This is a genomic window from uncultured Tenacibaculum sp. (genome assembly GCF_947495995.1).
GTDB lineage: Bacteria > Bacteroidota > Bacteroidia > Flavobacteriales > Flavobacteriaceae > Polaribacter.
Genome location: NZ_CANMAX010000002.1, coordinates 692058 through 807400, shown reverse-complemented (window position 1 = coordinate 807400; position 115343 = coordinate 692058). Strand labels below are relative to the sequence as shown.

Here is a 115343-nt window from a genome sequence, read left to right as displayed (position 1 = left end):
AAATTCCGAATGGAGTTGCAGAAATAAAAGTTGGTAAGTTTAAAGCCATTCTACCAACATTTTCAGGGTGAAAACCGTCTACATCTTTAGCAGGATCTACAGCTAATAATACCTTTTGTTCGTCGATATGTTTAGGTAAAGGTAACTGTACGATAAATCCATCAATATCATTATCGACATTTAAAATTTCAATTTCATTTAACAATTCAGCTTCAGTAGTTTCTTCTGGTAGTTGAATTAAAGTCGATTCGAAACCTACACGCTCACATGCTTTTACTTTAGCATTTACATACGTTAAGCTAGCTCCGTCGTTTCCAACGATAATTGCAGCTAAATGTGGTGCTTTTTTCTCATTTCTCTTTAACTCTCCAACTTCTAAAGCAATTTCTTCTTTAATGTCTGCAGAAGTCTTTTTTCCGTCTAATAAAATCATTTCTTGTTGTTAGTGTGTTGTTTATGTTACGTAAATAAAAAAGAGAAGTGGGCACACTTCTCTTCTGTAATTTTTTATCTCATTCCTCGCATCATCTGCATCATTCTTTTGCCTCCGCCGCCTTGCATCATTTTCATCATTTTGCTCATTTGATCAAATTGTTTCATGAGCTGATTTACTTCTTGTACCGAGGTTCCAGAACCTTTTGCGATTCTCTTTTTTCTACTTGCGTTTATAACAGAAGGTTTACTTCTTTCTTCAGGAGTCATTGAAAAAATGATTGCCTCAATTCCTTTGAATGCATCATCATCAATATCTACATCTTTTAATGCTTTTCCAGCACCAGGTATCATTCCAACTAAGTCTTTCATGCTACCCATTTTCTTGATTTGCTGAATCTGATTTAAGAAATCGTCAAAACCAAATTGGTTTTTAGCAATTTTCTTCTGTAATTTTCTAGCTTCAGCTTCATCGTATTGTTCTTGAGCACGCTCAACTAATGACACAACGTCTCCCATTCCAAGGATACGATCAGCCATACGATTCGGGTGGAATACATCAATTGCATCCATTTTTTCACCTGTACCAATAAACTTAATTGGTTTATCAACTACAGATTTAATAGATAATGCAGCACCACCTCTTGTATCACCATCTAACTTCGTTAATACAACTCCGTCAAAATTTAAAACATCATTAAAGGCTTTGGCAGTGTTTACTGCATCTTGCCCTGTCATAGAATCTACAACAAATAATGTTTCATTTGGATTAACAGCTTTATGAATATTAGAAATCTCTGTCATCATTTCTTCATCAACAGCTAAACGACCAGCGGTATCAATAATCACCACATTTTTACCGTTTGCTTTTGCATGCTTAATTGCATTCTGAGAAATTTCAACAGGATTTTGGTTTCCTACTTCAGCATAAACTTCAACACCGATTTGTTCTCCAACAACTTGTAACTGATTAATAGCGGCAGGACGATAAACATCACAACCTACTAATAATACTTGTTTAGTTTTCTTGTTTTTTAAGTAATTGGCTAGCTTACCAGAGAAAGTTGTTTTACCCGATCCTTGTAAACCAGACATTAAAATTACAGTCGGACTTCCACCAAGGCTGATACCAACAGTATCTCCACCCATTAATTCAGTTAACTCATCTTTTACGATTTTTACCATTAACTGACCAGGATTTAACGTAGTTAATACGTCTTGTCCCATGGCTTTTTCCTTAACCGAGTTTGTGAATTGTTTTGCAATTTTAAAGTTAACATCGGCATCTAAAAGTGCTCTACGAACTTCTTTTAAAGTTTCGGCAACGTTAACCTCATTTATCTTACCATGACCCTTCAGCGAGTGTAGAGCCTTATCTAATTTTTCACTTAAATTATTAAACATCGATGTCTGCTACATTTTTTAGAGGCACAAATATAGGTATTTTAAGAGTAGTTTTCAATTAAATCTGTTGTGTGATGTTCAGTATGATGTGCTGTCCACATAATTATTTCGCGAAGTGGCATTTTTCCTAGTAATGGATGAGGTAAAATTAAGTTGTCAAGTTTATAATTACTTAATTTTTCGGTCTTGTATTGTAGTTTTTTATTTTGTTTTTTGAGCGTAGTTACAAGTTTAATTAACTTCTTTTCATCAGGTGTGCTTACTTTGCTGTTAAAATCTCTAGCCTTGTCTTTATATTTTATTAGTTTTTCATTGTATTTATTTACAATCTCATCGTAAGTTCTTAGTTCTCTATTCGTTGTTCCAAATTTTGCTTTTAAAATAAATGAGGGTAAACTTAAAGCAAGATTTAAAGGTTTTATAGAATCTACAAGATGCTGAATTTGTTGTCCTGCTGTCCATCTATTTTCTGGACCTTTTTCCCAATAATTTCCATCTTGCTGTGCAATCCATTCAAATAATTTTTGATGTTTTTCTTCCAGTAAATTTGAAATTGATTTTTTATCCATATTCGTGTAAAATGAAATGTATTTTAAAGATATAAAATTAAATTTTACAATTGACTACATTAAAAATACAGTTGATTACATTTCGTTTTTTTTAAGTGTAATCATCAAATACTTTTGAGCTTGTAAAACAAAAAATAGTAATTATGAAAACAAAATCAATCATATTAACGTTACTTATAATGTTGTCTTCTATCGCATTTAATGTAACAGCACAGACAAACATAAAAATCTATGGTAAGAACGGTAATTTAAAACGAAACATAGGAAATGTTGACTTATTCATTAAAGGTAAAGGAAACTTTAAAATAGAATATGAAGGTGATATTGAAGTTTCTGATGATGATAAAGAAATCGTATCTATTTCAAGAGGTGGTTTTATAGAAATTAAAACATCAAGCTTTGGAAAAAAGAGAAAGTTAGTAATTGAAGCAGAAAGAGGCGATTTAAATAGAAAATATTACGTAGGTAGAACAGAAAAAAGTTTCGAACCTGAAGGAAAATCTTGGTTAGCTGAAATTCTACCAGATATCATTAGAACTACAGGAATTGCTGCAGAAGCTAGAGTAGAACGTTTTTACAATAGAGGAGGAGCTACAGCTGTTCTTAACGAAATAAATGAATTAAAAGGAGACTATTCAAGATCAGCATATTTTAGATTGTTGTTAGAAAGAGATTTAAAAAGTTCTGATTTAATAAAACTATTGAGTTCTGCTAGTAAAAACATTACTTCTGACTATTATTTATCAAATATTTTACAGAAAAATCAGGATAAGTTTTTACAAAATTCAGAAACTATTTCAGCTTACATAAAAGCTACTAAAAGTATAAAATCTGATTACTATATGTCACAAGTATTAATGAATGCCATTAACAGTAAAAAAATCACAGACGATCAATTAGATGAATTATTAGCAATTTCTAATAATATTGATTCAGATTATTATTTATCTGAGGTATTAAGAAAAATACTTAACAATAGAAGTTTGAATAAATCGAACATGAATAAAATCATGAAACTTTCTAGCAAGATTGATTCAGATTATTATAAGAGTGAAGTATTAAAAGAGGCATTAAAGAAAGAAGACTTATCTAAAGAAAATTACAATGTTTTTATTGCATCTTTAGGTGATGTAGATTCAGATTATTACGCAGCAGGAGTTATAAAAGGTTTATTAAAGAAAGATTTAGATGATAAAACTTTAAGTGAATTGTTAAGTTTAATTGAAAAGAATGTAGATTCTGATTACTATGCTTCTGAGGTTTATAAAAAATTAGCCAAGAAAGATTTAACGGAAAGTCAATTAATCAAAGTTTTAGAAAATTTAACTTCAATAAGTTCAAGTAACTATTTATCATCTTCTTTAGTAGCATTTGCTCCGAAAGTGAAAAAATCTTCGCAACGAGTTAAAGATGCTTACATGGAAAGAGCTAAAACTATAAGTTCAGATTTATATTTAGGAAAAGCAATGAAAGCTGTTTACTAAATAGTATAAATTTTTAAAGTAGCTAGACATCTCTTTGATATTTAGCTACTTTAGCAATGAGATAAAATAAAATCAACTAGCGCTTAACTTCATGAAAAAAAATCTCTTGATTATAAGTATTGGATTAATACTTGGGGTTTCTATTGGATATTACATGCTAATTAGTGAGCAACAAGTACAACGTATTCAAACGTCTATACTTTTATTATTAGGTGTTTTAGGTATTGTTGTTGCGTATTTAAATACGGTAATTTCAAGTTTTTTAGATAAAAACATTTCATGGAAAAAAAACGAAGGCTTACGATTGTTTTCTGGAATTGTAATTCATTTTACTATTACTTTTTTAGCTAGCTATTTTGCCTGTTATGCGTATGTAAATGTAGTAGGTAATATTACAGATTTCTCTGAATACAAATTGTCGTTTATCAAATTGGGAATTTTGCTATGTATTGTCACTATTTTGTTTCAAGTTATTTACTTTGCTTTGTATTCTTACTATTCATATGCGACTTTACAGATTGAAGCGGTAAAATTAGAGCGAAATCAAATTGAACATCAGTTTGAAGCACTAAAATCACAATTGAGTCCACATTTTTTATTTAACGGATTAAATACAATTTCATCTTTAACTCATAAAGACAAAACAAAAGCTTCATTGTTTGTTAGAAAATTAGCTTTAATGTATCACTATGTTTTAAAGAGTTACATTGTAAAACTTACTAATTTAGAAAAAGAAATAACTTTAGTTGAATCTTATAATTATTTAATTTCTAATAGATTTAGCGGTAGGTATAATTGCGAAATTTCGATATCTCCTGATATCTTAAAAACTCATATTCCGCCATTATCAATACAAATGTTAGTAGAAAATGCGGTAAAACATAATGTAATGAGTAATGAACATCCTTTAGAGGTGAAAATTACCAATGATGAAGAGTTTATTTACATCAAAAATAACATTACATCTAAACCTAAAAATATAAGCTCATTTAAAATCGGATTAAAAAATATCAATAGTCGTTACTTACTACTCACAAAGAAAAATATAGAAGTAACTAATGGAGAAAACTTCTTAGTAAAACTACCGATAATTCGATGAAAAAGTTATTTATACATAAACCACTGTTTCGATTGTTAAGTCCTGTTTTTAATGGGGTAGTTGTGTATTTACTAATCTTATTGGTGAATAATAACGTTGCACAAGTTCAAGAAGAATTTTTAAGTGAAGAACTTTACGTTTGTATAGGTTTATCATACATAGTTCAAGAATTTTCTAGACTGTTATTGTTACTTATCAAAAGATTTGAATTGATAAAAAACACGTTGTTATCACTATTAATTCAAGCGTTAAGTTCTATTATTTTATGTATTGTAATAGTAACTTTTTTTATCAGTATTTACTATAAACAAGTATTAGGTTTTTCACCTGCTTTTGAAGAGTTACTATTGTTCAACAGTGTTTTTAGTGCGATTAGCATTATATATGTTTTACTGTTCTTGAGTCATGAATTTTTACATAAAATCAATGAGAAAAAATTAACAGAAGAGCGTCAATATCTTCAGTTAATTGAAGACGAATTTAGAGAATTTAAAGAAGGTATTAATCCTGATTTATTATTCGAGAGCTTTGAAAATTTATTAGTACTAATACAGAATGATCCAGATAGTGCAGATGATTTTATAGACCATTTAGCTACGATTTACAGATATATTTTATCGAGTAAAAATCAACAATTAGTTCCTGTTGAAGAAGAATTAGAAACGTGCGAAATATTGGTGAAACTATTTAATTATTTACCCTACAGAAACATCAGTATTATAAATCAGCTCGAAACCGAATTCTTAGTTGTGCCAAGAAGTTTGTTATTTATAATTGAACAGATTATTCGAACAACTATAATTTCTTCTAGTTTAAATTTAGAAATTGAACTTAAAGAACACAACGAAAGTTTTGTTTTGTCGTATGTAATCAATGATAAAATTACATCACCATTTACACAGCAAAATTTAAAAGAAATTCAACGAGTTTATGCTATTTATAGCGATATAGAAATAAAGTTAGCGCAGACAGATTTTAAAAGAACAATTACTTTTCCTAAACTAACTATTAAAAACTAAACCAAACCAATGAAAATTGTAATTATTGAAGATGAACCTTTAGCAGCAGAAAAACTAGAGCGATATCTTTTAAAATACGATACAAATATTCAAGTTATTGCAAAACATGAAAGTATTAGTAAGGCTGTAGATTGGTTTCAGTCTGATAATGATTTTGATGTTGTATTCATGGACGTGCAATTAATTGACGGATTAAGTTTTGAAATTTTCAATCAAACTATAATCAAAAAGCCAATCATTTTTGTTACAGCTTTCGACGAATATGCAATTGATGCTTTTAAAGTAAATAGTATCGATTATATACTAAAACCAATCACTTTTACAGATATTTCAAAAGCAATGACAAAATTAAAGTCAATGCATAATTTATTTGTGAAAAACGAAGCTATTACTAATGTTGCAGAAAGTTTAATTACTAGAAAATATAAAGATCGCTTTTTAGTAAAGCTAGGAAATCATATCCATTCTGTAAAAACGGAGGAAATTTCTCTGTTTTATGCTGATGGAAGAACGGTTTATTTGGTTACGAATACAGAAAAAAAATACATATTAGATTTTAAATTAGAAGATCTTGTAAAGGTTTTAGATCCTAAGAACTTTTTTAGAGTAAACCGAACATTTATAATTAGTATCAATGCAATACAAGATGTTTTAGTGTATTCAAATAGTAGATTAAAAATTATAACATCTTTTAAAGTAGACAAAGAAATTATCGTCAGTAGAGAAAAAGTAGCCCAATTTAAAAATTGGTTCGAAGGAAATTAACGAGCTATTTAATAGCTCGTTTTTTATGTCTTCTGATTCCTAAAATTAATCCACCAATACTAACAGATAAAATACCAATTAACACGACTAAGAGATCTTTTCCGTCATTCACAAAACTAGTGCCTAGTGTAATTAAAAGAAAAGCAAATCCCATAAATGTCCAAATGCTATCCGATTCTAATCTGTTTACATCAGGAAAATTAGGTTCTTTGTTTACCAATACTTTTAAGGTATCCCAATCCCAAATCAATAATAAAATATTGGCCAAAAGCATTAGTCCAGTTATAATTGGTGTTCCTCTAAAATCATAAGAAATGGTAATTACAAAAACATTAGCTATCACAGGAAAAAATACAACAGCTCCTAATTTAGAATAACGTTGTGTCATAAGTAATAACCCTGCAATTAATTGTCCAACTCCTATAAACTTCCAATACAAGCCAGATTGATATAAAGTTTCAAAAAAATGCCAAGCGGTGTTGATCGGATTTTCTGCACCGCTATCGGTCGTAAATCGTCGACCTTGAATTTTTTTTAAGCTAGCAAATACAAAAGCAAATCCTATTAAATACCTAGTGTATATAATAAATAACTGCGGTAATAGTTTATTTTTCATCTCTAATTTTTTACTTGGTTACTAAAAACGGAGACGAATATGACTAAGCTTTGTTACAGAGTTTTACTGCTTAATTTTATATAAAACACAAGATTCTAGATTCGGATATTCTTTTAATAAAGGATGATTAAAAGTGCTAGCTTTTTGCATTCCTATTTTCTCCATTACTTTTATTGAAGGAATATTGATTGAAGGAGCGACAGAAACAATTTCAGGTAACTTTAAAGTTTCAAACCCGTACGATAAACAACGTTTGGCACCTTCAGTTGCGTAACCGTTTCCCCAGAAATCTGGTAACAAACGCCAACCAATATCCGTAGAAGGATTAAAATCTGCTTTATAAGTTTGCAATGAAAATCCTACAAATCCAATAAACTCTTGAGTTTCCTTTTTTTCAGTAGCAAAATAACAATATTTATGTGTTTCTAATTGTTTTTGCATTCTTAAAATAAACTGCTCACATTGTTCTTTAGTAGCTGTTGAAGGAAAAAAGCGCATTACTTCTGTATTAGAGTTTAAACGATATAATTCATCTAAATCACTAGCTTTCCAATTTCTAAAACCTAAATTTTCTGAAGTAAAGATATAAGAGTTCATTTGCAATAATTTTATAATTGTGAAATCATATTTTTTTTGATCACAAAAAGCAAATTAATACATTTACGACCGAAGGAACCGAACAAATATTAATTTTTTATGAAAAAAAGTATCACGCTAAAAGAGTTGGCTAAGATTCTTGATGTTTCTGCATCTACAGTTTCTAAAGCTTTAAATGACAGTTACGAAATTAGTGAGGCTACTAAAAAAAAGGTCGAAGAGGCAGCAAAACGTTATAATTACAGACCTAATCGAGCAGCATTAAATTTAAAATCAGGGAAAACAAATACTATTGGAGTTGTACTTCCAAGTATTAAAGACTTTTTCTTAGTAAGAGCATTACGAGGAATTGAAAGTGTTTTAGCAGATACCGATTATAATATTATCATTACGGTAACCAATGAATCGTATGAAAAGGAAGTGAAAGCTGTTGAAACTTTAGTAAATGGTTTAGTAGATGGTATTATCATAGCAGTTACTGAAGAAACACAGTTAAAACAAGATTTCAGACATTTAAGTGATATTTCAGACAATATTGATTTAATCATGTTTGATAGAGTAGATAATTCTGTAAAGTGTGATAAAATATTGGTAAATGATTTTGAGGCTGTACAAAAGGCAGTAAGACATTTAAAATTCAAAGGAGCTTCTAATATTGCTTTGGCGTCTTCAAATAAAAACTTGAGTGATGAAAATGCAAGATTGTTAGGTTATTTAGAAGCTATTAAAGATGAACAAGAGCCTCTGATTGTGAAAGGAAATGAAATGTATATTGAAAATGAATTTCATGTTTTATTTGATGAAGAGCGTGTAGATGGAATTATAGCATTAGATGAAGAAGCATCGCTAGCAGCTTTCAGAATAGCTAGTAAAAGAGGTTTATTAGAAGACAGAAAACTACTAATGATTGGGTATGCTGGAACAAAAATTTCTGAGCATTTAAAACCAAGTTTAAGTACTGTTGACCAACACGGAAAAAGGTTAGGTAGAACCACAGCAAAACAATTGTTAGATCGATTAAATAAAAAAGAAACAAAAGGAGATAAGGTAACAGTAATTTATTCTTCTTTATGTGAAAGAGCAACTACACAAACGATTATAAATCCTCTGTAAAGTGTTTCTTTGTTTTCTCTTTAGAAAACTTTTCTTGATTATATTGTTTCGAGTTTCCTTTTGGAATAGACAGTGATTGCCATTTTTCGTTGGTTAGCATTTTTCCTAAAAATACAATTTGTCCTGTATGATATGAATAATGACATAACTGACGATTAATTGCTTCTGTTACTGTATGACCTTGATTTCTGATATAAATAATTTTATCTAAATCATCTATAGTTAATGGATTAATAGCATCAAACAAACAATTCCAGCCTTGTTCCCAATAATCAATTATTTGTTTTTTAGTTATGAATGAATTTTCAAATTCTTGATCTCTATTTCGCCATTCTTTTTCTCCATCTTCAAGTAAAAAGTTAGTCCAACGCGATAACATATTTCCGGCTATATGTTTTACAATGATAGCCATTGAATTAGTTTCATCGTTTAAAGTATAAAAGATTTGATCTTCAGAAAGTTGTTCGAAAGTTTTATCTCCTAAACTTTTATAATATTGAAACTGCTTTATAACACTTTCTAAGTAAGAATTAGACATAAAAAAAGAGTTGAAATTTTCAACTCTTAAATTACATTAATTTTTTGAAGGAATGAATTTTAAAGCAACACCATTAATACAATCTCGTATCCCTGTTGTTTCTCTTGGTCCATCATTAAAACGATGACCTAAATGTCCGCCACAATTATTACATTTCAATTCTGTTCTTGCGTATCCAATTTTATAATCAACATCGGTTTCTACGTTTTTCTCGATGGCTTTATCAAACGATGGCCAACCTGTACCAGAATTAAATTTTCGATCCGATTTATACAAAGGAATATCGCAACCAGCACACACAAAAGTTCCTTTCTTTTTAGAATATGTATATTCACTTGTGTTTGGTCTTTCTGTTCCAGCTTCTCTCAACACATAATATTGCATTGGAGTTAAAGCTTTTCTCCATTCCTCTGTTGTCTTTTCAACATTGTATTTTTTGCTATTAGCTTTTTTTTCTTTCTGAGCGATAGACTCACAAGAAATTAAAGCGATAATAGAAAATAAGACTAAAACTTTCTTCATTTTTACGAAATTATAAATTCAACAATCCTATTCATGGTTTCTTTATCACGCAAAATTTTAGTGTGTCCTAATCCTTGAGTGATTAAAATAGAACCCTGTTGTAAGTTTTGACGAATACTATACGCGCAACTTACAGCAACATCACCATCAAGAGAATCGTGAACAACTAATGCAGGAATATCTACACTTTTAGCAGTCTCAGAACTAGCATTTAAGTCGATATCTCTACCTAATTTTTTATCGTAATGCTGTTTCATTTTCTTAGTTATTTTCGATTTCAATGTAAGATTATTGGTAAAATTCAAAAGAATCTCACTAATGGTATCTCCAGATCCAACAGAAACAATTTTATTAGTTTTAAAACCATCAGCATATGCAGAGTATAAAGACATTCCACCTAAAGAATGTCCGACAGCAGCATCAAATGGTCCGTGTTCTTTATTTACAGCATGAATCGCTTCAATAAATTCAGGCATTAATGTTGTTTTTCCTTCAGATTTTCCATGTGCAGGTGCATCAAAAGAAATAACCATATATCCTTTTTCAAGTAATTTATCAGCAACCATAAATAATTGTGTACTTCTACCACACCAACCATGTACTAATAATACTTTCTTAGATGAATAACCGTAAGTAAGTACATCAATTTCCTTATTAATTGTAGTTACTTTTAATCTACTTTTTTGAGCGCTTTTCCACATTGTTTTTTCTCTTTCTGGTAAAGGAAATTTTATAGGTGTAGAAAATAACTTCAATGAGAACTTCGTTACTAAACGAGGAGATATAAATTGAATGAATCTACTTACTTTTTTAATCTTGCTCGGAATTGGCATACTTGAAGGTAAGATTCGATGCTGAGTAGTTTTCATTAAAATGTCTGATTTTTCTGGTAAAGATAGAATTTGTATTTTTAATTTCATAGAAAGTGACTTTTACTCAAAAAATGAGTCTTACCTTTGTAGTGTGTAAAAAAAATCAATAACAGATGAGAAGAATACTAGTATTTTTAGGAATAATAGCATTGTTTATTCAATGTGAAACTGTGCCAATCACAGGAAGAAAAAGAGTAAATTTTGTTAGCGATGCTCAAGTATTACCAATGAGTTTTCAGCAATATGATGGTTTTTTAAAAGAGAATAAGAGTAAAATTATTAGCAATACTAAACAAGCTCGTGAATTAAAAACTATTGGAAAAAATATAGCTGGAGCTGTAGATCGTTTCATGAGAGCAAATGGAATGAAATCTGAAGCAGATTCTTATCGTTGGGAATTCAATTTAATTAATGATAAAACAATCAATGCTTGGTGTATGCCAGGAGGTAAAGTAGTTTTTTACACAGGTATTATGCCAATTTGTGCTAATACTGATGGTGTTGCTGCTGTTATGGGACACGAAGTTGCACACGCATTTGCTAAACACGGACAAGAACGTATGTCTTCTGCTCAAATGCAACAATTAGGAGGAGCAGCTGTAGCAATTGGTACAGCCAATAGTAAGCAAAGTAACTTATGGAATTTAGCCTATGGTGTTGGATCTCAATTAGGAATGTTAAAGTTTAGTAGAACTCACGAAACTGAAGCTGATAAACTAGGACTTGTATTTATGATTATGGCAGGTTATAGGGGAGAAGAAGCAGTAAATGTTTGGATTCGTATGAGTGAAGATGCTCAAAAGAGTGGGAGAAAAGCTCCACCAGAGTTTTTAAGTACACACCCACACAATCAAACGAGAATTGCAGATCTTAAAGCTTATTTGCCAACAGCAAAACAATTGGCTGCTAAATATAATGCACAGACAAAAAAGTAGAAATTACAACTTACTTTTTAAGTATATTGCAAACCGTTCTTAACTATAAGAGCGGTTTTTTAATTTCATAACGTTATGCAAACAAAACAAGGAGATTCTAAAGTTATAAATGGTTGGGCTTTTTACGATTGGGCAAACTCTGTATATTCATTGGTAATAAGTACTGCTATTTTTCCAATGTATTATGATGCAATTACAGAAAATAATTTTGTTTCTTTTTTAGGTATTGAATGGGAACACCCTAATTCTTTATATACGTATGCATTATCTTTTTCTTTTTTAATTGTGGCAATAATTTCACCTATTTTATCGGGTATTGCAGATTATAGAGGAAATAAGAAAAGCTTTATGAAATTCTTCTGTTTACTAGGTAGTTTATCTGTGATGAGTTTGTTTTTCTTCGAGGATTTATCGACAACTTGGGTAGGAATTGTTGCTAGTATTTTGGCAAGTATTGGTTTTTGGGGAAGTATTGTTTTTTATAATGCTTATTTACCAGAAATAGCCCACCCAGAAGATCATGATAGAGTAAGTGCAAAAGGATTTATTAACGGGTATATAGGTTCAATAATTCTACTGATTATATGTCTTGTACTTATTTTATTCCCTGATACATTTGGTTTAGACGGAGGTTTAGCTTCTCGTTTATCATTTGTGATTGTTGGAGTTTGGTGGTTAGGCTTTGCACAAATTACTTTTAAAAGATTGCCTAAAGATAGAAAAGTACCAAAAGATCAATTGGAAGATGGATATTTATGGAAAGGTTACCAAGAGTTAAAAAAGGTATTAAAAGAAGTAAAAAAAGATCATCCTGCTTTAAAAAGATTTTTAATAACTTTCTTTTTATTGAGCGTAGGAGTACAGACTATCATTGTAACAGCTGCCTTATTTGGAACAGCAGAATTAAAATTAGCCAAAGAACATTTAATTGGTACAATATTAATTATTCAGGTTTTAGCGATTTTTGGCGCATATATTTTTTCAAGAATTTCTGAAAAATACGGTAATGTATTAGCGTTAAAAATTACAATAATTGCTTGGATGTTTGTTTGCTTTGGAGCTTTTATGTTACATAAAGATTTAGATAATATATTGGTGTATTTTTATATGTTAGGTGGAGTATTAGGTTTAGTACTTGGTGCTATACAGTCTTTAGCAAGATCTACGTATTCTAAGTTATTACCAGAAACAGAAGATCATGCTACATACTTTAGTTTCTTTGATGTAACTGAAAAAATAGCTATCGTAACAGGAACTTTCGTGTATGGTTTACTAAATGCAATTACGAACTCTATGCAATGGAGTGTATTATCTTTAGCAATCTTCTTTTTAGCTTCTATTATCGTTTTAAGCGGATTAAAGAAAACAAAATATGTATCATAATATATTTATTTGTTTTGTTCAGAAATAGTGAATAGAGAAAGTATTAATAATTATTTCAGGCATTTATAAATTTACTAAACATTATAATTTAATCAATAATCTTAATTACAAGAAATAAAAAAAGAGCTTCACAAGGAAGCTCTTCTTTTATTTGGTTGATTGATTTTCGTATATCTTACTGAACTGTTACGCTGAAAGTAGTTTCGATATCAGTTTCACCACCAGCATTAGTAATGTCACCAGTACTTACTCCAGTAGCAGTTTTCATAGGCTCATGTCTTAATGTAAAACTTAAAGAACCAGTACTAGCAGCACCAGTAGTTAAAGTAAAGTTTAATCCAACAGGATTTCCGTTTTCATCGTTAGGACCAGCATAAGCAAATGTAGCATTTACACCAGTAGCTGTATAGAAGAATTGGTGCTCTTCGTCTTCCTCTTCGATTTCTTCAGTAATATTTTCAGCTGGGCTTTCAGTTTCGTTTAATAAAACGATTGACCCAGTATAAGTAGTGTTAGCTGCAAATGGCCCAGAAACAGTTAATACAGGAGCATTTGGTCCGTCACCGTCTAAATCTTGAGTTCTTAAAACTACATCAGTTTGACCAGTAGCAGTTAAAGTAATTGTCATCGTAGTAATTACTTCTTCTTCATTTACTTCTCCAGGAACGTTATCATCGTCATCAGAACATCCAGTAAAAACTAATGTTGAAATAAATAAAAATGCTAATAATTTAATTGACTTCATAATATATAATTGTTTAATTTATTTAAGGTTCTATATTTTAATAATTAATTTTTAATTGTATTTTAAAGTTTCTTCCAATATCGTCTGCAAAAAAACGTAGTTGATTTAAATAATTTCTATACGAAGTATTTAGAATATTATTTACAAATAAATTCAAACCTACTTTTGTTTTAAATAACTTTAGATTTAATCCAGTAGAAAAGTTTAATAAGTGATAAGCATCAGGAGGAGTGCTAATATCTACCAATTCATTTGTGTTTGATGTAGCTACAAAGGTGGTAAAGTTGTTATTAGGAAATTCATTCTGTCTAGCATTGAATTCACTTTCTAATGATGCATAAAAGTTATTCCATTTAGTGTTATAATACTGCAAAGTGTTTACAGTTTTAAAAGGAGGAATATCTATTAAAGCTCTATTACTGCTTAAATCTCTTCCCTTAATAAAGGAAGATCTATTTCTAATTGAAAAATTATCGTTAATTTCGTACGATATATCAGAGTCTAAGCCAAATAGATTGGCTTTTATTTGTTTATAAGACCATACCACAAAAGCACCTCTAATGGTAGTTTCTGTTCCAGATGGTTCTATATAAATAAAATCGTCGATAAAGTTGTAAAAACCTTCGACTGAAGCTTTAAATTTCTCTCCTGTATATTTATAGGTTGAAGAAATTCTATGGGAAGATTCTGGACGGATACGTAAATCTCCTAACTCAATCCTTGCTGCAGTATGGTGTAAACCATCGCTGAATAGCTCGGCTGGATTTGGAGCTCTATTCGATAATCCGTAATTGAACAATAAAGAATTTTTAGAGTCAAAATCATATGACAGGCCAACTGAAGCTGATAAATTATGATAATTAAAAGTTGGATCTGTTAAATATTGTGTGCCTCTGTCATCTATTATTATAGAGCTAAAATCTTGATCGTAATTCTGTGAATTCCATCTAGACTTTAGATAAAATTTCTTAGCGTCAATATGGTTAAAGTCGTATCTGATACCTGATGAAAAAATTAAACCATTAAAAAAAATCAATTCAGATAAAGTATAAACTCCCAAAATATACTTATCATAATCAGGTATTAGTCGTCTTACCCCTGTACCAGGGTCAGGAAAATTTGTTTGATATCCGCCAGAAATCCCAATTTTGAATATCTTGTTCGGATTAGCATCAAACTTCATATCAGCCTTAATGTTGTGAGTTTTTAAGTTTAAATCTAACGCAGCTAAAGAACTTCTTCCACCACGTCTTACGTCAAACTCTTTTCTCTCATTTTGCTGAAAATCATATTGAAATGAAAACTTTCCAAGGCCTTTGAATCTTTTATAAAAGTTAGCCTTTAAAAGTAGATGTGTTACATCTTGTTTTGGATTGTTAATATCGTAACTAAAATCTCTAATAACTGTTGGTACACCACTGTTAATACTATTAACTAAATCAGAAGTACTACCAATATGAGCCGCTCTAAGTATCCCTATTTCATTAGATACATGACTTACAAAAATTTCAAAACCTCTGTCAAATTTTTTATAACCACCACTAAGATTAATACCAAAAGATTTTAATCCAGTATTTGTTAAATTATAATCAGGAGCTTCGAAATCTCCCGCTCTTTTAAGAGAAGCCTGACCGTTAATAAACCAACCTTTTTTATAAGTTTTGTTTAAAGATGTATTAATTGAAGCAAGTCTACCGTTAGTTTGTTGAGAGATTATAGTTTTTCCATACAAAGAATCTTTTAAGATAATCTTTGGAGGATTAATAACTACAACACCACCAATTGCATCACCACCATATTCAAGCGCATTTGCACCTTTAATTACTGAAATACTTCCTGCTGCACTAATATCAACATTAGGAGCATGTTCTATACCCCAATCTTGATCTTGTAATCTAACGTTATTTACAGAAATTAAAATTCTACTACTATGTAAACCATTAATTATTGGTTTAACAATAGAATTTCCAGTATTTATAGATGATACACCAGATACTTCCTTTAAGGCATCTCCTAAACTAGCATCACTATATTCTTCAATAATATTTTCTTTTATTAAAGTTTCTTGTGATGTTTTAGTTTTTATTCCTGTAGCAGATTTAACTTGAACTTCTTTCAACTCTTCAATATGGTGTTCTAAATCAATTACTTTATAAGTATTTTTAGTTAAATTGATTTCCAAAATTTGAGTATCACAAGCAACATGAGAAATCTCTACAATTAATTTACCTGAACATAAATTCTTAAAAGAAAACTTACCTTCTAAGTCGGTAGCAGCGTATCTATTAAGGTTTTTTATGTGTACAGTTGCATCAATTATCGGAGACTTATCATGAAAATCTTCTACAAGCCCAGAAAAAGTATATGTACAATTTTGACTAATTATTGAATTTGAAATAAAAATCAATAATAAAATCAAAATACGGTGATAAAATTTCATTTTGATTGTTTAGTTTGAATTATATGCTAATACGAATAATTAAACTAAAGCAGGAGGTCCTCTTAATAAAGAGGTTAAGTTAAAAGTGTTTTGTAATGAAGTATAAAAACTTTCAAGTGAATCAATTTTAGATAATGAAGTGAAATTAACTATGCTGAACTCATTTACCGTAAATGCATTGAAATGGAATTTACAAAGTTCACATTCAGCTTCATGATCGTGTAGATGTTTACTATCTTCAGAAATACAAATCTTAGACTCTAAGTGATCAGAGTCTAAAGCATGCATTAACTGAACCACTGACGGAGTCAATAGTAAAGTCAATAACATGACTATGGATACATATTTCTTAAAAATTTTCATCAAAAGGCAAATTAACTAGATTTATTTTAAATAACCAATTAATTAACTTAGTTTTTAATAGGATTCTTGCTAATGTACACAGTACCTTCAGGTTTAAATTTAGAATAACCTATCCTCGAAATGTAACTGTAAGATGAGTCTGTTACTTTGTTCATTTGTACAAAAATAGGATCCTTATCTAAATCAGTTTTAGGACTTTTCATCTTTAAAGTATATGAAAAGTTATTTCTCCATTTGATGTATAATGTATCGATATGTGCTACCTCTTTTTCAGTTACAGTACTATCTGTAGATACTGTAACTTTTTTTGTGTAGTACTCTATTTGTAAACTATCTTTTCTAACTATGATAGTTTTACTATAATTATCTCCAGCAGGAATTTCGAACGTACCAAATTTGAAACGCTCAGGATTTCCTTCGATTTTAGGAGAACAAGAAGCAAGTGTTATAGCTAGAAAAGATAAGATTAAATATTTCATTAAATTCCTGTATAATTTGATGGTGTAATTTGTTTTAATTCTTCTTTAATTTGATCAGAAACCTCTAGAGTATCTATAAAACTAGCGATAGATGCTTGAGTAATTTTCTCATTAGTACGAGTTAAACCTTTTAAAGCTTCATATGGATTAGGATATCCTTCTCTTCTTAAAATAGTTTGAATCGCTTCTGCAGCTACAGCCCAGTTATTTTCTAAATCATCTTCGAATTTTTGTTGATTTAATAATAACTTACTTAAACCTTTTAAAGTTGCTTTAAAAGCGATTAAAGTATGGCCGAAAGGAACTCCAACATTACGAAGTACAGTACTGTCTGTTAAATCACGTTGCATACGAGATACTGGAAGTTTACCTGCTAAATGTTCGAAAATAGCATTTGCAATTCCTAAATTTCCTTCAGAGTTTTCAAAATCAATTGGATTTACTTTATGAGGCATAGCAGAAGAACCAACTTCACCTTTTTTAATCTTTTGTTTGAAGTAATCCATTGAAATGTACGTCCAAATATCACGATCTAAATCAATAAGAATTGTATTTACACGTTTCATAGCATCAAATAAGCTAGCCATGTGATCATAGTGCTCTATTTGAGTTGTTGGGAACGAATGGTGAAGTTCTAAAACTTCTTCAACAAAAGAAGTTCCAAAAGCTTTCCAATCAATATTTGGGTATGCAACTTTATGTGCATTGTAATTTCCTGTAGCTCCACCAAACTTCGCAGCGTTTGGAATATGTTGTAAGAATAATATTTGCTGATTAATACGCTCAACGAAAACAAATAATTCTTTTCCTAATCGAGTAGGAGAAGCAGGTTGTCCGTGAGTTCTTGCAAGCATAGGAATGTTTTCCCATTCTTCAGCTAAATCTGCTAATTTAGATGTTAATGTATCTAAAGTTGGAAAATAAACTTCTTCTACAGCATCTTTAATAGATAAAGGAATAGCTGTGTTATTAATATCTTGAGAAGTTAATCCGAAGTGAATAAATTCTTTATATTTTGATAAGTTTAAAGCATCAAATTTTTCTTTAATAAAGTATTCTACAGCTTTTACATCGTGATTTGTAACGCTTTCAATTTCTTTAATTTTTAAAGCATCTTCAGCTGTGAAATCCGTATAGATTTTACGTAATTCACCGTATAAGTCTTTATTAATATCTTCTAATTGAGGTAAAGGAATTTCACATAAAGCGATAAAATATTCAATTTCTACTTTAACTCTGTATTTAATTAATGCTTCTTCAGAAAAATAATTAGCTAGTTGATCTACTTTGTTTCTATAGCGACCATCGATAGGAGAGATGGCATTTAATGTAGTTAAACTCATATTAGTGTGTTGTGTTCAAACGACAAAAATAGAAAATCCTATGCTTATATGTGAATTTATTAAATAGTAATTTTAGTATGTTTTTAGAGTTTTTATTTTTAAAAATTTCAATCCTATTTTTACCTACTGAATTATAACTTTATACACCTTATTATCATTATGTTTTATAAAATAAATACCACTTGTAGTAGGTGTAAATGTTAATTCTGTTCGTTGTGTTTCTTCGTTAAAATATATAGTTTGAAACTGTAAAACTTTCCCAACGCTATTATACAATTCGAAAGTGTCGTTATCGTTAGTGTTTATAATAGTTAGAGGTTTATTAATACTAATTGGATTAGGGTAAGCTACTGGATTTTCACTTTCTATTTCATATGGTTTGAAATATTTTATACCAAAATCGTAAGCTTTTTTACCAACATTTTCTCCTATAAATCTTCCTGGAATATCGTCAGCAGGTGGATGAATTCCTCCCCAGATTCTAGATAAACTACATTGATCTGAAGCATCAAAGTAAGTAGCCCATTGCAATTCAATATCTTCACTCGGACCTTCTTCAAATACTAAAAATTCATTTTGTTTTGCTAAATGAGTTCCCATTCCTTCAGGAAAATATTCACTTCCTGTAAAAAGTGTTAGTACTTTTGCTGCAGCTCTTGAAAAAGTAGAATGCCCTGAAACATAGCCTGCAAAAGGAGGAGTAACAAAAGATGGTCTTTGATATGGCCACCAATTTTCTGCTAAAATCCAATCAACGCCTGCATAATCTGTATTGCTAGCGTAATCATGACCTTTCCAGGTGTAGACTTTAATTTTACCTACATTTTGGTTTTGATCACCGCTAAGTGGATCTTCATTTTCAACAACTTCAACTAAACCTTCAACAAGTGGAATTCCATCTTCGTGATAATTTGCTAAAGTATTGTCTGTACTCTGACCTAAATCTGCCATATAACGAATTGAAGAAATTGGTCTAATGTAATCATACCAACCTTTAACACTCCAAGCACTAATAGCAGCATCGTGCATTGCACCACCTAATAAAAAATACGATTTAACATCCCATTCTAAATCATCTACATTAGCATCATTTCCAGCTATTTTTTTATTCTGAATTCGATCACTAACTTTTTCATTTAAGATTGTATACCAATGTCCAGGAGGAGTTTCAGAATCTGGTCCATCTGCCCAAAATTCAGCAATTACCCTAGCATAATCACCTCTTTTAACTAAGTTAGGAGAATAAGATGTATTTGATATAGGATTTATTGTTCTTCCTGTACCAATATCACCACCGTCTTTTAAGTTGTAAAAATTAGGATAATCGGCGTAATTCTTTGGTAAGTCGTCAATATTAATATTTCCCATTGCTCCAGGTGAAATATCTATTAGCGTATTATCTTCACTTGTTAAGTGTGATCCCCAAATGGAAACTAACGAAAATCCCCATTTGTAAAATTCAGCAGTAGTAGCATCACTTAAAAAAGGTGGAGAATCAGGATCGTTGTATACTTTATATTCATTTCCGTTTCTTGTTTTGGTAACATAATCTTCATCAGTTAAAGAAAACGGAGTCACATTTCCCCATTCTGCACTTAAGAATTCTGTTTCTTCACCAAATACAATATTTCCGCCTTGATCTATAAAAACTTGTAGTGATAAAGGTTGCCATCTGTCCGGATTAGTAATAGTGCTATTTCCACTATTTATAGGAGCTAAAAATGGATTACTAGGTGTATAAAACTGATTTGAATATTCATCAATTTCGTTTGAACCATCAGTTAATCCAAATTCAATAATTACAGAAGCGATTAAATTTCCTAGCGTAACTGGTGTTACTTCGTTGTTGTAACTTAAATCTGCATCAGCAATATCTAAATTTAAATGTTCCATTAAAGCTTCGATATTTCTTTCAGTTAAAAAGTATCGAGGTGAATTTTTAAAACGATGTTTTATAAGATTATACATAGCATAGCTCATCGTTTTAATTATTGCATCATTTTTTTCTTGTTCAGTATTTATAGATAAACTTTCAGTAATGTTATATTGTTTAGCAAAGTAAGGTGTGCTTTTTTCTAAGTTATATAATGCCCAAGTATCGTACATGGCAACAGAAGAGTGAAATAAATTTCGAGCATGAACAGTTGGTCTTGCAAAATCTTTTCTAATAGCTTCTAAAAGTACTTCGTTCCATTTTCTAGCAATAGAATGAGAATCGTCAATTGTGTGTTGAGAGTTTATAGAAACACTATAAATACAAATAGAAATAAGGAGTAGTAATTTTTTTAACATGGATGGTTGATATAGTTTTACGTGCAATTTCCTCAAAAATAGTAAGTTTTGAGTTTTAAAAAAAATCCATGATGTGTATTTATTATGAGTTAATTATGATGAATAATTAACGGTAGACTTTTCTTTTTAGAATTTTAACTTCTCCCTGTTTTTCTAATTGTTTGATTGTGCGTATCACTGTTTCTACACGTAATCCTAATAGATCTGATATTTGTTGACGCGTATAATTTATTTTTAAACTGAATTTTTCTTCTTGGTGATATACATCGTGTTTTAAATAATCAAAGAATCTTAAAATTCGATGTGAAGGTTCTTGACTAGAAATTTCTGATGCAATAATTGCCTTATAGTATAATCTTTTAGCGAGATTTTCAGTGATTTTAAAATGAACATCTTTATTGTTATCCAACAGTTCGTAAAACTTTTCTTTTGGAAGAATATACACACTACTCGTTTCAATAGCGGTTGCATTAGCAGGATATTTTACATCAATAAATAAAGGAGGTTCACCAAAACTTTGTTGTTTATAGAAAACGCCTTGTATAAACTCTTTGGCATCATCATTAAAATTATTCATTTTAATAATTCCACTTTTAACTTGATAATAGTTTTTAGCAAAATCACCTTCGGAAAAAATGAGTTCATCTTTTTCAAAAACCTTTACAGTAGTATTATATGCTATTAAAAGTGCTTCAGGTATCATTGAGATATGATTGTAATCATAAAGTTTATTAGGACTAAAGATATAATTTTACGCCAGTAATTTATACATTTCAACCATGGAAAAAAAAGAAATAGCAACTAGAGCAGATGTTTTTTTATTAGTTTCTTCATTTTATGACAAAATAAAAAGAGACGAAGTTATAGGTCATTTTTTCTTGAAAGCTATACCAACTGATAAATGGGATGAACATTTAGAACATCTCACAGATTTTTGGGAAACTAATCTTTTTTTTGTGAGAAAATTTAAAGGGAATCCAATTGCCAAACATAGAAATGTTGATAAAAATTCAGACTATAAAATTTCGCAAGAACATTTCGGTCGTTGGTTACAATTATGGTTTACTACCGTAGATGAATATTTTATTGGAATAAAAGCAACACAAGCAAAAGAAAGAGCACGAAACATAGCTTCAATGCTCTTCTTGAAATTATATGAGAATAAGCCTAAAGATATAAAGTAACTAACTGTGTTAGTATTAAAATCACGTTAGTTGTAATACTTATTATTCCTGCCCAAGCAACATATTTAAACGGACTTTGACTAAAAGCTGTTGCATTTGTTCCCATTGCTGTTGTTAAAGCTAATGCTAAATAAACAAAAGAAAAATTATGGTGAATTGCCAACGCAGCTGTTGCAGATGCAATCATAGTACTAATCATTATAACTAATACAGTAATTCCAAAAGCATTTTCTTGTTCTGCTTTAATTTTATTATTAATTACATCGATAATATTAGTTGGCTTTGTATATGTAATATTTTGAATTGCGGTGTTATCTGTTGTGATCATAATATTTAATTTTATTACAAAGCTACAGGTGAAAAAGTTAAAATTTTATGACCAAAATCATATTTAGGAAGAATTGAAATAAATTATGTAAATGGTTATTCATATCTTCACAATTCAAATTTTTTAATGTGCAAATAGAAACGATAGTTTATATAATTCTAGCTTTACTAGTAAGTTTAGGAGTAGGCTTTTTTCAATATTTCTTTAGAGTTAAAACAACTCCAAAAATTACTATTGTATTATTCTTTTTAAAAGTATTGAGTATTTTCTTAATTCTGTTGTTATTGATTAATCCGAAAATAGAATTAACAACTACCAATGATGTAAAACCTTCTTTGGCTGTATTGGTAGACAATTCTTCGTCAACAAAGTTTTTTAAAGAAGAACAGTTTGTGAATTCATTTATTCAAGAAGTAGATGGTAACAAGGCATTAAATGAAAAATTCGATGTTGGTTTTTATGCGTTTGGAGAAAATGTAGCACAATTAGATAGTTTAAATTTTTCAGATCAAAAAACCAATATTACCAAAGCCGTAAAATCTGTAAATGAACTTCAAAAAGATAAAGAAGGAACTTTAGTATTGCTTTCTGACGGAAATCAAACTCTTGGAGAAGATTATGAATTCTTAAAATCAAAGAAAAGTATTCATTCTTTAGTTTTAGGAGACACGATTCAATATCAAGATATTAAAATAAGTCAACTTAATGTAAATAAGTATAGTTACTTAAATAATAAATTTCCTGTAGAAGCTTTTATAAATTATGAAGGAAGAAAAAGTGTTAGCGCTGTTTTTTCAATATTTAAAAGTAGAAGAAAGATTTTTAGTAAGAAGATAGAGTTATCTCCAAATAAAAAATCAGCAACAATTACAGCCGAATTAGATTCAGATAAAGAAGGAGTACATTATTACTCGGCAACTGTTTCTAAGTTAGAAGGTGAAAAAAATATTAGAAATAATTCGAAAAACTTTACAATTGAAGTTATCGATGAACAATCAAAAGTACTAGTATTGTCGTCTATTCTTCATCCAGATTTAGGAGTTTTTAAAAAGTCGATTGAAAGTAATAAACAGCGTAAAGTTGAAATTGCTCAAATCAATGCTTTTAAAGGAAGTTTAGAAGATTATCAGTTCGTAATTTTTTATCAGCCAAACGCTTATTTCAGATCATTTTTGCAAGATCGAAAATCTAACTTTTTAATTGTTACAGGAACGAAAACAGACTGGAACTTTTTAAATTCTTTGGGATACGACTTTAACAAAGCTGCGATTTCTCAATCAGAAAATTATCGTCCGGTATATAACATGAACTTTTTAACCTACTTGCAAGACGATATTGGTTTCGATGGTTTTCCACCGTTAAGAGATAAGTTTGGATCAATAGCAGTAAAAGGAAATAGTGATTTATTATTTCAGCAATTAAAAGGTATAAATACTACAAATCCTTTGCTTTCAACTTTTGAAAGTGGAGGAAACAAGTTTGCAGTACTTTTCGGAGAAGGTATTTGGAAATGGAGAGCAGCAAGTTTTATAAAAGAAAACTCTTTTGAAGTCTTTGATGAGTTTTTAGGGAATTTAGTTCAGTATTTAAACTCGAATAAAAAGAGAAGACGTTTAGATGTTAAACTAGATAATTTGTACTTAGCAAATGAGAAAATAGCCGTTTCAGCTTTATATTTAGACAAGAATTACAGATTCGATAGCAGAGCTTCATTAGAAATAGTAGTTAAAAATGAAGAAACTAAAGCACAAAAGGTTTATCCGTTTTCACTAATCAATAATTCTTATAAAGTAAGTATTGAAGGTTTAGATTCTGGAGACTATACTTACAGAGTTTCTGTTTTAGGTCAGAATGTTTTTAAATCCGGAAAATTTAAAGTTGCAGATTTTCAAATAGAACAACAATTTTCAAATGCGAATTACAAGAAGTTAGGTGTATTAGCTAAAAATACTAACGGAGCGTTATTTTATAAAGATCAGAAAGAAGATTTAGTTAAAAGTCTTCTAGAAAATGAAAAGTTCTTTACCATTCAAAAACTTGAGAAAAAAGAGCAAGATTTAATCAACTGGAAATGGATACTTTTTATTGTAGTTTTATTATTAGCTACAGAGTGGTTTACAAGAAAATTTTTTGGTAAAATATAATGTACGAACACTTTTTTCAATGCCCATATTGTTGGGAAGAAATATCAATGTTGTTAGATAGCAGTACTTCTGAAACTTATATAGAAGACTGTGAAACATGCTGTAACCCTATACAAATAACAACACAATTTGAAAATACAGAGCTTGTCGGTTTTCAAGCAATTAACATAGAACAATAAATATGAAATTTCATACAAGAAAATGGGTGAAACCCGAAGATTTAAATCCAAACGGAACTTTGTTTGGAGGACGATTATTACAATGGATAGATGAAGAAGTAGCATTGTATGCAATTATTCAATTAGAAATACCAAGAACAGTAACAAAGTTTATGTCTGAAATAGATTTTGTAAGTTCTGCAAAACAAGGAGATATTATTGAAATTGGTATAGATGTAGTAAAGTTCGGAAGAACATCAATCACTTTAGGCTGTAAAGTGAGAAATAAGCTTACGAGAAAAGATATTATTACAATCGATAAAATAATTATGGTAAGTTTAGATGATCAAGGAAATCCGGTGCCACACGGAAAAACTAAAATAGAATACGTTAAAGATAGATTACAACAAAAATAAAATTTGAAATTATGAATAATAGACAACCAAATTTAAATTTTCCAAAAAGAGGAATTATATTAATACCCATTGTGTTTGTGTTAATGATTTTCATCGCGAAATCAACAGAAACAATTAGTTCTGGTCAAGCAGGTGTTTTGTATAAAACTTTTGGAGGTGGAGTAGTAGTAGATGAACCTTATATGGATGAAGGTTTTCACTTTGTTTTACCATGGAATAAAGTTTACGTTTATGAAGTAAGACAACAAGAGTTATTTGAACAAATGCAAGTATTATCTTCAAACGGATTAGAAATTCGTTTAGATGCTTCAGCTTGGTATCAACCACAAAAAACTAATTTAGCAAGATTACACAAAGAAAAAGGTGAAAACTATTTAGATCGAGTAATTAAGCCAGCAATTCGTTCTGCAGCAAGAAGTGTTGTAGGTAGATATACTCCAGAGCAATTATATTCTAGTAAAAGAGATGTAATTCAGCAAGAGATTTTTATTGAAACAAAAAAGATTTTAGATAAACAGTTTATTCAATTAAACGAAGTTTTAGTTCGCGATGTTGAGTTACCTCCAACAATTAAAAATGCAATTGAGCGTAAATTAAAGCAAGAACAAGAGGCTTTAGAGTATGAGTTTAGAATTGCGAAAGCGAAAAAAGAAGCAGAAAGACAAAGAATCGATGCTGAAGGGAAAGCTGCAGCGAATAAAATTTTAAGTGCATCGTTAACCGATAAGATTTTACAAGAAAAAGGTATTGAAGCGACTTTAAAATTATCTGAATCACAAAATAGTAAAGTGGTGTTAATTGGTTCTGGAAAAGACGGAATGCCTATAATTTTAGGAAATCAATAAGATAACTTCTTAAAAAAAAGTTAATTCAATTTCAAAAGCGTAACTACTTAGGAGATCTGTCGTCTTATATGTAATTACTTCCTGTAAGTTAGTGATTAGTTAGTTTTTGATAGTTGATTGAAAAGCCCAAGGATATACCTTGGGCTTTTTTACATTTTATCTTAAATATAATCATAAAAAAAGCACTCAAAAGAGTGCTTAAAATATCTTAGTTTACAATAACTTTCTTAGTTGTATACTTATTGTTGTTTTTTATTTTGAGTAAGTAAATTCCGCTATTTAAATTTCTTACTGTAAATGTTTGATTCTGAAAAACCGGATTATTTTTAGAATATATTTCTTTTCCTAAGATAGAATACACTTTAATTTCATTGATTCCAACTTCATTACTATAAATAGAAACATTACCACTAATTGAAGGATTAGGAAAAACTTTAGCATTTAATGTACGTTCTTCTTTTACGCTAGCAGTTGCCCATCTGTCTTCAGCAATTGGTCCGTCCCAAATTTGAGTTGCTAAATTAGGATTGTCGATAAACGGATTTCTATTACCTTGTGCATAAGTATTTGAAGTATCTCCATGATAAGTATTTCTATTATCTTCAATAACAGAAACAGGATCTTCAGCATTCCACTTTAAAAATAAATCAATCATGTCGTCTGGAGTAGGAGAAGCACTTCCAACACCAACAACAGTTGGTAAACATTGAATTCCGTAGTGCAAATACATATACATCATCATTCGAGCTACATCACCTTTCCATTCATCTCCTGGATACCATCCGCCAGGAACATCTCCAGCATTACCCGAACCATCAGCAAAACGTTTGTTACTTCTTAAGCGATTAAAGTCAACATCAGAAGGACGTAAACTATGTGCATCTGTTCCTGCATCTCCAAGTCTTCTTGTATCTAAAGTAGGATCACCTAAACTTCTAGGATAAACGTGTTCTCTATTCCATTCACCAGCGCCACCACCGTTTTCATTAATTCCTCTTGTTCTAGCTGTTGTTCCAGAAGCTGAATATCCATAAATTAAAATCACTTCATTAGGATTATTCGGATTAACATCTGTTTTTCTAGAAGCTTCCCAAACTCCAGGAGTATAGCTGATAAAATTTGTATGTGTCGCTATTATTTTTGTAGCTAACTCGTCTCGTAAAGCTATACCAGACTTTGTTAAATCTACATCGTCATAATAACTTTGTTGTGTAAAACCAAAATAGGTGTTTACAAATAAGATTAAAAGGAGTAGTTTTTTCATTATGATTGCTTTTTTTCTAATAAAGCCATGTAAAATCCATCAAAACCAGACTGATGAGATAATACTTTCTTATCGTGAACGAAAGTGAAGTCTTTTCCTGCGTCAGAAGCTAAGAAGAATTCTACTTGTTGTTGGTTCTCAGAAGGTAAAATAGAACAAGTAGCGTATACTAACTTACCACCAGGTTTTACCATTTTAGAATAACTTTGTAATACTTCTTGCTGAACATTTTTAATATTATCTAAAAACTCAGGTTGTAATTTCCACTTACTATCCGGGTTTCTTCTAATTACACCTAAACCAGAACAAGGAGCATCGATTAAAACACGATCTGCTTTATTATAAAGTTTTTTAACTGCTTTTGTAGAGTCTAAAACTCTAGTATCGATATTGTGAACACCATTTCTACGAGCTCTTACTTTTAATTTCTTTAGTTTACTCTCGTAAATATCCATGGCGATAATTTGCCCTTTATTTTTCATTAAAGAAGCTAAATGTAAAGTCTTACCACCAGCACCAGCACATGTATCAACGACTTTCATTCCAGGTTCAACTTCTAAATAAGCTGCTACTAATTGAGAAGAAGCATCTTGAACTTCAAAAAATCCTTTCTTAAAACTATCAGTTTTAAAAACGTTAGCACGTTCAACTAACTTTAAAGCATCAGGATATCCTTTGATAAATTCAGTGTCGATCCCTTCTGTTTGTAGCTTATTTCTTAAACTTTCTTTAGAAGTATTTAATGTATTTGTTCTTAAAATAACTTCAGCTTGTTTATTAAGTGAAGCAATCTCTTTAGTCCAAACTTGTTCTCCTAACTCTTTTAAACAAACTTCATCAATCCAATCTGGAATAGATTCTCTGAACTTTCTGATTTTAGAAAGCTCATCAAATTTTCCTTTGATTCTTCTGTTAGGAGTTGGTTCAATTTGATTCCAATCTGGTAGCTTAATTCCTCTTAATACACACCAAACAGAAAACAAACGCCATAAATCTGGTCTAGAATAAGGTTCTTTAACATTAGCAATTTCAGCATATAAACGTTTCCAACGTACAATTTCATAAATAGTTTCAGCAACAAATTTACGATCTCTAGCTCCCCATCTTTTATCTCTACGTAGTGCAGTTTCTACACCTTTATCGGCATAAACACCTTCGTTAAAGATATCTCTTAGGCTATCTATTACAGCAAAAACTAAATTTCTATGTAGTCTCATTCGTTTTTATTTTGGGCTGCAAAGATACTACGATTTATTGGGTTTTGGTATTTTCAGTAAAAAACTTAAAGCTTTGTTTATGAAATTAATGAGATCTTTTATTTTTTTATTAAAAAGGCTTCCTGTTTTTTCTGAGCAAGAAAAATATTCTAATGCTTATTCTAGTAGTTTTGAAACTAATTTTCTTCCTTTGAATGAAAAGGAAAAGAGATTATCTTTGACAAGAAGAGGAAGATGATTAATATAGCTTGCATCGAATGAATTTAAATCAACCTGTTACTTATATCAAAGGAGTTAGCGTTACTAGAGCCGAATTGCTGTATTCTGAATTAGGAGTAAAAACATGTAATGACTTTTTACATTTATTTCCGTTTAGATATATTGATAAAACACAGTTTTACACGATAAATCAACTTCAACAGAATAGTTCAGAAGTACAAATTGTTGGAAAAATAACAGGAATCAAAACAGTACAGCAAAAACGTGGAAGTAGGTTAGTCGCAACTTTTGCAGATGTTACTGGTACGATGGAATTGGTTTGGTTTAAAGGAGCAAAATGGATAAAAGATAGCTTAAAAGTAAACACACCTTATGTAATTTACGGAAAACTGAATTGGTTTAAAGGAACGGCTAATATGGCGCATCCAGAAATGGAGTTAGTATCTGAATACAAAAGCAAGTTACAAACTGCGATGCAACCAGTATATCCTTCAACAGAAAAACTATCAAATAAAGGAATTAGTAATAAAGTAATGCGAACGATGATGCAAAACTTATTACAGCAAGCTTTTGATAGTATAGAAGAAACTTTTTCAACAACATTTAGGAATGAAAATAAATTACTTCATAAGAAAGAATCTATTTTAAATATCCATTTTCCGAAAGATCAAGAATTATTAGCGAAAGCACAATATCGATTAAAGTTTGAAGAGTTGTTTTATATACAATTACAACTCTTAGTAAAGAAGCTCATTAATAAATCGAGAATAAAAGGGTATGTTTTTGAAAATGTTGGAGAGCATTTTACCAATTTTTATAATAATCATTTACCATTTGATTTAACAAATGCTCAGAAAAGAGTATTAAAAGAGATTCGTAAAGACACTGGAACTGGTGCACAAATGAATCGTTTATTACAAGGAGATGTAGGTTCTGGTAAAACAATTGTAGGATTGTTAGTAATGTTGTTGGCAATAGATAATGGTTATCAGGCAACTATTATGGCGCCGACAGAAATTTTAGCGAATCAGCATTATAACGGAATTAAAGAGCTATTAAGTAATACAGATATTACAGTTGAACTACTAACAGGATCTTCAAAAACTAAAAAACGACGAGAAATTCACGAAGGTTTAGAAAATGGAACACTAAATATTCTAATAGGAACTCATGCCATTTTAGAAGATAAAGTTCAGTTTAAAAAACTAGGATTAGCGATTATAGATGAGCAACATCGATTTGGTGTAGCACAGCGAAGTAAACTGTGGAAGAAAAGTGAAATTGAAGGTGTACCACCACATGTTTTGGTAATGACAGCCACTCCGATTCCTAGAACTTTAGCAATGTCTGTTTATGGTGATTTAGATATTTCTGTGATTGATGAATTACCACCTGGTAGAAAAGCTGTGAAAACAGTACATCGCTACGATAGTCATCGTTTAGGCGTATTTCGATTTCTAAAAGATGAAATAGAAAAAGGAAGACAAGTGTATGTTGTATATCCTTTAATCCAAGAATCCCAGGCTATGGATTATAAAGATTTGATGGATGGTTACGAAAGTATTGTTCGAGAATTTCCTGCACCAAAATATCAAATCAGTATTGTACATGGTAAAATGAAACCTGCGGACAAAGACTATGAGATGGAACGTTTCTTAAATAAGGAAACACAAATAATGGTTGCTACTACAGTTATAGAAGTAGGAGTAAATGTTCCTAATGCATCTGTGATGGTTATAGAAAGTACAGAACGTTTTGGTTTAAGTCAGTTACACCAATTACGAGGAAGAGTAGGAAGAGGAGCTGAGCAGAGTTATTGTATTTTGTTGACAGGTAATAAACTGTCTTCTGATGCAAAAACTAGAATTAAAACTATGGTTGAAACTTCTGATGGATTTAAAATTGCAGAAGTAGATTTAAAATTACGTGGTCCTGGAAATATAATGGGAACTCAACAAAGTGGTGTTTTAAATCTTAAAATTGCTGATGTTGTTAAAGACAGTCCGATTTTACATAACGCAAGACAATGTGCGATACGAATTCTTAACGATGACCCGAGTTTATCTAAAGAAGAAAATGCTTCAATGTTGAAACGTTTAACAATGCTGCAACGTACCAGTGGAATTTGGAGTAACATCAGTTAAATAAAAAAACTCTGCCTAAGCAGAGTTCTTCAATTTTCTTTTATGTTGTAGTTCTTAGTTAGGAACACAGTTCCCGTAATAAGATCCATATCTTTTTACGCAAGAAAAGTCACCAGGAAAAGAATACGGAATGTTTTCCCAACAATCTCTACTTGATCTACATAAGAAATTTTGGTATCCACCGTTAATACTTTTTTGTTGCTCTTTGCTTAGTTTTTTTCCTAAGTTTTTTAACATAATAGAAGGTTTTTGAGGTTAAATAATTTTATGAGCAACTAATATACAAAACTTAATGATTCGGGAAATCGATTCAATAAATTATATCAAGTTTTTATTTTAGGATTAATTCAACCCATTCTTCAGGAGTTTCTAGCATAGGAAAATGTCCAGAATTTTCTAAAGTAAATAATTTATTGTGCTGAATTTCTTTTTCTAAAAGTTCAGCAATAGCATAAACAGCAACAGGATCATTTTTTGGCCAAACTATTTTAGTTTTTATAGAAGTTTCTTTCAAAGCGCCAATCCATCTATGCCAGAAAAAATAGCGTTCGTTAATATAATTTGAAAGTTTATGAATTACAGCTTTTCCGTCATTATAGATAAGTTGTAACCACATTTCTTTCAACTCTTCACTAGTAACTTTACTTTTATCAAAATATACATTTCTAATGTTTTTACTAAAGATAAATTCATTCGACAGTTTTGCAACATGTTTTCCTGTGAGTTTATTTTTCAATAACTTTTGAATTAATCGTAACCGAGAGAGTTCAATATGCATACTACCATTACATAAAATAAGTTCCTCAATGGTTACATCAATCTGTTTTTTATTATGACGAGCAATAATTTCTGTAGCCACACTTGTACCGTAATCATGAGCTAATAATGTAAATGTTGAAATATTCAGATGTTTCCATAATTCAAGAGCTACATCAGCTTGTTCAATTAACGAATAAGAATAGTTTGTAGGTTTATCAGAAAAACCATACCCTAAATGATCGTGAATAATTACTCTATACTTTTCTGCAAGTCTATTTAATACTTTATAATAATCATAAGAAGAAGTAGGATAACCATGTAAAATAACCAAAACTGGTTTGTCTTTTTCTTCAGTATCAATTACAAAAATCTTACGATTAAAAATTGTAATAAAAGAACCTTGTTCTTTCCAAGCTGTAGCTGTCATAATTTTCTATATAAATCTGTAAACAAAGTAGTGAATTTTACTTAGTTTTGATATAAATAAAAAACAGAATACTATTTTTTTTATAGACGTCATATTGCCCATACCGATACAAAAAACATTTACGTATTCGGTTACTAAAGAAGAAGCAGATTTCTTAGAAAAAGGAATGCGAGTAGCAGTTTCTTTTGGTAAAACTAAGATGTATGCTGCTTTAGTATTTAATATTCATCAGAATCCACCAGAACTTTATGAAGCAAAAGATATTCATCAAATTTTAGATGAAAAACCTATTGTAAATGAAAGACAATTAAAACATTGGCAATGGATTTCAGAATATTATATGTGTGCAATAGGTGATGTATACAGAGCAGCAGTCCCTTCAGCATTTTTATTAGAAAGTGAAACGATTATTTATAAGAATGAGAGTTTTACAAATATTGAAATTTTAAACGATGAAGAATACCTGATTTTTGAAGCTTTACAAAGACAATCACAATTAACTATTCATGAAATTACGGCTATTTTAGATCGTAAAAAGGTATTTCCTGTAATTAATAAACTGATTGATAAGTCAGTTTTACATGTTAAAGAAGAAATTTATGAAACCTATAAACCAAAATTGGTTAAGTATGTTAGGCTTCATCAAGATTATGAAAAGGAAGAAGCTTTACAAAGTTTACTAACTCAGTTGTCAAGAGCAAAGAAACAAAGAGATGCTGTACTTACTTTTTTTCAATTAAAAACTGAAAAGAAACCTATAAAAGCAAAAACCTTACAAGAGAAATCAGGAGCGTCAAGTCAGATTTTAAAATCCTTAGTTGATAAAGGGATTTTTGAGTTTTATCATATACAAACAGATCGAGTTCATTTTAAAGGAGACGAAAATCCTTTAAAAGAGTTAAATGAACATCAAGAAAAAGCGTTAGCGGAAATAAAAACTTCTTTTGAAACTAAAGATATTACCTTGCTTCATGGGGTTACTAGTTCAGGAAAAACAGAAGTATATACGAAGTTAATTAAAGAAGTATTGGCTGAAGGGAAACAAGTACTGTTTATGTTACCTGAAATTGCTTTAACTACACAGATTATAACACGCTTACAGAATTATTTTGGAAATCAGATTTCTGTATTTCATTCTAAATATTCGGTTAATGAAAGAGTAGAAGTATGGAATAATACTTTAGAACATAAAACAAAAGCTCAAATTATTTTAGGTGCACGTTCAACAGTATTTTTACCGTTTTCTAATTTAGGTTTGATTGTAGTTGATGAAGAACACGAAGTGTCATACAAACAATTTGAACCTTCTCCAAGATATAACGCTAGAGATTCTGCTATAGTTTTAGGAAAAATACATAATGCAAGTGTTTTATTAGGTTCTGCAACACCATCTATAGAATCAAAGTTTAATGCTTTAGAAGGTAAATACGGACTTGTAAATTTAACAAGACGACATGGTGATGTATTGTTACCAAAAATTGAACTGATTGATGTAAAGGAAAAAAGAAAACGAAGAGAAATGGTCGGACATTTTTCTGATCGTTTAATTCAACTAATAAGCGATGCTTTAGAAGAAAAAGAACAAGTAATTTTATTTCAAAATAGGAGAGGATTTTCTCCAATTGTAGAATGTACAACTTGTGGTAATTCGCCTCAGTGTCCTAATTGCGATGTAAGTTTAACGTATCATAAGTATAACAATCAGCTAAAGTGTCATTATTGTCATTATCAACGAGCAATGCCGAATAGCTGTGGAGCTTGTGGAAGTAATACTTTAGACACAAAAGGTTTTGGTACAGAACAAATTGAACTTGAATTGAAAGAGCTTTTCCCTAATCATAATATAGGAAGAATGGATTCTGATACAACACGAGGAAAGTTTGGTTATCAGAAAATTATTGAAGCTTTTGATGCACAGGAAATCGATGTTTTGGTAGGAACGCAAATGTTATCTAAAGGATTAGACTTTAAAAATGTGACTTTAGTTGGTGTTTTAAGTGCAGATACGATGCTGAATTTTCCTGATTTCAGAGCACATGAAAGAGCTTTTCAATTAATGGTTCAAGTTGCCGGAAGAGCTGGAAGATATCAAAAACAAGGGATGGTAGCTATACAGACCTATAATCCTTATCATCAAATCTTACAGCAGGTTTCAACGAATAATTATGAGGAAATGTATAAAGAACAACTGCAAGATCGTTGGCAATATCATTATCCGCCATATTATCGAATCATAAAAATTACATTGAAACATAGAGATTACGTTAGGGTAAACGACGGTATAAATTGGTTAGCAAAATCATTACAAAATGTATTTAGAGAAAATGTACTTGGTCCGTCTGCTCCTGCAGTTTCTAGAGTTCGAAATCAGTATATTAAGAATCTGATTATAAAAATTCCACCGAAACAATCATTACTAAAAACAAAACAAGAAATTCAAAGAATACGAACTACGTTTGAAGCGGTTAAAGAATTTCGTCCTATCCGTTTTATTTTAGATGTAGATGCTTATTAAATTATAAATGCTATGAAATTTAAATATGTAAATCTTAATAAAGAAGAAAAGGTAATTGATTTACCTGTAACTGAAGAAGATTTTAATGAAACCAAATGTTTCGTAGAGGGATCTGAATTAATTGATATGGATTACGATTGGTTGATTTGGGATTTAAGAGATTATTTTATTGAGAAAATGGTTTTAGATCCATTTAAGGAAGAAATCTATTCTTTTTGCAGAAAAGTTCAGTTAGCTGATTTTGATTATAAAGAGAATTCAAGTTCAAAAGATATTAAAGTAGTTCAGATATATTACAACATCTATTCTTGGCATCTCATATTTGTAGCTTGTGAACCAGAAATAGTTTTTCATAAAGAAGATATCGTTAAAGATAGATTAGAACTAGATTTTAATTTCGATTTAAGAGAACTAGAATATTTATTAGAACAGATATTAGATGCCTTAGAGGTAGATTATTCAGAATTTAAAGAAGAAGAAAAAATTGTTACAAGTGACTTAATTATAGATTTTTCGGTAAAGAACATCTTAAAAGAGTGTTGGAAAGAAATAAAAAACGAAACCAATTCTAAAATAGTAGGTGTTGTATTTCAGGCAACTGGTGGCGATCCAGAAAGTTTAGATACAGATGAAGTTATTGGAGATAGTGAAGAATTAATTGTAGAATTCTTTAAGAAAAGAAACATAAAAGCGTAGAACTTATTTCTACGCTTTTATGTTTAAAGCTTGTATTTATCTGTATCATTAATCAATTTAAAACTAGTTTCCTTGTTTTTTAAAATCAAAGTGTCGTTTTTTAGATTAAAGTTAAAAGTTGCATTATAAGATTCGCTATTTCTCTTTTTGTTGTAATAACTCGTGATTTCTTTTCGGTGTGCTTTTATGCTGTCTTTAGGTAAATTCAATTTATTTAAACTGTCTTTAACTAAGAAATAACCAGTTTCTGTATAACATTTTGCGCTTAATGTTACCGATTTTTGTAATGAATCAATAGCAAAGCTTCCGTAGTAAATATTGTCATTAAAGTCTTTAATTTTTAGACCGTAATCGTAATCGAAATAAACTCTAAAATATCGTTCATTAAAGTTTTCAGGTACTGCTTTGTAAATTCCGAAGATTTCCTTTTCAACTAAAAATTCCTTTTTAATATTAGAAATGTAGTTGTATCCATAAAAAACCATTCCACCAATAACTAAGAATTTTATCCAGTATAAGTTTTTTAATTTTTCAGGTAAAATACTTGGAAATAAAGGAGTTTTGATTTTGAATTTCAAGAAATACGATTTGATTCCATCCCAATCAGAAATTAATAAGAAAACACCCATGATGCTTAGTTTGATAGCCATAGAAAGTGCTCCTTGAATATCATAAAAAATATCTACTAATAAGATGTTTATCATGAAGCTTAAGAATAAAATAACTCCAATACGTTCCGTTTTTCTAAATAAAAGTAAAAAGGCAGCAATTATTTGAGTAGATGCTATAATTAAACCATATGTTCTTGAATATCCATAATAATTCCAAGTCAACATGAATCCATTGAAATGATTAATATATTCATCTCCTAAATAGGATAATCCTAAGTCAAATTGACTTTTAAGTATTTTTCCAAAGGCATAGGAAAACATTTTAAACGCGATATAGTATCTACAGATTAAACGTAATAGATATAAGGTATTGGGTTTTAAATTTTCAGATTTAAAAAAACTCTTGATCATAGATTTTAATTTTTTCGAAGCCAAACATAAAATAAAATGAATGAATCTTGAAAAATTTTCAACTATTTTGTTTGATAAAGGCTTATTAAAGTTTCAATCTTATCAAGTTTGTTAATTGTACTTTCCTTTGTTCTATTGTATGCTACTAATGGCTGTATTCCATTACCAATTAATGCGAATCCAAGAATAAAAAGTAATGCAAGCACAGCAAAACTAGCAGCTGCTCCGTAACCTGTAACATCTATTCTTAATATCCCGTGAGGTTTAATTTTTTTAATATAGTAAATATAGCAAAGCGCTAAAGTAGCAATGCCTGTAATCACATATATAATTAAGTTTTGGTAAATACGATATTTAGAAAAGTTGAGTTCTTCAATTTTTTCTTGTAGTTCTTTGGTTTGATGATTAAATAGAATATCTAACTTTATATTCGAACAAGTTGTATCAAAACCTGGAGGAGAGTTTGTTAAAGAACAAATTAAACCTAATGTCAAATTAGCTTTTCTGAGATCACATAAAGCACAATGATCTGTGTTTTTTAGTACTGTATTATAATTTTTCAAGAAGAAATTCTGAATTTATTTGTCTTCAATTCTTATACGCTTTAACATAATTCGAGTATCCAAAAAGTTTCTTTTAGGATAATATTCAGCGACATATTTTTTTCTGTATAAATTTAAAACTGAATTCGTTTTTTCTATTTCTTTGTCTACAATTTCTTTCTGCTTTCTAAACTCTATGAAAGGACCAACTCCCATTCCGATAAGTACTATACCAATCACGAATAATATTATGTTTACTGTAGAATATGCATTTTTAGCATAAATGTAACTAAAGAGATAATAATTAATAAAATGAACAGCCATTCCTATAAGAGGCCAGAAAACGATTCCTCCATAGGCATCAAATTTAGATTCATATAGTTTCTTTCTTTTAAGATCTATATGTTTTATTCTATCATGAGCTACAGTGTCGAATTCTATCGAATTGCAAGTTTTATTAAATGCAGGCGGTTTATTATTTAATTTACAAATAAAACCATGTTTAATATCAGCTTCATGGTTGTTACACAATCTACAGTGATCGGCATTTTTTATCATGGCAATTTTTTAAAAAAGAATTAATTCTAAATATATTTACTTCAAATCTAAAATAAAATCCATGAATTTTGAAAAAGAGTACGATTTAATTTGTGTTGGAGGTGGTATAATGAGTGCTAATTTGGCTTTGTTAGCTAAATTATTAGATCCAAATTTGAAAGTGTTAATTCTTGAGCGCTTAGATGAAGTCGCTCTAGAAAGCTCTGCAGCTTGGAATAATGCTGGTACAGGTCATTCTGCTTTATGTGAATTAAATTATTGTCCTGAAAAAGAAAACGGATCCATAACTATGGAAAAGGCGATTCAAATTTGTACTCAGTTTGAAATTTCTAAACAGTTTTGGGCGTATTTAACTGCTAATGGATATATAGATCATCCGAACGATTTTGTTATGCCTGTAAAACACCATAGTTGGGTAACAGGTAAAGAAAATAGCGATTATTTAGAGAAAAGATTTAAAGCGTACAAAGAACACTTTATGTTCGATACTATTGATTTTACTAGAGATTTTTCTAAAATGAAATCGTGGTTTCCTTTAATTATGGAAAATAGAGAAGAAGATGAAGAAATGGCTGCATCTAGAATAGATAGAGGAACAGAACTAAATTATGGAGCTTTAACTAAAACTTTATTTAAAATTCTAGAAGAAAAGTTTGATACACCTGTTTACTGTAACCAGGAAGTTTTAGATGTTGATCCTGATACAGATTTAGATTGGACTGTTGCAATAAAAAATACACAGACAGGAAAACAGCAAAATGTTGATGCTAAACATGTATTTATTGGAGCTGGTGGAGGTAGTTTATTGTTACTACAAAAAGTAGAGATAGACGAAAAAGAAGGATACGGAGGTTTTCCTGTGAGTGGAGAATGGTTGGTTTGTAATAATGAAGAAATTATCAATCAGCATAATGCTAAAGTGTATAGTAAAGCAGGAATTGGAGATCCACCAATGTCTACACCACATTTAGATACAAGATATATCGATGGAAAGAAATCGTTGTTATTCGGACCATTTGCTGGTTTTAGTCCGAAGTTTTTAAAAGAAGGATCGAATTTAGATTTATTTAAATCCATTCAATTTGATAATATTTCGCCAATGTTAGGTGCTTTCTGGCATAATTTACCACTAACAAAATATTTGGTTCATCAAGTATTAATGGATAAAGAAGATCGTATGGAAGCGCTTCGTAAGTTTATGAAGAATGCGAAAAGCGAAGATTGGGATGTAGTAAAAGCTGGTCAGCGAGTTCAAATTATTAAGAAAGATGAATTTGAAGGCGGAAAGTTAAGATTTGGAACAGAAGTTATAAGTAGTAAAGACGGAAGTATTACTTGTTTATTAGGCGCATCGCCTGGAGCTTCAACTGCTACTGCTATTATGTTTGAAGTATTAGAAAAAGCTTTCCCAGAGTTGTTACAAAATCAGAAAAATAAAGACTTATTAAATGAAATCGTTCCTTTTTACAATAATCAAGTTACCGAAGAGTTGTTTAAAAGTGAATTAAAAAGAGTAAATACTATTTTAAATCTATAAATCAAATTACTTGTTATGAAAGCTAACCTAACCAAACTGTTGTTATGTCTTTTTCTTGTTTTATTGAAAGGTATAGCTAAAGCAGATAATTCATATACTGTTTTCCAAAAAGATAGTATTGTCCAGAAACGTGTGCCACCGTCTAATTTTATAGGACCAAAATATAAAAATGTAGAAGTTTATAAAGTTAGTAATGTACCAGATCCGAAAGAAGGTAGTTCAAATGGATTTGTTTCAGATCCTAATGATTATATATCAGCATCAGAAGAATATAAAATCAATACAATACTTTGGGAACTAGAGGGAAATTCAACAGCTCAAGTTGCAGTTGTAATTTTAAAAAGTATTGGAAATGAAGTACCAAAAGACTTTGCTGTAAAACTTTTTGAAAACTGGGGTATTGGTCAAGCTGATAAAGATAACGGGTTATTGATTTTAACAGTTATAGATCAAAGAAGAACAGAGTTTGAAGTTGGTTATGGATTAGAACCTATTTTAACAGATTTAATTTGTCATAGAATTGGTACAGATGAAATTGTTCCTAATTTTAAAAGAGGTGAATTCGGACAAGGTTTAATTGCTGCTTCAAATAGAGTAAAGCAGATTATAGAAAAACCAGAAAATATTGAAGAAGTTTATTCTCAAGATATAAGTTATTCAGAAAAAAGAAAATCCTCGTTAGGATCAATTTATAATGAGTATCTAGAAGCTCAAGATCCATCGCCTTATAAAACTTTTCTTACGTTTTTACCATTAATTTTTATTTTGTCTGTATATGGAGGTTTTAATGGCTTGTTGTTTTACAGAATGAAAGAAAAAATAGCTATTATTGATAATAGTAAAGAAGATTATTATGATAAGTATAATGAATTAAAAGACACAGCTAAAGGAACATTAGGTTGTTTATCGATCTTTTTAGGACTGTTGTTTCCTATTTATGCTTATTTAAGATATATAACTAGAAGAAAAAAATTAAAAGAATATCGATATGCGCCTAGATTCAGTAGAATGAATGGAGAAAAAATGGAGTTATTAAATGCTTGGGCAGAAAACAAATTCTTAAAAGAAGGTGAAATATTAGAAGAAAAATTGGAGTCTGCTGAGTATGATGTTTGGGCTACAGCAGATGAATCTGATGTAATGGTTTTAGAATACCAAGGTTCAAGCAGAAAGTATTCAGATTGTAAAGAATGTGGTTATAAAACTTACGGTCGTTCTAGTACAAGAATAATAAGAAGTGCGACTTACGAAAGATCAGGGAAAAAAGAAGAAATTTATTTATGTAGAAACTGTAATTATACAGATTCTGTTATTGTAACCATACCTAAAAAGGTAAGATCTCAATCATCTAGCAGCTCTTCTTCTAGTAGTTGGAGTAGTTCTTCATCGTCTTCAAGTTGGGGTGGAGGAAGCTCTGGTGGAGGTGGAGCAGGAGTCAGTTGGTAAAAAAAAATGTTAAAAACAGTTAAGTTTTTTACATAACTTTTTTCGTAAACCTAAAAATTGATTTTTTTAAAAAATTATTAATCAGTGTTTTAGGTTTTTTTGTTTGTGGTTTAGAATTTTTGGTTAGACAAATTACTGAAGTTCAATAATTTAAAAGGGGGTTTTTCCTATTAGAAATACTGTAAAGAATTTCTATCTTTATGATGTAAATAAATCTAATTACAAGATACTTTCTTTCCCCCGATTTACATCTGTGTATGTAGCTTTAAACCTTCTAAAATTCCATTTAGGAGGTTTTATGTTTTTATTCAGGCAACCTTTTTCAAACTCTTGTAGTCTATATATTTGTAAGCAACAAAGAAGATAGATTGAAAATTATATCATTACATACAAAATCTCAGCTTCGATTAAAAAAAGCAATTAAAGGAGATCGTCAAGCACAAGAGCAAATTTTTAATGAATTTTCTCCTAAAATGCTTGGTATTTGTAGACAATATGTAAAAGATATTCACCACGCAGAAGATTTAATGCTTCAAGGTTTTTTAAAAGTCTTCGAAAACTTACAAAAATTTAAAAACGAAGGAAGTTTCGAAGGTTGGATAAGACGAATAATGGTAAATACATGTATTTCCTATCTCAGAAAAAAAAATCAGCTCGAACTTACCGATGAAGAATATCAATTCAATAGTATGGTAACTCATAATATTGAATCGACTTCAATAGAAGATATTCAAAAATTGATTGATAATTTACCAGAAGGTTATAAAATGGTCTTCAATTTATATGCAATAGAAGGTTATAAACATTCAGAAATTGCAGAGAAGTTGTCAATCTCACAGAGTACTTCTAAATCACAATTATTTAAAGCTCGTAAATGGTTACAGGCGAATTATATTAAAATGAATAGGATTAAAGATGCAGAAAGATAGTTTTGAAAATCAAATAAGAGAGAAGTTTAGAGATAGAACATTAACTCCATCTAATTCTGCTTGGGAAAGACTGAGCAATAAGTTAGATGAACAAGAACAAAATAAGCGAACGAAGAAAAAATATAGGTTTTTACTTTATGCCGCTAGTTTAGTATTATTAATAGGTTTAGGTTTTTCTTTCTTTTTACAAGGTGAAAATTCTGAAAACATAGAAGCTCCAAATAACATAATAGTGGTTCAAGATAATATACCAACGACTATTTTAGAAAAAGAAACGGAAATTAAGAATCAAATAAAAGAATCTAAAGAGGTTATACAAGATAATAAAGAAGAGGTAGCAATTACAAAACCTATTCAAATTAAGAAAGAGGAAAAACTAATACTTCCAGATACGAAAGAGATAGAAAATGTTTTAGCTCAAATTCCAGTTGAAAAAGAAAAACCTGTTAAAGAACAAACGGATAAATCTTTAGAAACAATAACAATAATTAAAACAAATAAGAGAATTCGCGTAAATCCAGATGATTTATTATATGCAGTAACTCATACTCCTCAAGAAGTTCAAGCATACTACGCGAAATATAACATCAATAGAAATAGTATTATTGATACAGTACAACAACAACTCAAAAAATCTAATTTAAAGGTAGATCCCGAATCAATTCTGGCCGAAATTGAATTGTCTATCCAAGAAGATGATTTTAAAGAGAATTTTATGCACAAGTTTAAACTTAAACTAACCGATGTTATTGTTGCAATTGTAGACAGAAATAACTAGGAAAAAATTATCGATAATTAGACTAACCAAGCTTTAATTTACATTAATCTTAAATTTAAAACATGAAAAGAATACTACTAATTTTAGTACTTCTATGTACTACCTATGGACAAGCTCAAGAAAAAACTTTTGAAAAAGAGGTAAAAAGAATTTCACTAAAAATTGAAAAAATTACCAAACAAGAGAAAGATAGCTTAAAGAAAAAAGTTAAAACGATTAACGATAAATTAAGTAAAGGTGAGATTACTGAAGAGAAAGCTAAACAATTAAAAAAAGAAGCAGCAGAACTTCATGCAGCTAATATTGAAAATAGAGTAGCTAAGCAAGAAACTAAGCTTCAACAATTAGTTCAAGATAAAACTAATGGAAAAATAGCGAGTGAAGATGACGATTATGATACGTTTTCTATTGGTAAAAGAACGTTTAAATTTAAAATGTTTAGTGATGATGATGATAATTTCTTTAAATGGAAAAGAAAGAGAAATAAAAGAACTACAAGTCAGATCGTTTTAGCTATGGGGGTAAATAATGTGCTTCTAAATAATGATTTAGGATCACTTAACGATTCTGAATACAGATTTTGGCAATCACATTTCTACGAAATTGGTTTTTCTTTAAAAACAAGACTTTCTAAAGAACCTTCTAAAACATATTTTAAATACGGACTTTCTTTCTTATGGAATAACTTAAGATTAGATAATAATCAGGTTCATGAGGTAAATGGAAATCAAACTGATATAGTAGCATTTTCTGAACCACTTTCAGAAAGTAGATTACGTCACGTACAAATGACTTTTCCAATGCACTTAGAATTCGATTTTTCTAAAAATAGAGAATATGAAGATGGTTTTGTAAAAGATAGAACTAATAAAGGAATTCGTTTAGGTCTTGGAGGTTTTGTAGGATTTAAGTTAGGATCAAGACAATATCTAGAATACAGAAACAATACAGGAGTCGAAATAGAAGAGGTACAAAGAGGATCATTTAATATGAATACCTTAAACTATGGACTAAGTGCTTATTTGGCCTACAAATGGTACGGACTTTATGTGAAATACGATCTTAATCCTTTGTTTAAAAATACAGATATTAGAAATTTATCTCTAGGAGTTCGTTTAGATCTACATTAATTTTAAAAAAAAGCAACAATTAATTTGTTGCTTTTTTTTCTTCCCATTCTTTTCTTAAATCGGTAGATAAAGTTCCAGTTCCATCATGTTTCCATCCTGGTGGCTTTATAAGGTATAACAATCGTTTTCCAAAAGTAGTTTTGCTTTTCACAGTGTCGGTAATCATATTATACCATTCTTTAAAAGCTATTTTTACAGGATTATAAGTTTCGATGTTAGTTACTAATCCGTATACAGGTTTTTCATCTTCTGCTTCAAAAGTTCCAAATAGTTTATCCCAAATAATAAAAATTCCAGCGTGATTTCTATCTAAATACTGCGGATTAGTAGCATGATGCACTCTATGATGACTAGGAGTATTAAAAATAGCTTCGAACCATTTTGGCATTTTATCAATCAATTCTGTGTGAATCCAATATTGATATAATAAGCTAATACTCATCTGAAATATAATCATTGCAGGATGAAAACCTATAAAAACTAGCGGAAGCCAAAATATAAAAGTATAAAATCCGCCAGTCCACGTTTGTCGTAAAGCAGTACTTAAATTGTATTTTTTAGAAGAATGATGCACAACATGACTTGCCCAAAACAATCTTGACTCATGTGCTATCCTATGATTCCAGTAATACACAAAATCTTCAGCAAATAAAAGTATAATCCAAGACCACCACGTTGCAGGAATTGTAAATAATCGATATTCGTACAAGAATAAAAATAAACCAAGAGTTAATCCTTTTGTAAATAGTCCAATAAAAACATTTCCTAGTCCCATTAAAATAGAAGTGTAAGCATCTTTAAACTCATAATCTTCGAGTTTAACTTTTACTGTTAGAATAGCTTCAGCAATAACAGTAATCACAAAAAATGGGATTGCATAATGTATAAGATTAGGCATATTTTAGTGGTATATAAATTAATGGCTTTGGTTTTTCAATATACTAAAAGAAAATATCTTAACCTTAATTATTAAATTCGAGATATAAATGCTATATTTGCAAACTTTAAAAAATATATTAAATTTTTAATTATGAATCATTACGAAACTGTTTTCATTTTGAATCCCGTTTTATCTGAGACTCAGATAAAGGAAACAGTAAAAAAGTTCGAGGACTATTTGGTTTCTAAAGGTGCAGAAATGATCCACAAAGAAGATTGGGGATTAAAGAAATTAGCGTACCCAATTCAAAAGAAGAAAAGTGGTTTTTATCACTTATTCGATTACAAAGTATCAGGTGAAATTATTGCAGCGTTTGAATTAGAGTTCAGACGTGACGATAGTATCATGCGTTATTTAACTGTAAAGTTAGACAAGCATGCTGCAGCTTGGGCTGAGAAGAGAAGAGAACGTGTTAAATCTGCAAAAAAGTAATCAGTTATGTCATCAATTGAACAACAAGCAAAAGGAAACAAGCAAGGAGAAGTACGTTATTTAACTCCGCTTGACATTGAAACTAAGAAAGAAGCTAAATACTGTCGTTTCAAAAAGAACGGTATCAAGTACATTGATTACAAAGATGCAGATTTCTTAATGTATTTAGTAAACGAGCAAGGTAAAATCTTACCAAGACGTTTAACAGGAACTTCATTAAAATATCAACGTAAAGTTGCGCAAGCAATCAAAAGAGCTCGTCACTTAGCTTTAATGCCTTACGTTGGAGATATGTTAAAATAATAAAGGAGTAGAACAATGGAATTGATATTAAAAAAAGACGTAGAAAATTTAGGTTTTAAAGACGATGTTGTAACTGTTAAGAATGGTTATGGACGTAACTACCTAATACCTCAAGGATATGCAATTTTAGCTACTTCTTCAGCTAAAAAAGTATTAGCAGAAAACTTAAAGCAACGTGCTTTTAAAGAAGCTAAATTAGTAGAAGACGCTAACAAAGTAGCAGAAACTGTTAAAGGATACGAAATCAAAATCGCTTCTAAAGTAGGTTCTGGAGATAAATTATTTGGATCGGTTAACAATGCAGACGTTGCAGAAGCTTTAGCTAAGCAAGGAACTGAAATCGAGAAAAAATATATCAAAGTTACTGGAGGTAACGTAAAAAGATTAGGTAAATATAATGCTGCAGTTCGTTTACATAGATCTGTTGTTGTAGATATCTTATTTGAAGTAGTAGCTGAGAAGTAAGAAATCAGTTAATTTTACTTTTAAAAAATTAAGCACGCTCATTCTTGAGCGTGCTTTTTTTGTTAGCTTTGTTTTAACGAATTAATCATAATCACATAAAACTAAATCTTTTGTAATGAAAAAGCTTTTTTATTTAGCCTTACTTTTTTTGTCATTACATATTAGTGCACAAGTAACCACCTCTAAAATTAAAGGTACGGTTACAGATAGTGCTGGAGAACCATTATTTGGAGCTAATATTGTAGTGTTACACGTACCTTCTGGTACAGTTTCAGGTGCGGTAGCACAAGACAACGGAAAATACACAGTACCCAACTTACGTGTAGGTGGACCGTATAAAATCACATTTAGTTTTTTAGGTTTTAAATCTAAAGAAGTAGAAAACGTTTTTTTAACTTTAGGAAAAACAACAAACATAGATGCTTCTTTATCTGAAGACGGGCAAACTCTTGATGAGGTTGTTATTTCTGCATCTAAAAGTAAAATTTTTAATAGTGATAGAACAGGAGCACAAACAAGTGTATCTGCGACTCAGTTAAAAACATTACCAACTATTTCTCGTTCAGCAGCAGATTTTACAAGATTAGAGCCTACTGCTAGTAATGGATCTTTTGGAGGTAGAAACGATCAGTTCAATAACTTTTCTTTAGATGGTTCAATTTTTAATAATCCTTTCGGATTAGATGCAGCAACTCCAGGTGGACAGACAGGAGCACAACCGGTTTCTTTAGATGCAATTGAACAAATTTCTGTTTCTGTAGCACCTTATGATGTTACTTTAGCTGGTTTTACAGGAGCTTCTGTAGATGCAGTTACAAAAAGTGGAACTAACGAATTTAAAGGAACTGCTTATGGTTTTTATAGAAACCAAGATTTAACTGGTGGAAAAATTTCAGGTTTTGATGTATTTAAACCTAAATTAAATCAAGTTCAATACGGGGTAAGTATTGGCGGACCTATAATTAAAGATAAACTATTCTTCTTTGCTAATTTTGAAAAAGATGATAGAGTAGACTTAGGTTCTAATTTTCAACCAAGTTCTGGAACTACTATAGGAGTTAACGATTCTAGAGTTACAAGAGACGATTTACAATTAGTAAACAATATTTTAAGTCAGGTTGTAATTGGAACAGATGCACAAGGAAATGATGTATTTTACAATCCTGGAGCTATAGAAGGATTTACTTTCGATCAGGAATCTGTAAAAGGTATTTTTAAATTAGATTGGAATGTAAATCAAAAACATAGATTAGCCTTTATCTATAACTTCTTAAGAGCATCAAAGGAAAATCCTGCACATCCAACAGCTTTAGGGTTTAGAGGACCAAGTGCAGCTACATTACAGTTTGAAAATGCTGGATACGAAATTAATAACAATATCGATTCTTTCTTATTAGAATTAAACTCTAATTTTAATGAAGAAACTTCGAATAAATTACAAATAGGTTATACTCAGTTTGATGATTTTAGAAATCCATTATCTACGCCAGCACCTTCAATCACTATTTTAGATGCTGCTGGATCTTCAAATTATATTATCGCTGGTCACGAGCCTTTTTCTATCAATAATACATTAGATCAAAAAGTACTTCAAATTACAAATAACATGAACTTCTTTAAAGGAAATCATACAATTACAGTTGGTTTTTCTTTTGAAAAATTCATGTTTGATAACTCGTTTAATTTAGGTGCTTACGGAGCTCAAGGAGTATTCTTTCCATCAGGATCAATCAACGATTTTAGAAACTTAGATGCAGCAGGAGAAGCTGCTTTAGTAGCGACATATCAAGCTCAGTTTGATGCAGCAATTTCAGCTAACAATTCATTAACAGCCAATGGAGTTGGAAATCCAGATGGATGGTCTTTAGCAGAAACTAATGTAGGTCAGTTAGCTTTTTATTTACAAGATGAATATGAGATTAATGATGATATTAAGTTGACGTACGGAGTTCGTTTCGATAAGCCTTTATTTTTCGATACTAAAGAAAAGATTCAGGAAAATATAGATAGAAAAGGAACTTACCAACCAGGGAACATTTATTTCGATCCAGAAAATAATCAAGCTACAACATTAAGTTCTTTAGATTTACCATCTAACGATTGGTTAATTTCTCCAAGATTAGGATTTAATTGGGATGTAAATGGAGAAAATAAATTACAAGTAAGAGGAGGAACAGGTTTATTTACAGGCCGTTTACCTTTCGTATGGTTAGGAAACCAAGTTCAAGGAGTCGATTTCTTTTTCTATCAAACAGTAGATAAAGATTTTAAATTTCCACAAGTTTGGAGAACAAATATCGGTCTAGATTATAAATTTGAAAACGGATTTGTAGTAAGTACTGATTTAGCATACACACAAGATATTAATGGAGCTCATGTACAAAATTGGGGATTAAGTAATCCTACAGGTAATTTAGTTGCTCCTGGAGATACTAGATCTGTGTATACAGATGCAGATAAAGCGTTAAATCAATTTGGAGGTCAAACGAATGCTTATGTGTTTACAAATTCAGATAAAGGAAGAACATATAATGCCACTTTTAAAGTAGAGAAATCATTTGAAAATGGTTTGTATACAAATATTGCATATAGTTATTTAAATTCTAAAGATGTAAATTCAATTGAAGCAGAAATCACTGGTGATGCTTTTGCTTTCAATCCTGTAATAGGAAATGCAAATAACGATGTATTGGCTTTTTCTAGATACGGAGATACACATAGAATTATCGGTGTTGCTTCAAAGAAGTTTAATTACGCAGGCGATAAATTTGCAACAACTATAGCTACTTTCTTTGAATATGCACAAGGAGGAAGATTTAACTATACTTATGGTGGAGATATTAATAATGATGGATCAAGAGTAAACGATTTATTATATGTACCTACTTCAGCTGAAGTTACTCAAATGCAATTTTCTGGTGCTGGACAGGCACAAGCTTTTGAAGAATATATCCAACAAGATGATTATTTAAATGGTAGAAGAGGGCAGTACGTAGAACGTTACGGAGCTTTAGCACCTTGGAGAAGCAGATGGGATGTTAAATTATTACAAGATTTTAATTTCAATGTTTCAGAAAACAAACAAAATACCATTCAATTAAGTGTAGATATTTTAAATGTTGGAAACTTAATTAATTCAGCTTGGGGAGTTGTACAACAGCCAGTAAATGTTCAACCATTAGGTGTTGTAGTAGATCAAAATACTGGAGTTCCTACTTATACCTTTGATGGTAATTTAGTAGAAACTTTTACGTTTGATACAAGTTTAAATTCTCGTTGGCAAATGCAACTTGGTTTACGCTACATATTCTAATATTACAAGTAAAAAATACATAAATGCAGAAAACCGCAATTTAAATTGCGGTTTTCCCATTTCAAAAACAGGGTTTTTCCTGTTTAAAATATTAGAATAAGTTGCAAATTGCTAATGCATATACTTTTATATAATTTATTTAGGGGATTATTTAATTATATAAGAAAAATGAAAACTCCGACGTTAGTCGGAGTTTTTGATTTATATAACTAGTTCTTGATTTCTTAAAATATCGTCGAAAGTCTCTCTTTTTCGAATCAGGTAATCTTTACCTTCATGAACCATTACTTCAGCAGGTCTGTAGCGAGAGTTGTAGTTAGAAGCCATAGAAAAACAATATGCTCCTGCATTATGGAAACATAAAATATCGTCTTCTCTAATTTCATTAATTCTACGATTTGTGCCAAATGTGTCTGTTTCACAGATATAACCTACAATACTATAAAAACGTTCTCTTCCTTTAGGATTAGAAAGGTTTTCTATAAAATGATAAGAATTATAAAACATAGGTCTAATCAAGTGATTTAATCCACTATCGATACCAGCAAATACAGTAGAAGTAGTTTGCTTGATAACATTTACTGTAGCAAGAAAATAACCAGCTTGACTTACTAAAAACTTACCAGGCTCAAACATTAGTGTTAAGTCTTTACCATATTCTTTACAGAAATCATTAAATCTTTTCGATAAATGCTTTCCTAAATCTTCAATATTTGTTGAGATATCTCCTTGTTTATATGGAACTTTAAATCCACTACCAAAATCAATAAACTCAATATTTTTGAACTCTTTTGCAGTATTAAAAAGAATTTCTGTAGCCATTAAAAAAGTATCGACATCAAGAATATCAGAACCAGTATGCATATGAATACCATTGATATTCATACCTGTATTTTCTACCACTCTTTTGATATGAGGAACCTGATGTATAGAAATTCCGAATTTCGAATCGATGTGTCCCACAGAGATTTTAGAATTTCCCCCAGCCATAACATGCGGATTAATTCTAATACATACAGGAATGTTTGGATGTTTTTGACCGAATAATTCTAGAATAGATAAATTATCGATATTTATCTGCACACCTAGCTTCGCAACATCTTCAATTTCTTTTAAAGAAACGCCATTTGGAGTGTAAATAATGTCTTTTGGTTCAAATCCAGCTAATAATCCTAGCTTAACTTCTTGTATAGAAACTGTATCTAAGCCACTTTCTAATTTATTAAATACCTTTAGTATATTAACGTTAGATAATGCCTTAGTAGCATAATTAATTTTTACATTTTTTACCTTAGAAAAAGCTTTAGTAATTCTTTTGTATTGACTGATAATCTTTTCTGTATCATATACATACAGAGGGCTTCCGTGCTTTTTTGCTAAATCTAACAGTAAGTTGTTCTCCATTTTTAAAATTAATTTTTTTCAAATGTAGAGATATAAAAAAAGAAAAAAAATTGAATGTGAGAATATAACACAATAGCCTATTATGTAAAAAAATTACATTTTTTTATTACAAATTGCAATTTTTACTTGGTTTTTGGTAAAAAAAAGTTTTATCTTTGTCGGTGAAATCAAAATTGATGGGAGTGTTTTCATATATTTGATTTTAATAGGAGGTTAATTAAAAACTCTGGTATTTCTTCACCAGAGTTTTTTCTTTTTATAATATGTATGTAATTCCTATTTAAACTTTACTGTAATTTTCTCAGCAATACCAATAATTACTTCTGAAGCTTTTATAATAGATTCTACTGGTACGTATTCGTAACGTCCATGGAAATTATGTCCACCAGCAAAAATGTTTGGACAAGGTAATCCTTTATAAGATAATTGAGATCCGTCTGTTCCTCCTCGAATAGGTTTAATTAAAGGAGTAATGTTCAAATCTTTCATTACTTCTTCAGCAATATCAACAATATACATTACAGGCTCAACCTTTTCACGCATATTAAAGTATTGATCTTTAATTTCTACTTGAATAGCATCTTTACCTAATTCTTCATTTATTTTAACTGCAATAGATTTTATTGTTTCTTTTCGCTCTTGGAAAAGGTTCATATCATGATCTCTAATAATGTATCGTAAAACAGTTTGTTCTACTTTTCCTTCTATACTATGCAAATGGAAGAATCCTTCGTAATCAGTTGTATGTTCAGGAACTTCTTCAGCTGGTAAAGCATTTATAAACTGACTAGCAATAGTCATAGAGTTTACCATCTTTCCTTTAGCGTAACCAGGGTGAACAATTTTACCGTTTACAGTTACTACAGCTCCTGCAGCATTAAAATTCTCATATTCTAACTCACCAATTTGGCTTCCATCCATAGTGTATGCCCACTGCGCACCAAACTTTTCAACATCAAACTTATGAGCTCCCTTACCAACTTCTTCATCAGGTGTAAAGCAAATTCTTATTTTACCATGTTTAATTTCTGGATGCTGAATTAAATATTCCATTGCAGAAACAATTTCAGTAACACCAGCTTTATCATCGGCTCCTAATAAAGTTGTTCCGTCTGTAGTAATTAAAGTTTGTCCTTTATATAAAAGTAAATCTTCAAAGTATGACGGAGATAAAACAATATTTTCTGCTTCGTTTAATATGATATCTTCTCCGTTATAATTTTCATGGATTTGCGGTTTTACATTCGCTCCAGTAAAATCTGGACTTGTATCTATGTGTGCAACAAACCCAATCGTTGGTACTTCATAATCAATATTACTAGGTAATGTAGCCATTAGATAACAGTTTTCATCTAACTCTACATCTTCCATTCCAATTGCTATCAATTCTTGTTCTAATACCTTGGCTAAATCCCATTGTTTTTCTGTACTAGGAAAAGCTGGATTCGTAGGATCAGATTCAGTATCGATGGTTATGTATTTAATAAACCTATTAATTATATTCTGTTTGTTCATTAAGTAATGTTTTGTTTGTTTTGAATGTTTATTTCATTTGTATATCATTAATTAGCGAAATGGCAGAGCAAAGTCTTTCATTAATTAAAGAATCACCATAAATTTCTGTCTTAGCATGGATAAAACCTTTTTGTGTTTTCCCGTACAGATTTAAAATATGATAATTGAACTTTCCTCTTTTTCCTTTAGCTAAATTGTAATACGCGTCTTTTCTTTTGAATTTTAATCGTTTAGATTTTACTTCGGTAAGTTGAAGTTCTTCATTATCTCTTTTTACTTTATAAATAAAATCATCATCAATATTATCAGGATTAGTAATAAAAGAAATATCGATTAATGTAGCTTCCGATAAAGTTAAAGTTGTATCTGCTGCATAAATAGAAGAAACAGCATCTTCATAGTATAAGTTTATTTTCCAGTGATTTGGAAATTTAGCTGTAAAATTTTTCTTGAAATCTTCTACAGTTTCTAAAGTCCCCAGTGAAGACGATTTGCAGTTAAATTCTTTACCTAATTCGTTAGAATCACAAGAGATAAATAAAAGAGCACTAAAGATAAATAGTAAATACTTTGTCATAATTATTTTTGTTCAAAATAAGCAATAAGCAAATCTACAACATAGCTGTAAGATTCTATCCCTTTTGATTGATTATTCGCTTTTAAATAGGAGTTATATCCTTTTTTAATGTAAGGTTCTATCGGATTTTCATATTTCTTCCAGAATAGATAATTATCGTTTAATTCTTTTTTAATTCCTTTATTTACTGTTTTCCATAGCTCTTTATACAATTCTTTATCTCTTTTTCTGATTTCTCTCATGCAATAGCGAAAAGCCATTCTGTAACCAGAATAATTAAAGTAAATATCATCACTATAGGTACAAGCTAAGAAACCTAAAAAGTTGGCGTCGTTTTCAGCAGACCAACCGATCTGATGCGCAACTTCATGACAAGTAGTTGCTGGATAACCAGCCTTTGGTAACATACTATTTACTTGAGCCTCTCCAGTAATAGGATTTAAATATCCTGCAGTACCGTTATAGGATTGAAATAAGCTGACTAAAGAATTTTTTATAGCTGGACTTTTATAAGCCAGCTGAGGATAATCAAAAGCCACTTTTTTATAAGCAGCTGGAACTTTATCGTAAATTTCTCCTGAAGAATATGGAACTTCAATTTTTAATGTGTCGTTTTGAGTAATATCAAAATGAATTTTATTGAAGATTTCAATTGTTTTTTTCGTAGTGCGAACCAATTGTTCTGTTGTATATTTTGATTGTTGTAATCCTAAATTCTCAGCTAAAGGTTTTCTGAAATAATTTAATCCCCAAAAACAATAGAAACAGAAATAAATAATAGAAAGTACTCCTACAAATTGAACTAGTTTAGAAAGTATTCCTCTAAATCTATTTCTAACTAATTTGTAAACTTGTTGTATTAGAAGTACAATAAGTATCAATCCTAAAAGATCACCAAAAGAAAAAGGAAGCCAACCAAGAAGAATTCTTAGAAATCGTGAGATGTAAGGATAAATTCCGTTAGAATAATATTCCTCAATTAAAGTAGATTTTTGGCTTAAAAATTGTACAATAAAATATTGTATGGGCAATAAAATTGCTAGAAATAGATGTTTATTTCGTAGTTTCATTACGTAAAAATAAAAAACAAAAATGTTATCAACACATTAGTAACAGTTTTGTTTACATTTTTTGTGAAAAAAGAAAAATGCATAAAACAAGGAACAATTTGAACCTAAAAAATTACTTTTGTCACCATGGAGAAAACACAAAGTTTAAGGGGAGGTAGAGTTGACCGATCTAAAGTTGTTAATTTAGAAAAAGGAAAGCTTCCACCACAAGCATTAGATCTTGAGGAAGCCGTATTGGGGGCAATGATGACGGATAAGAAAGGGATCGATGAAGTAATCGATATTTTGCATCCTGACGCTTTTTATGATAGAAGACACCAAGAGATATATGCTGCGGTTTATGCGTTATTCCAGAATTCAGAACCAATTGATTTATTAACGGTTTCTAATCAGTTAAGAAAAGATGGGAAGTTAGAAATAGCTGGTGGAGATTTTTATATTATCGGATTAACACAAAAAGTAGCTTCTTCTGCACATATTGAATTTCACTCTAGAATTATTTTAGAGAAGTTTATTCAACGAAAATTAATTTCTATTTCTTCGGAAATTATTGAAAGTGCTTATGATGAAACGACAGATGTTTTTGATTTATTAGATGATGCCGAAGGAAAACTTTTCGAAGTAACACAAGGAAACCTTAAAAAAGGAGCAGAAAATGCACAATCTCTTGTACAACAAGCGATAAATAAAATTCAAGAAATTTCGAATAAAGAAGGAATGAGTGGTTTGGCAACTGGTTTTACCAAGTTAGATGCACTTACTTCTGGTTGGCAACCAACCGATTTAATTATTATTGCAGCTCGTCCTGGTATGGGTAAAACGGCATTTGTAATCTCGATGGCAAAAAATATGGCAATCGATTTTAATCATGCAGTTGCATTATTCTCTCTGGAGATGTCATCGGTACAGTTAATTACTCGTATGATTTCTTCTGAAACAGGATTAACTTCTGAAAAATTACGTAAAGGAAATCTTGAACCACATGAATGGGAGCAATTAAATGTAAAAGTGAAGAAACTGTCTGATGCGCCTATTTTTATTGATGATACTCCAGCTCTTTCTATTTTCGATTTACGTGCAAAAGCGCGTCGTTTGGTGTCACAACATGGTGTGAAAATTTTAATTATTGATTATTTACAGTTAATGACAGCTGGTGGAGCAGGAGGTAACCGTGAGCAAGAAATTTCGATGATTTCCCGTAACTTAAAAGCTTTAGCAAAAGAATTAGATGTACCAGTAATTGCATTATCGCAGTTATCACGTTCGGTAGAAACTCGTGGAGGAAGTAAACGTCCACTTTTATCCGATCTTCGTGAATCTGGAGCGATTGAGCAGGATGCCGATATTGTATCGTTTATTTTCCGTCCAGAATATTATGGTATGACAGAGTGGGATGATGATGATCATTCGCCATGTGAGGGACAAGGAGAGTTTATTGTTGCAAAACACCGTAATGGTGGATTAGATAATATTCGTTTGAAATTTACAGGACACTTAGCTAAATTCTCAGATTTAGAAGAAGGATTTAGTAGCGAATTCCAATCAAGTATGAACACATTTGAGTCTGGTTCTTTACCATCTCCATCTGCAGCAGATGCTTTTGGAGCACCAGAACCACCTTCAACTCCAGATTTTAATGATGATGTTCCGTTTTAAAATAAAATTGTTGTGGAAATAGTTTTTATAATATTAGCAATATTAATATATCTAGTCATTTTTATTTGGGGATATAGTTATGATTATAAAAAGAATCCTAAAGGTTTTATAAAAACAATTATAGGTATGCCTATTGCCATGATTTTATCTTATCTAGGTATCTCTGATTTTGATAAAAAAATTAAAGAGTGGACAGAAAAATAAGATTAGACAAATCACAAAAAATATTAAAATACACAATTGCTTTATAGTAATTGTGTATTTTAGTTATTAGATATGAGGAAATATATATTTTTATTACTAACAGTTTTTTTGACACACTCGGTTTGGGCTTCTTTTATCTACTTGCCGATGAGTCATGATAATCAAAAAAATCATTTAAAAGCATACGGAATTGTGTATTACGGATTGCAAAATGGTTTGAAAGCAAAATGGTTATTAAATTATGATGGAGGAGCTTTTTTAATTGAAAATAATGAAGCAGTTGTACAAGAGTGTAAAATTAGAGGTGTTTCTTTTCAAGTAATTTCAGATGCTAAATCTCAACTTATTTTAGAAGAAATTTCTTCACCAAGTAAAAATCAGGAAGCAGTAACTTTAGAAAAAGCACCTAAAATAGCAGTGTATTCACCAAAAGATAAAATGCCTTGGGACGACGCTGTAACTATGGTTTTAACTTATGCTGAAATTCCATTTGATGTTGTTTACGACGAAGAAGTACTTTCCGATAAATTATTATTATATGAATGGTTGCATTTACATCATGAAGATTTTACAGGTCAGTATGGTCGTTTTTATGGAGCCTTTAGAACTGCTCCGTGGTATATTCAACAGAAGAAAGATGCAGAAGCTTTGGCTAAGAAATTAGGTTATGCTAAAGTATCTGAAGCGAAACGTGACGTGACAAAGAAAATTAGAGACTTTGTAATTGGTGGTGGATTTATGTTTGCCATGTGTTCGGCAACTGATAGTTTTGATATTGCTTTATCTGCCGATGGTGTTGATATTTGTGAAGCAATGTTTGATGGAGATCCTTCGGAACCTAATTATCAATCTAAAATCAATTTCAACAAAACTTTTGCATTTAAGAATTTCGAATTAATTAGAAATCCGACAACTTATGAATTTTCTTCTATTGATATGACTCGTAAGAGAAGAATAAATAAAGAAGTAGATTATTTTGTGTTAAAAGACTTTTCTGCAAAATGGGATCAAGTACCAACAATGCTGTGTCAAAACCATACCAAATTAGTTAAAGGTTTTATGGGACAAACAACTTCTTTTGAACGAAGAGCTATAAAGTCTACAGTAATGGTTTTAGGAGAAAATAAAACTAATAGAGAAGCAAGATATATTCATGGAACTAAAGGAAAAGGATTATTTACTTTTTATGGTGGACATGATCCTGAGGATTATCAGCATAGAGTAGGAGACCCAAAAACAGAATTAGATTTACATCCAACTTCACCAGGATATCGTTTAATTTTAAATAATGTTCTGTTTCCTGCCGCTAAAAAGAAGAAACAAAAGACTTAAAAATATCGATTAAAAATAAAAAAGCAAAACCAATTGGTTTTGCTTTTTTATTTAAATAGTTTGTTTTACTTAAACTTTTCTGAATTTTTAATGTAAAGGTCAGATTTAATATAATCAAGTATAAGTTTTATAAGATATGCTTTAGCAAATCCAGGACCTATATCATTTGCTTCAACTAAACTAGTAGCATCTTTAATTTTAGTTAAACTACTTGAAAAACTAAACTCGGTTAAATCACTCTTAACGATACATTTTTCTAAAGCTTCAATTATATTTTTTTCGATATCTGAACGAATGTCAATTAATAAGTCATTAAAATATAGTCGTCCAGGAATTCGTTTAGAATTAAAATTTTCCTCAAACACAAATTGATAAATACATATAGTAAACTCTTTACCATTTTTATCGTTACCAATAACATATTTAGTGCCTCCATCTGATAGAGTAACAGAATTAGTTATTGTTAAAGGTTGATTTATTATCATTTAAATTCAGGTAAAATTATTTAAGGTCTTTAAGCATTTCTTTAACAGATCGTTCTAATTGCTCGTCGCGACCGTTATCAATAACTCCAGGCATATTTTTCACTTTAATCATTGGTTCTGTTTGGTTGTTTTCCATCCATCTTCCTGACTTATCTTTAGCACTAACAGGAACAACTCCCCAGTAACTTCCGTCAGGTAAACCTTCCCAACCAGCAAAACTACAAGTACCAGGAACTGGCATTCCTACAGTTTTACCAATTTTTAAGTCTGTGTATCCTGCAGCATAACAATGCCCGTCAGAATAATTACTTTCATTAAACATAGTTAATGTTGGTTTTGTCCAACGAGACGTTGGTTCACCACCAACAACTTTAGCTTCAGTTTCATAAGAAATAAAAGGTACACCAGTAAAGAACATAGCTAAGTCGGCAACTAAATCACCACCACCGTTAAAACGAGTATCGATAATCATTCCTTTGCGTTCGAAGAATTTACCCATAATATCTTTGTAAATACTTCTATATGGACCATCACTCATTCCAGGAATATGAACATAACCTAATTTACCATTACTTAATCGATCAACTTCTTTTTCGTTGGTTTTTACCCATCTTTTGTATAATAATCCTCTTTCTTCTCCTAAAGAAATTGGTTTTATAGTAATGGTTTGTTTTTTCTTCGTTTTAGGGTCAACAATATCTAATAAAACAAACTTTCCTGCTTTTCTATTTAAATATTTAGCAACATCTTGATTTCTATCCACAGTAATACCGTCAATTTTTTCAATTAACATTCCTGCTTTCACATTTAATGAAGATTTATCTAATGGTCCGTCTTTAATTATTTCATCAATTAAAATTCCATTACCATCATGATCATAATTCATAAAAATACCAAGAGAAGCAGTCGCATCGGCATTATTAATGCTCGTACGATAACCAGCACCAGCATGAGAAACATTTAATTCTCCTAACATTTCAGAAAGCATTTCAGAGAATTCAAAAGAGTTTCCAATAGAAGGAATATACTTTTTGTATTCTTTTTTCATTTTCTTCCAATCGATTCCGTGAAAATCTGGGTGATAGAAAATAGCATTAGTTCTAATCCAAACATGATCAAACATAGCTTCTCTTTCAGCATTAGTATCTAAGGTCATTTCACCGTTAATCTTAATACCTTTATTACTTTTCTTAGCAGGAGCTATTTTTGAAATTCTTCCACCATTTAATAAGTATAAGTTTTTCATGTCTTTATCCCACTGAAGCGAACCAAAATTAGCATTTAAACGCATTACCATTTTAGTTTCTTTAGTACGAAGATTTGTACTCCATAAATTCATTTTACCTTCGAAACGAGCTAAATAATAAAGTATATCACCTTTTTTAGAAAGCACTGCATCACCTAAACTAGAAGAATGTATAGTTAATCTTTTAGTACGATCTTTCATACTATCCCAATCAAAAGTTAGAGGTTTTACTTCCTTCTTTTTATCAGTTTTCTTCTTGTCTTTCTTGTCGTCTTTTTTGCCTTTTTTATCAGTATCTTTCTTCTTGTTTTTCTTTTGTTCAGCTTTAATAGCTTCCATCAATTTAAAATCTTCATCACTTAAATTGAATTGATCCCAAGCATCTTGAGTAAAGAACATGCTATAAACGTCAGTTTGTGATTGTCCGCTGGTAGCATAAGATTTTAATCCGTTTCTATTACTAAACCAAAGCATTTGTTTTCCGCCATTAATCCATTTCGGATAATAATCACTGTAACCACTTTCTGTTAAGTTTACACGTTTTGTTCCATCGGCAGCCATTAATAAAACTTCACTGTTACTTAATGTTTTACTCCAACCAACTAATAACCATTTACTATCTGGACTCCAAGTATAGTATTTATCACCATCTCTCATGTGGAATAAATCTTTAGGCGTAAGTAATGTAACTTGTTTTTTAGATTTTAAGTCCATTACTTTTAACGTACGTCTACCTTCAATAAAAGCAATTTTAGATCCATCAGGAGAAAATTCAGGTAAATAATTGTCTGATTTATTCTCAATTAATTGAGTTTCTTTAATTAAAGTAGAAGCAAAGAAGAAAGGCTCTTCTTTTCTAACTTTTTCAGTTTTATAAATACTCCATTTTCCTTTTCTTTCGCTACTGTATACAACAGATTTTCCATCTGGAGTCCAAGTAACGAAGCGCTCTCTTTCTGGAGTATTCGTTAATCTTTTAGTAAAAGATTCGTTTACAGAAGTTACAAAAACTTCACCTCTAGAAATAAATGCAATTTCTTTACCATTAGGTGAAATAGCCATTTCGTTTACACCTCCGTTTATAGAAACAAACTTATCGCTATTATCAATACTTTGTGTTCTAATAGTTACATCTACTTTAGAAGGTTTTTGTCCTTCTTTCATTGTATATAATTCACCATCGTAACCAAAACTTAAAATACCATTTCCGATACTTAAGAAACGTACAGGATGTAATTTGAAATTTGTTAATTGTTGATCTTGACTAGGATTGTTTAAGTTCATTTTATGAACATTAAAACTTCCACTTTTTTCACTCAAGTAATACATGCTTTTTTCATCTTCAGAAAAGAAAGGATGTCTGTCTTCTCCTTCAAATGAAGTAATCATTTTATGAGTTTTATTTTTAGTATTATAGCTCCAAATATCTCTTGTAATCGATGATTTATGATGTTTACGCCATTCGTTTTCTCCACCTTTTTTATCATGATATAGCATTGTGTTTCCGTTCTTAGAAACTTGAACATATTCTGCTGGTACCGTTAATAATTGGCTAATTTTTCCACTTGTAGTTGGAACACTGTATAACTCTGGCTGAGATCCTGTTGGATATTGTCTATGCTTTACATGATCTTGTCGTTGAGCTCCAAAAATGATATCCTTATTATTTGAAGAAAATGTAAAAGGAATCTCATCTGCAGAGTGAAAAGTTAATCTTTTAGCAGCTCCACCTTGAGCGTCCATTATATAAATGTCAAAATTTCCGTAACGGTTAGAGGCAAAAGCTATTTTTTTACTGTCTTTACTCCATACAGCTTTATAATCGTGAGCTTTATGAAAAGTTAATTGTATTGCATTACCACCTTCAGTTGGTACTTTATATAAGTCTCCTTTATAGGTGAAAACAATTTCTTTCCCATCTGGTGATATAGATGAATGTCTTAGCCAATTGGGCTTTTCTTGTCCGAAAAGCTGTAAAGCTAAAAATGTAAATAATATAGAAAGGTGTTTCATTTGGTTAATTTTTGTGGCAATCTACTAAATTGCCGAATCTATTTATGTTAATTTTGGTTAAAATGAAATTTAGATTTGAGGATCTTTAACTTTTTTTAATTCATTGATAAAAGAAGAAGGTTTCATATTGGTAAACTTATAAAATGCTTTAGAGAATGAATCGGCACTTTTAAAACCAACTTCTTTAGCTAAAGCCTTTACAGTGTATTTTTGTAGTGTAGTATTTTTGGGCAGTTTTTCCACTATATAATTAATTCGTAATTGATTAATATAATTACTAAAGGTTTGTTCTTTGTGTTGATTAATAACTTTAGAGAGATACGAAGAATTGGTACTAAAAGAATCAGCTAAAAATTTAAGATTAATTTTAGGGTTTAAGAATTCTTTGTTTCGTTCGAATTTTTTTAATTTTTGTAATAATTCTTTACTTACCTCTTGAGAAAGTGCATGAGAATCTGGTAAACTGGATGTTGTATTTTCCTTAGCTTCTGATGTAGTTTTAGTCTTTTGATTAATCAGTTTTAAAAACTTCTTTTTATATGTTGATTTTCTTTTAGTTTGAAAAAATAAAATTAATAATGTGATTGTAATAATAACAGCATATAAGATTTTATACAGTCGATCTCTATTCGTTTTTGATTCTAACTTATGAATTAAAGCATTTTTTTCAGCTAGTAATTTAGGTTGATCGTAATTTTCAGACAGGACTTTAATAGTTTCTTTTTCGTCTTGAGTCTTTATTTGGTTTATGGTAAGTAACTTATTTACATATTCTAATTGTTTTTGATAATCATTTTGTTGTTTGTAATGATTACTTAAAAATTGAAAAGAATCTTCCAAATACGAGCTAGGAATCTTTTTTAAATTGAAAATAGAATCTGCTTTAGAATGATAAATAAAAGCTTCTTCTGGTTTAGCTATTTTTTCATAACAAGTGGCTAATCTTGAATACGATCTCGTCAATAGCTTGAAGTTCTTTATTTTTTTTAAATATGGAATATAAATATGGAGCTCTTTAATAGCATTATCATATTCTTCTTTATCAATAGCGATTTGATATTTTAAAAGATGCAAGGTTTTTTTGAAATATGAATCGTCAATAGAATTATAGATATTTTCTGCTTTGGTTAAATAATAATCTGCAGAATCTCTTTTATTCATTTCTGTATACAAAATAGCCAAGTGCATTGGGTTCGCTAAAAAAGCATCATTAAAATGAGCCGGATTTTTATCCTTCAAATAATTATCTACTTTTTTAAATAACTGAATCGTTTCTTTTTGTCCGTTATTTTTCCATTTCACTAAGCCAATAAAAATATTTGATAATGAAGCTATACTATCATGTTTTGTTTTCTTTAGAAGTTTATTTATTGTTAGAAATTCTTTTAAAGTTTTAGAGCTAGAATTGTTATTAAAATAAGTTTCACCTCTAGAACATCGAATTTTCATTTCAGTTGCAACGTCATTACTTCGTTGAGCAATATTTATTAATGAATCACAAAGCGTATAATAATTATGAAAATCGTTGTGAAGTAAAGATTGAAAATATTTACCAGATTCAATTTTTATAAGATTATCTTCTCTTTTAGCTTTTTTAAAATAGTAATCTGCATAAACTTTTGCTTTTATAGTATCATAAAAATTATTGTTGAATAAATCATATAAATTTTTATAGGATTGACCGGACAAAGAATCTTTTTGAACATCTTGAGCATTTGATATGAAAAAGGAGAAAACAAATAGAAAAAAGACAAAGCAATTGTTAATATTCATTTCTAAAGCGATTTTTTTGTAAAAATAAGTATTAAAAATTAAAAAACGAACTGTGTTTTAAGTTGTTTGTTTATAGTTTTTTAGATGTTTTAGGACTCCCATTTTATAAAACGAGGGTACAAAATATTGCATATTTAAAAGTTTAAGATTTACTTTGAAGTAAGAAAAGGGTTCGGGGGAATATCAGAGGACGGGAAAATCTCTTATACGAAAAGGAAAATTTAATCAACTAATTAATCGAGCCCTTTTTTCTTTATTAATTGTCTTTTCATTCTTAATCTATTACTTTTGTCTCCTCAAAATAATATATAATGCCAACAACACAACAACTTCAAGATTTTACACAACAAGTACGTAGAGATATACTTCGTATGGTACATGCAGTAAATTCAGGACATCCAGGAGGATCTTTAGGATGTGCAGAATTTTTCACATGTTTATATCAGGAAGTAATGGATTACTCAACTGATTTTAATATGAATGGAGAAAACGAAGATTTATTCTTCTTATCTAACGGACATATTTCACCAGTTTATTATAGTGTTTTATCAAGAAGTGGTTTCTTTCCAGTAGAAGAATTAGCTACTTTTAGAAAATTAGATTCTCGTTTACAAGGTCACCCAACAACACACGAACACTTACCAGGTATTAGAATTGCTTCTGGTTCTTTAGGTCAAGGTATGAGTGTTGCTATCGGAGCAGCTGAAGCTAAAAAGTTAAACAACGACGATAAATTAGTTTTCTCTTTACACGGAGACGGAGAGTTACAAGAAGGACAAATTTGGGAAGCAGTAATGTATGCTGCTGCTAAAAAAGTTGATAACTTAATTTCTACTGTTGATGTAAATGAAAAACAGATCGATGGTACTACTGATGATGTTTTAGCTTTAGGAAGTTTAAAAGCAAAATTTGAAGCTTTCGGATGGGACGTTTTAGAAGTTAAGAAAGGAAATGATATTGAATCTGTTTTAGCTGGAATTAATGAGGCTAAATCTAGATCTGGAAAAGGAAAACCAGTTTGTATTTTATTATATACAGAAATGGGGAATGGAGTAGATTTTATGATGCATACGCATGCTTGGCATGGTAAAGCACCAAACGATGATCAATTAGCTTCTGCATTAGAACAAAATCCTGCTACTTTAGGAGATTATTAATCAGAACAATACAAATATAATACGCCGCTACTAACAATAGCGGCGTTTCTTTTTTAAGAATTCTTAACATATTGGCGTAAACAAATATGTATTTTTACGTACTAAACTATCAATTAATTTTTACTAGATGAGAATAGGAATTGTATGTTATCCTACTTTTGGAGGAAGTGGAGTGATGGCAACAGAATTAGGAATGGCATTAGCCAGCAAAGGTCATGAAGTTCATTTTATAACATATAATCAGCCAGTTCGTTTAGATTTTATCTCTCATAATTTACATTTTCATGAAGTTATGTTAGAAGAATATCCTTTATTTCAATATCAACCTTATGAATTAGCTTTATCTACTAAAATGGTAGAAGTGGTAAAACAATACAATTTAGAAGTTTTACATGTGCATTATGCAATTCCTCATGCTTATGCGGCATACATGGCTAAGAAAATGTTGAAAGAAAAAGGAATAAAGGTAAAGGTCGTTACTACTTTACATGGAACCGACATCACTTTAGTTGGTAGTCACCCATCTTATAAAACAGCGGCAGAATTTAGTATCAATAAATCTGATGAAGTTACAGCAGTTTCGAGTAGTTTAAGAGAAGATACGTTACGCTTATTTTCTATTGAGAAAGATATTAAAGTAGTGTACAACTTTATAGATACAGCAAAATATGACATTGCCGATCAGGAAGAATGTATGCGAAGCGCTGTTGCAAATCCAGATGAGCGAATTTTAACTCATGTAAGTAATTTTAGACCTGTAAAAAGAGTTCTAGATGTTGTTAAGGTTTTTCATAAAGTTCAAGAAAGAATGCCAGCTAAACTATTGATGGTAGGTGATGGCCCAGAACGTTCTAAAGCAGAAAGCTTAGCTAAAGAATTAGGTGTTTCTGATAAGGTCTTATTCTTAGGAAATAGTAACGAAGTAGCTAAGCTTCTATGTTATACAGACGTGTTTTTATTACCATCAGTGGCAGAAAGTTTCGGATTAGCAGCTTTAGAAGCTATGGCAGCAAATACGGCTGTAATATCGACAAATGCAGGAGGTTTACCAGAAGTTAATGTACATGGTGAAACAGGTTACTTAAGTGACGTTGGAGATGTTGAAGATATGGCTAAAAATACGTTAAAGATTCTTGAAAGTGACGCTACTTTATTAGAGTTCAAACAAAGAGCTAAAGCGCATACAAAACAGTTTTCTTTAGATAAGATTTTGCCACAATACGAAAAGATTTATCAAGCTTGTTTTTAAACTAAAAAGGAGCATCTTCTTCAATAGGCTGACTGTTGTTTTCATTTAAACGAGATGTAATATCCCAATTATGTTCTTGAAGTGGATTGTTTATTTGATTTAAATTTAAGATTAAAGAATATCTGTTTTCATCAGTATGTTTGGTTACAAAAAAGTAAAAATCTTTTCCTGAAATTTCTAATCTTTTTTGTGAAGCATCACTAAACTTCGTTTCTACAGTGTTACTTTTTATTTCTTTCTTTATCTTTTTAAATAATGATTTAAAACGTGTGTTTTCTATAAAAAAATCAATCTCATGTAAAGCTATGTCAATATGATTAGTTTTTTCATTAATTGATTCGTTGTAAATGCAGTTTACACTAAAACTAAATTCTAAATTGTCACAGCCTAGTAAAGTAGCATTTACTTTTTTTTGATCTTTTTCATACCACTCAGTTTGTGTTTGAGTGTAATTATGCATGTCTATAGAAGTTTCTCTAGACACATTTTTGATATCTTTCTTAAAGATAGATTTATCCTTCATTTTAGCTAAATCACAATCCGTTAAATACGAATCTTCATAAAGTAAACCATCTACAAAACTGAAAGTCATTTTTAATTCTTTTATATAATAAGATTCAACCTGACTTCCATATGTGTATAAAGTTCTATGATTCTGATTTACTTTAGCTTTTAATACACCCTTATTATATGATGTAAGTTCTAAGTAATTGTATGAAAATGGAGCATAGCGTAAAATCGAATGTTCTTGAATCACTTCTACTTTGGCATTTACTAAAAGATAAATATACTCAGCATTCGTATTTGCATTACCACCAAGCATACCTTCAGAAACTCTAGAAATTAAATAATCGGTAATACCGTCTTTATTAAAATCAGTTTCTTGATCTACAATACTAAAAGTCACGGAATGATTATCGTGATGAGAACAATTACTACTAAAGTATTTATAGACTCCATCTTTTTCTTGAAAAGTGATTTCACATTCTTGATCTTCACCTTCCTTTTCAAGTAAATAATCAATAATTTTATGATCACTAAATACAGTTCTTTCTGATAAACTATTTTTAGTAGTGGTGCTTTTTCCCTTAGTGTTATTTGTCTTACAATTTCCAAACATAAAGCTTAGAAAAAGTAAAATAATTGTTCTTTTCATCATAGCTTTTTATAGGTGTTTGTAATTCTCTTTACAAATTAACTCATATAAAATTCGATACTTTCTTTAATCAAGTTTTCAGAAGCTTCACAACTTAATTCAAAATCTTCGTAATCATTTAACAAAACAAATTTTACGATTCCGGCTTCATTTTTCTTATCGTGAATTAATAATCCCATAATCGGACTAATATCTTCAGGTAAGATTTCTATTTTTCCATAAATATTAATGATCGCTTCTTTAATTTCAGCTGTTTTTTCTTCAGAGAAATTTAAAATTTTAGAAGATAAATAAGCTTCACAAACCATTCCGATAGCAATAGCTTCACCATGGGTAAGATTTTCTTTGTGTTCAGAATCTAAAAAGTAAGACTCAACTGCATGACCAATTGTATGTCCCCAGTTTAAAACTTTTCGTAATCCTTTTTCTTTAGGATCTTCAGTAACAACTTCATTTTTAATTTCTATCGAACGGTGAATTAAATCCACGATATTTAATTCAGGATTGTCTTTAATTTCATTAAATAAATGAATGTCGTGTGTCATTCCATATTTAATAATTTCAGCAGTTCCAGAACGAATTTCTCTTGGATCTAATGTGTATAAATATTCTGGATCAACTAATACCATTTGCGGATTAGCAAAAACACCAATTTGATTTTTTAATACACCTAAATCAACTCCTGTTTTTCCACCAACAGAAGCATCTACCATAGAAAGTAACGTAGTAGGAATATTAATAAAGTCGATTCCTCTTTTAAAAGTAGAAGCTACAAAACCACCTAAATCTGTAATAACTCCACCACCAAGTGTAATTAATAAACTTTTTCGATCTGCTCCTAATTCGGTCATAGCATTCCAAACACCTAAACATGTATCTAAGTTTTTATGAACTTCACCCGGATCAATTTGAATTAATTCAATTTTAGTTTCAGTTTCTAAACGTTGAATAAATCGAGGATAACAACATTCTAAAGTATTATCATCTACCAAGATAAAGATAGAAGAATATGAGTTTTCCTTTAAAAATTGATTTATTTCTAAGTAAGCTTGATCTGAAAAATGTACAGGATATGTAATTGCTTGAATCGTATTCATTGATTGATATAATATGATGCAAATTAAGTAGAAAATATTAAAATATTTAAATGTTGTCTTCTATATTTGTTGCAATAAAGTAAACTAGGGACTACTATATAATGAAACTTTTTGAAAACACTGAGGTAGCATTTAAGCTAAAGTCTGATTCTGAGTTAGAAAGAGCGTATTTTTTATTTCGCTTAATTCAAAGTCAACCTATGGTAAAAATAGGAACAGCAGTAACAAATTTTGCGTTAAAAGCGCATTTGCCTGTAGAAGGACTTATTCGTTCTACTGTATTTGATCATTTCTGCGGAGGAATTACAGAAGAAGATTGTATTCCTAATATCGAAAATATGTACAACAAAGGAAATGTACATAGTGTATTAGATTATTCTGTAGAGGGTAAAGAAGAAGAAGAGAGTTTTGATAATGCCGTAAAAACTATTGAGAATATCATTAAGTTTTCTGAAGAAAAGCAATCGATTCCTTTCGCTGTATTTAAGCCTACAGGATTTGGTCGTTTTGCCTTATATCAAAAAATAGGAGAACAAAAGCCATTAACTCAAGAAGAAGAGCAAGAAAGGGAACGAGTAAAAGCTAGATTTCATCGAGTATGTAAATTAGCTTTTGATAAAGATGTTCCATTATTAATTGATGCTGAAGAGAGTTGGATGCAAGATGCAGCTGACGATTTAGTAGAAGAATTAATGGAAACTTATAATAAAGAGAAAGCATTAGTTTTTAATACACTACAAATGTATCGTCATGATCGTATGGATTATTTAAAATCTTTACATCAAAGAGCGCATCAGAAAGGATTCCATATTGGAATGAAAGTAGTTCGTGGTGCATACATGGAAAAAGAAAGAGATAGAGCCGAAGAATACGGTTATCCATCTCCAATATGTAAAACCAAAGAGCTTACTGATAAGAACTACGATGAAGCCATTTTATATATGATGGAACATAAAAACATGGCCTTATTTGCAGGAACTCATAATGAAGAAAGTTCATATCTATTAATGCAGTTAGCAGAAAAGTATAATATTGAAAAAGGAGACAAACGAATGTGGTTTGGTCAATTATATGGTATGAGTGATCATATAAGTTTCAATTTAGCTGAAGAAGGTTACAACGTTGCTAAGTATGTACCATTTGGACCAGTTCGAGATGTGATGCCTTATTTAATTAGAAGAGCTGAAGAAAACACATCTGTAGAAGGACAAACTTCTAGAGAGTTAAATCTTATAAAAACAGAAAAGAAACGTAGAAAACTATAATGTTCACTATAAAAGAAGTAAAAGCATTACTTCATAGTTATAAGAACAGTTTTATACAAGAATATAAAGAAAGTAAAGAGCTATTTTTATTAGTATATAAATCTTTTAAAACGACATTAAATTTAGAGGAAAAACAAAAAGTTAGAGAACAAACGATAGACATTTTAAAAGTAATACCAGCTTTTATACTTTTTATGTTACCCGCTGGAACTTTATGGTTATTTTTGTTCTTTAAATTATTTCCAACAATGTTGCCTAGCTCTTTTCAAAAAAAGAATAACAACAACTAAAAACAATAATAAATGCAGTTCGATCATCAAATATTTGATTTAATTCAAGAAGAAAAACAACGTCAGTTAAATGGTCTAGAACTAATTGCATCAGAAAACTTTGTTAGTGATCAAGTAATGCAAGCACAAGGTTCTGTTTTAACTAATAAATATGCTGAAGGATATCCAGGTAAGCGTTATTATGGAGGTTGTGAAGTTGTAGATATCGTTGAACAAATCGCTATTGATAGAGCTAAAGAGCTTTTCGGAGCAGAATATGTTAATGTTCAACCACACTCAGGAAGTCAAGCTAATACAGCAGTTTTTGCAGCTTGTTTAAAGCCAGGTGATACGATTTTAGGATTCGATTTATCACACGGAGGACACTTAACTCACGGTTCACCTGTAAACTTTTCTGGTAAATTATATAACCCTGTTTTTTATGGAGTAGATAAAGAAACTGGTTTATTAGATTACGATCATATCGAAAGTCAAGCAAAAGAACACAAGCCAAAGTTAATTATTGCTGGAGCTTCTGCGTATTCAAGAGATATGGATTTTAAACGTTTCCGTGAAATTGCAGATAGCGTTGGAGCAATTTTAATGGCAGATATTTCTCATCCATCAGGATTAATTGCTAAAGGTATTTTAAATGATCCATTACCACATTGTCATATTGTTACCACTACAACTCACAAAACTTTACGTGGACCAAGAGGTGGTATGATTATGATTGGTAAAGATTTTGAGAACCCATTTGGTCTAAAATTAAAAAGTGGAAAACTAAAGAAAATGTCTACGTTATTAAACAGTGCAGTTTTCCCAGGTAACCAAGGTGGGCCATTAGAACATGTTATTGCAGCTAAAGCAGTTGCTTTCGGAGAAGCTTTAACAGATGAGTTCTTAGAATATCAAATTCAAGTAAGAGAGAATGCTAGAGCTATGGCTGCTGCATTTGTAGAAAAAGGATATCATATTATTTCTGGAGGAACAGACAATCATATGATGTTAATTGATCTTAGAAATAAAGGAATTACTGGTAAAGATGCTGAATTAGCTTTAGGAAAAGCAGAAATTACAGTAAACAAAAATATGGTTCCGTTTGATACAGAATCTCCATTTGTAACTTCTGGAATTAGAATAGGAACTCCAGCAATTACGACTAGAGGTTTAGTTGAAGAAGATATGCTTGTAGTTGTAGAGCTTATTGACGAAGCACTACAGAATGCAGATAACGATGAAAAATTACATGAAATAGGAGAGAAGGTACAAGATTTAATGCACCACAGAAGATTATTCGTAATGTAATTGTAATTTTCTATTTCTTAGTTATATAAATAAAAAACGGTTGTTAAATTAACAACCGTTTTTTATTGGGATTATATTAAAATTATATCTAAAAGGATATACTTAGTTATTGTTTGATAACTTTTATAGGTTTAACTATGTTTTTGTTATCTAACGTAGTTGAAATAATGTAAACTCCTTTGGCACCAAAATCACTATCTTTTAATTGGATTGTATGGTTACCAGCTTCATTATTTTCTTCATAAATTGTTCTTGATTGTCCTAATAAGTTAATAATAGCTACTTTTAAAATACCTTTTTCTTTCGTAGTAATAAATAGGTTACCATTTTGAGTTATTGGATTAGGAGCTATTCTTACAGAGTTTTCAAAGTTAATTACATTGTCATTTGTTACTAAAACTTGTCTTTGTGAAACACATTCTGTAGGACAGTTATTAGACCAAACTCCTGTTGCTTTCCCACTAGAATTTCCAGTAACTCTAAACCAACCTGAAGTTCCTCTAGTTAAATCAACAGTTTGTTGTCCGTTTCCATTATTAAAAACAACACCAACATTATTTGCTGATACATTATTTGGTAAAGTAAAAGAAACTGAAGACCAAGAAGAGTTTGCTTGATTCTGCATTACAGCTCCAGGCCATCCGGGAGTTCCAGATAAAGTAGAGTTGGTATTTGTGTTGTATAAATATACATTAGCTGTATTACCCCAAGAAGAATTTTTCAAGAAGTAAAATGTAACATCATTGGTAGTTGGTGGATTTGGATTTGTATTTCCATCACAATCAGATGGACAAGTATTAGTCCAAGTGCCATTGTTATACCAACCTGTTGATCCTCTAGCTAAATCATCAGTTTGATTATTTCCATCATTAAAAATAACTCGCACATTGCTTAAAGTTGTTCCAGAAGGAATTGTAACTTCAAATGAATACCAAGGAGTTCCTGAAATATTGGTAGTTTGTTGCCCAGGCCATCCTGCAGTTCCAGGAATTGTTGCATTTGCACCAGCATCAAAGAAGTAAGCATTAACTGTATTACCCCAACCATTTGGTTTTTTAAAGTTTACAGTAAAATTAGTTGTACCAGTTGGTGGATTCGTACTTCCGCTACAATCAGACGGACAACTGTTAGACCAAGAACCATTATCATACCATCCTGTAGTACTTCTTGATAAATCGTCTGTTTGATTTGTACCATCATTAAAAATTACTCTAATATTTTGTGCAGCTACACCTGATGGAGGATTTACTTGTAAAGAATACCAAGGAGTTCCTGAAATATTTGTAGCTGATTGTCCTGGCCAAGCTGAAGTTCCAGGAATAATAGCGTTTGTAGAAGCATCAAATAAATATACGTTTACATTATTATTCCAACTAGCTGGTTTTTTGAAGTTCACAGTAAAAGGATCAACTTGTGCTGGCGGTGGAGGCGGAGGAGTAACAGTACCACCTTTTGTCCATACAGCATAATCAGTTCCAGAAGTTCTTAATGTCCAACCAGTCCCTTGAGGAGACCAGTTACCACCACCTAATTTCATGGCGATTGTACCGTTTCTTCCATCAATATAAGCAGCATATACATCATTTCTAGCTTCAGCAATATTTATAGATGAACTTGCAAATATTCGTACATCTTTTCTAATAGCGATTAAATCTTTAATAGCTTGTCTTACGCCATTTCCAGCATCGAAATAATGTGTCCAGAAAATCATAGGATTACCAGGATGTGTTAAGATATAGGCATAACCTTTTCTTAAATTTGTTTCACCACCAGGGAAAACATAATTAGATCCACAACATTGTTGTGCAAAACCAGTATCATGATTATCTAAAAAAGTAACTGATTTTCCTGGATTAATTCCAATCATACCAGAAGGTCTACCTTGACCATCTCTTAAATAAGACATGTTATTGTCTCTAATAGCATCTTGTAAGGTAACTTTTGTATTGAAATCAAAAGCTGAAGAAGATTGTTGAGTAAAATTTACCCAGTTATTTGTTTGAACTCTACTACTTTCTAATAATTCACCAACAGCAAAATAAGGTTGAGTAGCATCGTTATATTCTTTATTATAAATTGGATCATAACCATGAACGAAATCGTATCTCCATCCATCAAAACCTAGATCATTTTTTAAGAAATTCATCCAGTTTTTAATTTCTTGTCTTACAGCAGGATTTCTGTGATCTAAATCCCTAGCAGGACCATATGTACCATTAGAACCATCTGCTTTTAAAGCTGTTCCAGGAAAATAATCAGAATTTATACTGAATTCTACAGGGAAATTAACAAAATTTCTCCCCTCATCATCAGCAGTAATAAAAGTTGTAGGCCAAGCAGGATTGGTAAAAGTAACTGCATCGCTAGTGCCAACTCTATGGTTAATTACAATATCTCCAATAATTTTCATTCCTAAATTATGATATTGATTAATTAAACCTCTTAGTTGAGCTTCTGTACCATAAGCACTATTAAAGTTATATAATTCTCTTGGTAAATATCCTTGTGGAGCTGCAGAGTCGCTTACTGGAGGTAACCAAATTAAATCGACACCAGCACTATTTATTTCTGCACTGTTTTGAGTGACAACATTGAACCATGTTTGTCCAGCAGGTTGATTTTGAACATTCCAATCAAAAGCTTGGAACATTACATCTTCGTCTTGTGCCTGTATATTCGATATAAAAAAGAATAACAGTACAAGCTGTAAAAGTTTTAGGGTTTGTCTCATTGTGTTTGTGTTATTAGGTTTATTTGAAATATAATAGGGCCGCTATTACTAAAAAATCATCGCTAAAACTTGTGTTGTAGATATGATTTTTTAATTGTTAAAAAAATGAAGGTTAACCATTTTTTAACGAATTTATTGTGAATTAATTAATCTAAAAAAAGGAGTTAGCTACTAAAACGATTTCGTGTTGATAAATAAATCGATTTCGCTCTATTGTTATTGCTAATAATGAAGTTTATGGTGGTAAAACTTACTTTTTATGTATTACGATACCGTTTTAGATTTGTGAGATGATAATGATGTGATCTTACTGTTAAACTATTTTAAATTTTTAAACAAGTAATATTATTTTATGTGAATAATAATAACTTACTTAAAAATTGTTTAACTCTTTTGTAGCAGAATTGTATCAAACAAATCTTCTTTGTTTAATTATATATTTACTTCAGAAATAATTTAGACTAGTTTTTAAGCTGATTAATTATCTTTTGCTCTATCAATGATGCTTTCAGGTAATGCTTTTTTAGCTTTAGCACCCATTTTTTTCAATTTTTCAACACTAGTAATTAAGTTACCACGTCCGTCAACAAGTTTATTCATAGCAGCACTGTAATCATTTTTAGTAGCATCTATTTTTTTACCAATACTGATTAAGTCTTTAAGAAGCCCTTCAAACTTATCGTATAACGCTCCAGCTTGTCTCGCAATTTCTATAGCATTACGTTGCTGTTTTTCGTTATTCCACATGGTATCAATAGTACGTAAAGTAGCTAATAAAGTAGTAGGAGTAACAATAACAATATTTCTTTCGAAAGCTTTATTGTACAACGTATTATCTTCACTTAAAGCTACAGCAAACGCAGGTTCAATAGGAACAAATAATAGAACAAAGTCAGGTGACTCGATTTTATAAATATCCTCGTATTTCTTTTCAGATAATTGTTCAACGTGTCTCTTTAAAGAAATTAAATGCTCTTTTAAGAAAGTTGTTTTTTCTGTTTCATCATCAGAATTTACAAACTTTTCATAAGCAGTTAAAGACACTTTACTATCGATAACCATTTTTTTATTGTCAGGAAGATGAATTACAACATCAGGTAAAATACGTTTCCCTTCTTCATTCGTAAATGATTGTTGTACAAAATATTCTCTATCTTTTTCTAAACCAGATTTTTCTAAAACTCGTTCTAGAACTAATTCACCCCAATTTCCTTGAGTTTTACTATCACCTTTTAAAGCTCTTGTTAAGTTTAAAGTTTCTTTACTCATTTGAGCATTCAACTCTTTTAAACCTAGAATTTGTTGACGTAAAGCCGAATGATAATCAATGCTTTCTTTATGAGTTTTATCTACTTTATCCTCGAAATCTTTAATTTTCTTTTCTAAAGGATTTAAAATATTTTGAATATTCTCCTTATTCTGAACAGTAAATTTATTCGACTTTTCTTCTAAAATTTTATTGGCTAAGTTTTCGAATTCTTTGGTGAATTTTTCTTGTAATCCTTCTAATTCACCTTTTTGTTCTGTAAGCTTATGTTGTAAGTTTTTTAGATCAACATCTTGACGCGTATTGACTTTTATCAAACTTTCCTTCTCTGTTTGTAAAAACTTTAATTCGCTTTTTAATTCTTCTACATTTTTTTCAGAAGAAGATTTGTATTCAGTTAAAGATTGATTTCTTTCTTTTAAAGTATCTTTTTCTGTTTGAATAGTTTTTAATTCTTCTTTCAGAGTAACCATTTCACTTTCTGCAACAGTTTTCTGCTCTAAAAGCATTGAATTTCGTTCCTGAAGGCTAGAATTGTCTTTTTCTAGAACAGAAGCTTTACTTTTTTGAATGATAAAACCTACCAAAAAACCTATGATAATTCCTACAAAACCAGTTGCTAAAATGTATAATAGCTGTTCGCTCATCTGCATAAAATTTAAGAAATAAAAGTACAATAAATTATGAATTCTATTAAGAATTAGAAAAATCGTATTTAGAAATTGTTTTTTGTAAGATTTTCCAGTGATTTTTTAGTTGTCTTTTAATTTCTGGCGCTTCTAACTCTTCTGATGCTTTGTAAGCATAACGTAAATAATTACCTCGAAACTTCCTTGTGTAATTTTTTCCTTTAACGTGAATTTTTCTTGGTTTAACACCTTTAAAGCTATACAAACGATAGATTTTTCCTTTAAATAACGGTGCGGTGTCAACTAAGTCCTTTTCTTTAATTTTATCTACTCTTTTATGCTTTCTAGCAATTGATTGTTTCATATTTCTATAAAACTGTGCAAGGTTTTTTGACTTTATTAATGTTTGATATCCATAAAATTCAAACCCCAAATAGTTCAACGGAAAATTAAAAAGCAAAGAAGAGTCTTCGTTGATTTTATAAGACTGTAATCGATTGTTGTTTATTTTAAATAGTATTTTTTCAGTTTTATCTTCTGAAATCTCTAAGTCAAGTTTTTTAATTTCATTAGTTAGAAATTCTTCAACGAAATCAGTTTGATTTTTTTTACATAAAATGACTATATCATCAGAATATCTTCTGTAATATACATTATGCTTTTTAGTTAGTATATCAATTATAACCTGATCAAATGATAACATATATATATTAGCAAGTAAAGCACTAATTGGAAGTCCTTGAGGTATTCCTTGAAGATTATTTTTTGAATCTTTTTTTTGATTTTTATGAATTATTATATCAGAGTCAATCAGTTCTTTAATACTAAGAAAAAAAGTATCCTTACCTTTTTTTCGGTTATCAGCTAATCTTTTTTCATCAAAGTGATTATTTTTTGTTTTTAGATCATTAAGTTTTACATAAGAAAAGCGAGTTGCAGATTTAAAAATGTTATAATGATCTTTTGGTAGGGATTTATGCCCAAGTATTTTAGCCCAGGCTAGTTTCAATTTTTTATGATTTAAGCTAGGGAAAAAGTTTTTTATATCTAACACTATAGCAACACAGTTTTGTCTTTTTTTTATCTCTGAAAATACGTCTTTAGCAAAATGGGTGTTGTTTTTAAACTTTAGACCATCTTCTGTTTCAATTTGTCGATATGCTGTTATAGCTTTGGATAATTCTGGGTACTTGAGAAGATAATTTTCATATTTTGGTAAAATAATTTTTTGTGTGTAATATGAATAAATATGTGCATCAATGTGAGTTGCATATAATATTTCTCGAATCTTAATATTTGATTCTACATTACCATTTTTTTTGATCTTTTTATGAGATCGCCTTAATACTCCATTGAAGTTAGATTCTTTAAATCTACGTTGTTTTATTTCTTTAAAAATTAATGGAGAAAAAGAATGTCGAGATATTATTTTAGGTTGTTCAACATAGGACAAGATTTTTTTTCTCTGCGATAATGGTGTCTTATTAGTAAAATGGATATATCCTCGATTTTTAAACCAATCTTTTCTCTTTTCCATAAGTTTATTATCATTGAATAAAAGAGAAGTTCTCGCTCGGTTTTTTCAATTATAGACCTAACATCTTTAATAGATTGAGCCGTTAACCGAATTCTCGATTCCCGATGCCTATATACGTATATTTACCATTGGAGGTAAATTTATTGCTGATAATAATTAAATATGTACTTGAAATGAAATTAAACATCCAAATACTGGGAGGTTCATCACCTGTTCTAGTTGATTCAGGGAGAAACCTGACCAATCTTCTGAAATTAGCAAAGATTAAATTAATTGTTTCTTTGATAATTCAGAAATTATTCATCAATACTAATCCACATATTTTATTTAACCCCAATTCTAGGTTTGAATTAGTTGTAATTTAAAATTAACAAAAGCTCAAACAAATGTCTATAAAAATAACTAAAGAACTTCTCTATATTATTTTATAAATATATTCATTTAGTTATTTTTAAAGAAATTTAATTTAAAAAATGAAAAAAGATTATAAATTTTCTATTGGAACAATTGTTACATTGAAAACACATCCATTGTTATATAATCTAGAAATTAAAGGAGATGGAAAATTGATTCCTCCCTTTATGATTGTTAAAGAGATTTTTATAGAAAAAGAGAATAAAATTACACATAGCGAAGAGTTCGGAAAACAAATAGCAGATAAAATCAAATACAAATGTGTTTTTTTTGATGATGATAAAACGACTTTTAAGGAAGTTCTTTTATATGAAACAATGTTAAAGAAGTTTACTAATATTTATATTGCTAGGAAGGATGGAAAAATAAAAGATGATCAAGAAAACTATGAATCTTTAATACAGGAAACTAAAAAGTATAAGAAGCCCAAATACGAATATGGAAAAATTCTTTTTTTTAAAACAAAAAAGTTTGAGATACTTAAAAAAAGAACTTCTTTGAAAATTTTAAATACTGTATCTGAACCAAATGATAAAGATGGTGATGGAAATAAAGAAATAAGGACAGTTCAGTATGTGGTTAACTATTCTTCACCTGAGTTTATTTTGTGTAGTATAAAGACAAATGAGCTGAAAGATGATTATTATCCTGATGGTAAAATTAAAAGAAAAGTATCAAAAACTTTATTTAAGGTAAAATGGTTTAATTCTAGTCAGATGAAATTTAGTGATATTTATTTACCTAGAGAATGTTTTACTGACAAGCAACCTTTTAAATCAGAAGTAAAATATAATTCAAAGAAAAAAGGAAAATAATATTTAAATCCTAAATTTACCACTTTAACATGAATTAATGACACAAGCAATTTCTAAATTTATTTTCCATAAAATTTTAGGATGGAAGATCGTTGGAGCGTTTCCTAAAGACTTAAAAAAGTATATTATTATTGGAGCTCCACATACTAGCTGGAAAGATTTTCCAATTGCAATTTTAACTCGAAATGTAATTCAAATTCCGATTGATTTTGTTGGTAAAGCTTCACTTTTTAAACCACCATTTGGTTTTATTTATCGATGGTTAGGAGGTACGCCAGTAGACAGAACAAAAAGTAACAATTTTGTAGATTCTGTAGTACAGATTTATAATGAGAAGGAAGAGTTTAGATTAGCTTTATCTCCTGAAGGAACACGAAAGTATACAAAGAAATGGAAGACTGGATTTTACTACATTGCTAAAGGAGCGAATATTCCTGTTGTAATGTTTGCTTTTGACTTTAAAAATAAGCAAATCGTTGTTGCAGAACCTTATCATGTAACTGATAGTATAGAAAAAGATTTCGATGCTTTTTTAGAATTTTATAAAGACATAGTTCCTGCAAAACCAGAACAGTTTAATAATAAAAAGCTGCTTTAAAAAGCAGCTTTTTTATGTTTTATCCTTTATAAAAAGGTAGTTTTACCACCTTAGCAGGAATTTGTTTTTTACGTATTTGAATTAAGATATCAGAATCTACTTTAGAGTTTTCAATTGTTACATATCCTAAACCAATTCCTTTACTTAAACTTGGACTCATAGTTCCTGAAGTTACTTGTCCGATTACTTCACCATCAGTATTTACAATTTCATAATCTTTACGAGGAATACCACGTTCAATCATTTCAAAAGCAACTAACTTTCTATAAACTCCGTTTTCTTTTTGCGCTTTTAAAGCTTCAGCGTTTACAAAATCTTTTGAGAATTTTGTAATCCAACTTAAACCAGCTTCAATAGGAGAAGTTGTATCAGTAATATCATTACCATATAAACAATATCCCATTTCTAAACGTAACGTATCACGAGCTGCTAATCCTATAGGTTTAATATCCCAATCTGCACCAGCTTCAAATACCTTTTTCCATAAAGCTTCTACATCTTCATTCTTTACATAAACTTCAAATCCACCAGAACCAGTATAACCAGTTGCAGAAACTACAACATTAGGAATTCCAGCAAAATCAGTAATTTCAAATGTATAAAACTTAATAGCAGACAAATCAACTTCAGTTAAAGATTGCATAGCTTCAGCAGCTTTTGGTCCTTGAATTGCTAATAAAGACCAATCTTCAGATCTGTTTTCCATTTCAACATTTAAATCATTATGTTGAGAAATCCAGTTCCAATCTTTTTCAATATTAGAAGCATTTACAACTAACATGTATTCATTTTCTTGAATCATGTAAATAATTAAATCATCTACAATACCACCTGTGTTATTAGGCATACAAGTATATTGTGCTTTTCCAGGAACTAATTTAGAAGCATCGTTTGTTGTAATTTTTTGAATTAAAGCTAAAGCATTTTCACCTTTAAGAAAAAACTCTCCCATATGGCTAACATCAAAAACACCTACACCTTTTCTAACCGTTTCGTGCTCAACAGTTACACCTTCGTATTGTACAGGCATATTATATCCAGCAAATGGTACCATTTTTGCACCAAGAGCTTCATGTACGTGTGTTAACGCAGTATTTTTCATTTGAATTGTTTGTTTTAGATAGTTCAAAAATATTGAATACTTTTCAAAGACCTATGATCTTTTTAAGTATTCTGTTAATTTTTAGCGAAGAGTATTCATATTAGAAATGAAAAATTATATTTTAGAAATACAATATATTCGCAATTACAAAATTTTAAATGATGATAAGACAAAGAAGAATCCTTTTATCTGTGTGTATTTGTTTATTAAGTGTTACAATTTCTGCTCAAAACGGATTGTTTAAGCATAATCATAAGTTTACAAAACAAGATACATTACGAGGTAGTATAACGCCAGAACGTGAATGGTGGGATTTAACTTATTATCATTTAGATGTTACTGTAGATCCTGAGCAACAATTTATTAAAGGGAAAAATGAAATTCAATACACAGTTTTAAACTCTAATAAAACATTGCAAGTAGATTTACAACCACCATTAAAAATTACGAAAGTAGTTCAGGATGGAAAAGAATTGAAGTTTACTTCAGATATAAATGCACATTTTATTCATTTAAAAAAGAAACAACGAAAAGGTAAGACAAATTCTATAACAGTGTTTTATGAAGGAAAACCTAAAGTTGCGAAAAATGCTCCATGGGATGGTGGTTTTTCTTGGAAAAAAGATATGAATGGAAAACACTTTGTAGCAACTTCTTGTCAGGGTTTAGGAGCAAGTGTTTGGTGGCCTAATAAAGATCATATGTATGATGAAGTAGATAGTATGGCGATTAGTGTTCGAGTTCCGAAAGATTTAACTGGAGTAGCAAACGGAAGACTTAGAAAAATTGAAGAACATAAAGACAATACAACGAGTTATCATTGGTTTGTAAAGAACCCGATTAATAATTATGGTGTAAATGTAAATATTGGAGATTACGCAAATTTCTCTGAAAAGTACAATGGAGAAGGAGGGGAGTTAGATATGAATTATTATGTTTTAAAAGATAATTTAGAAGAAGCTAAAGAACATTTTAAAGATGCGCCAAAAATGATGAAAGCTTTTGAACATTGGTTTGGTAAATATCCTTTTTATGAAGATAGTTTTAAGTTAGTAGAAGTACCATATTTAGGAATGGAACATCAAAGTTCTGTAACTTATGGAAATAAATATCTTAAAGGATACAGAGGAGGCGATTTATCTGGAACAGGTTGGGGACTTAAGTTTGATTTTATAATTATTCATGAAGCTGGTCACGAATGGTTTGCAAATAATATTACAAACAAAGACATTGCTGATATGTGGATTCATGAAAGTTTTACAGCATATTCTGAAAGCTTATTTTTAGAATATTACTATGGAAAAAAAGCTGGATTTGAATATGTTATTGGTACACGTAGAAATATAGCAAACGATAAACCTATAATTGGTGTTTACGATGTTAATCATGAAGGTTCTGGAGATATGTATTACAAAGGATCTAATATGTTGAATACAATACGTAATGTTATTAATGATGATATTGTTTGGAGAAATATTTTAAGAGGCTTAAATAAGGAGTTTTATCACAAAACAGTAAGTACAAAAGAAATTGAAGATTACATTTCAACTACTTCAAAAATAGATTTTTCAAAAGTTTTTGATCAATATTTAAGAACAGTAATGATACCTAATTTCGAATATTCAATAAAAAAAGGGAAATTGAAATACAGATGGACTAATGTAGTGGAAGGTTTCAATATGCCATTAAAGATTTATTCAAATTCAAAGGAGATTCTACTTAAACCAACCCAAGATTGGAAAGAAATTACTATCGATACTGCATCAATAGAAATAGAGCAAAATTTCTATATTAGTAAAACTAAAAAGTAATTTTGGCTTACTTTTTGTTGACCTGATATTGATTATAAGTACACTAACTATTAAAAACTTATGTGTTATATTTATAGTTGACTAATAGTTAGTTATATTTTAAAACCCCAATATTAATAATATCAATTTCATAGTTTTATGAAGAACATTATTTGCATAATTTTTTTATGCGTAATACACGTATCTTTTTCTCAAACTGATACTGATTATGAAAAACAAGTTGAAAACATTACCAAGTTTATTAATGCCAAAGATGTAAAGAGTATTTATGATTCTTTTACAGATGATTTTAAAAAAGAAACGGCTTTCGATGGATTTGAAAAAACGATTTTAGATTATCATGAAGAATTAGGAAATATAGGAGCTACTGAGTTTTGGATGGAAGGAGAACAAGGTAATTGTTACCTATTAGAATTTGAGAAAGCTTCTATGGTATTAATCCTTAAACTTACTCCTGAATTAAAAATTTCTGGTTTTACTATTGATGAGTATTAATCGTTTGATTTTGAAATAGTAATATTAATGGTTCTTAGAAATTAGACTTTCATTCCTAATTTTAAAGCACTAATGCCTTTATAATATTTTCACTAGAGTTTTAATTGTAATTTCAGATAGTAATCAATACCAAATAAGTTTACGATCATGAGCACAATTCAATTAATTAATAATAGAGCTTTTAGTAGTGAAGTAGTTTCAATTTTAAAAGATATTAGCGATGCTTGGAAGTTAGTATTACCACCAAGTTTAAGATCACAGGATTTTACATATCCAATGGAGTTTGATGTTATTGTAAAAGATACTGAAGGAAATAGTTCAGATATTTATACACTACATACAGGTCAAAAATGGCATATTGTTCGTGGAGATAAAGAGAATCCGATTCAGTTAAAACGAATTAATAGTTATAACACCAACAACAGTATTACTTTAATAAATCAAATAGAAACAAGTACTGTTGATGTACATTTGTTTATTGGAGACGAATATTTTACAACTAGAAATTCTATTGAATTTAGAGAAGAAGCGAATTTACGTTTTAACAGTAAAGTACAATTATATTAAATAAAAAAACAGCATAACTAATTATGCTGTTTCTGTTTTATATTAATGAGAATTATGCTCTGTCGTACATTTTCTCATAAAGATCATTATAGATTTCTTTAATAATCTTACGTTTCATTTTCATTGTAGGTGTTAAATGTCCACCATCAATTGTCCATTGCTCTGGAGTAAGTTCAAAACGTTTAATACGTTCCCATTTTCCAAAGTGACAATTACAGTCATCTAATTCTTCTTGAATTCTAGCGATAACCTTTTCGTTAGATGCTAAATCTTTTTCAGAAGTAGCCTCAATATTATTTCTTCTTGCCCATTCACCAACGAATTCGAAATTAGGCTGAATTAAAGCTGTTGGCATTTTTTCACCTTCACCAACTACCATTACTTGTTCTATAAAACGAGACTGCTTTAATTTATCTTCTAAAAGTGTAGGAATTACATATTTACCACCAGATGTTTTAAACATTTCTTTAATACGTCCAGTAATACTTAAGAATCCATTTTCAACTTTACCTTTATCTCCAGTATGGAAATAACCGTCTTTTAATACCTGTGCTGTTTTTTCAGGATCTTTATAATAACCCATCATTACATTAGGACCTTTAACTAAAATTTCATCTTCTTCAGAAATTTTAACTTCAACTCCTTCAATTAAACGCCCTACGGTTCCAATCTTAAATCCACCATTTCTTTCATCATTTACAGAAATTACAGGTGAAGTTTCAGTTAAACCATATCCTTCCATTACAGGCATTCCAGCAGCAGCAAAAACTCGAGCTAAACGAGGTTGTAAAGCAGCACTACCAGATACCATAATTTTAAGTTCTCCTCCTAAAGCAGCTTGCCATTTAGAGAATATTAATTTACGTGCAATTCCTAATTGCTTTTCGTACCACCATCCGTTTGCTCCGTATGGTTGATATTTTAAACCTAAATCGATTGCCCAGAAAAATAATACTTTTTTAATACCAGATAACTCTGTTCCTTTAGCATAAATTTTATCGTATATCTTTTCATAAAGTCTAGGAACGGCAGTCATTACATTAGGCTTTACTTCTTGTGCATTTTCACTTAACTTTTCAATAGACTCAGCAAAAGTGATTGAAATACCACAGTATTGATATAAATACAATATCATACGTTCGAAAATGTGACAAACTGGTAAAAAGCTTAAACTTTTACCTTGACCTTGATGTAAAGGTACTCGTTTAGAACTAGCCATAACATTTGAAACGATATTATTATGCGAAAGCATTACACCTTTAGGTCTTCCTGTTGTTCCAGATGTATAAATTAACGTAGCTAAATCTTCAGGTTTTACATTTGCTTTTCTTTCTTCAACTTCTTGTTGATTACTTTCGTCTTTTCCTAATTCTAAAACTTCATTCCAGCTTTTTTCACCAGCGATATCATCAAAAGTAAAAACACCTTTTAATTTTGTGTTTCCTTTAATTTGATTTAGCTTTTCTATAATCATTTCATCTGAAGCAAAACAGTATGTAGATTCAGAGTGATTTAGAACGTATTCGTAATCTTCTTTTGAAATAGTTGGATAAATAGGAACATTTTGAGCTCCAGTTTGTAAAATACCGATATCACAAATATTCCATTCTGTACAGTTATTTGTAGAGATAATAGCTATTTTATCGTTAGGTTGAACACCTAATCTTAAAAGCCCACGGCTAATGGCATTAGCTTTATCAATATATTCTTTTGTAGAAACGGATTCCCATTTTCCGTTATATTTTGTAGTTAGTGATTTCTCAAGATTGTACGTTTCCAATTGGTAGTATGGAAAGTCAAATAAGCGCGTAATTTCAATCGACATATAAACCTAAAATTTGTGTGTTCCAAATTAAACAAATTAACTTGTTTAGACAAAAAATGTTTACCCTTGATTTGCTTGGTCTTAGCGAGTGGTTTTTAACATATGTATAAAAAAATCGGCCAAGAAAAATCTCTTAACCGATTTCAATAGTTAATAAAATCCCCAATCAACTATAAAGTATTAATAAAACGTAGGAGACTTTTTTATATTGTCTAAAATTTCTGTTAAAATTTTACAACCCTTAATAATTTCATCATCTGAGATTGTTAACGGTGGAGTAATACGAACTGCTCTTTTTTCGTAAAGAAGCCAAAATAGAATTAACCCGTTTTCTAAAGCGTTTAAAACTATGGTATTTGCAATTTCAGGATGGTCAACTATTAGTGCTAACATTAATCCTTTTCCTCTTATTTCTTTTACTAAAGGATGTTTTAAATGATCACGAAACAATCGTTCTTTTCGTAAAGCTTCTTTTTGTAAAGATGTATCTAAAATTTCATTCACAGTTGCTAATCCAGCAGCAGCAATTACAGGATGACCTCCAAACGTAGTAATATGTCCTAGTTTAGGATGATCTTTCAAGCAATCCATAATTTCTTTAGAAGAAATAAACGCCCCAATCGGCATTCCGCCACCAAGACCTTTTCCTGTGATAATTATATCAGGAGTTACATTGTAATTTTCGAATCCCCAAAATTTACCAGTTCTTCCTACACCAGTTTGTATTTCATCTAATATTAATAAAGCTCCAACAGATTCACAACGTTGTTTTACCTTGAGTAGAAAATCATTAGTAGGTTCAACAAAACCAGCTCCACCTTGAATTGTCTCGAGAATTACACCAGCTGTTTTTGTTGTAATCTTATCTAAATCATCTTCATTATTGAATTGTATAAACTTACTACCAGGAACTAATGGACGAAAAGCTCTGTTTTGTTCTTCTGCACCACATACACTCATTGCTCCAGCTGTATTTCCATGATAAGCATTATTTGCAGCAACAATTTCTGTTCTACCAGTAAAACGTTTTGCAAGTTTTAATGCTCCTTCAGTAGCTTCTGTACCAGAATTTACTAGATATACACAAGATAAACTTGGTGGTAGAGTTTTAGCTAAAGCTTTACAAAGTTCTAATTGAGGCTTTTGTATAAACTCACCATAAACCATTACGTGAGTATATTGATCTACCTGAGTTTTTATAGCTTCATTAATCTTAGGGTTGTTGTGGCCAACACTATTTGCAGAAACTCCAGCAACAAAGTCTAAGTATGCTTTATTATCATTACTATAAATGTAACTTCCAGATGCATGAGAAATTTCAATGCTTAGTGGGTGAGGAGTAGTTTGTGCTTGATATGTTAAGAAGTCTTTTTTCATTCTTCTTCTTCCTCTGTTTGTTCTAATTTACGTTTGTTATTTTCTTTTAAAAGCTGCGCTTTAGCTTTTTCTACCTCTTGATTTGGTTTTACCTTCGTCGGTGAAGCTTTAGTAATAGTTTTATCTCTCTTAAAAATGTCTTCCATTACTTTTGGTTGTTCATCTTCACGCCATAGAAATCCAGAGAATTTAGCTTCTTCCTTTGGAAAGTCGGATGGAGGATAAGTTTTTCCTTCAGATTTTTTAAAATATTTTGTTTGAATTACTTCATTATTTTCAAGCAAAAATTCAATATCACTAGCTATCTCTTTAGTAATAGTTTCGAGTTTAAATGTTTCTTCATTTCTATTATAGTATAAAGATTCAGCGTTACCTTTTACTAACAAAACACGTAAATCATTGTCTTCAAATTTCCCGAAAATATCACGTCCTTTAATTTGATTGAAATTTCTAGGATCTAATGAGTCATTTTCAATTACAAATGCATTCTGAAGAACACGTAACGAATCTAATTTATTAGTTTCTTTATGTGTTGTAAATTGAATACTATCTCCAGTGATTTGACTTTTTCCTGACCATAGAATAGGATTTTTAAACATTCGTGTTAATCCAATTGCTTGATTTGAATGTATGGAATCACATTTTCCTTGAAGATTTGTTTTGAAAATCTTTACATGATGAAAAGTTCGCACAACTCGATTGTCTTTTTTTCCAGTAACTAATATGGTATCACCATGCATGTAAAGTGAATCTTTTTCCATGATAGAAATAGCTACAGGTTTTTTAACAATAAACATAGAGTCTTTCAACTCGAAAATTTCAGCATAATTTCCTTTAATCACCATTTTTTGAACGGTGTCTATAATTTTTATTCTGTTATTGGCAGAAGCAAATCCTTTTCTTTTATCATAATATAGACTGTCTGCAGCAACAGTTCTGTCTTTTAAAAAGAGTTTTGCATTTTTTACAAAGTAGGAAATATCGGTATTGGTATCGAAGAATCCTTTTTCGGCGTATACTTTGGTACTATCCTTAAAGTTAAAAATAGTTGAAGGTCCGTATACATAAGCCAAGTTTGTATTTGTGTAATAATCTAAATGATCAGAATTTAATTCATTATCAGGATTAACAACATTAACTTGTGTTTGCGCAGTAAACTTTTTGTTTTCAAGATAATAAGTTCCTCTATCACTTTTTAAAGTATTTTTCTTATCTCTGATTGTACCTTTAGCAGGATAGAATAATTTTTGTTCTGTTCTATCGAAGTATAAGGTATCTGTTGTAAGTTTCATTTCCTTATCATTCACTTCAACATTTCCCCAAGATTTTGCAATCTTAGTATTTGCATCATAATTAGCAAAGTCTGAATACTGAATGATACTATCGCCTTGTTCGATAACAACTTCACCGATGGCTTTAAAAATATTTTGTTCTCTATATAAAAGAGCTCGTTTACAATCTAGCGTTGCACCTTCATGTGCTACTTTAACATTACCAATTAAAATGGTAGCACCAGGCCATCTTTTTTCATCAAAAGTTGAAATTTTAGAAGATAAAATTCTAATCTTCTTGTTTTGTGAGGCTACGTTTAACGTAAGTAATATTAAAATAAAAAGAAGTATTCTTTTCAAAATTTTTCAATTTAATGCACAAAAATAAAGAAAAGAACATGCCAAATTTCTAAATGATGTTATAAAATTAGTTTGAAATCCTATTTCTATTCGTTAAAAGAAGTCTAATTTTGCAAAAAACTTTAACAATAAACATGGAAAACTACTTCGATCTATCTTTAGAAGAGATGAAGTCTTATGGATATAAAATAGTGGATTTAATTGCTGAACATTGGGACAGCATGAATGATAAGAAACCAGTTCCGGAATTTAAAAACCGTAAAGAACTGGATGATATTTTTTTACAAGAAGCACCAGAAAATCCTACTGATGCTAATGAAATATTAGATTTTGTTATGCAAAATGTTGTGCCAAATAGTACAATTGCATCACACCCAAAATTTTACTCGTTTGTACCTGGACCGAGTAACTTTATTAGTACAATGTCAGATTCTTTGGCTACAGGTTTTAACATTTTCTCTGGAGGATGGTTAGTTTCTTCAGCAGCTGCAGAGTTAGAAATTGTAACAATTAACTGGTTATTAAAAATGTATGACTTTCCAGTTAAAAAAGGTGGAGGAATTTTTACAAGTGGTGGTTCTATGGCTAATTTAACAGCTTTAGTAACAGCAAGAAGAAGAAAATGTGGAGACGATTTCTCAAAAGCAGTAATTTATCTTTCAGATCAAGCACATTCTTCAAATATTAAAGCAATACGTGTATTAGGTTTTAAAAAGGAGCAAATTCGTATTATTCCTACTGATTTTGAATTCCGATTAGGAGTAAATAAATTAAAGAATGCTATAGCAAAAGATAAGCTAGAAGGTTTACAACCGTTTTGTTTTATTGCAAATGCTGGAACTACGAACACTGGTACTGTTGATCCTTTAGATGAAATTGCAGATATCTGTGAAGCTGAAAATATTTGGATGCATGTTGATGGAGCTTATGGTGGAGCTGCTATTTTATCAAAGAAAGGAAAAAGGATGTTAAGAGGAATAGAAAGAGCTGATTCTCTTACTGTAGATCCTCATAAATGGTTTTTTCAACCCTATGAAATTGGTTGTTTGTTAGTAAAAGATGCTTCTTGGTTAAGTAGTACTTTTAGTGAAAAACCTGAGTATTTAAGAGATATTGAAGGAAACGAATCTGAAATTAATTTTTATGATTACGGAGTTCAATTAACTAGACGTTTACGTGCTTTAAAATTCTACATGTCTATTAAAACTTATGGTTTAGAAGCATTTCGAAAAGCAATTACATATAATATTGATTTAACCGAACAAGCTGAAGATTATTTACGAAAGAGTAGGGTATGGGAAGTTGTTTCTCCTGCTACCTTGGCTGTGATTAATTTTAGATATAATCCGATTGATAAGCAATATTCTGAAGAAGAAATTGATAAAATCAATCAGCAGATTTCTAAAAAAGTTATGGATTCTCGTGAAGCTGTTTTTGTAACGACTGTTCTAAATAAACAAGTAGTTTTACGTATGTGTTTAATTAATCCAAGAACTACTTTAGATGATGTTTTAGAAACATTACATCAATGTGAAGGTTATGCAAACGAAATAAAATTATAACAAATAAAAAAGAGTTCTTTTCAGAACTCTTTTTTTATGAATTATCTTACGATAGTTTGTTTTCTATCTGGACCTACTGATACAATCTTAATCGGTACACCAGTTTCTTTCTCTATAAAATCGATGTAATTAACTAAGTTTTCTGGCATCGACTCTTTGTCAGTCATTCCAGTTAAATCAGCTTCCCAACCTTTAAATTCAGAGTAAATTGGCTCTACATTTTCAGGTTCAATATTATATGGTAAGTGAGTAATTTCTTCTCCTTTGTATTTGTAAGCAGTACAAACTTTTAAAGTATCGAAACCAGAAAGTACATCACCTTTCATCATCATTAATTGAGTAACTCCGTTTACTTCAACAGCATATTTTAAAGCTACTAAATCTAACCAACCACAACGTCTTGGTCTACCAGTTGTAGCACCAAATTCGTGACCAATTCTTCCCATAGTTTCTCCAACTTCGTCAAATAACTCAGTAGGGAATGGTCCAGAACCAACTCTCGTTGTGTATGCTTTAAAAATTCCGAAAACTTCTTTAATACGGTTAGGAGCAACTCCTAAACCAGTACAAGCACCAGCAGCTGTAGTATTACTTGAAGTTACAAATGGATATGTTCCAAAGTCGATATCTAATAAAGATCCTTGAGCTCCTTCAGCTAAAATCTTTTTACCTTCTTTAATTGCATTGTTGATGAAAGCTTCAGAATCAATGAATTGTAATGTTTTTAATTTCTCAATTCCTTCACAGAACTCTTGTTCTAATTCATCAAGATCGTACTGAATATCAACATCAAAGAAATTAAGCATTTTAATATGTTTTTCAGTTAATGCTTGATACTTTTCTTTCCAGTTATCTAATTCTAAATCACCTACACGCATACCGTTTCTACCAGTTTTGTCCATGTAAGTTGGACCAATTCCTTTTAATGTAGAACCGATTTTTGCTTTTCCTTTAGAAGTTTCAGAAGCTGCGTCTAGTAATCTATGCGTTGGTAAAATTAAATGTGCTTTTCTAGAAATTAAAAGCTTTTTAGCATAATCGATGTTATGATTATCTAAGTTTTCTAATTCCTTTTTAAAAATTACAGGATCAATAACTACTCCGTTACCAACTACATTTAAAGCTGTTTTGTGGAATATACCTGAAGGAATAGTATGTAAAACATACTTATTTCCGTCGAAAACTAGTGTATGACCGGCATTTGGGCCACCTTGAAAACGAGCGATGATGTCGTAGTTTTGAGTAAGAACGTCAACGATTTTACCCTTTCCTTCATCTCCCCATTGCAAGCCTAGTAATAAATCTACTGCCATTATATTTGTGTGTTGTTATGTGTATTTAAAGTTTAATTCGGTTTTTTCTTAGTTCCGTAGAAGTATAAAGAGTGGTTATGAATATCAATATCAAAAACCTCTTCAATAGTTTGTTTTATAATTTGGATTCTTGGATCACAGAATTCTTTTACTTCACCTGTATCGGTTAAAATTACGTGATCGTGATTTTTATCGAAGTAACTTTTTTCATATCGTGCCATAGATTGTCCATCGAATTGATGTTTACGAACTAAACCACAATCTAAAAGAAGATCCATTGTGTTGTATAGCGTTGCTCTACTCACACGATAGTTTTTATTCTTCATTTTGATATACAAAGATTCTATATCAAAATGCTCGTCGGCATCATAAATTTCTTGTAAAATAGCGTAACGCTCCGGTGTTTTACGGTGTTTGTTTTCTTCTAAAAAAGAAGTAAATACTTTTTTTACGATTTCTTGATTTTCAGCCGTGCTACTCATATATCTAGAATTTTACCAAAAGACAAATTTACGTTTATTTCTTGATAAAAAAAGTGCAGGCGTAAGGAATATATTTACAAAGTATTAACACGAGTTACTTTTTGAACTCCATCTACTTTTTTAATGTTATTAATAAGCTTAGTTAACTGGTTTCTATTCTTGACAGTAAGTGATATTTTACCTTCAAAAATCCCAGCATTTCCAGAGATATTAATACTGTTAATATATACATTCATATTATTAGAAATAATACGAGTAATGTTATTTACAATTCCTTTATTATCAACACCACTAATTTTTAAAATAGCAGAAAACTCTTGTTTCGTAGAGTCTATCCATTTAGCTTTAATAATACGATAGGCAAAATTCGACTGTAAAGAAATGGCATTCGGACAGTTGTTTTTATGAACTTTAATTCCATCATTAATGGTAACAAAACCAAAAACAGCATCTCCAGGAATCGGCTTACAACAAACAGATAATGAATATTCTAGTTTTTCTTCATCTTGTCCGAAAACTAAAGCATCGTATTTGTCAGTAACCTCTTCGTTGTCTGTTACATTCTTGTGTGCGTTTCTCTTAAATGGATTTTTTAAGAAACTCATAATCGGACTAGAACGTTGCGCAACAAATTCTTTTAATTGAGAATTATCAATAGCACCGTTACCAATTCGATAGAAAAGATCGAAACTTGTTTGTAAATTGAAGAAACTAGCAATTTCATGAACTAATTTCTCATCATAATTAATTTTAAGATGTCTTAATTTTCTAGTTAGAATTGCTTTACCTTCTTCAGCAATCTTCTTCTCATCAGCTTTTAAGGCAGATTTAATTTTGGTTCTGGCTCTTGCCGTCATCACAAAATCTAACCAACGAGAATTCGGTTTATTTGAAGCAGAAGTTAAAATATCTACTTGATCACCACTCTTTAATTCATAACTAAGAGGAACAAGTTTCCCATTTACTTTGGCTCCTCTACACTTTAAACCAACATCTGTATGAATTGCAAATGCAAAATCTAAGGCAGAAGCTCCTTTAGGTAAAGATTTTAAATCTCCTTTAGGAGTAAAGACATAAATTTCTTTTGCGTATAAATTAAGTTTGAAATCTTCAACAAAATCTACCGCATTTAGAGTATTATTTTCTAAAGTTTCTTTAAGTCTGTTTAACCAACCTTCAAGTCCGTTTTCACTTACACTACCTTGTTTATATTTAAAGTGAGCAGCATAACCTTTTTCTGCAATTTCATCCATTCTTTGTGAACGAATTTGAACTTCTACCCATTTGGCTTCTGGTCCAACTACTGTAATATGTAAAGCTTCGTAACCAGTAGATTTAGGTTGAGAAATCCAATCCCTTAAACGTGCAGGGTTTGGTTTGTAAAAATCGGTAACGATAGAATATATTTTCCAAGCATCGAATTTTTCATCATTAGAAGGAGGAGTGTATATAATTCTAATCGCAAATTTGTCATATACCTCATCAAAAGACACATTTTGTTTACGCATTTTTCTACGGATAGAAAAAATAGACTTAAATCGTCCTTTGATTTCATATTTAAAACCTTCTCGATCTAAAGCTTCTCTAATTTTAGAATTAAAAAGGTCAATGTATTTCTGTTGTTCTTCTTTACTCTCTTTAATTTTAAGAAGAATATCATTATAAACTTCAGGTTCAGTATATTTTAATCCTAAATCTTCTAATTCAGTTTTTATGTTATACAGCCCTAATCTGTGTGCTAAAGGTGCATAAATGTATAATGTTTCTGAAGCTATTTTTACCTGTTTATGCGGAGGCATAGCATCCATCGTTTGCATGTTATGTAAACGATCTGCTATTTTTATTAATATTACACGTACATCGTCGTGTAACGTTAATAGCATTTTCCTGAAGTTTTCAGCTTGTATAGAATAATCTTGATCTTGTTTTAACCTAGATATTTTGGTTAATCCACTTACTATTCGAGCAACGGTTTCTCCAAAAAGTTGCTCCATGTCTTCTACAGTGTAGTGTGTGTCTTCTACAACATCATGTAATAGTGCAGCAGCAATAGATGTAGCACCCAGACCAATTTCGTAAGCCACAATTTTTGCAACCGCAATAGGATGGAATATGTAGGGTTCACCAGATTTTCTTCTCTGATTAGAATGCGCTTCTACAGCTACTTCAAAAGCTTTACGAATTAACTTTTTGTCGTCCTCAGATAAGGTTTGATAGGTCCCTTTTAGCAAATCTTTGTAACGATTTGCTATTTCTTTATTTTCTTCCTCTACAGTTGCCGTGTACTTCATTTACAGGGGTATTTCTATACAAATTACTATTGTAAAGTGAAGTTACTATAAAGATTTGTATTACACAAAAATGTTTAAGAATAGCGTTTAATTCATACTGATTTAAAATAAAAAAAGCCAGTTAAAAACTGACTCCTTTTTACACAAGCATTATTGTTTGGGATTAAAACTTACCATTTTCATTTTTCCATTCTTCTTTTGCCGGTATTGGTTGGATTACATCCCAATGCTCAACAATTTGTCCGTTTTCTAATCTAAATAAATCGTAATAAGCAACGTGATCTCCTTTACCAAATTTTCCTTCGCTCATTGTTAATACAAAATTTCCTTCACCAAGTACTTTATGAACTTTATCGTATTGCATTACTAAACCATTTTCAGCAAAATATTTTAATGCAGCACCCAATCCGTCTAAGCCATCTGCAACTTGAGAGTTGTGCTGTAAATATTTGTTAGGATTAATTAACGTAGTTAAATTATCCATTTTACCGTTCATTAATACTTCTTCAGCAAACTGTTTTACAATCGCTTTATTAGCTTCAGTTTTATCAGTATCATTCATTTCAGTAGTTCCGTCGAATTGAGTTCTACCACTAGGATTTGCAGGTGTTACTTCAGAAAGATTATCCCAGTGTTCAACAATTTTACCATCTTCAAAACGAAAAACATCGAATCCAGCTTTAGGTCCGAAGAAATCATATTCTGTATGAGTGAAAACAAAATCACCATCTTGAAATGCTCTAACAACATTAGCTTTAAAACCTTGTGGTGGTGCAGCTTTCATTATTTCTCCAAATCCAGCTAAACCGTCACCTACAGCTAAATTATGTTGAATGTATTTTTCGGGATTGATATAAGAAACAGGTGTTTTGTCTCCAGTATTAAAGCTGTTTAATAATGCAACAACTTTTTCTTTGTTTGATAATTCCATTTTTACTTCTTTTTTTAATTGATTTTGTTCTGTGTTGTTTTCTTTTTGATTTGTTTTACAGTTACTTATTAATAGTGTAGTTATAAGTAGTATAGTAATTGTATTGATTTTCATTAGGATAAATTGATAATTTATAACGAGTTCAAAATTACTTTACGAAACTGTTTTAAAGCCTGTAGAAATAGAAGCTTATACTGTAAAAATGGGAAAGTTGTGGTTTTTAGTTGTTTTTTCTGAATAACTCAGGAGGACAGCCAGTATATTTTTTGAAATACTTATATAAGTTTGAAGGTTCATCAAAACCTACTTTATAAGCAATTTCTTTTACCGATAGGGTAGTGCTAATTAAGTAACGTTTGGTTTGAGTTATTACAACTTCATCTATAATAACCTTAGCAGATTTACCGATAATATTGTTACAGATATTATTTAATGTTTTTGTAGAACAATTCATTTGGTTAGCATAATCGATAACCTTTTTAGTAGTAGCGTAGTTTTCTTCTACTAATTTTTGAAACTGAATAAATTCATTAAAATACTTTCGTTGTAATAAATTTTGATTGTCTCTTGTTTTTATTCTGTAAAGCTTGGTAATAAGAATGTGGAGTATACTTCTAATAATACCAACAGAGAAATCATCATAAGTGTCAAAATATTCAGTTTTTATTCGAGAAATTAATTTCAGTATGTCACTAAATTCATCTTTGGTTAAAGTGATTTTAGGCATAGAAAGTAAGTTGTTAAATAACTGAATAGATTTTGAAACTTCTATTTTATTAAAATGACTAAGAAGAAAGTCTTCAGTAAATAAAAGTAAATAACCATTAACGTTATTACTTCTGTTGAAACAGTGTAGTTGATTTTTTCTTAATGTAAATAGAGTAGCTGTTTCGTATGAATATTCTGTGAAGTCTATTGTATGTGAACCATCACCTTCTGTAATGAGGAAAATATGGTAAAATTCTACTCTATGTATAGTTGTTAAGTCGTGATCGAGTTCTCTATTTAATAACTCGTTAAGCTCAACTAAATCGAATTGAAAGTTTGGTTTTTGAACATTATTAAATTTTATTTTTTTAATGTCTTCTTTCATTTCGATTTAGTAAGCTTTTAATATTTGTTAGTTACATGTTATTTCGCTGAAAGTAGTTTTTTGAATTGCTTCATTTTGTGTGTAATTACTTTCGTTGAATAGCATAAATTTATCTATTGCATGACCCGAAGAACGAGCTGAAACTTGCATTGAATATACACCAGAATTTTCAAACTTTACATAAACATTATGAGAATCGTTATCTGAAGTAGCTGCTTGCCATTTAAAATCTAAATCATTTCCACTTCTATAGATCTTAAACCATCCATCAGCAGAAGCTCCGTTTGGATTTGGAGTTTTACCAGTTCCTTTAGGATAAATTCTAGCACCATCTCTTTCTCCGTAGAAATCATCAGCGTCTGGGAATTTTAACCAACTATCGTTGTGATCTGATCCGTTGTTTCCTTGTGTTACAGCTGAACTCCATAAAAAACGATACGTTCCCGGATTATTAATATTTATTTTAAACTCAACTAAACCATTACCAGGAGTTCCTAATGATTGATTACCTGCCCAAACATAATAACCTTTTCCTGTAGCTGAGCCGCTATTTTTTAATTCCCAATCTGCTGGAAATTCATTGTTTTCAAATTCTACTAAAATAAAATTATCTTTTTCATTAAAAATAAAAGCAGTAGGATCGTCACAAGTTTGACTTCCTGGGGTTCCTGTATCAGGATTGTCTCCTCCGTTGTCATTATCAGAAGAGCAAGAAAAGAATAAAATGATTAATAGGGTTAATAAAGGGGATGTTGTTTTCATTTGGTTTTTAATTTAAAAATTTACGTTGTCTTTTAGTTTCAAAAATTAATATTGCGCAAGCAACAGACACATTCATTGAGTCGATTTCACCTTGCATTGGTATGTTTATATTTTGTGTGGCTTCGTCTCTCCAAATTTGAGTTAAACCTGTTGCCTCTGTACCAACGACAATGGCAGTAGGTTTAGTATAATCTTCTACAAAATATGGATTAGAATTTTGTAATGTAGCACTGTAAATATTGATGTTTTCTTGTTGTAAGTAACGAATAATATTTTCTGATGAATCCATTACAATCGTATTTGTAAAAACACAACCCACACTAGATCTTATAATATTCGGATTGTATAGATCTGTTTTAGGATCGGCAATAAAAACGGCATCAACATTTGCTGCATCAGCAGTACGAAGCATTGCTCCAATGTTTCCTGGTTTTTCAATACTTTCCATGACCAAAATAACAGGAGAATCTGTTTTAAGTTTTAGATTTTCTAAAGAAGTAATTTTTGTTTTTACTACAGCAATTATTCCTTCAGTAGAATTTCTATAAGCTAGTTTATCGTAAATCTCTTTTGAAATTTCTGTGATTTGAAAGTTGTTGATAATAGAGTTTAATTCATTATCGGGTTTGAAAATACCCTTGGTTATTAAAATATCTTCAATTTCGTAACCACCATTGATAGCTAACATTATTTCTCGTTGTCCTTCAACTATAAAGAGACCTTGTTTTTTTCGCTCTCTTGATTTTTCTTGAAGTTTTAAAAGATTCTTTATGTAAGGATTTTGTATGCTAGATATATTTTTCATCGTGACAAAAATACCTAATTAAGGTGATTTTTTTCAGTAGTATATATAACTATATTACAAACATATTAATGGGAAAAATTATTATAATGAGGAGAGGGATAAAAAAAGCTCGGATATTACCGAGCTTTCCATTTTTTATAAGATTTTGTTTATTGAATGTAAACTTTCTTAGTTCCTTTGATAGATTTAATAATGTATAACCCTTTACTTAATCCTTTAGCTTCAATTTTTTCTAAAGAATTAGAAGAATATTCTTTCACTTTTTTACCTAATAAATCATAAACAGTAACAGTAAAAGGAGTCGCGTTAGTTTCATCTCCATTTAAAATATCAGTAGCAACTCTACAAGAATATGGTCCAACTAAAGTGTTTACAGATAAATCATCATCTGCATCTTGATCTTGAAAATCTGAACTGCTAATTACTTTATAATATGTTCCGTTGATTCTGTAGTTTCTACCAGCAATTAATTTAGAAGAAAGGTTTTCTAAGTTTAATTTATAAGTTCTTGAAATGTTGTTACTACATGGTGTACTGATTCTACCTAACTTGTGGAATCTTTTACAAGCAAAATTAATTGGATTTGTATAGTGTGTACCATACCAATTTTCATCTGCATCTTGATTAGAAGTAGTAGAGATACTATCTACTCTGTAGTATTCATTATCTATAATATATACATTACCAACAGTTAAAGTTCCTGTCCAATAGTAATTAGCTTTTACATTTTCTAAAACTCTATTGGTACAGAAATTTCGATTAGCTTCTGTGTATGTACTTCCTAATCTAGCTATTCTGATGTATTTTTTACATTGATAATTTGTAATAGGAGTTGGTTGAGCAGATACAGTCCAATCATCATCTGCATCTTGTTCGTAAACATCTGTTGCTTGAGTTACGATATAGTATTTAGAATTAGTGTAGTACAACGAACCAACATTTAATTTAGATGATAATCCGTAAAAGTTAATTTTTCTTGTACTAGTAACAACTAAACTACCAGAGTAATAATCGCAAACAGCTTTAGCTGTAGTTCCTAAGATTTTAACGCGATGATACTTGGCTTGAGAAAAAGAGGTTAAGGCTATAAATAAACCAAAAAAGAGTGTGAGTATAGTTTTTTTCATAATAAATAATTTGTCACGAAAATATACTTTGATGGTTTCAATAGTATTAAACAAGTATTATGTAAAGGTTATAAAAAAAAGAGCTTGAATTTCTCCAAGCTCTTTTCTGTTTATTGATTTTTATATTTATTCGAATAACGTTTCCAGAGTTTAGTTTGATGTGTTTCTAAACTAATTTTTCGTCCTTGAATAAATGCATCTGAAATGATATTCGTTCTCATATCTAGAGCATCTCCTTCAGAAATAAATAATGTAGCATCTTTTCCAACTTCTAAAGTACCAACTATAGTATCGATACCTAAGATTTTAGCGTTGTTATTAGTAATAAGCTGTAAAGCTTCTTCTTTACTTAAACCATAAGCAGCATAAGTTCCTGCATAGAAAGGTAAATTTCTTGTATTCATACGTTCCATTCCACCTTCCATACCTAATCCAGTTAAAATTCCTTTATTAACAAGAATTTTAGCCATTCTGTATGGTAAATCATAATCTTGATCTTCATTGTCTGGTAATCTGTGCGAGCGTTCTAAAATTACTGGAACATTATGTTTTTTGATAAAGTCAGCTACTTTTTCTGCACCATGAGCTTTAACTAATACAATGTTTTTAATGTTTAAATCATGGAATTGATTAATTACATCAACGATAGCTTTTTCACCATTTACATGAATAAACACTTTTTGCTTTCCTGTAAAAACTTCTTTTAAAGCTTCGTATGGTAAGTTCTTTTTATCAGTATTACTAGAAATGTATGTTTTAGCTTTTGTAAAGAAATTTTTAATTCTTTCTGTAGCCTGTGCATAATTTTTATTTGGCTTTAAACTACCATCTTCACCAAGCCACCAACGACCGCGACTAAAAGTTGAAGGCCAATTGATATGAATTGCATCATCAAATTTAATAGCAGCATCTTCCCAATTCCAAGCATCTAATTGAACAATAGAAGATGTTCCAGAAATTGTTCCACCTCTAGGAGCAACCTGTGCCATTAATATTCCATTAGGACGCATTGTGCTTACAACTCTACTTTCTGCATTGTAGGCAATAATACTTCTAATGTGAGGTAAGAAATTACCAACTTCATCAAAATCTCTTGTCGCTCTTACTGCATCAATTTCAGCTAATCCTAAAGAAGTGTTTGCAGCAATAAAACCAGGATAAACATGTTTTCCTGTGGCATTAATAATTTCTCCTTTTTGAGCTGAAGTAGAATTATTCCCAACATAGGTAAGTTTACCATTAGAAAAAACTAACAATGAGTTTTCGATAATTTTACCATTACCAATATGCGCAGTAGCACCAACAATAGAATAATCTTTAGTTTGTTTTGATGCAGGAGTTTGTTGTGCATTAATATTTCCTATGAATAAGAAACTTAATACTATGAGTAAAAATTTATTTTTCATTTTTAAATATTTTAAGTTCTTATTCAGTATCACAATGGAATAATATTTTATGTTTTCTTGATGGAGCTTGCGTTGGAGCACCACCAATTTTCTCTTCCATCATCATTGCAATTAACTTCGCACGTTCTGCTTTAAGAGCTTTTCTTTTTTTCTTGTCAGTATCAATATCAAAATAAACGGCTCCGTCTACAATAGTATGTTCAGCTTTAGCGTAAACAGATAAAGGATTATCACTCCAAACCACGATATCTGCATCTTTACCAATTTTTATACTACCTGTTCTATCGTCAAGATGTAATAATTTGGCTGGATTGATTGTAACTGTTCTCCAAGCTTCTTGCTCAGTTAAACCTCCATATTTTACAGTTTTAGCAGCTTCTTGATTTAATCTTCTTGACATTTCTGCATCATCTGAATTAATCGCAACAGTTACACCTTGTCTGTGCATAATTGCCGAATTGTATGGAATAGCATCGTTTACTTCGTATTTATATGCCCACCAATCTGCAAATGTAGAACCACCAGCTCCGTGTTCTTTCATCTTATCTGCAACTTTATAACCTTCAAGAATATGTGTGAAAGTATTAACGCTAAAATTGAATTTTTCAGCAACTTTCATCAACATGTTAATTTCTGATTGTACATAAGAGTGACAAGAAATAAAACGCTCTTTATTAATAATCTCTGCTAAAGTTTCTAACTCAATATCTTTACGATATGGTTGTCCGCTTTTCTTTTTAGAGTCATATTCTTTTGCACGTTGAAAATAATCGATAAATACTTGTTCAACTCCCATTCTTGTTTGTGGAAAACGAATCGTTTGAAGGTCACCCCAGTTCGATTGTTTTACATTTTCTCCTAAAGCAAACTTTATAAATTTTGGAGAGTTGTTGTAGATCATGTTTTCTGCATTTTCACCCCATTTTAATTTGATGATAGCAGAACGACCACCGATTGGATTTGCAGAACCGTGTAAAATTTGAATAGATGTTACTCCACCAGCTAAATTTCTGTAAATATTAATATCGTCTGGATCTACAACATCTTCGATACTTACTTCAGCAGTAGAATTATGTCCTGCTTCATTAACAGCAGACGTTGCAATATGAGAATGTTCATCTATAATTCCAGCTGTTACAAATTTTCCTGTTCCGTCGATAGTTTTACTTGTTCTAACAGATAAGTTTTTACCAATTTTAGAGATTTTCCCGTCTTTAATATAAATGTCAGTATTATTTAAGACTTCATCATTTTCACTAGTCCAAACAGTAGCGTTTTTGATTAAAATACTTTGTTGACGTGGTTTTGTAGCATTTCCTAAACCAACGTTTGGATAACTTATAGCAACAACTTCTGGAGCTGTTTTATCAGATTTGTTACTTTTCTTCTTTTTGTCTTTTGAAGTTGAATTCTTAGTGGCAGTCCAAGTTATTGCGTTGCCATTATTATCTTCACCAGTACCGTTTAAAGTAGCTGAATTATCAATTTTTCCAACTAAACGTAAAAAACTACTATTATCATTTATTGATAATTGTATCCAGTTGTCTTTAAAAGAGAAGTTTGATTTTAATTTTTGCTCTCCTTTTTTAATTGCTCCTTTTTGTTTGTTGCCTTTTCCAGAAATAGTTAAGTCATAATTTTTTCCATCTATAGTTAGTGTGTAACTACCTGAAAGATCTTTGATATTCATATCGTTAATGATATTCTTATTACCTAAAGTCCAGTTTTCATAAACTGTAGTTTTACTATCAAAAATATCACCAGAAGTAATTAAGAAGTTAGCATAACTTCCTGTATTTAAATTTCCGATTTTATCGTTTTGTAAGATTTTTGCAGGAATAGTAGTTAGTGCCTCTAAAGCTTTTGTTTTATTAAATCCATGCTTTATAGCTTTCATTAAATTAGCTTTAAAACTTTTTGGAGACTTTAATTTGTGTGTTGTTAAAGCAAAACGAACATTGTTTTTAGCTAAAACAGCTAAATTAGAAGGTTCTTGATTCCATTTACGCATATCACGTAAAGAAATTACATCTGCAAGAAACTTGTTGCTTACATCATATGCTTTTCTAAAATTAATTGGAACAATTAGAGTTGCATTTGTCTTTTTAATATCGTTGATTCTTTCAAATTCATCTCCGCCACCTAAAATAGTGTATTGAATACCAAATTCATCTCCAATTTTATCTGCTCTTAATACATCTAAATAACTACCTGCATTAAATATTTGAGGTAAATTCTTTTTCTTGTTTAATGCTTCTAAAGACAAATCTTTATTTTCAGCATTTCCATTTGCATACCATTCAGCATCTAAATAAGTTTGACGAAGTAACGCCATAGCACCCATTTTTGAAGTTGGGTAGTTTTGCGCTGTCTTTTTACTTTTTGAAAATGATAAATGATTGGTAGTTTTTGCACTTAAAACACGATAAGCTTCAGAAGATTTCGGATTTAAAGAAACTAAAAGTCCGTTTCCTTGCATAATTCCATCTTCAGAATGTGTATTTACAACACCAAAACCAGCATCGATTAATCCTTTTGCTTTTTTACCATCAAATTTGAATTCTGTATGTGGATTAGTTTCAGGACGAATATGATCATTCCAGTAATAACCTTTTCTAGAAGCATCGTACTGTGGTGATCTACCAAAGTTTCTATTCCTTTTTGGCTCAGCTATACCAAAATTAGAATAAACTTCTACAAACGAAGGATAGATAAACTTCCCTTTAACGTTTACTACAGTAGCATCGTTTGGTATTGTTACCTTTTTTCCTACGTTAAGAACTTTACCATCTTTAATTAATAAAGTGGCTTTTTTAATACTTTTTGTTGGTGTAAGATACACAGTCGCGTTTGTAAGTGCAGTAGTTGTGCTCTTGGAAGTTTTTACCCCAGTATTAATAGGGAAATATTCCTGCGAATACCCGAAGAGTGCCCACAAGAATAGGAGTAGTGATAATTTTTTCATTATAAATTATTGATTTTTTATAAAAATATTTAATTATAATGAGAGCGGTTTTTTCTTTAACAAAAAATTAAGAATTACTTAATTTTTAGCAATCCAATTTTATTATTACCAGTTAACCAAGCAGTAGTACTGTTTACAAATTGAATGGCATAGAAATCTTTATTAGGTAGATGTTTCCAAGTTAATCCTGTATCTGTAGAATATGAAATACCTGTTTTTCCTACAGCAATTATTTCTTTACCGTTACCTTTTGGAATATATTGAACACAGCTTTTATAATTCGGATTTATATTATCAGCTATGATAGTCCAAGTTTTACCACCGTCTTTAGTTACAGCTTTGTTTTTACAATTATCATTTGGTTTTGAATAATCACCACCTATGATTATACCATTGTTTTTATCATAAAAGTCAATAGAATAAATACCTTGAGGTCCATTTCCTTGAACAATTGGAGTATCATAAATTTCCCAAGTTTTTCCTTTATCTGTAGATTTTAATATTCTAGCTTTTTTTCCACCAGAAGCAATCCAAACAGTATCTCCAATAATTTTAATATTAGTGTTACTAGCCGCAAAAAAAGCTTCACCTTCTTCAAATTTTGGTAATTCAGAGCATGGAATTTTAGTCCAAGAATTTCCTCCATCATTTGTCATAATAATTGAAGCACAATCTTCTGTAGGATCACCAACTGCGATTCCATCTTTTCCATTTTCAAAAAAATGCATACTGTCGTAAAATACTTTTTCATGATTTTCTTGATACACTATTTTATAGTTATTATTCTCAATTTTATAAAGCAAAGCAGGATTTGCAATACTCAACGCAAAATGATTAGAACCATTTGAAGCTAAACTTCTAAAATGAGGAATAATTGAGTCTTGATATCTAACTTTAAGTTTATTTAATCCTTTTTCTAGATTATAATTTCCTATCTTACCATTAGAACCGGCAAAAACTAAATTATTTTCATCTACAGCTATTAAAGAACGAATACTTGTACTATCAATCGTAAATTCTTGTACTTCAACACGACTTATTATACGAGAGGTGTTTTTTTCTTTACAAGAAAATAATATTAAAGAGAAGAAGATTATAATCAGTTTACCTTTCATTTTTTTGATATTTTTATGGAATTAAAAATAGGTAAAACATTTCATCTATCATGAATGAAGATCAACATAATAAAAAAGCTTTAGTAATTTCTGGAGGAGGAAGCAAAGGTGCATTTGCTGGTGGTGTTGTTGAGTTTTTAATGAAAGAAAAGCAAAAAGATTACGATTTGTTTTTAGGAACTTCTACAGGAAGTTTAATGGTTTCTCATTTAGCAGTTGGAATGGTTGATGAGCTAAAAATGTTGTATACAAATGTTAATCAGCGTAGTATTTTTAGTAATAATCCTTTTAAAATTAAAATGGTTCATGGTGTAAAAGTGATTTCTATTCGCCATAGAAATACATTTTGGAACTTTTTAAATGGTAGGAAAACATTTGGCGAAAGTAAAAACTTAAGAAAGTTAATACGCGCTAACGTTACTCCGAAAATGTATGAAATTATACGTGAGCAGAATAAAGAAGTAGTTGTTACGGTATCTAATTTAACAGCAAATGAAATTGAATATAAAGCAATCTCTGAATGTTCTTATGAAGATTTTTGTGATTGGATTTGGGGTTCTTGCAATTATGTTCCGTTTATGAGTTTATTAGAAAAAGATTATTGCCAGTATGCAGATGGAGGATTTGGTTGTTTAGTACCTATTCGAGAAGCAATTTTAAGAGGAGCGAAAGAAGTAGATGCTATTATTTTAGAAACGGAAGTAAATCAAATTAATAGAATGCCTTCGAAAAACCCATTTTCGTTAATGTTAGATGTTTTTGGTTTTATGTTAGAACATGTAGAAAAGCACAATGTTACTATTGGTAAATTATCTGCAAAACATAAAGATGTAAAACTAAACTTATATTATACACCAACTGTATTAACTACTAATTCTTTGATCTTTGATAAGAAACAAATGACAGGGTGGTGGAAGCAAGGTTACGATTATGCTAAAATGAAAGATTTAGCTTTAACGAATGATTTTAGACCTGATTTAATTGACAAATAAACTACAGAAAGAAATATGAAATTTGGTAAAGTAGAACAACCCGAGTTAGTAGATTTTTCTTTTCCTGAAACACATAACGATACCGTTCGTTTACTTTCTACATATAAAAATGATGAAGATTTATCTGTTTATGTAGGTTGTGCAAAATGGAATAAAGCAGATTTAAAAGGTTTTTATCCTAGAGGAACTAAAGATGAATTGATTTATTATTCTAGTCAATTTAATTCTATAGAGCTAAATGCAACTTTTTATCGTCAATTTCCACCAGAGCAATTCGAAAAATGGAAAAACAAAACTCCTAAAGGATTTAAGTTTTTTCCAAAATTAACTCAAGATATCAGTCATTGGAAAAGGTTAGATGGAGTAGGAGATTTAGTGAATTACTATTTAGATGCGGCTACTAAATTAGATGAAAAGTTAGGAACAATCTTTTTACAATTGCATAATAACTTCGGAACAAAGAATTTTTCAAGATTAGAAAATTTTGTAAAAGGCTGGCCAAAAGGAATCCCTTTAACAGTAGAATGTAGGCATACAGATTGGTTTACAGACCCATCCATTTCAAATGAGTTTTATCATTTGTTAGAAGAAAATCAAGTATCAAATACTTTAGTAGATACAGCAGGCAGGAGAGATATGATGCATATGCGTTTAACCAATAATGAAGCATTTATACGTTATGTAGGAGCAAATCACGTTTCTGATTACAAACGTTTAGACGATTGGGTAGATCGACTAGAAGAATGGGTAAATTTAGGACTTCGTAATATTCATTTTTTTGTGCATCAAAATTTAGAAGAGGAGTCTCCTTTATTGGCAGCTTACTTTATAAAAAACTTGAATAAAAGGTTAAATTTATCTTTAAAAATTCCAAATCAAAAAGAAGAACAACAATCGTTATTCTAAATAAAAAAATCCAGCTGAACAGCTGGATTTTTAATTTGTAACTATGTTGAATACTATTTCAAATCAACATACATATTGTTATAATCTAGATTTCTCATTTCAGAATTCCAAATAGGCTTTTTAACGTTGTTTCTACTAAGTACAGGTCCTCTAGCACCAGTAGTAATATATTGAATAGTTCTAGCTAATAATGGTTCTGTAGGATCACCTAAAACACCTAAGTTAGCAACATCTTCTTCTAAAATAACTTCAGGAATATATCCGTTAGGCTCGTTTTCACCATTGCTATTTTGAATTTCTAGAACTATTGGTTGCATAGCCCAAGTATGGTTATTATTAAAGTTAGGACCAGTTCTAGTGTAATCGTCAGAATCATATAAAGTTATAGATCCCACTTGTTTACCTACTGTTTGTGTACCAACAAGATTAACATCCATATAAGGTAATAAACCATTAATAACTAATTCAGATGCTGAAGCAGTTCTTCCGGTAACAATAAAATAAACAGAAGATAAGTTTACTGTATTAATTGGTTCATCTAAAATAACTTGACCATTACCATCTGTATTTGTAATTCTATCTCTAAAATTATTTAAGAAAAGACTATTGTCTAAAGCAGACATAACTTTATCGTTCCAAATTTGTTGAGAAAAAAGATTTGTAGTTGGTTGCCCGCTAATCATACTAGCTAAATATGTAGCTGTACGAACAGAACCACCACCATTATATCTTAAATCTACTACTAAATCTGTAATACCTGCATTTCTAAACGTTGCAAAAGCATTATTTAAATCGGCATCATGAGAAGCAGAAAACTGATTGTACATTAAATAACCGATTCTATTCGCTCCTTGATTGATAACCGTTGCAATTTTTACAGCATTTTCTTGAATTTGCGTTTTAACAATATCAATAGTAGTTCCATTAGCAACAGGATTTCCACCATTGTAATCTGCTAGTGAAATTGTAAAAGAATCTGGAGTAAATAAACTATTCACATTTGAAGTTGTTAATTGTGTTCCATTAACTTCACTAATAATCATTCCTCTAGTAATTCCTTTGGTATCTGCATCAGAACCTGCAACAACATCTCTAACTACAACGAAAACATTTCCAGATCCATCACCATATTCAACACCAATTAATTTCATTCCACTCGTTAAGCGAATTCCTTGAAAAGAATTTTCTAAAGCGATGTAATCATCAACAATCCAAGAAAAACGATCTACGTCACCAGGTCTGTATATTAAACTATTAAATAATTGATCTGGAGAACTAAATCCAGATAAATAACTATTTAATTGTTCGCGAGTAGAAAATTTATTGTCAGCTAAATCAGGAACCTCACCTTGCCATTTGTAGTATGCATTCATACCTCCCCAAACAAAATCATTAATTTCTATGTCTTGAGGTATATCTTCAGACTTGCTACAGCTTATTGTAATAGAAATTAATGCCAGTAAAAAGAGTTTCGTTTTAAAATATTTCTTCATTATAATGAGTTTATATCCTTAGTTATAACGCAATTTAAATAAAACTTATTATTATTTTTAATTTTTTCTGTAACAAAAAAAATACTGCGTCGTCGTAAGTGTGTAAAGTTGTTAAATACGTCGTAAAAATTACGAATTTTTTACAACTCATTAAAAATAAGTAACCAAACAATGAACCAATCAGACTTTTTAAAATCTGTATTACCATTTAAAGATAAAGTTTTTCGTTTAGCCAAACGTTTGCTTGTATCTACAGAAGAAGCTGAAGATGCTACACAAGAACTTTATTTCAAGTTGTGGAGAAATAAAGAGAAATTGGCTGATTACAGAAATGTGGAAGCTTTTGCTATGACTATGACTAAGAATTATTGTTTTGATAGATTAAAATCTAAACAAGCAGGAAATTTAACATTAGTACATAGTAACTATAAAGAGAAAGATACAGCGCTAGAGAAGAAAATAGAATATAAAGACAGTGTAAACCAAGTACACAAGCTCATTGAAAATTTACCTGAACAACAAAAAATTATTATTCAATTAAGAGATATTGAGCAATATGATTTTGACGAAATTTGCGAAATGGTTAATATGAAACCAACTGCGGTAAGGGTAGCATTATCAAGAGCTCGTAAAACAATAAGAGAAGCATTAATTAAAAAACATAACTATGGAGTTAGCTAACATAGAAAAGTTATTAGAAAAGTATCTAAATGCTGAAACAACACTTCAAGAAGAAGATGTGTTAAGAGCGTATTTTACTACGGCATCAGATGTGCCTTCACACCTTGAAGAGTATGGTATGTTATTTGGATATTTTAAACAAAGCCAGAATGAAACCTTTACCAAAACCATTAAGTTAAAACCTGAGAAACAAAAACGTAGGAACTTTAAATGGTTATCAGTAGCAGCCTCGTTCGCTTTGTTGGTAAGTGTTTACACCGGAAAAAAGGTGTATGATGATATTCAAACGGAAAATCAAATAGCTCAAGTAAGAGAAGCGTTAAGAATGGTTTCATATAACTTAAATAAAGGTAACGACGCATTATATTCTGTATCGAATAATTATAAAAAAGGTACAGAAGCTATCGCCAAGTTAGACACTTATGATAAAGCTGTGAAAACAGCTTTAGAGAAAATAAATAATTAATTCGAAAAGTAAACTAAAGTAAAACCAAGTCAAAAAAAGTAAATATCATGAAAAAAGTAATCATATTATTAGCATTAGCTTTTGTATCTAATATAGGATTCGGTCAATCATCAATGTTTGATAAATTAGAAGATTTAGAAGATGTATCTGTAGTTGTAGTAACAAAAGATTTATTCGATCTAATCAGAAAATTTCCAGACGCTAAATCAGAAGAAATGGAATTCTTTAACACCGCTAAAGGTCTTCAAGAATTGAAAGTGTTTTCAACAGAGAACGCATCAATCGCCGCTGATATGGAAAAAATGGTGAATAAAGCGATCAAGAATTCTAGTTTAACTCAATTAATGAGAGTAAAAGACAAAGGTTCTAGAGTGAAAATTTATATTAAATCAACAAAAAACAAAGATATTGTTAGTGAAGTACTAATGTTTGTTAAAGATTTAAATAAAAACGAAAGAATCAAAGGTGATAAGATTAACTTACCATCATCTACAATAATTTCTTTAACAGGAGAGATTAATATGAATGAGTTATCTAAAATAGCTAACGATTACCAAAAAAAATCTGAATAGTTAATTTTAGATTTTAGAAAATAAATAACATAGCCTACATTTAGGCTATGTTTTATCAATAATTATAAAGAAGTATACTATGAAAAAAATATTAACATTTGCAATTTTATGTTTAACACTATCAATAACTTCATGTAAGAATGAAGAAAGCTTACAGAGTTATTTAATTGCATCAGAAGAGAATGCAGATTATATGCGATTTGATTTTTCTACAAGTATGCTTGGTTCTTTTTTTGAAAAGACTTCTGAAGATCAACAAACTTTTGAAACTATTAAAAAGTTAAATATTGCTTTTTTACCAGTGAATAAAGCGACTGAAGAAGAATTAAAATTAGAAAGTAAAAGATTAAAGAAAATTTTAAAAAATACAGATTACAAATCTTTATTTAGAGCTAACGATAAAAGAGGAAAAGCAACTGTATACTATTCTGGAGAAGCAGATGCAATAGATGAAATTGTAGCAGTTATATACGCAAAAGATTTCGGGTTTGGTGTTGCAAGAGTTTTAGGAGATGATATGAATCCCATGAAAATAATTAGCATGATTCAGAATGCAAAAATAGATGAAGAAGGTAAAGGCTTAGAGCGAGTAAAAGATATATTCGGAGGCCAATTTGAAACAGAAAAATTAAATGTTGATCCGATTGAGTAAATCAATTTAGGAACATAAAACATAAATTTAAGCCACAACTTTTTATAAAAGGTTGTGGTTTTCTTTTTAACTACCCATTAACAGCTATACAATATTTAATTATTACTTTTGATTAAATACATATAGATTTATGAGGAATTATTTTTTGGTGATTATAGTATTTATATCTTTTCTTAATCAATCATTTTCACAAGACTTATCAAAATATAGAGCAGAGCGAGATAAGATTTTTAATCTAGAACATACAAAATTAAAGGTTGATTTCAACTTTGAAAATCAAACAATGAATGGTGAAGCTTGGATTACTGCAAAACCTCATTTTTATAGCACGAGTGAAATAGTTTTAGATGCTAAAGCGATGTTAATTCACAGTGTAAAATTAAATAATTCAACTCTTGATTATAAATATGATGGCTTTCAGCTTAACATAAAACTTCCAAAAGAATATGTTAGAGATGAAAAACTGACATTATATATTAAATACACAGCGCAACCAGAGCGTGTAAAGCAAAAAGGAAGTAAAGCAATTACATCTGCAAAAGGTTTATATTTTATTAATCCAAAAGGTGAAGATAAAGAAAAACCGACTCAAATTTGGACACAAGGTGAAACCGAAGCAAGTAGTTGTTGGTTTCCAACGATAGATGCACCAAATCAGAAAACTTCTCAAGAAATTTATATCACAGTACCAGAAAAATATACAACATTATCTAATGGGAAATTAGAACGTCAAACTAGAAATGCGAATGGTACAAGAACAGACTATTGGAACTTTACTCAAAAACATGCTCCATACTTATTCTTCATGGGAATTGGTGAATATGAAGTAATAAAAGATAACTATAAGAATATTCCGGTAGATTATTATGTAGAAAAAGAGTACGCGCCTTTTGCAAAAGATATTTTTGGAAATACACCTGAAATGTTAGCTTTTTTCTCGAAAATAACTGGAATTGAATATCCTTGGGATAAGTATTCTCAGATTGTAGGAAGAGATTATGTGAGTGGAGCAATGGAGAATACAACAGCTGTAATTCACGGAGAAAGAGCTTATCAAATGCCAGGTCAGTTAATTGATGAAAATGTACAAGAAAATACAATTGCACATGAAGCATTTCATCATTGGTTTGGAGACTTAGTAACTACTGAAAGTTGGAGTAATTTAACAGTAAATGAAAGTTTTGCAAATTACAGTGAATACTTATGGTTAGAACATAAATATGGAAAAGACGAAGCAGATGCTCATATGTTTGAAGATATTCAAGGATATAAATCTGGAGATAATTTTGACAAACATTTAGTTCGTTTTTACTATGAAGATAAAGAAGATATGTTCGATGCTGTTAGCTATAATAAAGGTGGAGCAATTTTACATATGCTTAGAAATTACTTAGGTGATAAAGCTTTTTATGAAGGATTGAATAAATATTTAACTGATAATAAATACGGAACTGGAGAAGTACATCAATTACGATTGGCTTTAGAAGCGGTTACAGGTAAAGATTTAAACTGGTTTTTCAATCAATGGTATTTTGGAAAAGGACATCCGAAGTTAGATATATCTTATGATTACAACAGATTACGAAAAACAGTTACAGTAAATGTATACCAATCGCAAGATCAAGAATTTCAATTTCCTTTAGCGATAGATATTTTTGAAAAGAATAAAGTAGAACGCCATAATATTTTTGTTTCAGGAAGAGAAACTTCATTTACTTTTCCGTTTACAACTCAGCCAAAATACATTCAGATCAATGCAGACGGAGTTTTACTTTGTGATATAAATGAAAATAAAGTATTGAGTGATTTTATTTATCAGTTAAAAAACGCAAAATATTACGCTCATAAAAGAGAAGCTTTATTAGAAGTCGCAAAATCACAGCATGTCGATAGTAAGGCTTTTGATGCTATTGCAAGTATGTTAAATCATCCTTTTTATAAATTAAGAAAACTTGCTTTAGAGAATATTAATTTAATTAATAAATACAGTAAGCGTAAGGTAATTGATAAGATTAAACAATTAGCTGCAAGCGATCCTAAAACATTAGTTCAAGCATCTGCAATTGAAACATTAGGAAAACTTACTGAGCCAGATTTAAAACCAATTTTCGAAAAAGCATTAAAAAGTCCGTCTTATTCAGTAGTAGGAAAAGCTTTAGTAGCTCTGTATTATGTAGATAAAAAATTAGCTTACACAAAATCTAAAGAATTAGAACCTGGAGTAAAAAAGATAATTGCAACTCCTTTAACAAGAATTTACTTAGAAGAAAATGACGAAACAGAGCTTACTTTTATTGCAGGAAATGTAATTACAGGTATGTTTTTAAGTCAAGACAAAGAAGTTAAGAAATTATACACAAAAGCTTATGAAAAAATCACAAAGAGTGATAATTCAAAAGCAATTCAAAATCTAGTAAATGATATTGTTGCTAAAGGAAAACAATATGAACAATATGGATTTAATAATGTTGGTATAGATTTACTTCGTAATATGGTTCAAACTCAAAAAGGAGCCAATAAACCAAATGAAATTAAAAATATAGCTATCATTAAAGATGCTTTAGGTAGATTGGTAAAGTAGAGTAGAAGAGAGGTTGTTTAATATGTAAATGGGGTTTTTAAAGTGGATTTATTTAATCAATCAAATGAATTAATTAATTTACTTCCAGAAGATGGAACAGTACATTATTATGGTCATGCTTTCAATACAATTGAGGCTGATAAGTATTACGAGTATTTACTGAATGAAATTCCGTGGAAACAAGATCAAGCTATAATTTTTGGGAAATTAATTACAACGAAAAGAAAGGTCGCTTGGTTTGGAGAAAAGCATTTTGAATATTCGTATTCAAATATTACGAAAGTAGCTTTACCTTTTACCCCAGAGTTGTTAGAAATTAAGGATGTGATAGAAAAAACAACAAACGAAACTTATAATTCTTGTTTGTTGAATTTATATCACGATGGATCTGAAGGAATGGCTTGGCATAGTGATGGAGAAAAAGATCTAAAGAAAAATGGAGCAATTGCTTCTGTTACTTTTGGAGCAGAGCGTAAATTTGCTTTTAAACATAAACGAACCAAGGAAATAGTTTCTAAAGTACTTCAACATGGTTCGTTATTAGTGATGAAAGACGAAACTCAAACACATTGGTTACATCGTCTTCCACCAACTAAAAAGGTTCATCGTCCTAGAATAAACTTAACGTTTAGAACAATTATAGAGAGTTAATTAGTCTCTCTTAACTACGTCTCCCGACCCTAACGAGTTTGTATCTATGTATTTTGGATTTCCTTTGTAGTAAACACTACCAGAACCGACAACGGTTGCTTTAATTTTTTCTTTAACTGTAGCTTCAATATCTCCAGAACCAGCAACATTCACTTTTAATGTCTGAGTTGTTAAATTATAACCTTTCACATTTCCAGAACCAGCAATTGAACATTTCATACTTTCTGTAGTTCCAGCAACTCTAATATTACCAGATCCGCCAATAGAAGTTGATACATTACTAGCCTTTACTTTAGCTTTAATGTTACCAGATCCGCCAATTGCTAAACTTACATTACTGCTATTTATAACTTTCTTAGATGTAATATTTCCAGATCCACCTAATGAAAGACTACTGATGTCTTCAAAAGGAATAGTAACAGTTAATTTTCTAGTGAATCTAATGTTTGTATTTTTCTTTACATTAATTTTTAGTTTATCTCCTCTTACTTCAGTAACGATATAAGGAATAATATTTTCTTCTCCTTCGATAGTAATTTTCCCTTCTCGACCGTCAACTAATACAACATCAAAAGAGCCACCAACACTAACTTCATCAAAATCACCAACCGATCTTTCAATAGTTGTTATGTTTCCATTACCACGCACTTTTTTTGAATTCCACCAACTCTGAGAAAAAATAGAGGATGAGGCGCTTAAAATAAATAAGGTTACTAGTAGTTTTTTCATTTTTTTTTTATTTTTAAACATTAATACTTCAAATTGGTTAAGAGTAATATCAATAAGAAAAATGTCATATTTTTTACTGCATTATATCTAATTGCTTCTCTTTTAGTTTTATATGTTGTAACGCTAGGAGATTTAAATGTTGAGTTTGCAGTAAAGCTTGCTGCCTTATTATCGCTTTCTTTTTTATATTTAGAAACAACTCCTAAGGTTAACTATTGGTATGTAATTATTTTACTGTTTTCTATTTTATCCGATTCGCTTTTTGTCTTTGAAGAACACTTTTTTTATGCCGCTTTATCTTTGCTGATAGTAAATCGGTTTATATACATAATCATTATTCATCCTTCTGTGTTGAAATACCCTGTGAGAAGTATAATTATTTACGCAATCCCATTTGTGTTTATATTTTCTATGATTTACCTGATACTTTACGAATACATCGTAGAAATACAATTTTTAGTTTTTTTAATGGGTGTCGTATCTATTTCTTTAATTCTGTTTGCTTTTTTAAACTTGCTCACAAAAAATAACAGAAAGGCTATTTACTTCTTTGTTAGTACACTTCTTTTTCCTTTTGCTGACATAATTACAATTATCTCAGCATATATAGAACAGCATTGGTACTATGTTGTGATTTATCATTTCTTATACTACGTTGGTAGATATTTGATGTATAAATCAATGATTTTAAAGAAATAATTATTAATCGTTTAACTTAAGTGAAACACTACCGTAGCTTGATTTAATATTGATTTTTGAGTTCGAATTTCCTTTACCAAATTTACCTTCGTAATATTTTTTAGTAGACTTTCTAACAACTTTATATGTTTCAACATATTCTTCTGGATATTTAAATCCACCGTAGCTTAAGTTTACTAAGAACTCAAAGTTATTATTGCTAGATGTTCCGATTTTTATTCCTGCATAACTACCATCAATAGTTACACTTTCAAAACCTTTCATTAGATTTTTAACTTTTAATCCACCATAATCTGTATTGATATTTAGCTTTTTGCGAACTGTTCCGATGCGCATTCCAGCATAATCAGAATTTCCATAAATCGATCCTCCATCTTCAATAGCAATGCTTCCGTAATCTGAATTAAAATTAATATCGTTTACTTTTCCAACTTTTACTCCAGAGTAATCAGCATTTACCTTTAAATTTTCAACTTCATTGATTGTAATTTTAGAATAATCAGCATTTAAACTTCCAGATTTCATATACTGAACATTAGAACTTCCGCAATAATCTATTGATATAGAGTTAGAATCATTTAGTAATCTTTCCACTTGAATAGCACCATAATCACAGTTAATATTGGTTTTTCCTTCAATATCGTCTAATTCTATGTTACCATATTTGTTATTTAGATCGGCATTATTGGTAATTGGCATCTTTACAAAATAATTGATCTTATAGTTGATGTTATTACTTTTTCCCCAAAAGCTCCAACTAGATTTAGTATTCTCGATTATAGTACGTGCTTCAACTAGGTTTTTGTTAGCCTCAAATTCTATTCTGATGGCATCTAACTTATCGTTAACTTTATCTATGTCGTTACCTTTAACAGTAATTCTCACATCGATTTCAACAGAGTTTTTATCCCAAGTAGTTACATCTACATTACCATATTTATTTTTAATAAAAACAGTAGCATTATTATTTACACTGTATTTTTTACTTATTGTTTTTGTCTTTTCGTGTTTCTTCCTTCCGTCTGCAAATAAAATAACAGGAGTTAAAAGGAATAAGATTAAATATTTGCTATATAAATTCATTGTCGTTGTTGTTTTGTTTAGTAGGATTATTGATATATTCTAATTGAAATAAGAGATTTTCTAAGATTTGTAAACGTTGCTGATAATTATTAATCATACCTTTAATAACTTGTTTTTCATTACCAATGGTTTTTAAATCTTTTGTGAAATTTTTAAATCGATCTTCTAACTCTTCTATCTGATCTAAAGCGTCCTCTATAACAGATTCAGTTTCGATGTTTCTAAATTTCTCAACCTCTTTCAATTCTTGATTAATTGTATTCACAAAAAATGTTTCTGTTTCGGCCATTTCAGGAAACATATTGTAAACTTCATTTTCTGTAACTGAGTATTTTCCTAAGAAAAAACTAACCATTAATAGTATAGATGCTGCAACACCCATCCATTTCCAAGATAATTTGCTCTTCTTTTCTTGCCTGTTTAATTTTCTTAAAAAGCGATCTTCGTGACCAGCGTGTGGTTCATTTAAGTCGAAATCATTATTAAGAAAAAAGTCATCTAACTTATTTTTCATACTACATTAATTCTATTTATATCTTTACTTAATATCTCTTTTAGTTTCTTTTTTGCTCTAGAAATTGTTGTTCTAACATTTTCATTACTATAATTTAGTATTTGCATAATTTCTTCGTTATCATAACCTTCTATTAAATTCAATGTTAAAATAACTCTATAATTATCTTTCAATTTCTGTAAAGCATTCATAACACTTTTTACATTCAAGTTTTCATAGTTTACAACATCTTCTTCTGCAGGTTCACCAGGAATAACTTCAAGTTTTACTTCTTGGTATCTGTTATTTTTTTTTAGTTGTGTTAAACTTTTATTTATTACAATTCTTTTTAGCCATGCACCAAAAGCAACTTCACCTTTAAAGCTATCTAACTTTGTAAATGCTGTCAAAAAAGCTTCTTGCATTATATCTTCTGCTTCAAATTCATTTTTTAGAATGCGTAAGGCAGAATTATACATTGCTTTGTAATATAGCTTGTAAATCTCCATTTGTGCTGCAGAATCATTTTTCTTACAGCGTAGTATTAGTTGATTGATATGTAAGTTTGGTGTTTTCAATTTCTAATTTATACTTCAAAGACTACATGGAATTTTCATTGTTACACTTTTTTTGAAAATTTGTTTAAAATTAAATATTTAATATTTTTTTGCTCTATTTAAACTAGCTTATTGAATAATTAATATTAAAATATAATTATATTTGGCATAATGATTGAAGAAGTAAAAATCATAGAGTGTCCTAGAGACGCTATGCAAGGAATTAAGAGTCATTTCATTCCTACTGAAGTTAAAGTTAAATATATCAACTCTTTATTAAGAGTAGGTTTTGATACCATAGATTTTGGAAGTTTTGTTTCACCAAAGGCAATTCCGCAAATGCGAGATACTGCAGATGTGTTGAAATTGTTAGATTTATCATCAACTTCTAGTAAATTATTGGCAATAGTAGCAAATGTAAGAGGAGCAAATGATGCGTGTATGTTTGAAGAAATAGATTATTTAGGATATCCGTTCTCTATTTCTGAAAATTTTCAAATGAGAAATACACATAAAACCATAGCTGAATCTGTAGATATATTGAAAGATATTTTAAATATAGCCCAAAAAAATAATAAAAAAGTAGTTGCCTATTTATCAATGGGCTTCGGAAATCCCTATGGAGATCCATGGGATGTTG

105 protein-coding genes (2 of these 105 cut by a window edge) are annotated in these 115343 nt (G+C 30.2%); 49 read left to right on the top strand and 56 right to left on the bottom strand.

Annotated features, from left to right (window positions below; translation table 11 throughout):
- The 3 genes from folD to Q1A15_RS08870 form a co-directional block, all read right to left on the bottom strand.
- Positions 1-433, bottom strand: partial view of a bifunctional methylenetetrahydrofolate dehydrogenase/methenyltetrahydrofolate cyclohydrolase FolD gene (gene folD / locus Q1A15_RS08880; protein WP_299621968.1) — the start only. It extends 446 nt beyond the left edge of the window; only the first 433 of its 879 coding nucleotides appear in the window; it begins with the start codon at positions 431-433; its stop codon lies off the left edge, out of view.
- Positions 434-507: 74 nt separating this feature from the next.
- Positions 508-1836 carry a signal recognition particle protein gene (gene ffh / locus Q1A15_RS08875; RefSeq protein ID WP_299621965.1) on the bottom strand — a complete coding sequence of 443 codons (1329 nt, stop codon included), beginning with the start codon at positions 1834-1836 and terminating at the stop codon, positions 508-510.
- A 41-nt stretch (positions 1837-1877) separates the two neighbouring features.
- Positions 1878-2405, bottom strand: coding sequence for a DinB family protein (locus tag Q1A15_RS08870; protein ID WP_299621962.1), 528 nt, complete (start codon positions 2403-2405; stop codon positions 1878-1880).
- A 143-nt stretch (positions 2406-2548) separates the two neighbouring features.
- Here Q1A15_RS08870 and Q1A15_RS08865 point away from each other — a divergent pair, with 143 nt between their 5' ends.
- The 4 genes from Q1A15_RS08865 (at position 2549) to Q1A15_RS08850 (ending at position 6772) form a co-directional block, all read left to right on the top strand.
- Entirely contained in the window at positions 2549-3889 is a 1341-nt protein-coding gene (locus Q1A15_RS08865; RefSeq protein WP_299621959.1) for a hypothetical protein, read from the top strand.
- A gap of 91 nt (positions 3890-3980) precedes the next feature.
- Entirely contained in the window at positions 3981-4988 is a 1008-nt protein-coding gene (locus Q1A15_RS08860; protein ID WP_299621956.1) for a histidine kinase, read from the top strand.
- The gene (locus tag Q1A15_RS08855) at positions 4985-6007 is read left to right on the top strand and encodes a histidine kinase (RefSeq protein WP_299621953.1); all 1023 of its coding nucleotides are present in this window, start codon (positions 4985-4987) and stop codon (positions 6005-6007) included. The genes Q1A15_RS08860 and Q1A15_RS08855 overlap by 4 nt, the downstream gene beginning before the upstream one ends.
- 9 nt (positions 6008-6016) lie before the next feature.
- Complete coding sequence (locus Q1A15_RS08850; protein WP_299621950.1) at positions 6017-6772, top strand: LytTR family DNA-binding domain-containing protein; 756 nt, start codon at positions 6017-6019, stop codon at positions 6770-6772.
- Positions 6773-6776: 4 nt separating this feature from the next.
- Here the strand turns inward: Q1A15_RS08850 and Q1A15_RS08845 are convergent, their stop codons facing one another.
- On the bottom strand, positions 6777-7388 hold the full coding sequence (locus Q1A15_RS08845) for a hypothetical protein (protein ID WP_299621947.1): 612 nt from the start codon (positions 7386-7388) through the stop codon (positions 6777-6779).
- Positions 7389-7451: 63 nt separating this feature from the next.
- Positions 7452-7985: a GNAT family N-acetyltransferase gene (locus Q1A15_RS08840; RefSeq protein ID WP_299621944.1), complete on the bottom strand. Its 534-nt coding sequence runs from the start codon at positions 7983-7985 to the stop codon at positions 7452-7454.
- Positions 7986-8084: 99 nt separating this feature from the next.
- Between Q1A15_RS08840 and Q1A15_RS08835 the strand changes: the two genes are divergently transcribed.
- The gene (locus Q1A15_RS08835; RefSeq protein ID WP_299621941.1) at positions 8085-9098 is read left to right on the top strand and encodes a LacI family DNA-binding transcriptional regulator; all 1014 of its coding nucleotides are present in this window, start codon (positions 8085-8087) and stop codon (positions 9096-9098) included.
- Here the strand turns inward: Q1A15_RS08835 and Q1A15_RS08830 are convergent.
- Genes Q1A15_RS08830 through Q1A15_RS08820 form a run of 3 tightly spaced genes read right to left on the bottom strand, consistent with a single transcriptional unit; the run spans position 9082 to position 11078 of the window.
- Positions 9082-9636: a DUF1572 domain-containing protein gene (locus tag Q1A15_RS08830; RefSeq protein WP_299621938.1), complete on the bottom strand. Its 555-nt coding sequence runs from the start codon at positions 9634-9636 to the stop codon at positions 9082-9084. The two genes, Q1A15_RS08835 and Q1A15_RS08830, sit on opposite strands and share 17 nt — an antisense overlap.
- Positions 9637-9672: 36 nt before the next feature.
- Positions 9673-10158 carry a peptide-methionine (R)-S-oxide reductase MsrB gene (msrB, locus tag Q1A15_RS08825; protein ID WP_299621935.1) on the bottom strand — a complete coding sequence of 162 codons (486 nt, stop codon included), beginning with the start codon at positions 10156-10158 and terminating at the stop codon, positions 9673-9675.
- Positions 10159-10160: 2 nt separating this feature from the next.
- Positions 10161-11078, bottom strand: coding sequence for an alpha/beta hydrolase (locus Q1A15_RS08820; RefSeq protein WP_299621932.1), 918 nt, complete (start codon positions 11076-11078; stop codon positions 10161-10163).
- A gap of 65 nt (positions 11079-11143) precedes the next feature.
- On the opposite strand from Q1A15_RS08820, the gene Q1A15_RS08815 reads away from it, so the two are divergent.
- Positions 11144-11965: a M48 family metallopeptidase gene (locus Q1A15_RS08815; protein WP_299621929.1), complete on the top strand. Its 822-nt coding sequence runs from the start codon at positions 11144-11146 to the stop codon at positions 11963-11965.
- 75 nt (positions 11966-12040) lie between these two features.
- Positions 12041-13348, top strand: a complete 1308-nt coding sequence (locus tag Q1A15_RS08810) for an MFS transporter (RefSeq protein WP_299621926.1) — start codon at positions 12041-12043, stop codon at positions 13346-13348.
- A 175-nt stretch (positions 13349-13523) separates the two neighbouring features.
- Here the strand turns inward: Q1A15_RS08810 and Q1A15_RS08805 are convergent, their stop codons facing one another.
- From Q1A15_RS08805 to Q1A15_RS08775, 7 genes are all read right to left on the bottom strand, one after another.
- Positions 13524-14093 (bottom strand): type 1 periplasmic binding fold superfamily protein, encoded by a 570-nt coding sequence (locus Q1A15_RS08805; protein ID WP_299621923.1) that lies wholly within the window; start codon positions 14091-14093, stop codon positions 13524-13526.
- A gap of 37 nt (positions 14094-14130) precedes the next feature.
- Entirely contained in the window at positions 14131-16533 is a 2403-nt protein-coding gene (locus Q1A15_RS08800) for a TonB-dependent receptor (protein WP_299621920.1), read from the bottom strand.
- Positions 16534-16572: 39 nt separating this feature from the next.
- A complete protein-coding gene (locus tag Q1A15_RS08795) occupies positions 16573-16896 on the bottom strand; it encodes a hypothetical protein (protein WP_299621917.1) in 324 nt (107 codons plus the stop codon).
- Positions 16897-16943: 47 nt separating this feature from the next.
- Entirely contained in the window at positions 16944-17375 is a 432-nt protein-coding gene (locus Q1A15_RS08790; protein WP_299621914.1) for a hypothetical protein, read from the bottom strand.
- Entirely contained in the window at positions 17375-18718 is a 1344-nt protein-coding gene (gene purB, locus Q1A15_RS08785; protein ID WP_299621911.1) for an adenylosuccinate lyase, read from the bottom strand. Before purB ends, Q1A15_RS08790 begins: the two co-directional genes overlap by 1 nt.
- A gap of 123 nt (positions 18719-18841) precedes the next feature.
- The gene (locus Q1A15_RS08780; RefSeq protein WP_299621907.1) at positions 18842-21010 is read right to left on the bottom strand and encodes a DUF6851 domain-containing protein; all 2169 of its coding nucleotides are present in this window, start codon (positions 21008-21010) and stop codon (positions 18842-18844) included.
- Between the two features lie 106 nt (positions 21011-21116).
- Positions 21117-21713, bottom strand: a complete 597-nt coding sequence (locus tag Q1A15_RS08775; RefSeq protein ID WP_299621904.1) for a Crp/Fnr family transcriptional regulator — start codon at positions 21711-21713, stop codon at positions 21117-21119.
- Positions 21714-21789: 76 nt separating this feature from the next.
- Here Q1A15_RS08775 and Q1A15_RS08770 point away from each other — a divergent pair, with 76 nt between their 5' ends.
- The gene (locus tag Q1A15_RS08770; protein WP_299621899.1) at positions 21790-22194 is read left to right on the top strand and encodes a group III truncated hemoglobin; all 405 of its coding nucleotides are present in this window, start codon (positions 21790-21792) and stop codon (positions 22192-22194) included.
- Here the strand turns inward: Q1A15_RS08770 and Q1A15_RS08765 are convergent.
- Positions 22178-22522 carry a hypothetical protein gene (locus Q1A15_RS08765; protein ID WP_299621895.1) on the bottom strand — a complete coding sequence of 115 codons (345 nt, stop codon included), beginning with the start codon at positions 22520-22522 and terminating at the stop codon, positions 22178-22180. The two genes, Q1A15_RS08770 and Q1A15_RS08765, sit on opposite strands and share 17 nt — an antisense overlap.
- Before the next feature lie 128 nt (positions 22523-22650).
- Between Q1A15_RS08765 and Q1A15_RS08760 the strand changes: the two genes are divergently transcribed.
- The 4 genes from Q1A15_RS08760 to Q1A15_RS08745 are packed head-to-tail and all read left to right on the top strand — an operon-like array spanning position 22651 to position 26085.
- Positions 22651-24666, top strand: coding sequence for a VWA domain-containing protein (locus tag Q1A15_RS08760; RefSeq protein ID WP_299621890.1), 2016 nt, complete (start codon positions 22651-22653; stop codon positions 24664-24666).
- Entirely contained in the window at positions 24666-24845 is a 180-nt protein-coding gene (locus Q1A15_RS08755; RefSeq protein WP_299621885.1) for a CPXCG motif-containing cysteine-rich protein, read from the top strand. The genes Q1A15_RS08760 and Q1A15_RS08755 overlap by 1 nt, the downstream gene beginning before the upstream one ends.
- Before the next feature lie 2 nt (positions 24846-24847).
- On the top strand, positions 24848-25240 hold the full coding sequence (locus Q1A15_RS08750) for a hotdog domain-containing protein (protein WP_299621882.1): 393 nt from the start codon (positions 24848-24850) through the stop codon (positions 25238-25240).
- 11 nt (positions 25241-25251) lie between these two features.
- Complete coding sequence (locus Q1A15_RS08745; protein ID WP_299621878.1) at positions 25252-26085, top strand: prohibitin family protein; 834 nt, start codon at positions 25252-25254, stop codon at positions 26083-26085.
- A gap of 208 nt (positions 26086-26293) precedes the next feature.
- Here the strand turns inward: Q1A15_RS08745 and Q1A15_RS08740 are convergent, their stop codons facing one another.
- Positions 26294-27349: an endonuclease gene (locus tag Q1A15_RS08740; RefSeq protein WP_299621872.1), complete on the bottom strand. Its 1056-nt coding sequence runs from the start codon at positions 27347-27349 to the stop codon at positions 26294-26296.
- Positions 27349-28566 (bottom strand): methyltransferase domain-containing protein, encoded by a 1218-nt coding sequence (locus Q1A15_RS08735; RefSeq protein WP_299621868.1) that lies wholly within the window; start codon positions 28564-28566, stop codon positions 27349-27351. Before Q1A15_RS08735 ends, Q1A15_RS08740 begins: the two co-directional genes overlap by 1 nt.
- Before the next feature lie 79 nt (positions 28567-28645).
- On the opposite strand from Q1A15_RS08735, the gene Q1A15_RS08730 reads away from it, so the two are divergent.
- Both Q1A15_RS08730 and recG read left to right on the top strand, forming a co-directional pair.
- Positions 28646-28804, top strand: a complete 159-nt coding sequence (locus Q1A15_RS08730) for a hypothetical protein (protein ID WP_299621864.1) — start codon at positions 28646-28648, stop codon at positions 28802-28804.
- A gap of 19 nt (positions 28805-28823) precedes the next feature.
- Positions 28824-30929 carry an ATP-dependent DNA helicase RecG gene (gene recG / locus Q1A15_RS08725; protein ID WP_299621861.1) on the top strand — a complete coding sequence of 702 codons (2106 nt, stop codon included), beginning with the start codon at positions 28824-28826 and terminating at the stop codon, positions 30927-30929.
- A 54-nt stretch (positions 30930-30983) separates the two neighbouring features.
- On the opposite strand, the gene Q1A15_RS08720 is transcribed toward recG, so the two are convergent.
- Both Q1A15_RS08720 and Q1A15_RS08715 read right to left on the bottom strand, forming a co-directional pair.
- On the bottom strand, positions 30984-31166 hold the full coding sequence (locus Q1A15_RS08720; protein WP_299621858.1) for a hypothetical protein: 183 nt from the start codon (positions 31164-31166) through the stop codon (positions 30984-30986).
- A 94-nt stretch (positions 31167-31260) separates the two neighbouring features.
- Entirely contained in the window at positions 31261-32115 is an 855-nt protein-coding gene (locus tag Q1A15_RS08715) for an alpha/beta hydrolase (protein ID WP_299621853.1), read from the bottom strand.
- 94 nt (positions 32116-32209) lie between these two features.
- Between Q1A15_RS08715 and priA the strand changes: the two genes are divergently transcribed.
- Positions 32210-34630 carry a primosomal protein N' gene (gene priA, locus Q1A15_RS08710; RefSeq protein ID WP_299621849.1) on the top strand — a complete coding sequence of 807 codons (2421 nt, stop codon included), beginning with the start codon at positions 32210-32212 and terminating at the stop codon, positions 34628-34630.
- A 12-nt stretch (positions 34631-34642) separates the two neighbouring features.
- On the top strand, positions 34643-35326 hold the full coding sequence (locus Q1A15_RS08705) for a hypothetical protein (protein ID WP_299621845.1): 684 nt from the start codon (positions 34643-34645) through the stop codon (positions 35324-35326).
- Between the two features lie 23 nt (positions 35327-35349).
- On the opposite strand, the gene Q1A15_RS08700 is transcribed toward Q1A15_RS08705, so the two are convergent.
- From Q1A15_RS08700 to Q1A15_RS08690, 3 genes are all read right to left on the bottom strand, one after another.
- A complete protein-coding gene (locus Q1A15_RS08700) occupies positions 35350-36258 on the bottom strand; it encodes a hypothetical protein (RefSeq protein ID WP_299621842.1) in 909 nt (302 codons plus the stop codon).
- Positions 36259-36410: 152 nt separating this feature from the next.
- Positions 36411-36911: a hypothetical protein gene (locus Q1A15_RS08695; protein WP_299621839.1), complete on the bottom strand. Its 501-nt coding sequence runs from the start codon at positions 36909-36911 to the stop codon at positions 36411-36413.
- A gap of 15 nt (positions 36912-36926) precedes the next feature.
- Positions 36927-37448, bottom strand: coding sequence for a hypothetical protein (locus tag Q1A15_RS08690; RefSeq protein ID WP_299621836.1), 522 nt, complete (start codon positions 37446-37448; stop codon positions 36927-36929).
- Positions 37449-37509: 61 nt separating this feature from the next.
- Between Q1A15_RS08690 and mqo the strand changes: the two genes are divergently transcribed.
- The 5 genes from mqo (at position 37510) to Q1A15_RS08665 (ending at position 43268) form a co-directional block, all read left to right on the top strand.
- On the top strand, positions 37510-38985 hold the full coding sequence (mqo, locus tag Q1A15_RS08685; RefSeq protein WP_299621833.1) for a malate dehydrogenase (quinone): 1476 nt from the start codon (positions 37510-37512) through the stop codon (positions 38983-38985).
- A gap of 15 nt (positions 38986-39000) precedes the next feature.
- Positions 39001-40431, top strand: coding sequence for a TPM domain-containing protein (locus Q1A15_RS08680; protein ID WP_299621830.1), 1431 nt, complete (start codon positions 39001-39003; stop codon positions 40429-40431).
- 368 nt (positions 40432-40799) lie between these two features.
- Positions 40800-41360 carry a sigma-70 family RNA polymerase sigma factor gene (locus tag Q1A15_RS08675; protein WP_299621827.1) on the top strand — a complete coding sequence of 187 codons (561 nt, stop codon included), beginning with the start codon at positions 40800-40802 and terminating at the stop codon, positions 41358-41360.
- A complete protein-coding gene (locus Q1A15_RS08670; protein WP_299621824.1) occupies positions 41347-42138 on the top strand; it encodes a hypothetical protein in 792 nt (263 codons plus the stop codon). Before Q1A15_RS08675 ends, Q1A15_RS08670 begins: the two co-directional genes overlap by 14 nt.
- Positions 42139-42200: 62 nt before the next feature.
- Positions 42201-43268, top strand: coding sequence for a hypothetical protein (locus Q1A15_RS08665; protein WP_299621821.1), 1068 nt, complete (start codon positions 42201-42203; stop codon positions 43266-43268).
- A 19-nt stretch (positions 43269-43287) separates the two neighbouring features.
- On the opposite strand, the gene Q1A15_RS08660 is transcribed toward Q1A15_RS08665, so the two are convergent.
- Positions 43288-44166, bottom strand: a complete 879-nt coding sequence (locus Q1A15_RS08660; protein WP_299621818.1) for a sterol desaturase family protein — start codon at positions 44164-44166, stop codon at positions 43288-43290.
- 132 nt (positions 44167-44298) lie between these two features.
- On the opposite strand from Q1A15_RS08660, the gene rpsF reads away from it, so the two are divergent.
- The 4 genes from rpsF to Q1A15_RS08640 all read left to right on the top strand — a co-directional run bounded on the left by rpsF (position 44299) and on the right by Q1A15_RS08640 (position 48721).
- Positions 44299-44640: a 30S ribosomal protein S6 gene (rpsF, locus tag Q1A15_RS08655; protein ID WP_299621815.1), complete on the top strand. Its 342-nt coding sequence runs from the start codon at positions 44299-44301 to the stop codon at positions 44638-44640.
- Positions 44641-44646: 6 nt separating this feature from the next.
- Complete coding sequence (rpsR, locus tag Q1A15_RS08650) at positions 44647-44943, top strand: 30S ribosomal protein S18 (protein WP_072554894.1); 297 nt, start codon at positions 44647-44649, stop codon at positions 44941-44943.
- 15 nt (positions 44944-44958) lie between these two features.
- Positions 44959-45408 carry a 50S ribosomal protein L9 gene (gene rplI, locus Q1A15_RS08645; protein ID WP_299621807.1) on the top strand — a complete coding sequence of 150 codons (450 nt, stop codon included), beginning with the start codon at positions 44959-44961 and terminating at the stop codon, positions 45406-45408.
- Positions 45409-45523: 115 nt separating this feature from the next.
- A complete protein-coding gene (locus Q1A15_RS08640) occupies positions 45524-48721 on the top strand; it encodes a TonB-dependent receptor (protein ID WP_299621804.1) in 3198 nt (1065 codons plus the stop codon).
- A 201-nt stretch (positions 48722-48922) separates the two neighbouring features.
- On the opposite strand, the gene lysA is transcribed toward Q1A15_RS08640, so the two are convergent.
- The 4 genes from lysA to Q1A15_RS08620 form a co-directional block, all read right to left on the bottom strand.
- On the bottom strand, positions 48923-50125 hold the full coding sequence (lysA, locus tag Q1A15_RS08635; protein WP_299621801.1) for a diaminopimelate decarboxylase: 1203 nt from the start codon (positions 50123-50125) through the stop codon (positions 48923-48925).
- 276 nt (positions 50126-50401) lie between these two features.
- On the bottom strand, positions 50402-51640 hold the full coding sequence (pepT, locus tag Q1A15_RS08630; RefSeq protein ID WP_299621798.1) for a peptidase T: 1239 nt from the start codon (positions 51638-51640) through the stop codon (positions 50402-50404).
- Positions 51641-51668: 28 nt separating this feature from the next.
- A complete protein-coding gene (locus Q1A15_RS08625) occupies positions 51669-52217 on the bottom strand; it encodes a hypothetical protein (protein ID WP_299621795.1) in 549 nt (182 codons plus the stop codon).
- A 2-nt stretch (positions 52218-52219) separates the two neighbouring features.
- Positions 52220-53287: a DUF3810 domain-containing protein gene (locus Q1A15_RS08620; protein WP_299621792.1), complete on the bottom strand. Its 1068-nt coding sequence runs from the start codon at positions 53285-53287 to the stop codon at positions 52220-52222.
- Between the two features lie 126 nt (positions 53288-53413).
- Here Q1A15_RS08620 and dnaB point away from each other — a divergent pair, with 126 nt between their 5' ends.
- The 3 genes from dnaB to Q1A15_RS08605 all read left to right on the top strand — a co-directional run bounded on the left by dnaB (position 53414) and on the right by Q1A15_RS08605 (position 56479).
- Positions 53414-54943 (top strand): replicative DNA helicase, encoded by a 1530-nt coding sequence (dnaB, locus tag Q1A15_RS08615; protein WP_299621789.1) that lies wholly within the window; start codon positions 53414-53416, stop codon positions 54941-54943.
- A gap of 12 nt (positions 54944-54955) precedes the next feature.
- The gene (locus Q1A15_RS08610) at positions 54956-55147 is read left to right on the top strand and encodes a hypothetical protein (RefSeq protein WP_299621786.1); all 192 of its coding nucleotides are present in this window, start codon (positions 54956-54958) and stop codon (positions 55145-55147) included.
- A gap of 147 nt (positions 55148-55294) precedes the next feature.
- On the top strand, positions 55295-56479 hold the full coding sequence (locus Q1A15_RS08605) for an asparagine synthetase B (RefSeq protein WP_299621783.1): 1185 nt from the start codon (positions 55295-55297) through the stop codon (positions 56477-56479).
- 65 nt (positions 56480-56544) lie between these two features.
- Here the strand turns inward: Q1A15_RS08605 and Q1A15_RS08600 are convergent, their stop codons facing one another.
- The 3 genes from Q1A15_RS08600 to Q1A15_RS08590 all read right to left on the bottom strand — a co-directional run bounded on the left by Q1A15_RS08600 (position 56545) and on the right by Q1A15_RS08590 (position 61996).
- Positions 56545-56964 carry a hypothetical protein gene (locus Q1A15_RS08600; RefSeq protein WP_299621780.1) on the bottom strand — a complete coding sequence of 140 codons (420 nt, stop codon included), beginning with the start codon at positions 56962-56964 and terminating at the stop codon, positions 56545-56547.
- A 16-nt stretch (positions 56965-56980) separates the two neighbouring features.
- Positions 56981-60223 (bottom strand): S41 family peptidase, encoded by a 3243-nt coding sequence (locus tag Q1A15_RS08595; RefSeq protein ID WP_299621777.1) that lies wholly within the window; start codon positions 60221-60223, stop codon positions 56981-56983.
- Positions 60224-60292: 69 nt separating this feature from the next.
- Positions 60293-61996: a helix-turn-helix domain-containing protein gene (locus Q1A15_RS08590; protein WP_299621774.1), complete on the bottom strand. Its 1704-nt coding sequence runs from the start codon at positions 61994-61996 to the stop codon at positions 60293-60295.
- A gap of 311 nt (positions 61997-62307) precedes the next feature.
- Here Q1A15_RS08590 and Q1A15_RS08585 point away from each other — a divergent pair, with 311 nt between their 5' ends.
- Positions 62308-63153, top strand: coding sequence for a transketolase (locus tag Q1A15_RS08585; protein WP_299621770.1), 846 nt, complete (start codon positions 62308-62310; stop codon positions 63151-63153).
- A gap of 127 nt (positions 63154-63280) precedes the next feature.
- Positions 63281-64402, top strand: a complete 1122-nt coding sequence (bshA, locus tag Q1A15_RS08580) for an N-acetyl-alpha-D-glucosaminyl L-malate synthase BshA (protein ID WP_299621767.1) — start codon at positions 63281-63283, stop codon at positions 64400-64402.
- A gap of 1 nt (position 64403) precedes the next feature.
- Here the strand turns inward: bshA and Q1A15_RS08575 are convergent, their stop codons facing one another.
- Both Q1A15_RS08575 and aroB read right to left on the bottom strand, forming a co-directional pair.
- On the bottom strand, positions 64404-65558 hold the full coding sequence (locus tag Q1A15_RS08575) for a hypothetical protein (protein ID WP_299621764.1): 1155 nt from the start codon (positions 65556-65558) through the stop codon (positions 64404-64406).
- 38 nt (positions 65559-65596) lie between these two features.
- Positions 65597-66655, bottom strand: a complete 1059-nt coding sequence (gene aroB, locus Q1A15_RS08570) for a 3-dehydroquinate synthase (RefSeq protein WP_299621761.1) — start codon at positions 66653-66655, stop codon at positions 65597-65599.
- A 101-nt stretch (positions 66656-66756) separates the two neighbouring features.
- Between aroB and Q1A15_RS08565 the strand changes: the two genes are divergently transcribed.
- The 3 genes from Q1A15_RS08565 to glyA are packed head-to-tail and all read left to right on the top strand — an operon-like array spanning position 66757 to position 69497.
- A complete protein-coding gene (locus tag Q1A15_RS08565; protein ID WP_299621758.1) occupies positions 66757-67920 on the top strand; it encodes a proline dehydrogenase family protein in 1164 nt (387 codons plus the stop codon).
- Positions 67920-68210, top strand: coding sequence for an LETM1 domain-containing protein (locus Q1A15_RS08560; RefSeq protein ID WP_299621754.1), 291 nt, complete (start codon positions 67920-67922; stop codon positions 68208-68210). The genes Q1A15_RS08565 and Q1A15_RS08560 overlap by 1 nt, the downstream gene beginning before the upstream one ends.
- A 12-nt stretch (positions 68211-68222) precedes the next feature.
- On the top strand, positions 68223-69497 hold the full coding sequence (gene glyA, locus Q1A15_RS08555) for a serine hydroxymethyltransferase (protein WP_299621751.1): 1275 nt from the start codon (positions 68223-68225) through the stop codon (positions 69495-69497).
- 106 nt (positions 69498-69603) lie between these two features.
- On the opposite strand, the gene Q1A15_RS08550 is transcribed toward glyA, so the two are convergent.
- From Q1A15_RS08550 to Q1A15_RS08540, 3 genes are all read right to left on the bottom strand, one after another.
- Positions 69604-72228 (bottom strand): starch-binding protein, encoded by a 2625-nt coding sequence (locus tag Q1A15_RS08550; RefSeq protein WP_299621747.1) that lies wholly within the window; start codon positions 72226-72228, stop codon positions 69604-69606.
- 477 nt (positions 72229-72705) lie between these two features.
- Complete coding sequence (gene rmuC, locus Q1A15_RS08545; RefSeq protein WP_299621744.1) at positions 72706-74142, bottom strand: DNA recombination protein RmuC; 1437 nt, start codon at positions 74140-74142, stop codon at positions 72706-72708.
- Positions 74143-74188: 46 nt separating this feature from the next.
- Positions 74189-75661, bottom strand: a complete 1473-nt coding sequence (locus Q1A15_RS08540) for a reverse transcriptase domain-containing protein (protein WP_299621741.1) — start codon at positions 75659-75661, stop codon at positions 74189-74191.
- Positions 75662-76134: 473 nt separating this feature from the next.
- Between Q1A15_RS08540 and Q1A15_RS08535 the strand changes: the two genes are divergently transcribed.
- Together Q1A15_RS08535 and Q1A15_RS08530 are read left to right on the top strand one after the other, a co-directional pair.
- Entirely contained in the window at positions 76135-76890 is a 756-nt protein-coding gene (locus tag Q1A15_RS08535) for a hypothetical protein (RefSeq protein WP_299621738.1), read from the top strand.
- A gap of 37 nt (positions 76891-76927) precedes the next feature.
- A complete protein-coding gene (locus Q1A15_RS08530; RefSeq protein WP_299621735.1) occupies positions 76928-77488 on the top strand; it encodes a 1-acyl-sn-glycerol-3-phosphate acyltransferase in 561 nt (186 codons plus the stop codon).
- A 19-nt stretch (positions 77489-77507) separates the two neighbouring features.
- Here Q1A15_RS08530 and gcvT read toward each other — a convergent pair whose 3' ends face one another.
- Entirely contained in the window at positions 77508-78590 is a 1083-nt protein-coding gene (gcvT, locus tag Q1A15_RS08525) for a glycine cleavage system aminomethyltransferase GcvT (protein ID WP_299621732.1), read from the bottom strand.
- 161 nt (positions 78591-78751) lie between these two features.
- Between gcvT and Q1A15_RS08520 the strand changes: the two genes are divergently transcribed.
- The 3 genes from Q1A15_RS08520 to Q1A15_RS08510 all read left to right on the top strand — a co-directional run bounded on the left by Q1A15_RS08520 (position 78752) and on the right by Q1A15_RS08510 (position 81463).
- The gene (locus Q1A15_RS08520) at positions 78752-80401 is read left to right on the top strand and encodes a M1 family metallopeptidase (protein ID WP_299622128.1); all 1650 of its coding nucleotides are present in this window, start codon (positions 78752-78754) and stop codon (positions 80399-80401) included.
- A gap of 138 nt (positions 80402-80539) precedes the next feature.
- On the top strand, positions 80540-80896 hold the full coding sequence (locus Q1A15_RS08515; protein ID WP_299621729.1) for a hypothetical protein: 357 nt from the start codon (positions 80540-80542) through the stop codon (positions 80894-80896).
- A gap of 147 nt (positions 80897-81043) precedes the next feature.
- Positions 81044-81463: a hypothetical protein gene (locus Q1A15_RS08510; RefSeq protein ID WP_299621726.1), complete on the top strand. Its 420-nt coding sequence runs from the start codon at positions 81044-81046 to the stop codon at positions 81461-81463.
- Positions 81464-81515: 52 nt separating this feature from the next.
- On the opposite strand, the gene Q1A15_RS08505 is transcribed toward Q1A15_RS08510, so the two are convergent.
- From Q1A15_RS08505 to Q1A15_RS08495, 3 genes are all read right to left on the bottom strand, one after another.
- Positions 81516-83288: a long-chain fatty acid--CoA ligase gene (locus tag Q1A15_RS08505; protein WP_299621723.1), complete on the bottom strand. Its 1773-nt coding sequence runs from the start codon at positions 83286-83288 to the stop codon at positions 81516-81518.
- Between the two features lie 180 nt (positions 83289-83468).
- Positions 83469-84665, bottom strand: coding sequence for an aspartate aminotransferase family protein (locus Q1A15_RS08500; protein WP_299621720.1), 1197 nt, complete (start codon positions 84663-84665; stop codon positions 83469-83471).
- Entirely contained in the window at positions 84662-86296 is a 1635-nt protein-coding gene (locus tag Q1A15_RS08495; protein ID WP_299621716.1) for an OstA-like protein, read from the bottom strand. The genes Q1A15_RS08500 and Q1A15_RS08495 overlap by 4 nt, the downstream gene beginning before the upstream one ends.
- A gap of 134 nt (positions 86297-86430) precedes the next feature.
- Here Q1A15_RS08495 and Q1A15_RS08490 point away from each other — a divergent pair, with 134 nt between their 5' ends.
- On the top strand, positions 86431-87858 hold the full coding sequence (locus Q1A15_RS08490) for an aspartate aminotransferase family protein (protein ID WP_299621713.1): 1428 nt from the start codon (positions 86431-86433) through the stop codon (positions 87856-87858).
- Between the two features lie 41 nt (positions 87859-87899).
- Here the strand turns inward: Q1A15_RS08490 and Q1A15_RS08485 are convergent, their stop codons facing one another.
- From Q1A15_RS08485 to Q1A15_RS08435, 11 genes are all read right to left on the bottom strand, one after another.
- Positions 87900-89171, bottom strand: a complete 1272-nt coding sequence (locus Q1A15_RS08485; protein ID WP_299621710.1) for an adenylosuccinate synthase — start codon at positions 89169-89171, stop codon at positions 87900-87902.
- Between the two features lie 32 nt (positions 89172-89203).
- Positions 89204-89653, bottom strand: a complete 450-nt coding sequence (locus tag Q1A15_RS08480) for a transcriptional repressor (RefSeq protein WP_095072286.1) — start codon at positions 89651-89653, stop codon at positions 89204-89206.
- Positions 89654-89727: 74 nt separating this feature from the next.
- The gene (locus Q1A15_RS08475; protein ID WP_299621703.1) at positions 89728-91944 is read right to left on the bottom strand and encodes a bifunctional (p)ppGpp synthetase/guanosine-3',5'-bis(diphosphate) 3'-pyrophosphohydrolase; all 2217 of its coding nucleotides are present in this window, start codon (positions 91942-91944) and stop codon (positions 89728-89730) included.
- Positions 91945-92107: 163 nt separating this feature from the next.
- Positions 92108-92989, bottom strand: coding sequence for a nuclear transport factor 2 family protein (locus tag Q1A15_RS08470; protein WP_299621700.1), 882 nt, complete (start codon positions 92987-92989; stop codon positions 92108-92110).
- 106 nt (positions 92990-93095) lie between these two features.
- Positions 93096-93968, bottom strand: a complete 873-nt coding sequence (locus Q1A15_RS08465; protein ID WP_299621697.1) for a helix-turn-helix domain-containing protein — start codon at positions 93966-93968, stop codon at positions 93096-93098.
- A 27-nt stretch (positions 93969-93995) separates the two neighbouring features.
- Positions 93996-94730, bottom strand: coding sequence for a hypothetical protein (locus Q1A15_RS08460; protein ID WP_299621693.1), 735 nt, complete (start codon positions 94728-94730; stop codon positions 93996-93998).
- 7 nt (positions 94731-94737) lie between these two features.
- Positions 94738-95535 (bottom strand): RNA methyltransferase, encoded by a 798-nt coding sequence (locus tag Q1A15_RS08455; RefSeq protein WP_299621690.1) that lies wholly within the window; start codon positions 95533-95535, stop codon positions 94738-94740.
- A gap of 149 nt (positions 95536-95684) precedes the next feature.
- Entirely contained in the window at positions 95685-96662 is a 978-nt protein-coding gene (locus Q1A15_RS08450) for a T9SS type A sorting domain-containing protein (RefSeq protein WP_299621687.1), read from the bottom strand.
- A gap of 110 nt (positions 96663-96772) precedes the next feature.
- On the bottom strand, positions 96773-98068 hold the full coding sequence (locus tag Q1A15_RS08445; protein ID WP_299621684.1) for an amidohydrolase family protein: 1296 nt from the start codon (positions 98066-98068) through the stop codon (positions 96773-96775).
- 19 nt (positions 98069-98087) lie between these two features.
- Positions 98088-101033, bottom strand: a complete 2946-nt coding sequence (locus Q1A15_RS08440; RefSeq protein ID WP_299621681.1) for an amidohydrolase family protein — start codon at positions 101031-101033, stop codon at positions 98088-98090.
- Positions 101034-101107: 74 nt separating this feature from the next.
- Complete coding sequence (locus tag Q1A15_RS08435) at positions 101108-102148, bottom strand: oxidoreductase (RefSeq protein WP_299621678.1); 1041 nt, start codon at positions 102146-102148, stop codon at positions 101108-101110.
- A gap of 50 nt (positions 102149-102198) precedes the next feature.
- Between Q1A15_RS08435 and Q1A15_RS08430 the strand changes: the two genes are divergently transcribed.
- Positions 102199-103140, top strand: a complete 942-nt coding sequence (locus Q1A15_RS08430; RefSeq protein WP_299621675.1) for a patatin-like phospholipase family protein — start codon at positions 102199-102201, stop codon at positions 103138-103140.
- Between the two features lie 15 nt (positions 103141-103155).
- Positions 103156-104046 (top strand): DUF72 domain-containing protein, encoded by an 891-nt coding sequence (locus Q1A15_RS08425; protein ID WP_299621672.1) that lies wholly within the window; start codon positions 103156-103158, stop codon positions 104044-104046.
- Between the two features lie 53 nt (positions 104047-104099).
- On the opposite strand, the gene Q1A15_RS08420 is transcribed toward Q1A15_RS08425, so the two are convergent.
- On the bottom strand, positions 104100-105539 hold the full coding sequence (locus Q1A15_RS08420) for a S41 family peptidase (protein WP_299621669.1): 1440 nt from the start codon (positions 105537-105539) through the stop codon (positions 104100-104102).
- Positions 105540-105710: 171 nt separating this feature from the next.
- On the opposite strand from Q1A15_RS08420, the gene Q1A15_RS08415 reads away from it, so the two are divergent.
- From Q1A15_RS08415 to Q1A15_RS08390, 6 genes are all read left to right on the top strand, one after another.
- The gene (locus Q1A15_RS08415; protein WP_299621666.1) at positions 105711-106220 is read left to right on the top strand and encodes an RNA polymerase sigma factor; all 510 of its coding nucleotides are present in this window, start codon (positions 105711-105713) and stop codon (positions 106218-106220) included.
- Positions 106207-106686 (top strand): hypothetical protein, encoded by a 480-nt coding sequence (locus tag Q1A15_RS08410; protein WP_299621663.1) that lies wholly within the window; start codon positions 106207-106209, stop codon positions 106684-106686. Before Q1A15_RS08415 ends, Q1A15_RS08410 begins: the two co-directional genes overlap by 14 nt.
- A gap of 47 nt (positions 106687-106733) precedes the next feature.
- Positions 106734-107258 carry a DUF4252 domain-containing protein gene (locus tag Q1A15_RS08405; RefSeq protein WP_299621661.1) on the top strand — a complete coding sequence of 175 codons (525 nt, stop codon included), beginning with the start codon at positions 106734-106736 and terminating at the stop codon, positions 107256-107258.
- Between the two features lie 79 nt (positions 107259-107337).
- Positions 107338-107910, top strand: a complete 573-nt coding sequence (locus Q1A15_RS08400; protein WP_299621658.1) for a DUF4252 domain-containing protein — start codon at positions 107338-107340, stop codon at positions 107908-107910.
- 130 nt (positions 107911-108040) lie between these two features.
- Positions 108041-110491 carry a M1 family metallopeptidase gene (locus Q1A15_RS08395; RefSeq protein ID WP_299621655.1) on the top strand — a complete coding sequence of 817 codons (2451 nt, stop codon included), beginning with the start codon at positions 108041-108043 and terminating at the stop codon, positions 110489-110491.
- 42 nt (positions 110492-110533) lie between these two features.
- Entirely contained in the window at positions 110534-111142 is a 609-nt protein-coding gene (locus Q1A15_RS08390) for an alpha-ketoglutarate-dependent dioxygenase AlkB (protein ID WP_299621652.1), read from the top strand.
- On the opposite strand, the gene Q1A15_RS08385 is transcribed toward Q1A15_RS08390, so the two are convergent.
- A complete protein-coding gene (locus tag Q1A15_RS08385) occupies positions 111143-111871 on the bottom strand; it encodes a head GIN domain-containing protein (RefSeq protein WP_299621649.1) in 729 nt (242 codons plus the stop codon).
- A 33-nt stretch (positions 111872-111904) separates the two neighbouring features.
- Between Q1A15_RS08385 and Q1A15_RS08380 the strand changes: the two genes are divergently transcribed.
- A complete protein-coding gene (locus Q1A15_RS08380) occupies positions 111905-112570 on the top strand; it encodes a lysoplasmalogenase family protein (protein WP_299621646.1) in 666 nt (221 codons plus the stop codon).
- A gap of 3 nt (positions 112571-112573) precedes the next feature.
- On the opposite strand, the gene Q1A15_RS08375 is transcribed toward Q1A15_RS08380, so the two are convergent.
- Genes Q1A15_RS08375 through Q1A15_RS08365 form a run of 3 tightly spaced genes read right to left on the bottom strand, consistent with a single transcriptional unit; the run spans position 112574 to position 114724 of the window.
- Positions 112574-113653, bottom strand: a complete 1080-nt coding sequence (locus tag Q1A15_RS08375; RefSeq protein WP_299621643.1) for a hypothetical protein — start codon at positions 113651-113653, stop codon at positions 112574-112576.
- Complete coding sequence (locus Q1A15_RS08370) at positions 113640-114167, bottom strand: hypothetical protein (RefSeq protein ID WP_299621640.1); 528 nt, start codon at positions 114165-114167, stop codon at positions 113640-113642. Before Q1A15_RS08370 ends, Q1A15_RS08375 begins: the two co-directional genes overlap by 14 nt.
- Positions 114164-114724, bottom strand: coding sequence for a sigma-70 family RNA polymerase sigma factor (locus Q1A15_RS08365; protein ID WP_299621637.1), 561 nt, complete (start codon positions 114722-114724; stop codon positions 114164-114166). The genes Q1A15_RS08370 and Q1A15_RS08365 overlap by 4 nt, the downstream gene beginning before the upstream one ends.
- A gap of 150 nt (positions 114725-114874) precedes the next feature.
- Between Q1A15_RS08365 and Q1A15_RS08360 the strand changes: the two genes are divergently transcribed.
- On the top strand, positions 114875-115343 hold the 5' portion of the coding sequence (locus Q1A15_RS08360) for a hydroxymethylglutaryl-CoA lyase (protein WP_299621635.1). 401 nt of this gene lie beyond the right edge of the window; 469 of the gene's 870 nt are visible here — the first part of the coding sequence; the start codon lies at positions 114875-114877; its stop codon lies off the right edge, out of view.

Bases quoted from the DNA above. Each gene is read 5' to 3' on its own strand.
- ffh (WP_299621965.1), bottom strand. From the start codon at position 1,836: ATGTTTAATAATTTAAGTGAAAAATTAGATAAGGCTCTACACTCGCTG.
- Q1A15_RS08870 (WP_299621962.1), bottom strand. From the start codon at position 2,405: ATGGATAAAAAATCAATTTCAAATTTACTGGAAGAAAAACATCAAAAA.
- Q1A15_RS08865 (WP_299621959.1), top strand. From the start codon at position 2,549: ATGAAAACAAAATCAATCATATTAACGTTACTTATAATGTTGTCTTCT.
- Q1A15_RS08860 (WP_299621956.1), top strand. From the start codon at position 3,981: ATGAAAAAAAATCTCTTGATTATAAGTATTGGATTAATACTTGGGGTT.
- Q1A15_RS08855 (WP_299621953.1), top strand. From the start codon at position 4,985: ATGAAAAAGTTATTTATACATAAACCACTGTTTCGATTGTTAAGTCCT.
- Q1A15_RS08850 (WP_299621950.1), top strand. From the start codon at position 6,017: ATGAAAATTGTAATTATTGAAGATGAACCTTTAGCAGCAGAAAAACTA.
- Q1A15_RS08845 (WP_299621947.1), bottom strand. From the start codon at position 7,388: ATGAAAAATAAACTATTACCGCAGTTATTTATTATATACACTAGGTAT.
- Q1A15_RS08840 (WP_299621944.1), bottom strand. From the start codon at position 7,985: ATGAACTCTTATATCTTTACTTCAGAAAATTTAGGTTTTAGAAATTGG.
- Q1A15_RS08835 (WP_299621941.1), top strand. From the start codon at position 8,085: ATGAAAAAAAGTATCACGCTAAAAGAGTTGGCTAAGATTCTTGATGTT.
- Q1A15_RS08830 (WP_299621938.1), bottom strand. From the start codon at position 9,636: ATGTCTAATTCTTACTTAGAAAGTGTTATAAAGCAGTTTCAATATTAT.
- msrB (WP_299621935.1), bottom strand. From the start codon at position 10,158: ATGAAGAAAGTTTTAGTCTTATTTTCTATTATCGCTTTAATTTCTTGT.
- Q1A15_RS08820 (WP_299621932.1), bottom strand. From the start codon at position 11,078: ATGAAATTAAAAATACAAATTCTATCTTTACCAGAAAAATCAGACATT.
- Q1A15_RS08815 (WP_299621929.1), top strand. From the start codon at position 11,144: ATGAGAAGAATACTAGTATTTTTAGGAATAATAGCATTGTTTATTCAA.
- Q1A15_RS08810 (WP_299621926.1), top strand. From the start codon at position 12,041: ATGCAAACAAAACAAGGAGATTCTAAAGTTATAAATGGTTGGGCTTTT.
- Q1A15_RS08805 (WP_299621923.1), bottom strand. From the start codon at position 14,093: ATGAAGTCAATTAAATTATTAGCATTTTTATTTATTTCAACATTAGTT.
- Q1A15_RS08800 (WP_299621920.1), bottom strand. From the start codon at position 16,533: ATGAAATTTTATCACCGTATTTTGATTTTATTATTGATTTTTATTTCA.
- Q1A15_RS08795 (WP_299621917.1), bottom strand. From the start codon at position 16,896: ATGAAAATTTTTAAGAAATATGTATCCATAGTCATGTTATTGACTTTA.
- Q1A15_RS08790 (WP_299621914.1), bottom strand. From the start codon at position 17,375: ATGAAATATTTAATCTTATCTTTTCTAGCTATAACACTTGCTTCTTGT.
- purB (WP_299621911.1), bottom strand. From the start codon at position 18,718: ATGAGTTTAACTACATTAAATGCCATCTCTCCTATCGATGGTCGCTAT.
- Q1A15_RS08780 (WP_299621907.1), bottom strand. From the start codon at position 21,010: ATGTTAAAAAAATTACTACTCCTTATTTCTATTTGTATTTATAGTGTT.
- Q1A15_RS08775 (WP_299621904.1), bottom strand. From the start codon at position 21,713: ATGATACCTGAAGCACTTTTAATAGCATATAATACTACTGTAAAGGTT.
- Q1A15_RS08770 (WP_299621899.1), top strand. From the start codon at position 21,790: ATGGAAAAAAAAGAAATAGCAACTAGAGCAGATGTTTTTTTATTAGTT.
- Q1A15_RS08765 (WP_299621895.1), bottom strand. From the start codon at position 22,522: ATGATCACAACAGATAACACCGCAATTCAAAATATTACATATACAAAG.
- Q1A15_RS08755 (WP_299621885.1), top strand. From the start codon at position 24,666: ATGTACGAACACTTTTTTCAATGCCCATATTGTTGGGAAGAAATATCA.
- Q1A15_RS08750 (WP_299621882.1), top strand. From the start codon at position 24,848: ATGAAATTTCATACAAGAAAATGGGTGAAACCCGAAGATTTAAATCCA.
- Q1A15_RS08745 (WP_299621878.1), top strand. From the start codon at position 25,252: ATGAATAATAGACAACCAAATTTAAATTTTCCAAAAAGAGGAATTATA.
- Q1A15_RS08740 (WP_299621872.1), bottom strand. From the start codon at position 27,349: ATGAAAAAACTACTCCTTTTAATCTTATTTGTAAACACCTATTTTGGT.
- Q1A15_RS08735 (WP_299621868.1), bottom strand. From the start codon at position 28,566: ATGAGACTACATAGAAATTTAGTTTTTGCTGTAATAGATAGCCTAAGA.
- Q1A15_RS08730 (WP_299621864.1), top strand. From the start codon at position 28,646: ATGAAATTAATGAGATCTTTTATTTTTTTATTAAAAAGGCTTCCTGTT.
- recG (WP_299621861.1), top strand. From the start codon at position 28,824: ATGAATTTAAATCAACCTGTTACTTATATCAAAGGAGTTAGCGTTACT.
- Q1A15_RS08720 (WP_299621858.1), bottom strand. From the start codon at position 31,166: ATGTTAAAAAACTTAGGAAAAAAACTAAGCAAAGAGCAACAAAAAAGT.
- Q1A15_RS08715 (WP_299621853.1), bottom strand. From the start codon at position 32,115: ATGACAGCTACAGCTTGGAAAGAACAAGGTTCTTTTATTACAATTTTT.
- Q1A15_RS08705 (WP_299621845.1), top strand. From the start codon at position 34,643: ATGAAATTTAAATATGTAAATCTTAATAAAGAAGAAAAGGTAATTGAT.
- Q1A15_RS08700 (WP_299621842.1), bottom strand. From the start codon at position 36,258: ATGTTTTCCTATGCCTTTGGAAAAATACTTAAAAGTCAATTTGACTTA.
- Q1A15_RS08690 (WP_299621836.1), bottom strand. From the start codon at position 37,448: ATGATAAAAAATGCCGATCACTGTAGATTGTGTAACAACCATGAAGCT.
- mqo (WP_299621833.1), top strand. From the start codon at position 37,510: ATGAATTTTGAAAAAGAGTACGATTTAATTTGTGTTGGAGGTGGTATA.
- Q1A15_RS08680 (WP_299621830.1), top strand. From the start codon at position 39,001: ATGAAAGCTAACCTAACCAAACTGTTGTTATGTCTTTTTCTTGTTTTA.
- Q1A15_RS08670 (WP_299621824.1), top strand. From the start codon at position 41,347: ATGCAGAAAGATAGTTTTGAAAATCAAATAAGAGAGAAGTTTAGAGAT.
- Q1A15_RS08665 (WP_299621821.1), top strand. From the start codon at position 42,201: ATGAAAAGAATACTACTAATTTTAGTACTTCTATGTACTACCTATGGA.
- Q1A15_RS08660 (WP_299621818.1), bottom strand. From the start codon at position 44,166: ATGCCTAATCTTATACATTATGCAATCCCATTTTTTGTGATTACTGTT.
- rpsF (WP_299621815.1), top strand. From the start codon at position 44,299: ATGAATCATTACGAAACTGTTTTCATTTTGAATCCCGTTTTATCTGAG.
- rpsR (WP_072554894.1), top strand. From the start codon at position 44,647: ATGTCATCAATTGAACAACAAGCAAAAGGAAACAAGCAAGGAGAAGTA.
- rplI (WP_299621807.1), top strand. From the start codon at position 44,959: ATGGAATTGATATTAAAAAAAGACGTAGAAAATTTAGGTTTTAAAGAC.
- Q1A15_RS08640 (WP_299621804.1), top strand. From the start codon at position 45,524: ATGAAAAAGCTTTTTTATTTAGCCTTACTTTTTTTGTCATTACATATT.
- lysA (WP_299621801.1), bottom strand. From the start codon at position 50,125: ATGGAGAACAACTTACTGTTAGATTTAGCAAAAAAGCACGGAAGCCCT.
- pepT (WP_299621798.1), bottom strand. From the start codon at position 51,640: ATGAACAAACAGAATATAATTAATAGGTTTATTAAATACATAACCATC.
- Q1A15_RS08625 (WP_299621795.1), bottom strand. From the start codon at position 52,217: ATGACAAAGTATTTACTATTTATCTTTAGTGCTCTTTTATTTATCTCT.
- Q1A15_RS08620 (WP_299621792.1), bottom strand. From the start codon at position 53,287: ATGAAACTACGAAATAAACATCTATTTCTAGCAATTTTATTGCCCATA.
- dnaB (WP_299621789.1), top strand. From the start codon at position 53,414: ATGGAGAAAACACAAAGTTTAAGGGGAGGTAGAGTTGACCGATCTAAA.
- Q1A15_RS08605 (WP_299621783.1), top strand. From the start codon at position 55,295: ATGAGTCATGATAATCAAAAAAATCATTTAAAAGCATACGGAATTGTG.
- Q1A15_RS08600 (WP_299621780.1), bottom strand. From the start codon at position 56,964: ATGATAATAAATCAACCTTTAACAATAACTAATTCTGTTACTCTATCA.
- Q1A15_RS08595 (WP_299621777.1), bottom strand. From the start codon at position 60,223: ATGAAACACCTTTCTATATTATTTACATTTTTAGCTTTACAGCTTTTC.
- Q1A15_RS08590 (WP_299621774.1), bottom strand. From the start codon at position 61,996: ATGAATATTAACAATTGCTTTGTCTTTTTTCTATTTGTTTTCTCCTTT.
- Q1A15_RS08585 (WP_299621770.1), top strand. From the start codon at position 62,308: ATGCCAACAACACAACAACTTCAAGATTTTACACAACAAGTACGTAGA.
- bshA (WP_299621767.1), top strand. From the start codon at position 63,281: ATGAGAATAGGAATTGTATGTTATCCTACTTTTGGAGGAAGTGGAGTG.
- Q1A15_RS08575 (WP_299621764.1), bottom strand. From the start codon at position 65,558: ATGAAAAGAACAATTATTTTACTTTTTCTAAGCTTTATGTTTGGAAAT.
- aroB (WP_299621761.1), bottom strand. From the start codon at position 66,655: ATGAATACGATTCAAGCAATTACATATCCTGTACATTTTTCAGATCAA.
- Q1A15_RS08565 (WP_299621758.1), top strand. From the start codon at position 66,757: ATGAAACTTTTTGAAAACACTGAGGTAGCATTTAAGCTAAAGTCTGAT.
- Q1A15_RS08560 (WP_299621754.1), top strand. From the start codon at position 67,920: ATGTTCACTATAAAAGAAGTAAAAGCATTACTTCATAGTTATAAGAAC.
- glyA (WP_299621751.1), top strand. From the start codon at position 68,223: ATGCAGTTCGATCATCAAATATTTGATTTAATTCAAGAAGAAAAACAA.
- Q1A15_RS08550 (WP_299621747.1), bottom strand. From the start codon at position 72,228: ATGAGACAAACCCTAAAACTTTTACAGCTTGTACTGTTATTCTTTTTT.
- rmuC (WP_299621744.1), bottom strand. From the start codon at position 74,142: ATGAGCGAACAGCTATTATACATTTTAGCAACTGGTTTTGTAGGAATT.
- Q1A15_RS08540 (WP_299621741.1), bottom strand. From the start codon at position 75,661: ATGGAAAAGAGAAAAGATTGGTTTAAAAATCGAGGATATATCCATTTT.
- Q1A15_RS08535 (WP_299621738.1), top strand. From the start codon at position 76,135: ATGAAAAAAGATTATAAATTTTCTATTGGAACAATTGTTACATTGAAA.
- Q1A15_RS08530 (WP_299621735.1), top strand. From the start codon at position 76,928: ATGACACAAGCAATTTCTAAATTTATTTTCCATAAAATTTTAGGATGG.
- gcvT (WP_299621732.1), bottom strand. From the start codon at position 78,590: ATGAAAAATACTGCGTTAACACACGTACATGAAGCTCTTGGTGCAAAA.
- Q1A15_RS08520 (WP_299622128.1), top strand. From the start codon at position 78,752: ATGATAAGACAAAGAAGAATCCTTTTATCTGTGTGTATTTGTTTATTA.
- Q1A15_RS08515 (WP_299621729.1), top strand. From the start codon at position 80,540: ATGAAGAACATTATTTGCATAATTTTTTTATGCGTAATACACGTATCT.
- Q1A15_RS08510 (WP_299621726.1), top strand. From the start codon at position 81,044: ATGAGCACAATTCAATTAATTAATAATAGAGCTTTTAGTAGTGAAGTA.
- Q1A15_RS08505 (WP_299621723.1), bottom strand. From the start codon at position 83,288: ATGTCGATTGAAATTACGCGCTTATTTGACTTTCCATACTACCAATTG.
- Q1A15_RS08500 (WP_299621720.1), bottom strand. From the start codon at position 84,665: ATGAAAAAAGACTTCTTAACATATCAAGCACAAACTACTCCTCACCCA.
- Q1A15_RS08490 (WP_299621713.1), top strand. From the start codon at position 86,431: ATGGAAAACTACTTCGATCTATCTTTAGAAGAGATGAAGTCTTATGGA.
- Q1A15_RS08485 (WP_299621710.1), bottom strand. From the start codon at position 89,171: ATGGCAGTAGATTTATTACTAGGCTTGCAATGGGGAGATGAAGGAAAG.
- Q1A15_RS08480 (WP_095072286.1), bottom strand. From the start codon at position 89,653: ATGAGTAGCACGGCTGAAAATCAAGAAATCGTAAAAAAAGTATTTACT.
- Q1A15_RS08475 (WP_299621703.1), bottom strand. From the start codon at position 91,944: ATGAAGTACACGGCAACTGTAGAGGAAGAAAATAAAGAAATAGCAAAT.
- Q1A15_RS08470 (WP_299621700.1), bottom strand. From the start codon at position 92,989: ATGAAAATCAATACAATTACTATACTACTTATAACTACACTATTAATA.
- Q1A15_RS08465 (WP_299621697.1), bottom strand. From the start codon at position 93,968: ATGAAAGAAGACATTAAAAAAATAAAATTTAATAATGTTCAAAAACCA.
- Q1A15_RS08460 (WP_299621693.1), bottom strand. From the start codon at position 94,730: ATGAAAACAACATCCCCTTTATTAACCCTATTAATCATTTTATTCTTT.
- Q1A15_RS08455 (WP_299621690.1), bottom strand. From the start codon at position 95,535: ATGAAAAATATATCTAGCATACAAAATCCTTACATAAAGAATCTTTTA.
- Q1A15_RS08450 (WP_299621687.1), bottom strand. From the start codon at position 96,662: ATGAAAAAAACTATACTCACACTCTTTTTTGGTTTATTTATAGCCTTA.
- Q1A15_RS08445 (WP_299621684.1), bottom strand. From the start codon at position 98,068: ATGAAAAATAAATTTTTACTCATAGTATTAAGTTTCTTATTCATAGGA.
- Q1A15_RS08440 (WP_299621681.1), bottom strand. From the start codon at position 101,033: ATGAAAAAATTATCACTACTCCTATTCTTGTGGGCACTCTTCGGGTAT.
- Q1A15_RS08435 (WP_299621678.1), bottom strand. From the start codon at position 102,148: ATGAAAGGTAAACTGATTATAATCTTCTTCTCTTTAATATTATTTTCT.
- Q1A15_RS08430 (WP_299621675.1), top strand. From the start codon at position 102,199: ATGAATGAAGATCAACATAATAAAAAAGCTTTAGTAATTTCTGGAGGA.
- Q1A15_RS08425 (WP_299621672.1), top strand. From the start codon at position 103,156: ATGAAATTTGGTAAAGTAGAACAACCCGAGTTAGTAGATTTTTCTTTT.
- Q1A15_RS08420 (WP_299621669.1), bottom strand. From the start codon at position 105,539: ATGAAGAAATATTTTAAAACGAAACTCTTTTTACTGGCATTAATTTCT.
- Q1A15_RS08415 (WP_299621666.1), top strand. From the start codon at position 105,711: ATGAACCAATCAGACTTTTTAAAATCTGTATTACCATTTAAAGATAAA.
- Q1A15_RS08410 (WP_299621663.1), top strand. From the start codon at position 106,207: ATGGAGTTAGCTAACATAGAAAAGTTATTAGAAAAGTATCTAAATGCT.
- Q1A15_RS08405 (WP_299621661.1), top strand. From the start codon at position 106,734: ATGAAAAAAGTAATCATATTATTAGCATTAGCTTTTGTATCTAATATA.
- Q1A15_RS08400 (WP_299621658.1), top strand. From the start codon at position 107,338: ATGAAAAAAATATTAACATTTGCAATTTTATGTTTAACACTATCAATA.
- Q1A15_RS08395 (WP_299621655.1), top strand. From the start codon at position 108,041: ATGAGGAATTATTTTTTGGTGATTATAGTATTTATATCTTTTCTTAAT.
- Q1A15_RS08385 (WP_299621649.1), bottom strand. From the start codon at position 111,871: ATGAAAAAACTACTAGTAACCTTATTTATTTTAAGCGCCTCATCCTCT.
- Q1A15_RS08375 (WP_299621643.1), bottom strand. From the start codon at position 113,653: ATGAATTTATATAGCAAATATTTAATCTTATTCCTTTTAACTCCTGTT.
- Q1A15_RS08370 (WP_299621640.1), bottom strand. From the start codon at position 114,167: ATGAAAAATAAGTTAGATGACTTTTTTCTTAATAATGATTTCGACTTA.